The organism is Arthrobacter sp. P1_B3 (assembly GCF_056406615.1).
Map to the genome: position 1 here is coordinate 1 of NZ_JBFTZV010000018.1, position 105,529 is coordinate 105,529.

112 protein-coding genes and 2 pseudogenes are annotated in these 105,529 nt (G+C 66.9%); 63 read left to right on the forward strand and 51 right to left on the reverse strand.

All coding sequences use genetic code 11. The features are described from left to right. The 6 genes and pseudogenes from AC1D2F_RS17035 to purU all read left to right on the forward strand — a co-directional run. Window positions 1–244, forward strand: a pseudogene (locus tag AC1D2F_RS17035) (serine hydroxymethyltransferase); the annotation flags it as partial. 90 nt (window positions 245–334) lie between these two features. Then, window positions 335–1,732, forward strand: a complete 1,398-nt coding sequence (locus tag AC1D2F_RS17040; RefSeq protein WP_476967230.1) for an L-serine ammonia-lyase — start codon at window positions 335–337, stop codon at window positions 1,730–1,732. A 13-nt stretch (window positions 1,733–1,745) separates the two neighbouring features. Next, a complete protein-coding gene (gene lipA, locus AC1D2F_RS17045) occupies window positions 1,746–2,753 on the forward strand; it encodes a lipoyl synthase (RefSeq protein ID WP_476967231.1) in 1,008 nt (335 codons plus the stop codon). A gap of 61 nt (window positions 2,754–2,814) precedes the next feature. Further along, window positions 2,815–3,651: a methylenetetrahydrofolate reductase gene (locus tag AC1D2F_RS17050; protein ID WP_364744257.1), complete on the forward strand. Its 837-nt coding sequence runs from the start codon at window positions 2,815–2,817 to the stop codon at window positions 3,649–3,651. Beyond that, window positions 3,641–5,107, forward strand: a complete 1,467-nt coding sequence (cycA, locus tag AC1D2F_RS17055) for a D-serine/D-alanine/glycine transporter (RefSeq protein WP_476967232.1) — start codon at window positions 3,641–3,643, stop codon at window positions 5,105–5,107. Before AC1D2F_RS17050 ends, cycA begins: the two co-directional genes overlap by 11 nt. Further along, window positions 5,104–6,045 carry a formyltetrahydrofolate deformylase gene (gene purU / locus AC1D2F_RS17060; RefSeq protein ID WP_476967233.1) on the forward strand — a complete coding sequence of 314 codons (942 nt, stop codon included), beginning with the start codon at window positions 5,104–5,106 and terminating at the stop codon, window positions 6,043–6,045. The genes cycA and purU overlap by 4 nt, the downstream gene beginning before the upstream one ends. A 200-nt stretch (window positions 6,046–6,245) precedes the next feature. Here the strand turns inward: purU and AC1D2F_RS17065 are convergent, their stop codons facing one another. The 10 genes from AC1D2F_RS17065 to AC1D2F_RS17110 form a co-directional block, all read right to left on the reverse strand. Next, window positions 6,246–6,536: a VOC family protein gene (locus AC1D2F_RS17065; protein WP_476967234.1), complete on the reverse strand. Its 291-nt coding sequence runs from the start codon at window positions 6,534–6,536 to the stop codon at window positions 6,246–6,248. Further along, window positions 6,533–6,637, reverse strand: coding sequence for a VOC family protein (locus tag AC1D2F_RS17070; protein ID WP_476967235.1), 105 nt, complete (start codon window positions 6,635–6,637; stop codon window positions 6,533–6,535). Before AC1D2F_RS17070 ends, AC1D2F_RS17065 begins: the two co-directional genes overlap by 4 nt. 2 nt (window positions 6,638–6,639) lie before the next feature. After that, complete coding sequence (locus AC1D2F_RS17075) at window positions 6,640–7,455, reverse strand: arsenate reductase/protein-tyrosine-phosphatase family protein (RefSeq protein ID WP_476967236.1); 816 nt, start codon at window positions 7,453–7,455, stop codon at window positions 6,640–6,642. A 72-nt stretch (window positions 7,456–7,527) separates the two neighbouring features. Continuing rightward, window positions 7,528–8,790 (reverse strand): NYN domain-containing protein, encoded by a 1,263-nt coding sequence (locus AC1D2F_RS17080; protein WP_476967237.1) that lies wholly within the window; start codon window positions 8,788–8,790, stop codon window positions 7,528–7,530. A 173-nt stretch (window positions 8,791–8,963) separates the two neighbouring features. Beyond that, window positions 8,964–9,425 carry a carboxymuconolactone decarboxylase family protein gene (locus AC1D2F_RS17085; RefSeq protein ID WP_364744251.1) on the reverse strand — a complete coding sequence of 154 codons (462 nt, stop codon included), beginning with the start codon at window positions 9,423–9,425 and terminating at the stop codon, window positions 8,964–8,966. 157 nt (window positions 9,426–9,582) lie between these two features. Next, a complete protein-coding gene (locus tag AC1D2F_RS17090) occupies window positions 9,583–10,230 on the reverse strand; it encodes a TetR/AcrR family transcriptional regulator (RefSeq protein WP_229995146.1) in 648 nt (215 codons plus the stop codon). 50 nt (window positions 10,231–10,280) lie between these two features. Beyond that, on the reverse strand, window positions 10,281–10,700 hold the full coding sequence (locus AC1D2F_RS17095) for a DUF3040 domain-containing protein (protein WP_476967238.1): 420 nt from the start codon (window positions 10,698–10,700) through the stop codon (window positions 10,281–10,283). A gap of 215 nt (window positions 10,701–10,915) precedes the next feature. Then, window positions 10,916–12,352, reverse strand: coding sequence for a dihydrolipoyl dehydrogenase family protein (locus AC1D2F_RS17100; RefSeq protein WP_476967239.1), 1,437 nt, complete (start codon window positions 12,350–12,352; stop codon window positions 10,916–10,918). Next, complete coding sequence (locus AC1D2F_RS17105) at window positions 12,349–12,792, reverse strand: VOC family protein (protein WP_229995143.1); 444 nt, start codon at window positions 12,790–12,792, stop codon at window positions 12,349–12,351. The genes AC1D2F_RS17100 and AC1D2F_RS17105 overlap by 4 nt, the downstream gene beginning before the upstream one ends. Window positions 12,793–12,882: 90 nt before the next feature. After that, window positions 12,883–13,059: a hypothetical protein gene (locus AC1D2F_RS17110; RefSeq protein ID WP_476967240.1), complete on the reverse strand. Its 177-nt coding sequence runs from the start codon at window positions 13,057–13,059 to the stop codon at window positions 12,883–12,885. Window positions 13,060–13,316: 257 nt separating this feature from the next. On the opposite strand from AC1D2F_RS17110, the gene AC1D2F_RS17115 reads away from it, so the two are divergent. Both AC1D2F_RS17115 and AC1D2F_RS17120 read left to right on the forward strand, forming a co-directional pair. Beyond that, entirely contained in the window at window positions 13,317–13,814 is a 498-nt protein-coding gene (locus AC1D2F_RS17115; RefSeq protein ID WP_229995141.1) for a winged helix-turn-helix transcriptional regulator, read from the forward strand. A gap of 163 nt (window positions 13,815–13,977) precedes the next feature. Next, a complete protein-coding gene (locus AC1D2F_RS17120) occupies window positions 13,978–15,144 on the forward strand; it encodes an MFS transporter (protein WP_476967241.1) in 1,167 nt (388 codons plus the stop codon). A 50-nt stretch (window positions 15,145–15,194) separates the two neighbouring features. Here the strand turns inward: AC1D2F_RS17120 and AC1D2F_RS17125 are convergent, their stop codons facing one another. From AC1D2F_RS17125 to AC1D2F_RS17135, 3 genes are read right to left on the reverse strand one after another with little or no spacing between them, the layout of a single operon-like run. After that, window positions 15,195–15,779: a hypothetical protein gene (locus AC1D2F_RS17125; protein ID WP_476967242.1), complete on the reverse strand. Its 585-nt coding sequence runs from the start codon at window positions 15,777–15,779 to the stop codon at window positions 15,195–15,197. A gap of 20 nt (window positions 15,780–15,799) precedes the next feature. Next, window positions 15,800–16,156 carry a PEP-utilizing enzyme gene (locus tag AC1D2F_RS17130; RefSeq protein WP_476967243.1) on the reverse strand — a complete coding sequence of 119 codons (357 nt, stop codon included), beginning with the start codon at window positions 16,154–16,156 and terminating at the stop codon, window positions 15,800–15,802. A 40-nt stretch (window positions 16,157–16,196) separates the two neighbouring features. Continuing rightward, window positions 16,197–16,613, reverse strand: a complete 417-nt coding sequence (locus AC1D2F_RS17135; RefSeq protein WP_476967244.1) for a hypothetical protein — start codon at window positions 16,611–16,613, stop codon at window positions 16,197–16,199. A gap of 213 nt (window positions 16,614–16,826) precedes the next feature. Between AC1D2F_RS17135 and AC1D2F_RS17140 the strand changes: the two genes are divergently transcribed. Beyond that, window positions 16,827–17,213 carry a nuclear transport factor 2 family protein gene (locus AC1D2F_RS17140; protein ID WP_229995136.1) on the forward strand — a complete coding sequence of 129 codons (387 nt, stop codon included), beginning with the start codon at window positions 16,827–16,829 and terminating at the stop codon, window positions 17,211–17,213. A 191-nt stretch (window positions 17,214–17,404) separates the two neighbouring features. Here AC1D2F_RS17140 and AC1D2F_RS17145 read toward each other — a convergent pair whose 3' ends face one another. Beyond that, the gene (locus AC1D2F_RS17145) at window positions 17,405–17,968 is read right to left on the reverse strand and encodes a CGNR zinc finger domain-containing protein (protein ID WP_476967245.1); all 564 of its coding nucleotides are present in this window, start codon (window positions 17,966–17,968) and stop codon (window positions 17,405–17,407) included. A gap of 345 nt (window positions 17,969–18,313) precedes the next feature. On the opposite strand from AC1D2F_RS17145, the gene AC1D2F_RS17150 reads away from it, so the two are divergent. Continuing rightward, complete coding sequence (locus AC1D2F_RS17150) at window positions 18,314–19,120, forward strand: diguanylate cyclase (RefSeq protein WP_476967246.1); 807 nt, start codon at window positions 18,314–18,316, stop codon at window positions 19,118–19,120. A gap of 98 nt (window positions 19,121–19,218) precedes the next feature. Here AC1D2F_RS17150 and AC1D2F_RS17155 read toward each other — a convergent pair whose 3' ends face one another. The 4 genes from AC1D2F_RS17155 to AC1D2F_RS17170 all read right to left on the reverse strand — a co-directional run bounded on the left by AC1D2F_RS17155 (window position 19,219) and on the right by AC1D2F_RS17170 (window position 22,934). Continuing rightward, entirely contained in the window at window positions 19,219–19,398 is a 180-nt protein-coding gene (locus tag AC1D2F_RS17155) for a hypothetical protein (RefSeq protein ID WP_229995128.1), read from the reverse strand. Window positions 19,399–19,757: 359 nt separating this feature from the next. Next, window positions 19,758–21,065, reverse strand: a complete 1,308-nt coding sequence (locus tag AC1D2F_RS17160) for a cation:proton antiporter domain-containing protein (RefSeq protein ID WP_229995127.1) — start codon at window positions 21,063–21,065, stop codon at window positions 19,758–19,760. A 191-nt stretch (window positions 21,066–21,256) separates the two neighbouring features. After that, window positions 21,257–21,640 (reverse strand): helix-turn-helix domain-containing protein, encoded by a 384-nt coding sequence (locus AC1D2F_RS17165; protein WP_476967247.1) that lies wholly within the window; start codon window positions 21,638–21,640, stop codon window positions 21,257–21,259. 43 nt (window positions 21,641–21,683) lie between these two features. Beyond that, window positions 21,684–22,934 (reverse strand): CdaR family protein, encoded by a 1,251-nt coding sequence (locus tag AC1D2F_RS17170; protein WP_476967248.1) that lies wholly within the window; start codon window positions 22,932–22,934, stop codon window positions 21,684–21,686. A 141-nt stretch (window positions 22,935–23,075) separates the two neighbouring features. Here AC1D2F_RS17170 and AC1D2F_RS17175 point away from each other — a divergent pair, with 141 nt between their 5' ends. From AC1D2F_RS17175 to AC1D2F_RS17195, 5 genes are all read left to right on the forward strand, one after another. Beyond that, entirely contained in the window at window positions 23,076–24,374 is a 1,299-nt protein-coding gene (locus AC1D2F_RS17175) for an alpha-hydroxy acid oxidase (protein WP_476967249.1), read from the forward strand. Beyond that, complete coding sequence (locus AC1D2F_RS17180; protein ID WP_476967250.1) at window positions 24,374–25,333, forward strand: ABC transporter substrate-binding protein; 960 nt, start codon at window positions 24,374–24,376, stop codon at window positions 25,331–25,333. Before AC1D2F_RS17175 ends, AC1D2F_RS17180 begins: the two co-directional genes overlap by 1 nt. 12 nt (window positions 25,334–25,345) lie before the next feature. After that, the gene (locus tag AC1D2F_RS17185) at window positions 25,346–26,272 is read left to right on the forward strand and encodes an amino acid ABC transporter permease (RefSeq protein WP_476967251.1); all 927 of its coding nucleotides are present in this window, start codon (window positions 25,346–25,348) and stop codon (window positions 26,270–26,272) included. Continuing rightward, entirely contained in the window at window positions 26,269–27,033 is a 765-nt protein-coding gene (locus AC1D2F_RS17190; RefSeq protein ID WP_290369418.1) for an amino acid ABC transporter ATP-binding protein, read from the forward strand. Before AC1D2F_RS17185 ends, AC1D2F_RS17190 begins: the two co-directional genes overlap by 4 nt. A 108-nt stretch (window positions 27,034–27,141) precedes the next feature. Beyond that, on the forward strand, window positions 27,142–27,522 hold the full coding sequence (locus tag AC1D2F_RS17195; protein WP_229996190.1) for a RidA family protein: 381 nt from the start codon (window positions 27,142–27,144) through the stop codon (window positions 27,520–27,522). A gap of 19 nt (window positions 27,523–27,541) precedes the next feature. On the opposite strand, the gene AC1D2F_RS17200 is transcribed toward AC1D2F_RS17195, so the two are convergent. Further along, the gene (locus AC1D2F_RS17200; RefSeq protein WP_476967252.1) at window positions 27,542–28,102 is read right to left on the reverse strand and encodes a hypothetical protein; all 561 of its coding nucleotides are present in this window, start codon (window positions 28,100–28,102) and stop codon (window positions 27,542–27,544) included. 185 nt (window positions 28,103–28,287) lie between these two features. Between AC1D2F_RS17200 and AC1D2F_RS17205 the strand changes: the two genes are divergently transcribed. The 7 genes from AC1D2F_RS17205 (at window position 28,288) to AC1D2F_RS17235 (ending at window position 32,888) form a co-directional block, all read left to right on the forward strand. After that, window positions 28,288–28,659 (forward strand): ArsR/SmtB family transcription factor, encoded by a 372-nt coding sequence (locus tag AC1D2F_RS17205; protein ID WP_229996085.1) that lies wholly within the window; start codon window positions 28,288–28,290, stop codon window positions 28,657–28,659. Next, on the forward strand, window positions 28,634–29,101 hold the full coding sequence (locus AC1D2F_RS17210) for an SRPBCC family protein (RefSeq protein WP_476967253.1): 468 nt from the start codon (window positions 28,634–28,636) through the stop codon (window positions 29,099–29,101). The genes AC1D2F_RS17205 and AC1D2F_RS17210 overlap by 26 nt, the downstream gene beginning before the upstream one ends. A 126-nt stretch (window positions 29,102–29,227) precedes the next feature. Continuing rightward, window positions 29,228–29,638: a TOBE domain-containing protein gene (locus AC1D2F_RS17215; RefSeq protein ID WP_476967254.1), complete on the forward strand. Its 411-nt coding sequence runs from the start codon at window positions 29,228–29,230 to the stop codon at window positions 29,636–29,638. Next, window positions 29,635–30,450 (forward strand): molybdate ABC transporter substrate-binding protein, encoded by an 816-nt coding sequence (modA, locus tag AC1D2F_RS17220; protein ID WP_476967255.1) that lies wholly within the window; start codon window positions 29,635–29,637, stop codon window positions 30,448–30,450. The genes AC1D2F_RS17215 and modA overlap by 4 nt, the downstream gene beginning before the upstream one ends. Before the next feature lie 8 nt (window positions 30,451–30,458). Continuing rightward, on the forward strand, window positions 30,459–31,280 hold the full coding sequence (locus AC1D2F_RS17225; protein WP_364744183.1) for an ABC transporter permease: 822 nt from the start codon (window positions 30,459–30,461) through the stop codon (window positions 31,278–31,280). Then, complete coding sequence (locus AC1D2F_RS17230; RefSeq protein ID WP_229996080.1) at window positions 31,277–32,326, forward strand: sulfate/molybdate ABC transporter ATP-binding protein; 1,050 nt, start codon at window positions 31,277–31,279, stop codon at window positions 32,324–32,326. The genes AC1D2F_RS17225 and AC1D2F_RS17230 overlap by 4 nt, the downstream gene beginning before the upstream one ends. A 130-nt stretch (window positions 32,327–32,456) precedes the next feature. Further along, window positions 32,457–32,888 (forward strand): SRPBCC domain-containing protein, encoded by a 432-nt coding sequence (locus AC1D2F_RS17235; RefSeq protein WP_476967256.1) that lies wholly within the window; start codon window positions 32,457–32,459, stop codon window positions 32,886–32,888. A gap of 51 nt (window positions 32,889–32,939) precedes the next feature. On the opposite strand, the gene AC1D2F_RS17240 is transcribed toward AC1D2F_RS17235, so the two are convergent. Then, window positions 32,940–33,512, reverse strand: a complete 573-nt coding sequence (locus tag AC1D2F_RS17240; RefSeq protein WP_476967257.1) for an MOSC domain-containing protein — start codon at window positions 33,510–33,512, stop codon at window positions 32,940–32,942. A 217-nt stretch (window positions 33,513–33,729) separates the two neighbouring features. Further along, a complete protein-coding gene (locus AC1D2F_RS17245; RefSeq protein WP_364744177.1) occupies window positions 33,730–34,743 on the reverse strand; it encodes a medium chain dehydrogenase/reductase family protein in 1,014 nt (337 codons plus the stop codon). Window positions 34,744–34,866: 123 nt separating this feature from the next. Between AC1D2F_RS17245 and AC1D2F_RS17250 the strand changes: the two genes are divergently transcribed. The 3 genes from AC1D2F_RS17250 to AC1D2F_RS17260 all read left to right on the forward strand — a co-directional run bounded on the left by AC1D2F_RS17250 (window position 34,867) and on the right by AC1D2F_RS17260 (window position 36,687). After that, window positions 34,867–35,298, forward strand: coding sequence for an ArsR/SmtB family transcription factor (locus AC1D2F_RS17250; protein WP_364744174.1), 432 nt, complete (start codon window positions 34,867–34,869; stop codon window positions 35,296–35,298). A 12-nt stretch (window positions 35,299–35,310) separates the two neighbouring features. Continuing rightward, a complete protein-coding gene (locus tag AC1D2F_RS17255) occupies window positions 35,311–35,808 on the forward strand; it encodes an SRPBCC family protein (RefSeq protein WP_229996114.1) in 498 nt (165 codons plus the stop codon). Between the two features lie 90 nt (window positions 35,809–35,898). Next, a complete protein-coding gene (locus tag AC1D2F_RS17260) occupies window positions 35,899–36,687 on the forward strand; it encodes an alpha/beta fold hydrolase (RefSeq protein WP_476967258.1) in 789 nt (262 codons plus the stop codon). 31 nt (window positions 36,688–36,718) lie between these two features. Here the strand turns inward: AC1D2F_RS17260 and AC1D2F_RS17265 are convergent, their stop codons facing one another. Then, window positions 36,719–37,450, reverse strand: a complete 732-nt coding sequence (locus tag AC1D2F_RS17265) for a TetR/AcrR family transcriptional regulator C-terminal domain-containing protein (protein WP_476967259.1) — start codon at window positions 37,448–37,450, stop codon at window positions 36,719–36,721. A gap of 131 nt (window positions 37,451–37,581) precedes the next feature. On the opposite strand from AC1D2F_RS17265, the gene AC1D2F_RS17270 reads away from it, so the two are divergent. Continuing rightward, window positions 37,582–38,298 carry a DUF2306 domain-containing protein gene (locus AC1D2F_RS17270; RefSeq protein ID WP_476967260.1) on the forward strand — a complete coding sequence of 239 codons (717 nt, stop codon included), beginning with the start codon at window positions 37,582–37,584 and terminating at the stop codon, window positions 38,296–38,298. Window positions 38,299–38,462: 164 nt separating this feature from the next. Beyond that, window positions 38,463–39,002, forward strand: a complete 540-nt coding sequence (locus AC1D2F_RS17275) for a DinB family protein (RefSeq protein WP_229995770.1) — start codon at window positions 38,463–38,465, stop codon at window positions 39,000–39,002. Window positions 39,003–39,109: 107 nt separating this feature from the next. Here the strand turns inward: AC1D2F_RS17275 and AC1D2F_RS17280 are convergent, their stop codons facing one another. From AC1D2F_RS17280 to AC1D2F_RS17295, 4 genes are all read right to left on the reverse strand, one after another. Beyond that, complete coding sequence (locus tag AC1D2F_RS17280; RefSeq protein WP_476967261.1) at window positions 39,110–40,837, reverse strand: thiamine pyrophosphate-dependent enzyme; 1,728 nt, start codon at window positions 40,835–40,837, stop codon at window positions 39,110–39,112. A 298-nt stretch (window positions 40,838–41,135) separates the two neighbouring features. After that, the gene (locus tag AC1D2F_RS17285) at window positions 41,136–42,650 is read right to left on the reverse strand and encodes an amino acid permease (RefSeq protein ID WP_364744165.1); all 1,515 of its coding nucleotides are present in this window, start codon (window positions 42,648–42,650) and stop codon (window positions 41,136–41,138) included. Window positions 42,651–42,724: 74 nt separating this feature from the next. Beyond that, window positions 42,725–43,657 (reverse strand): glutaminase, encoded by a 933-nt coding sequence (locus AC1D2F_RS17290; RefSeq protein WP_364744162.1) that lies wholly within the window; start codon window positions 43,655–43,657, stop codon window positions 42,725–42,727. Beyond that, a complete protein-coding gene (locus AC1D2F_RS17295; protein ID WP_229995773.1) occupies window positions 43,654–45,252 on the reverse strand; it encodes a PucR family transcriptional regulator in 1,599 nt (532 codons plus the stop codon). Before AC1D2F_RS17295 ends, AC1D2F_RS17290 begins: the two co-directional genes overlap by 4 nt. A 390-nt stretch (window positions 45,253–45,642) precedes the next feature. On the opposite strand from AC1D2F_RS17295, the gene AC1D2F_RS17300 reads away from it, so the two are divergent. After that, entirely contained in the window at window positions 45,643–46,581 is a 939-nt protein-coding gene (locus AC1D2F_RS17300; protein WP_229995774.1) for an MBL fold metallo-hydrolase, read from the forward strand. Window positions 46,582–46,602: 21 nt separating this feature from the next. On the opposite strand, the gene AC1D2F_RS17305 is transcribed toward AC1D2F_RS17300, so the two are convergent. The 3 genes from AC1D2F_RS17305 to AC1D2F_RS17315 all read right to left on the reverse strand — a co-directional run bounded on the left by AC1D2F_RS17305 (window position 46,603) and on the right by AC1D2F_RS17315 (window position 49,057). Further along, entirely contained in the window at window positions 46,603–47,004 is a 402-nt protein-coding gene (locus AC1D2F_RS17305; RefSeq protein ID WP_476967262.1) for a PilZ domain-containing protein, read from the reverse strand. 15 nt (window positions 47,005–47,019) lie between these two features. Continuing rightward, the gene (locus AC1D2F_RS17310) at window positions 47,020–48,639 is read right to left on the reverse strand and encodes a glycosyltransferase family 2 protein (RefSeq protein WP_476967263.1); all 1,620 of its coding nucleotides are present in this window, start codon (window positions 48,637–48,639) and stop codon (window positions 47,020–47,022) included. A 184-nt stretch (window positions 48,640–48,823) separates the two neighbouring features. After that, the gene (locus AC1D2F_RS17315) at window positions 48,824–49,057 is read right to left on the reverse strand and encodes a hypothetical protein (protein ID WP_229995776.1); all 234 of its coding nucleotides are present in this window, start codon (window positions 49,055–49,057) and stop codon (window positions 48,824–48,826) included. 211 nt (window positions 49,058–49,268) lie between these two features. On the opposite strand from AC1D2F_RS17315, the gene AC1D2F_RS17320 reads away from it, so the two are divergent. After that, window positions 49,269–49,874 (forward strand): DnaJ family domain-containing protein, encoded by a 606-nt coding sequence (locus AC1D2F_RS17320; protein WP_476967264.1) that lies wholly within the window; start codon window positions 49,269–49,271, stop codon window positions 49,872–49,874. Window positions 49,875–49,884: 10 nt separating this feature from the next. Here AC1D2F_RS17320 and AC1D2F_RS17325 read toward each other — a convergent pair whose 3' ends face one another. Next, window positions 49,885–50,916: a LacI family DNA-binding transcriptional regulator gene (locus AC1D2F_RS17325; RefSeq protein WP_364744152.1), complete on the reverse strand. Its 1,032-nt coding sequence runs from the start codon at window positions 50,914–50,916 to the stop codon at window positions 49,885–49,887. 172 nt (window positions 50,917–51,088) lie between these two features. On the opposite strand from AC1D2F_RS17325, the gene AC1D2F_RS17330 reads away from it, so the two are divergent. Continuing rightward, on the forward strand, window positions 51,089–52,141 hold the full coding sequence (locus AC1D2F_RS17330) for a Gfo/Idh/MocA family oxidoreductase (protein ID WP_229996179.1): 1,053 nt from the start codon (window positions 51,089–51,091) through the stop codon (window positions 52,139–52,141). A gap of 29 nt (window positions 52,142–52,170) precedes the next feature. On the opposite strand, the gene arfB is transcribed toward AC1D2F_RS17330, so the two are convergent. Then, the gene (arfB, locus tag AC1D2F_RS17335) at window positions 52,171–52,593 is read right to left on the reverse strand and encodes an alternative ribosome rescue aminoacyl-tRNA hydrolase ArfB (RefSeq protein WP_476967265.1); all 423 of its coding nucleotides are present in this window, start codon (window positions 52,591–52,593) and stop codon (window positions 52,171–52,173) included. A 163-nt stretch (window positions 52,594–52,756) separates the two neighbouring features. After that, window positions 52,757–52,987, reverse strand: a complete 231-nt coding sequence (locus tag AC1D2F_RS17340) for a hypothetical protein (protein WP_229996181.1) — start codon at window positions 52,985–52,987, stop codon at window positions 52,757–52,759. 418 nt (window positions 52,988–53,405) lie between these two features. Here AC1D2F_RS17340 and AC1D2F_RS17345 point away from each other — a divergent pair, with 418 nt between their 5' ends. Further along, a complete protein-coding gene (locus AC1D2F_RS17345) occupies window positions 53,406–54,182 on the forward strand; it encodes a hypothetical protein (RefSeq protein ID WP_229996182.1) in 777 nt (258 codons plus the stop codon). Window positions 54,183–54,274: 92 nt separating this feature from the next. Here the strand turns inward: AC1D2F_RS17345 and AC1D2F_RS17350 are convergent, their stop codons facing one another. From AC1D2F_RS17350 to AC1D2F_RS17360, 3 genes are read right to left on the reverse strand one after another with little or no spacing between them, the layout of a single operon-like run. Continuing rightward, a complete protein-coding gene (locus AC1D2F_RS17350; RefSeq protein ID WP_476967266.1) occupies window positions 54,275–55,234 on the reverse strand; it encodes an aldose 1-epimerase family protein in 960 nt (319 codons plus the stop codon). Between the two features lie 2 nt (window positions 55,235–55,236). Further along, window positions 55,237–56,436 carry an ROK family protein gene (locus tag AC1D2F_RS17355; RefSeq protein ID WP_229995847.1) on the reverse strand — a complete coding sequence of 400 codons (1,200 nt, stop codon included), beginning with the start codon at window positions 56,434–56,436 and terminating at the stop codon, window positions 55,237–55,239. Window positions 56,437–56,479: 43 nt separating this feature from the next. After that, on the reverse strand, window positions 56,480–57,739 hold the full coding sequence (locus tag AC1D2F_RS17360; RefSeq protein WP_229995854.1) for an FAD-binding protein: 1,260 nt from the start codon (window positions 57,737–57,739) through the stop codon (window positions 56,480–56,482). 253 nt (window positions 57,740–57,992) lie between these two features. On the opposite strand from AC1D2F_RS17360, the gene xylA reads away from it, so the two are divergent. From xylA to AC1D2F_RS17375, 3 genes are read left to right on the forward strand one after another with little or no spacing between them, the layout of a single operon-like run. Continuing rightward, window positions 57,993–59,183 (forward strand): xylose isomerase, encoded by a 1,191-nt coding sequence (xylA, locus tag AC1D2F_RS17365; protein WP_229995848.1) that lies wholly within the window; start codon window positions 57,993–57,995, stop codon window positions 59,181–59,183. 19 nt (window positions 59,184–59,202) lie between these two features. After that, a complete protein-coding gene (locus AC1D2F_RS17370) occupies window positions 59,203–60,729 on the forward strand; it encodes a xylulokinase (protein ID WP_476967267.1) in 1,527 nt (508 codons plus the stop codon). Continuing rightward, window positions 60,713–61,849: a Gfo/Idh/MocA family protein gene (locus AC1D2F_RS17375; RefSeq protein ID WP_229995850.1), complete on the forward strand. Its 1,137-nt coding sequence runs from the start codon at window positions 60,713–60,715 to the stop codon at window positions 61,847–61,849. The genes AC1D2F_RS17370 and AC1D2F_RS17375 overlap by 17 nt, the downstream gene beginning before the upstream one ends. On the opposite strand, the gene AC1D2F_RS17380 is transcribed toward AC1D2F_RS17375, so the two are convergent. After that, on the reverse strand, window positions 61,846–62,913 hold the full coding sequence (locus tag AC1D2F_RS17380) for a LacI family DNA-binding transcriptional regulator (protein WP_229995851.1): 1,068 nt from the start codon (window positions 62,911–62,913) through the stop codon (window positions 61,846–61,848). The genes AC1D2F_RS17375 and AC1D2F_RS17380 overlap by 4 nt on opposite strands. Window positions 62,914–63,200: 287 nt before the next feature. Here AC1D2F_RS17380 and AC1D2F_RS17385 point away from each other — a divergent pair, with 287 nt between their 5' ends. The 7 genes from AC1D2F_RS17385 to AC1D2F_RS17415 all read left to right on the forward strand — a co-directional run bounded on the left by AC1D2F_RS17385 (window position 63,201) and on the right by AC1D2F_RS17415 (window position 70,481). Beyond that, entirely contained in the window at window positions 63,201–64,520 is a 1,320-nt protein-coding gene (locus AC1D2F_RS17385) for an extracellular solute-binding protein (protein WP_229995852.1), read from the forward strand. A gap of 4 nt (window positions 64,521–64,524) precedes the next feature. Then, window positions 64,525–65,427: a carbohydrate ABC transporter permease gene (locus AC1D2F_RS17390; protein WP_476967268.1), complete on the forward strand. Its 903-nt coding sequence runs from the start codon at window positions 64,525–64,527 to the stop codon at window positions 65,425–65,427. After that, the gene (locus AC1D2F_RS17395) at window positions 65,427–66,329 is read left to right on the forward strand and encodes a carbohydrate ABC transporter permease (RefSeq protein WP_364744118.1); all 903 of its coding nucleotides are present in this window, start codon (window positions 65,427–65,429) and stop codon (window positions 66,327–66,329) included. Before AC1D2F_RS17390 ends, AC1D2F_RS17395 begins: the two co-directional genes overlap by 1 nt. A 64-nt stretch (window positions 66,330–66,393) precedes the next feature. Next, on the forward strand, window positions 66,394–67,626 hold the full coding sequence (locus AC1D2F_RS17400; RefSeq protein WP_476967269.1) for a Gfo/Idh/MocA family protein: 1,233 nt from the start codon (window positions 66,394–66,396) through the stop codon (window positions 67,624–67,626). Window positions 67,627–67,637: 11 nt separating this feature from the next. Beyond that, window positions 67,638–68,642, forward strand: coding sequence for a sugar phosphate isomerase/epimerase family protein (locus AC1D2F_RS17405; protein ID WP_364744114.1), 1,005 nt, complete (start codon window positions 67,638–67,640; stop codon window positions 68,640–68,642). A 40-nt stretch (window positions 68,643–68,682) separates the two neighbouring features. Continuing rightward, window positions 68,683–69,384, forward strand: a complete 702-nt coding sequence (locus AC1D2F_RS17410; RefSeq protein WP_229996120.1) for a ThuA domain-containing protein — start codon at window positions 68,683–68,685, stop codon at window positions 69,382–69,384. After that, on the forward strand, window positions 69,369–70,481 hold the full coding sequence (locus AC1D2F_RS17415; protein WP_229996121.1) for a Gfo/Idh/MocA family protein: 1,113 nt from the start codon (window positions 69,369–69,371) through the stop codon (window positions 70,479–70,481). The genes AC1D2F_RS17410 and AC1D2F_RS17415 overlap by 16 nt, the downstream gene beginning before the upstream one ends. A 160-nt stretch (window positions 70,482–70,641) precedes the next feature. On the opposite strand, the gene AC1D2F_RS17420 is transcribed toward AC1D2F_RS17415, so the two are convergent. After that, window positions 70,642–71,397, reverse strand: coding sequence for a FadR/GntR family transcriptional regulator (locus tag AC1D2F_RS17420; protein WP_364744106.1), 756 nt, complete (start codon window positions 71,395–71,397; stop codon window positions 70,642–70,644). Window positions 71,398–71,610: 213 nt separating this feature from the next. Between AC1D2F_RS17420 and AC1D2F_RS17425 the strand changes: the two genes are divergently transcribed. From AC1D2F_RS17425 to AC1D2F_RS17450, 6 genes are all read left to right on the forward strand, one after another. Continuing rightward, the gene (locus tag AC1D2F_RS17425; RefSeq protein ID WP_229994702.1) at window positions 71,611–72,999 is read left to right on the forward strand and encodes an MFS transporter; all 1,389 of its coding nucleotides are present in this window, start codon (window positions 71,611–71,613) and stop codon (window positions 72,997–72,999) included. Window positions 73,000–73,096: 97 nt separating this feature from the next. Next, entirely contained in the window at window positions 73,097–74,860 is a 1,764-nt protein-coding gene (locus AC1D2F_RS17430) for a dihydroxyacetone kinase family protein (protein WP_476967270.1), read from the forward strand. Continuing rightward, entirely contained in the window at window positions 74,857–75,327 is a 471-nt protein-coding gene (locus AC1D2F_RS17435; RefSeq protein ID WP_229994700.1) for a ribose-5-phosphate isomerase, read from the forward strand. The genes AC1D2F_RS17430 and AC1D2F_RS17435 overlap by 4 nt, the downstream gene beginning before the upstream one ends. After that, window positions 75,311–76,171 (forward strand): triose-phosphate isomerase family protein, encoded by an 861-nt coding sequence (locus AC1D2F_RS17440; RefSeq protein WP_229994699.1) that lies wholly within the window; start codon window positions 75,311–75,313, stop codon window positions 76,169–76,171. Before AC1D2F_RS17435 ends, AC1D2F_RS17440 begins: the two co-directional genes overlap by 17 nt. 62 nt (window positions 76,172–76,233) lie before the next feature. Continuing rightward, the gene (locus AC1D2F_RS17445) at window positions 76,234–77,034 is read left to right on the forward strand and encodes a sugar phosphate isomerase/epimerase family protein (RefSeq protein WP_476967286.1); all 801 of its coding nucleotides are present in this window, start codon (window positions 76,234–76,236) and stop codon (window positions 77,032–77,034) included. A 1-nt stretch (window position 77,035) separates the two neighbouring features. Continuing rightward, complete coding sequence (locus AC1D2F_RS17450) at window positions 77,036–77,899, forward strand: phosphogluconate dehydrogenase C-terminal domain-containing protein (protein ID WP_476967271.1); 864 nt, start codon at window positions 77,036–77,038, stop codon at window positions 77,897–77,899. 166 nt (window positions 77,900–78,065) lie between these two features. Here the strand turns inward: AC1D2F_RS17450 and AC1D2F_RS17455 are convergent, their stop codons facing one another. From AC1D2F_RS17455 to AC1D2F_RS17470, 4 genes are all read right to left on the reverse strand, one after another. Further along, window positions 78,066–78,707 (reverse strand): NADPH-dependent F420 reductase, encoded by a 642-nt coding sequence (locus tag AC1D2F_RS17455; RefSeq protein WP_476967272.1) that lies wholly within the window; start codon window positions 78,705–78,707, stop codon window positions 78,066–78,068. A 221-nt stretch (window positions 78,708–78,928) separates the two neighbouring features. Then, window positions 78,929–79,078 (reverse strand): hypothetical protein, encoded by a 150-nt coding sequence (locus AC1D2F_RS17460; RefSeq protein ID WP_364744093.1) that lies wholly within the window; start codon window positions 79,076–79,078, stop codon window positions 78,929–78,931. 99 nt (window positions 79,079–79,177) lie between these two features. Continuing rightward, complete coding sequence (locus AC1D2F_RS17465) at window positions 79,178–79,390, reverse strand: hypothetical protein (RefSeq protein WP_476967273.1); 213 nt, start codon at window positions 79,388–79,390, stop codon at window positions 79,178–79,180. A 26-nt stretch (window positions 79,391–79,416) separates the two neighbouring features. Beyond that, entirely contained in the window at window positions 79,417–80,550 is a 1,134-nt protein-coding gene (locus AC1D2F_RS17470) for an LssY C-terminal domain-containing protein (protein ID WP_476967274.1), read from the reverse strand. Window positions 80,551–80,669: 119 nt separating this feature from the next. On the opposite strand from AC1D2F_RS17470, the gene AC1D2F_RS17475 reads away from it, so the two are divergent. After that, window positions 80,670–82,016, forward strand: a complete 1,347-nt coding sequence (locus AC1D2F_RS17475; protein WP_476967275.1) for a sensor histidine kinase — start codon at window positions 80,670–80,672, stop codon at window positions 82,014–82,016. Continuing rightward, window positions 82,009–82,689 (forward strand): response regulator transcription factor, encoded by a 681-nt coding sequence (locus AC1D2F_RS17480; RefSeq protein WP_364744084.1) that lies wholly within the window; start codon window positions 82,009–82,011, stop codon window positions 82,687–82,689. The genes AC1D2F_RS17475 and AC1D2F_RS17480 overlap by 8 nt, the downstream gene beginning before the upstream one ends. A gap of 109 nt (window positions 82,690–82,798) precedes the next feature. Here AC1D2F_RS17480 and AC1D2F_RS17485 read toward each other — a convergent pair whose 3' ends face one another. Together AC1D2F_RS17485 and AC1D2F_RS17490 are read right to left on the reverse strand one after the other, a co-directional pair. Beyond that, complete coding sequence (locus tag AC1D2F_RS17485; protein WP_476967276.1) at window positions 82,799–84,247, reverse strand: S8 family peptidase; 1,449 nt, start codon at window positions 84,245–84,247, stop codon at window positions 82,799–82,801. Window positions 84,248–84,367: 120 nt separating this feature from the next. Further along, window positions 84,368–85,726 carry an ammonium transporter gene (locus tag AC1D2F_RS17490; RefSeq protein ID WP_476967277.1) on the reverse strand — a complete coding sequence of 453 codons (1,359 nt, stop codon included), beginning with the start codon at window positions 85,724–85,726 and terminating at the stop codon, window positions 84,368–84,370. Window positions 85,727–86,102: 376 nt separating this feature from the next. On the opposite strand from AC1D2F_RS17490, the gene AC1D2F_RS17495 reads away from it, so the two are divergent. Beyond that, window positions 86,103–87,191, forward strand: coding sequence for an LLM class flavin-dependent oxidoreductase (locus AC1D2F_RS17495; protein WP_476967278.1), 1,089 nt, complete (start codon window positions 86,103–86,105; stop codon window positions 87,189–87,191). Between the two features lie 33 nt (window positions 87,192–87,224). Here the strand turns inward: AC1D2F_RS17495 and AC1D2F_RS17500 are convergent, their stop codons facing one another. The 3 genes from AC1D2F_RS17500 to AC1D2F_RS17510 form a co-directional block, all read right to left on the reverse strand. After that, the gene (locus tag AC1D2F_RS17500; RefSeq protein ID WP_476967279.1) at window positions 87,225–88,229 is read right to left on the reverse strand and encodes a CapA family protein; all 1,005 of its coding nucleotides are present in this window, start codon (window positions 88,227–88,229) and stop codon (window positions 87,225–87,227) included. A 32-nt stretch (window positions 88,230–88,261) separates the two neighbouring features. Then, window positions 88,262–88,504 (reverse strand): DUF2630 family protein, encoded by a 243-nt coding sequence (locus tag AC1D2F_RS17505; RefSeq protein WP_229994688.1) that lies wholly within the window; start codon window positions 88,502–88,504, stop codon window positions 88,262–88,264. Between the two features lie 157 nt (window positions 88,505–88,661). Further along, on the reverse strand, window positions 88,662–90,536 hold the full coding sequence (locus AC1D2F_RS17510; RefSeq protein ID WP_476967280.1) for a Na+/H+ antiporter: 1,875 nt from the start codon (window positions 90,534–90,536) through the stop codon (window positions 88,662–88,664). A 173-nt stretch (window positions 90,537–90,709) separates the two neighbouring features. Here AC1D2F_RS17510 and AC1D2F_RS17515 point away from each other — a divergent pair, with 173 nt between their 5' ends. From AC1D2F_RS17515 to AC1D2F_RS17525, 3 genes are all read left to right on the forward strand, one after another. Beyond that, window positions 90,710–91,276: a type 1 glutamine amidotransferase domain-containing protein gene (locus tag AC1D2F_RS17515; RefSeq protein WP_476967281.1), complete on the forward strand. Its 567-nt coding sequence runs from the start codon at window positions 90,710–90,712 to the stop codon at window positions 91,274–91,276. 180 nt (window positions 91,277–91,456) lie between these two features. After that, on the forward strand, window positions 91,457–91,870 hold the full coding sequence (locus AC1D2F_RS17520) for a VOC family protein (RefSeq protein WP_364744067.1): 414 nt from the start codon (window positions 91,457–91,459) through the stop codon (window positions 91,868–91,870). A gap of 102 nt (window positions 91,871–91,972) precedes the next feature. After that, complete coding sequence (locus AC1D2F_RS17525) at window positions 91,973–92,191, forward strand: hypothetical protein (RefSeq protein WP_229994684.1); 219 nt, start codon at window positions 91,973–91,975, stop codon at window positions 92,189–92,191. A 177-nt stretch (window positions 92,192–92,368) separates the two neighbouring features. Here the strand turns inward: AC1D2F_RS17525 and AC1D2F_RS17530 are convergent, their stop codons facing one another. Both AC1D2F_RS17530 and AC1D2F_RS17535 read right to left on the reverse strand, forming a co-directional pair. Beyond that, complete coding sequence (locus AC1D2F_RS17530) at window positions 92,369–93,103, reverse strand: GAF and ANTAR domain-containing protein (protein WP_364744064.1); 735 nt, start codon at window positions 93,101–93,103, stop codon at window positions 92,369–92,371. A 203-nt stretch (window positions 93,104–93,306) separates the two neighbouring features. Continuing rightward, a complete protein-coding gene (locus AC1D2F_RS17535; RefSeq protein ID WP_476967282.1) occupies window positions 93,307–93,447 on the reverse strand; it encodes a hypothetical protein in 141 nt (46 codons plus the stop codon). Window positions 93,448–93,452: 5 nt separating this feature from the next. Here AC1D2F_RS17535 and AC1D2F_RS17540 point away from each other — a divergent pair, with 5 nt between their 5' ends. Further along, window positions 93,453–94,817, forward strand: a complete 1,365-nt coding sequence (locus AC1D2F_RS17540; protein ID WP_476967283.1) for a phosphoribosyltransferase family protein — start codon at window positions 93,453–93,455, stop codon at window positions 94,815–94,817. 4 nt (window positions 94,818–94,821) lie between these two features. Here AC1D2F_RS17540 and AC1D2F_RS17545 read toward each other — a convergent pair whose 3' ends face one another. Continuing rightward, window positions 94,822–95,517, reverse strand: coding sequence for an SRPBCC family protein (locus AC1D2F_RS17545; RefSeq protein ID WP_476967284.1), 696 nt, complete (start codon window positions 95,515–95,517; stop codon window positions 94,822–94,824). Window positions 95,518–95,527: 10 nt separating this feature from the next. Then, window positions 95,528–96,001, reverse strand: a complete 474-nt coding sequence (locus tag AC1D2F_RS17550) for a universal stress protein (RefSeq protein WP_229994680.1) — start codon at window positions 95,999–96,001, stop codon at window positions 95,528–95,530. Window positions 96,002–96,186: 185 nt separating this feature from the next. Between AC1D2F_RS17550 and AC1D2F_RS17555 the strand changes: the two genes are divergently transcribed. Continuing rightward, complete coding sequence (locus AC1D2F_RS17555; RefSeq protein ID WP_364744058.1) at window positions 96,187–97,059, forward strand: NAD-dependent epimerase/dehydratase family protein; 873 nt, start codon at window positions 96,187–96,189, stop codon at window positions 97,057–97,059. 20 nt (window positions 97,060–97,079) lie between these two features. Then, complete coding sequence (locus AC1D2F_RS17560) at window positions 97,080–98,111, forward strand: aldo/keto reductase (protein WP_364744055.1); 1,032 nt, start codon at window positions 97,080–97,082, stop codon at window positions 98,109–98,111. Window positions 98,112–98,145: 34 nt separating this feature from the next. Here the strand turns inward: AC1D2F_RS17560 and AC1D2F_RS17565 are convergent, their stop codons facing one another. Continuing rightward, entirely contained in the window at window positions 98,146–98,895 is a 750-nt protein-coding gene (locus AC1D2F_RS17565; RefSeq protein WP_229994677.1) for a FadR/GntR family transcriptional regulator, read from the reverse strand. A gap of 140 nt (window positions 98,896–99,035) precedes the next feature. Between AC1D2F_RS17565 and AC1D2F_RS17570 the strand changes: the two genes are divergently transcribed. From AC1D2F_RS17570 to AC1D2F_RS17600, 7 genes and pseudogenes are all read left to right on the forward strand, one after another. Beyond that, window positions 99,036–100,331: an ABC transporter substrate-binding protein gene (locus tag AC1D2F_RS17570; RefSeq protein WP_229994676.1), complete on the forward strand. Its 1,296-nt coding sequence runs from the start codon at window positions 99,036–99,038 to the stop codon at window positions 100,329–100,331. A 128-nt stretch (window positions 100,332–100,459) separates the two neighbouring features. Continuing rightward, window positions 100,460–101,413 carry a carbohydrate ABC transporter permease gene (locus AC1D2F_RS17575; protein ID WP_229994675.1) on the forward strand — a complete coding sequence of 318 codons (954 nt, stop codon included), beginning with the start codon at window positions 100,460–100,462 and terminating at the stop codon, window positions 101,411–101,413. Continuing rightward, a complete protein-coding gene (locus tag AC1D2F_RS17580) occupies window positions 101,410–102,303 on the forward strand; it encodes a carbohydrate ABC transporter permease (protein ID WP_229994674.1) in 894 nt (297 codons plus the stop codon). Before AC1D2F_RS17575 ends, AC1D2F_RS17580 begins: the two co-directional genes overlap by 4 nt. 7 nt (window positions 102,304–102,310) lie before the next feature. Further along, window positions 102,311–103,459, forward strand: a complete 1,149-nt coding sequence (gene dgoD / locus AC1D2F_RS17585) for a galactonate dehydratase (RefSeq protein ID WP_364744048.1) — start codon at window positions 102,311–102,313, stop codon at window positions 103,457–103,459. A 67-nt stretch (window positions 103,460–103,526) separates the two neighbouring features. Then, a complete protein-coding gene (locus tag AC1D2F_RS17590) occupies window positions 103,527–104,198 on the forward strand; it encodes a bifunctional 4-hydroxy-2-oxoglutarate aldolase/2-dehydro-3-deoxy-phosphogluconate aldolase (protein ID WP_229994673.1) in 672 nt (223 codons plus the stop codon). Then, window positions 104,198–105,238: a sugar kinase gene (locus AC1D2F_RS17595; protein WP_476967285.1), complete on the forward strand. Its 1,041-nt coding sequence runs from the start codon at window positions 104,198–104,200 to the stop codon at window positions 105,236–105,238. The genes AC1D2F_RS17590 and AC1D2F_RS17595 overlap by 1 nt, the downstream gene beginning before the upstream one ends. Before the next feature lie 78 nt (window positions 105,239–105,316). Next, window positions 105,317–105,529, forward strand: a pseudogene (locus AC1D2F_RS17600) (bifunctional D-altronate/D-mannonate dehydratase); the annotation flags it as partial.

Consider the following 105,529-nt stretch of genomic DNA (forward strand, 5'->3'; position numbering starts at 1 on the left):
GGCCATCGACATCACGGTCAACCGCAACGCCGTCCCGTTCGACCCGCGCCCGCCGATGGTGACCTCCGGGCTGCGGATCGGCACCCCGGCGCTGGCGACCCGCGGCTTCGGCGAGGCGGCCTTCGCCGAGGTCGCGGACATCATCGCCGAGGCCCTGACCGCCGACGCCGGCGCGGACCTCTCCGGCCTGCGCACCCGGGTGGAGGCCCTCGCCGCCGCCCACCCGCTCTACCCTGCCCTATAGCCCGTCCCGGTAGTTGAGCCCGTCGATGCATTGGGGGTTTGACGGGCTCAACCACCGACATTTGAAGCATGACCAAGTGAGGAACCGACAATGGCTGTTGGAGTCTTTGACCTTTTTTCCATCGGAATAGGACCATCCAGTTCCCACACCGTGGGTCCCATGCGGGCCGCCGCCGTGTTTGCCGAAGAACTCAAGTCCCTCGGCAAGGTGGCAGAGGTGGCGTCGCTGCGGGTSGACCTCTACGGCTCGCTCGCCGCCACGGGCCACGGCCACGGCACCATGACCGCCATCCTGCTCGGGCTCGAGGGCTTCCATCCCGAGCAGATCCTCCCCGAGGAAGTGGAGGACCGGCTGGCCGCSATCGCCGGGACCGGCACSCTGCAGCTGGCCGGATCCGTGCCCCTGCCGTACGGGGTGAAGGACATGGTCCTGCGGCCGCTGACCATCCTGCCCCGGCACACCAACGGGATGACGTTCACCGTCTCCGACGCCGGGGGYGAAACCCTGCACAGCGCCACGTTCTTCTCCGTCGGCGGCGGCTTCATTGTCCGCGAGGGCGAGGAGGACGCGGCCCTGAAGGAACTCGACGMRTCSAAGAAGGAACTGCCGCTGCCGTTCCGCACGGCGGCCGAACTGCTGGAACACTGCCGGTCCCAGGGCCTCTCGATCGGCGAGATCATGCTGGTCAACGAGCGCGCCTCCCGCACCGAGGCGGAGATCCGGGAGGGYCTGCTGCACATYTACTCGGTGATGGAAGGCTGCGTCGAGGTCAGCCTCAARCGCACCGGGCTGCTGCCYGGCGGGCTCAAGGTCCGCCGCCGCGCGCCCGACTGGCACGAGCGGCTYCTGAAGGAGGACAAGGACCGGGACCCGAAGTACTGGCAGGAATGGGTCAACCTGATCGCGCTGGCCGTGAATGAGGAAAACGCCTCGGGCGGGCGGGTGGTCACCGCCCCCACCAACGGCGCCGCCGGCATCATCCCGGCCGTGCTYTACTACGCGCTGCACTTCGCCCCCGGCATGGACCAGGCCACCCAGGCCGACCGGGACGATGTGGTGGTSAAGTTCCTGCTGACCGCGGCCGCGATCGGGGTGCTCTACAAGGAGCAGGCCTCGATCTCCGGCGCGGAGGTCGGCTGCCAGGGCGAGGTGGGTTCGGCGTCCTCGATGGCGGCCGCCGGCCTGGCCGAGGTCATGGGCGGCACGCCSSMRCAGGTGGAGAACGCCGCGGAAATCGCGATGGAGCACAACCTGGGCCTGACCTGCGACCCGATCGGCGGGCTGGTCCAGGTCCCGTGCATCGAACGGAACGCGATCGCCGCCGCCAAGGCCATCAACGCCGCCAAGATGGCGCTCTGGGGCGACGGCACGCACCGGGTCTCCCTCGACGAGGTCATCGTGACCATGCGGGAAACCGGCAAGGACATGAGCTCCAAATACAAGGAAACGGCCATGGGCGGCCTCGCCGTCAACGTCGTCGAATGCTGAAGGAAAGAGAACTATGACACTGGCACCAGAAGGCCGGAAGATGCTGCGCATTGAGCAGCGAAACGCGGCCACACCGGTGGAACGGAAGCCGGAATGGATCAAGGCCAAGGTCCAGATGGGCCCGGAGTTCGTCCAGCTCAAGAACCTCGTCAAGAAGGAAGGCCTGCACACCGTCTGTGAAGAGGCCGGCTGCCCGAACATCTTCGAATGCTGGGAAGACAAGGAAGCGACCTTCCTGATCGGCGGCTCCGAATGCACCCGGCGCTGCGACTTCTGCCAGATCGACACCGGCAAGCCCTCGCCCGTGGACATGTTCGARCCCACCAAGGTGGCCCGCTCGGTCCAGGCMATGCAGCTGCGCTACGCCACCGTGACCGGCGTGGCCCGCGACGACCTCGCCGACGAGGGCGTCTGGCTCTACGCCGAGACGGTCCGCAAGATCCACGAACTGAACCCGGGCACCGGCGTCGARCTGCTGATCCCCGATTTCTCCGGCAAGCCCGAACAYATCGCGGCGATCTGCGACTCCAAGCCCGAGGTCTTCGCCCACAACGTCGAAACCGTGCCCCGGATCTTCAARCGGATCCGCCCGGCGTTCCGCTACGARCGCTCCCTGGACGTCATCACCCAGGGCCGCAGGCTCGGCATGGTGACCAAGTCCAACCTGATCCTGGGCATGGGCGAGACCCGCGAGGAAATCTCCGAGGCSCTSCGGGACCTGCACGAGGCCGGCTGCGACCTGATCACCATCACCCAGTACCTCCGCCCCTCCGAACGCCACCTCCCGGTGGACCGCTGGGTCAAGCCGCAGGAATTCGTGGACCTGCARAACGAAGCGGACGAGATCGGCTTCCTCGGCGTCATGTCCGGGCCCCTGGTGCGCTCCTCCTACCGCGCCGGCCGGCTCTGGGCCACCGCGATGCGCAAGAAGGGCTGGGAAATCCCGGCCGAACTCGCCCACATCGAAAGCTCCGGCAGCACCCGCCAGGAAGCCAGCTCACTGCTGGCGGCTACGGCCTGAACAACCCAACCCTGATGCCCAAAAACCTGATGCCCAAAAACCTGATGCATTGAGAGGACCAATGATGTTCCCCATCAGAATAGAAATCATCCCTTCCGAGGGAATCGTTGAGCGGGTCACGGACCTGGTGCCGTTGACCACCACGCTCACGGTGACCTGCCTGCCCCATCACGGCATCGAGCGGACCATGCGCACTGCCGTGCAGCTTGGTGTGCTGGGCTACACCGTCATCCCGCACCTCGCCGCGCGCAGCCTGCGTGACCGGGCCGAGCTGACCGGAATCCTCCGCGACTGTGATGCTGCCGGCATCCGCGAGGTGTTTGTCATCGGCGGGGACCGGAAGCAGCCGGCCGGCCCGTATGAGTCCGCCCTTCCTCTGCTGGAGGATATTGCGCAGTACTCCGGCGGGTTCGTGCGGGCAGGCATTGCGGGCTACCCGGAGGGCCACCCCTCCGCCGGCCCCGTGGACATGCTGGACGCGCTCCTGGCAAAGCAGCACCTGGCCTCGCACGTTGTGACCCAGATGTGCTTCGCCCCGGAGAAAATCCTTGACTATGCGGCGCTGCTGCGCCGCGAAGGCGTCGAGCTGCCCGTCTGGGCCGGGGTGGCGGGGTCCGTGCCCCGGACCAAACTGGTCTCCCTGGCGACGCAGATCGGCGTCGGAAGTTCCCTGAAGTTCCTCAGCCGGAAGGGCCCACTGGCGCGCAAGCTCCTGAGCGGCGACCGCTACTCCCCGCAAAGCCTGGTGTCCGGGCTGGAAAGCCAGCCTGGCAATCTCGCGGGCATCCACCTCTACAGCTTCAACAGCCTTGACTCTGTTCCCGGCGGACCGGGTCAGGCGCCCATCTCAGCAGCACTCCAGACAGCATTGATTCGAGGAGCAGCACGTGACAACTGAAACCGTACCTTCCCAGCAGGAACCGCATCTTGAGCGGCAGCTCAGCAATCGGCACATCCAGCTGATCGCCATTGGCGGCGCCATCGGCACCGGCCTGTTCATGGGCTCGGGCAAAACCATCTCCGCGGCCGGACCCTCTGTCATCTTCGTCTACATGATCATCGGCTTCATGCTGTTCTTCGTGATGCGGGCCATGGGCGAGCTCCTGCTAAGCAACCTGAACTACAAATCCTTCAGCGACTTCGCGGCGGATCTCCTCGGGCCCTGGGCCGGCTTCTTCACCGGATGGACCTACTGGTTCTGCTGGGTGATCACGGGAATCGCGGACGTCATCGCCATCGCAGGCTACTCCGAGGAACTCTGGCCGGGGCTGCCGCTGTGGATCCCGGGCCTGGCCACCGTGGCCATCCTCCTGCTACTGAACCTCACCACGGTGAAGGCGTTCGGCGAAACGGAGTTCTGGTTCGCGCTGATCAAGATCATCGCGATCGCGGCGCTCATCGTGGTGGGTCTGTTCATGATCTTCAGCGGTTTCCAGTCCGACGCCGGCCCTGCCAGCTTCACGAATCTGTGGAGCCACGGCGGTTTCTTCCCGAACGAGTTCATGGGTTTTGTGGCCGGCTTCCAGATCGCAGTGTTCGCCTTCGTGGGCATTGAGCTGGTGGGCACCACCGCCGCGGAGGCCAAGGACCCGGAGAAGAGCCTGCCGAAGGCCATCAACTCCATCCCCATCCGCGTGCTGCTCTTCTACGTGGGCGCCCTGATCATCCTGATGTCTGTCACTCCCTGGACCCAGTTCCAAGCAGGCCACAGCCCGTTCATCGCCATGTTCTCCCTGGCAGGGCTCGGAGCTGCGGCAACGATCGTAAACCTGGTGGTGCTCAGCTCGGCCATGTCCTCGGCCAACTCCGGCATCTACTCCACCTCGCGCATGGTCTACGGGCTGGCGCAGGAGGGCGACGCGCCGTCGGTCTTCAGCAGCCTGTCCCGGCGGAAGGTCCCGCAGAACGCCCTGTTCCTCTCCTGCGTCCTCCTGCTCTCCGGTGTGGTCCTGATGTACGCCGGACAGGACATCGGCAAGGCCTTCGACATGGTGACCACCGTGTCCGCCGTCTGCTTCGTGTTCGTCTGGTCCATCATCCTGGCCAGTTACCTGGCCTTCCGCCGCCGCCGCCCGCACCTGCATGAGGCGTCCAAGTTCCAGATGCCGGGCGGAATCCCCATGGTCTGCGTGGTCTTCGCGTTCTTCGCCTTCGTTCTCTGGGCGCTGACCACGCAGCCGGACACGCTTCTGGCGCTCCTGGTCACGCCGGTCTGGTTCGTTCTGCTCGGCACCGCGTGGTTCGTGCTGCGCCGGCGTCCCGCCCACCTGGCCCGTTATTCACGGTTCCAGGCCGAGCTCGCGCAGGAAGAGGCATCAGCTGTTGCACGAGAGCTTGAGAAGGTCCAGAAATGACCGCACAGACCCCAAACAGCCCCGACCCTGCACCTGCGGAACCCGCTGCCACGGCAGAGCATGTCCTGACCGTCGACTGTGCGGAGTCGCCGGGCATCGTCCACGCGGTCTCGGGATTCCTGCTCGACCACGGCTGCGACATCCTGGACATCAAGCAGTACGGGGACAAGGGGCAACGGCACTTCTTTATGCGCGTCCACTTTTCCTCGGGTTCCTCCTCCGACTCCTCCTCAGACTCCTCCTCGCGCCAGGAGTCCTTCAGCACCGAGGACCTGCGCCGCGACTTCACGCCTGTGGCCGAGAAGTGGGAGATGAATTGGCAGCTGGAACCGCACGGCCGCAAACGCCGCGTCCTGGTCATGGTGTCCAAAATGGGCCACTGCCTCAACGATCTACTGTTCCGGGCGCGCACCGGCGACATCCCGGTGGAGATCGTGGCCGTGGTGTCCAACCACCGCGACCAGGAGGGCCTGGTCCAGTGGCACGGCATCCCGTTCTTCCACCTGCCAGTCACCAAGGACACCAAGCCCGAGGCAGAGGCCCGGCTAATGGAGCTGGTGGACGCCTTCGACGTGGAACTCGTGGTGCTGGCCCGGTACATGCAGGTCCTGAGCGATGAGCTCTCGGCCCAGCTGGCAGGACGGACCATCAACATCCACCACTCGTTCCTGCCCAGCTTCAAAGGCGCGAAGCCGTATCACCAGGCCTACGACCGTGGCGTCAAGACCGTGGGCGCCACGGCCCACTACGTCAACGCCGAACTCGACGAGGGCCCGATCATTTCCCAGCAGGTCATCGACGTGGACCACACGTACACCGCCGATGCCCTGGTGGCGGTGGGCCAGGACGCCGAATGCGCGGCACTCCGCAACGCCGTCCGCTGGCACTGTGAAGGCAGGATTCTGCTGCTCGGCAACCGCACCGTCATTTTGCGGTAGGCCATGAAACCGACAAATGTGCCGCGCTGCGAGTCATCGCACCGGAAGCGCGCCGATCGGCGGTTGCGCAGGGAAACCTGGGCTGTCATTCTCACAGCCGGTGCCCTGTTGGCAGTCATCCTGTCGCAGGCACTGTCCTATGGAAACTGACTAAACGAAAGCGGACGACGGCGGGAGGGCCCGGCGTCGTCCGCTGGCCGCTATTGGCCGGCGGGTTGGAACAACTCGACTACGTTGCCGGACGGATCTTCCAGCAGGATCTGCTGTCCGCCTGGGCCGGTGACGATGTCGTTCCGGAACGTGAGGCCCGCTGCGCGCAGCCGGTGCACTTCGGCCGCGATATCGCCCACGATGAGGTGGATCCGGTTCCATCCTCCCGGCGCTGGCACCGCGCCGTCCGGCATGGGCCGGCCTGCCGAGCTGCTTGGCCCGCTCAGGAGGAGCCGCAGCCGGCCGCGGGTGACGTCGGCGAACGCCGGTGCAGCGCTCATCCTGAGGGTGAACCGAGGTGCTTTGTATAGAAGTCGACCGCCGCATCTACGTCGGCCACCATGTATCGGACGCTGACCAGTTCCGTAAGGTCGTTGGGCATTTCTAGCTCCTTTCCGAACTCGTTTGGGAGTTTTCGATTGCGTAAAGCAGGAACTGGATCCGCGTGTTCAGTTCCTCTGCGGTGCGAACAAACGCCGGATAACTGTCCTGACTGGCTGCCTCGGCCGCCGGATCGGGGATGCTCCAATGCACCATCGCCGGCGCCCCCGGGAAGTCCGGGCACACTTCCCGCACGCGGTCACAAAGGCTGATCACATAGTCGAAGCGCTGCTCGGCGAACTCACTCAGATGCTTGGAGCGGGCGCCGCTGATGTCCATGCCACGCTCACCCATCACGCGCACGGCGTTGGGGTGCAGGTCTTTGGGGTGGCTGCCGGCGCTGGCGGTTTCGACCCGTGAGCCGCCCAGGCGCCCCAGGATCGCCTCGGCCATCTGGGAGCGGGCGCTGTTGCCCGTGCACAGGAACAGCACCCGAACGGGTGACTGCGCGCGTGACTGACCCGGCGGTCCCCCAAGACCGTCCGCGGGCAGTGCCAGCTCAGCCGGGACCAGCCGCAGGCCGGCGTGAAGCGCCGCGGCGGATGCGGCAAGCCGTTCGCGATAGGCAGCCAGGTTGAGGCTGCAGTACGTGTCACGTCCGTCAGCCGAGCTGCGCCGCATGGTCACCAGACCGGCTGCGCGCAGTTGGCCAAGATGGTAGGAGGTCAGGCTCTGCCTCTGACCCACCAGCGCCGTTAGTTCGCGCACCTGCCGGTCGCTGCGGGCCAGCTCGCCCAGCAGCTGCCACCGCACGGGGTGTCCAGCCAGGCGGAGGAATTCCGGCGCCGCCTGATCCTCTGGGGATATGGTGTGGCTCACGCCACAATTCTATCAATTCAGATAGATCGATCAAAGAGGTTTGATTGATCTATCTGAGGGCGGGACGCAGCGCTATGCCCGGGAGTCGCCTGGGCCGGACTCCAGCAGCCCGCCGCCGGCCCAGCGCCTGAGCGCGAGCTTCTCGGCGTCGTCGAACTCCATGAGGGCAAGCCGGCACAGCTCTTCCACGTTTCTGGCCCATGCGGCGGCGAGTTCCTGGGCCGTCATTTCCTCGGAGAGGGAACCTCCCGCGTACACCACGCCCTGGATCACAAAGTTGACGGCCGAGCGGGATACCGGCTGCCCGGCCGCAACGCAGTCGTCCCGGACCACGCGGGACAGCTCGTTTCGAGTGACCGGCTGCTCATGGAGCCTGGCCGCCATGGCCTCGAGCAGTTGACGGAACTGGGCGGCGGAGAGTGCAGGCACATCAGTGACCCGGGCAACCCGTTCCTCGATGCCGGKCCCGTCCTCAGCCTCGGCGGGCAGATCGTCGCCGGAAAACCTCTGCGCGTCCCAGACCCAGCCACCCCGCGCAGCGGAATATTCAACGCCGTGGCCGATCTGTGCCACCCAGCTACCAAACTTTCCCCAGCCGCCCCAGTCGGTCTTCAGCGAGGGATCGGCCGTGAGTGCCCGGTGAGCCACCATGGCCCCGACAACCGGGCCCGGGGCAGTCCGGACAAAGTCGCAGACCTCTTTGGCCGCGCCGGAGAGAGTCRTGGCCTTGGACTTGGTCGTCTTCACAGCCCCTTCTGCCCGCTGCGTCTGGACAGATGCCACGGCATGGATCTCGGCCGAGGTCCCGTTGAGGATTGCCACGAAGTCGTGCGACTCCACCACGCTGTCGGCCATCTCCCGGTAGGCGAACGCCACGGCGCCGGCCGCGATCACCGTCGTCATGCGGTCAGCTGCCCGGAACCGCTGGACCAGCGACGTGAAGTCCGCGTCCGCCGACGCGACGAAGAATTCCTCAACATGTGCCGCGCCGGACAGGGCATCCATCGCGTCCAGCACCAGGTTGATGTCGGTGCTGGACTTGCCCCGCTGCGTGAGGGACGGGCAGTCGATCACACGGAAGCCGGCACGCGTCCAGTACGGCCTGTACTTGGAGTAGATCACCGGATTGAGGTAGCAGTTGCGGATCAGGAAGCGCCGGGATTCCTCGCCCGCGCCGCCGGCGGCCAACGCTTCCGTCCAATGCTTGGGATCCTCAGCGAATCTCTTGGCGGCCGCCGGGTCCAAGGCCATCAGGCCGGTGTAGACGTTGTCGAAATCCACGAACATCGCGGCGCGGATGCCAGGCCGCCTGGACTGGGGGAGAGGATCGCTCATCGGCTCAGTGTGCCAGCAAGAGTGGGGGACGTACCAGATGTGACCTTCACTGTGGCGGCCAGTCGCGGTTCTGGGCCTTCTGGCGCGCCGTCGTAAGCGGTGCGGCGGACCGGGCCCGGGACGCCGGCGCGATTCTCAGCGCCGCTGGGGACCACCCGGATCAATGACGTCGGTCATCCCTTGGGTACTACCGGGTAGGAACTGGTGAGGGCGATTCGGTTGAAGGAATTGATGCCGACCGTCATCCAAGTGACCGCTGAGACCTGCTGTGGGGTGAGGAAGTCAACAGCTTCCTCGTAGAGGCGCCGGTTCGCATGCGAGTCGGCTATCCCGGTGACGTACTCGCTGAGGCTCAGCGCGGCCTGTTCCTGCTCCGTGAAGTAGGACGTTTCCCGCCATGCCGGCAGGACCGCGAGGCGTTCACTGGTCTCGCCCTTCTTGATGGCGTCGCCCGTGTGGAGGCGCATGCAGAAGGCGCAGCCATTGATCTGCGAGGTCCTGATTTTTATCAGTTCGATTAGCAATGCCGGCAGGCCTGCGTCTTTGGCGGCAGCATCGGCCTGTGCGGATAACGCAATCGCCACCTTGTACAACTCCGAGTGTTCCTTGGCTACGTTGATGTTGATAGGGGTCATGACAGACATATTCTTTTCAATCCTGTTCTTGGGTAAGTCCGGTGAAGGGGGCTTCCTCGGCTCTTCGTCCAGTCTGCGAAGTCGAGTGACCAGACGCCAAAGAAGTGGGACGAAGTTGCCGGTAGCGTTCCACCCGAAAGAGAGGAAAACTCGCAGGCTATTTCGTTCGGCTTTGAGCGTGCGCCGTGGAGATTCCGCGCAGTGCAAGGTCGGTCAGGGCCGCAACGAAGGGCTCATCAATGCGCTGCCCGCTGACGAGCAGGCGGTGATGGACTGCGCCGTAGATCGCATCAATCGCGGTTCCTAGGTCCACTTCCTTGCGGATCTGTCCCCGGCGCTGGCCCTTGAGGAGGATGACCAACAACGATTTCCGGCGCTCCTGCAACAGGGTTGCCCGATACAGCTGGGCAAATTCGTCATCGTTAATCGCGTCGACGATCAACCCCGAGACGGTGGAGGCAGCGCCGGCGAAGTTCAGGCAGTGGGCCAGCTTCATCAGGTACGTCCGAAGGTCCTCGATCGCGTTCCCCGTGTCCGGCACAATGGTGAGTTTGTTGGTCTTGTACGTGTAGGCCTCGAGGATGAGGGCCTGTCGGGAGGGCCAATACCGATAGATCGTGGACTTGCTGACGCCGGATGCGCGCGCGACCGCATCGATGGTCACCGACGGGTAGCTGAGCCGGTCTATGAGATCCACGGTGGCCAGAAGCACCGAACGCCGAGTTTCCGTCGTGGGTCCACCGACCTTCGCGGTCGCACCGCTCGAACGGGAAGTCAACGTGGGCCCGTCACCTTGGACGCGCATCCGGTCCTCCTCTCCCCGCAATGGCTTCGCAGATTGTCGCCGATTCAGCTTTACACCCACCAAAACAGGCCCCACAAGGCCCAGTCTCCGAAGGCGTCCCTGAAGGGACGTCGATCCTTGCCCGCTTTTGTCCTTTCGACCGATTCCGGTTTTTGAAAGGTCGGCGCAAGTGCTCTGTTTTTGGCTACCGAACTGTGCCTCATGGCGAGAAACGCCCCGACGATCATCACGGCAAAACCGAGGACACCGACCAGGATGTTCGGAACGGGGCCCTGAAGCGCTGCGCCCAGCAGCAGGAGCACAAAGCCAGCCACCACGGTAACTGCCCCGGCGACGATGTGGAGGGCAGAGCGGTTAGGGGTCGGCAATTCTTCCATCGCCTTGGCGAATGTGGGGTGGTCCTCTTTGAACTGCTTCTCGAGCTGCTCAAGCAAACTTTTTTCGTGTTCCGAGAGGGGGCTGTGGGACATGGAGTGCCGATCGTTTGGTAGGGACTTAGTGGGAGGAGCCCAGGCGCAGAGGTCCGTGAAGTCGTCTTGTCAGGCGATGCGGACAGGGCCGACGACGGCGGTGTCGTCTCCGCCAGATGGGGAGACGACGCCGTCGCCAGACTTGGGACAAACGCACTGTCATGGCGTCCGGGCGAGCAGGCGCCGCTCGCAAGAGGCAGCGCCGAGGGGGCACGTTACCGGGGCGGGCGCCCGTATCCTTCGAGAAGCCGGAGCCAGACCTCGTTGACCGTGGGGTAGGCAGGTACCGCATGCCACAATCGGTCCAGCGGTACTTCTGAGACGACCGCGATTGTCGCGGCCTGCAGCAGTTCGCTCACGTCCGGGCCGACGAACGTCACGCCAAGAACGACTTTCCGCTCTTCGTCAACGACCATCCGGGCGGTGCCGGTGTAGCCGTCGGCCCGCACACTGGCGCCGGCGACGTGCCCAATCTCGTAGTCGACTACCTTGATGTCGTAGCCGCTCTTCCGTGCGGCCGCGGCGGTGAGCCCCACGGACGCGATCTCGGGATCGGTGAAGGTGACCTGCGGCACCGCCTGGTGGTCGGCGGTGGCCACATGGGTTCCCCATGGCGCGTCCGATACTGCTGCTCCGGAAGCGCGGGCGGCGATAACGTCACCGGCCGCCCGGGCCTGGTACTTCCCCTGGTGGGTGAGCAGGGCCCGGTTCGTCACGTCGCCGGCAGCATAGAGCCAGTCGAATCCCGGAACCAGCATAGTGTCGTCAGTCTCGATCCACGCCCCGGGCTTGAGGCCGATCGAATCGAGGCCTATATCTCCAGTGCGGGGTGTACGACCCGTCGCGACGAGCACCTCCTGGGCGGAGATGGTCCTGCCGTCCCCGGTTTCGAGGGTGACGCCGCTTTCGTCCCGGGTGACGCGGGTGGTTTTCGACTCGAGAATGACGTGGACACCCTGCGCACGGAGGGCTTCCGCAACTAGCTCACCAGCGAACGGCTCCATGCCTGAGAGCAGCCCGCTGCGGGAGATCAGGGTTACCGCCGTGCCAAAGGCTGCAAAAGCCGTCGCCATCTCGGTGGCAACAACGCCGCCGCCGATGATCGCCAGGCTTTCAGGAACAGTCCTGATGCTGGTTGCCTCCCGGCTCGTCCACGGCCGGGCATCAGCGAGTCCGTCGATGTCGGGCAGGAGCGCGTCTGATCCCGTGGCAACGGAGACGGCATGACGTGCGGTGAGCACCGTCGTCGAACCGTCCGTGGCCGTGACAGTGACCTCCTTGGGGCCACTGAGCCGGCCCTGACCGCGCACCAGGGCAATGCCGGCGCTTTCGAGCCACCTCACCTGGCCGTTGTCGGACCAGTTGCTGGCGAACGAGTCCCGCCGTGCCAGCACGGCCTGCACGTCGAGTTCACCGGTCACGGCCTGCGCGGCCCCGGGAACCTGACGGGCTGCCCGCAGCACCTGGGCGGAGCGCAGCAGCGCCTTTGATGGCATGCATGCCCAGTAGGAGCACTCGCCCCCCACGAGCTCGCTTTCGACAATCACGGCGCTCAGGCCGCCCTGGACGGCGCGGTCGGCGATGTTCTCTCCCACGGCGCCGCCGCCGAGCACGATCAGGTCGTATTCTGCTGAACCGCTGTGGGTGCTCAACGTCCGGGCGCCCGGGTGTTGATTTCCTGGAGAAGCCAGCTGTTGCCGTCCGGGTCGCTGAAGGAGGCAAAGGACTGGTAGTCGGCGCGTTCCGGGTGCGGGCCCGCAACGCGGTGCTGGTTGTCGAGGTTGAAGATGAATCCCTTCGCGTAGTGGAATACCTCGGAGACGTCGACGCCCTTTTCAGCGAGGTCGGCCCGGGTCGCGAGGATGTCCTTCACGGCGAAAATCTGGTTCTGGAGTGATCCGGGTGCGGCAGCGGTGATGCTCTTGCCGATCATGATCGATGCTTCCGACCCGGGAGGGGTCAGCTGCGCCACCCGGAAATCCTCGCTGGCGATGTAGTCGATATCGACGCGGAATCCGAGCGACTCGTAGAAGGCCTTGGCCCGGTCGACGTCGGAAACGGGAACGAACAGTACTTCAAGCTTCAAATCCATGATGTTAATCCTTTGTGTTGAGTTTGCTGAGTGGGTTGGTGGTTTTTGTACGGCCACAGGCTGCGCCGGTTGCCCGGGGAGGCGGAGACCCTAACCGGTGGTGAGCCGGTGCCCAGCCGCGGCGAGAGCGCGGGTCATGTGTTCCGCGTACCACTGCGGCCATTCGGTGTCGTACACCCCGCCCAGGACTTCGGCTTCGTAGATGCCGTGAGCAGCCGCGGCCTGCTTGAGTGCGTCTGTCAGTATCTCGGTGGTGGTCTGCGCCATTTGTGGTTCCTTCTCAGTGGGTTTGACGGTCTACGTGCTTCCGCTGCCCGGGAGGGGGCGGGATCTTGGGGGGAAGTGCTGAAGAATGCGGCAACCACTTCTGCGTCACCGGTTCAACTGGTAACGATATTGGCATGCATTTCCGTCACCTGTCAAGAGGGTGACGTTGGATGGAACCTTCATTCAGCTAGCTTGACATTTTGGTAGTCAGCCGCCACAATCTAACTACTACAACTGGAAGTTAGGCAGGTGGGTCGATGTCAATCAAACTCAAAGGCGCGCTCGAGGATCGGGGCGCCTGGCGGATGGAGAACTGCTCCATCGCCATGACGATGGAAATAATCGGAACCCGGTCATCGATGCTCATCCTGCGGGAGGCCATCTACGGCACCACCCGATTCGACGACTTCGTGCGACGGACAAAAGGCACCGATGCCATAGTGTCCGCCCGGCTCAAGCAACTTACGGATATTGGCCTCTTCGAGAAGCGTCCGTACCAGGAAGAGGGCAAGCGGAAGCGCTATGAGTACGTCCTGACGCCGAAGGGTGCAGATCTCATGCCGGCGGTGTTCGCGCTGATGCAGTGGGGCAACCGGTATTTGCAGTCCGACGACGGCGGCCCGTTGCGCCTCGTGAAACGCGGCACGGACATTCCAGTCGTTATCGGACCCCATATCGAATCGGATGCGCAGCTCGGGTTCGACGATCTCGAAATTGCCGCAAACGGCAACTGGATCGAGCAGGGGCACGCCTGATCAGTCAGCGCCGCGCTGCCCCGGGCGCCGGACCACAACATACAAATCAACTACGTTGCCGGAGAGCGTTGGCCGGCAGAACAGAAGCCTTTCAATGTCGCCTAGTACAACCCTCGAAACTCGTCCTCCGGCCGCTCCCCGTCGCTCCAAGCTTCCTTCCGGGGTGGCTTTCGCAGGGAGCGCGGTCACCTTCATCAGCCTGTACCTGGCGGCGGGTGCGCCGACGCCACTGCTCGCTTTCTACCAAGAGCGGTGGGGCTTTCCCGCGGCGGTTCTGACCCTCGCGTTCGCCGTCTACGCGATCGGCTTCCTTGCGGCCATGCTGACTGTCGGTTCACTCTCAGACCATGTAGGCCGGCGGCCCGTGCTGATCGGTGCACTCTTCGTTCAACTCGTGGCGACCCTGATGTTCCTGGCAGCGCCCGACATCGGGTGGGTGATCGCCGCCCGCGTCGTGCAGGGCCTCGCCACCGGCGCTGCCACCAGCGCATTCACAGCCGCCCTCGCCGAACTCGCACCGCCGAACCGAAAGAAACTGGGCAGCATCCTTGGCAGCGTCGGCATGACCGCAGGGCTCGCTGTCGGCGCATTGCTTGCGGGGTTCGCCATCCAGTTCACGCCCGAGGCGAACACGATCATCTTTGCCGTCCTCGCCATCGTGACCGTCCTGGGAATCGTCGTCGTCGCGCTCTCTCCCGAGAGCGTGACCCGCACACCCGGAGCGTTGCGTTCCCTGATCCCGCGCATCTCCGTTCCGCCGGCTGCCAGAAGAGAATTCGCCGCCGCCGCCCCCGTGATAGCCGCAATCTGGATGCTCGCAGGTCTGTCCCTCGGACTCGCGCCGACAATCGTACGCAACGTCTTCCACTTGAACAGCGGCCTGGTCAACGGCCTCAGCGGTTTCATTGCGCCGGCAACTGCTGCTGTCGTGGCTGTCGCCCTCGGGCGGCTTAGCCCTCGGAACGGTATGACTCTTGGGATCTACGCGTCCATCGCCGGGACCATCGGCGTCGTGACCGGCGTGCTCGCCGGAAGCCTTGCGCTCATGATCGCCGGGCTGGTCATCACGGGCCTCGGCTTCGGGGCAGCCTTTTCCGGATCACTGCGCCTGATCATGCCGCTGGCCGGCCCCCAGCAGAGGGCGGGCATCGTGGCAGCCATTTACGTTGTCGCCTACATCGCGTTCGGCCTGCCCGTCATCATCGCTGGCCAGCTCGCCGCCCCGCTGGGCCTCATGCCGACGGTTGTCGGATATGGAGGCGCGACTGTCGTCCTCGCGCTGATCAGCCTCATCTCGCAGTTCGGCATCAGCCGCGGCCGTCATGAGTGAAGGGCGATCAGAGTGACAGGGAGAGCAGGTCTTGGGTCTGCATGGAGTGTTCACCTCGCGATGCCGAGGGTGGCGATGAGGTCTTCGTGCAACTCGAACCATACGCGGTGGAAGGAGTCACGGTCTGTGGCTGTGAGCCAAGCCGGTTCCGTGGCTGCGTTTGCCACTGCTTGCTCGAGGCGTTTCGCGTATCCGCTGAACCGCGATATCACCGCGGTCAGGCGGACTTCCAGATCGCTTAGGGATGCCGCCGCCTGGGCGAAGGTTTGATGTGTTTGCTCGTCGATCCCACCATTTGGCTGATATCCATCGGCGAGCCAGTGGAGTTGGAGTTTGCTGCAGGCGGCCACGACGTCGGCGTTCACCGGTGCAAACTTCGCGTGCACGGCCGTGACCACTGCATAACCGCCTGTGCTGTCCAGTTCCGCCGCCAGGAGCCGTTCGTTTTCAGTCCTGCCCGCGACTGTCAGGGACCAGCCCCGGGTTCCCCCGAATGAGGAGCGCAACGCCCACCCTTTCGCGCCGGCATCAATAAGGAGTCGTTCGGCGTGGTGCGGATCCTGGCCGAACCGCTCTGCAACTGACCCAGTGTCAGCGAAGCCAAGCAGCCTCAAGGCGTGGAGGGTGAGCATCATTGATGATTGCTGCGGGCTCGTCATGGACCCGCTCCGGGACTTGCCGGTTTCCCGTGGACGGTTCCATGAGTTCCGTCCACCATGAGCGTCGTTCCGGCAGTGATACGGGTCAGGGCGTCCGTTATCCCCAGCACGGCGGGGATGCCGTATTCGCGGGCGACGATAGCGGCATGCGAAAGCATCCCGCCCGTTTCCGTGATGACTGCAGCGACCACCCCGAACAACGGTGTCCAGGCGGGGTCAGTCGTGCGGCAGACCAGGACGTCGCCAGGGGCCACCGCGGAGAATTGGTCGAGGCTCTCAACGGTGCGCGCAGTCCCGCACGCGGTACCCGGGCTGGCGCCGATTCCGGTGAGAACGGCGCTGGCGTGATCCAAACTTTCTGTCCCGGCTTTGGCCGGAGAGGTAGATTCCATGTCAGCCCACCGCACCCGTCTCGGGTCTGCCGGACAGCCGGTCGAGTCTCTGCTGCGCCGCCTGCGCCGAGCGGAGACCAAGGCTCTGCGCAATCTGTGCCCAGGTCAGCCCCTCGGCCCGTGCCAGAAACAGGAGCGCGGTTTCCAGGCCATCCATCTCGGCCCGGGCGGCTGAAATAAGGGTGAGGCCCGCCCGCAAGTCCAGACCATCCACCGCCCCTCCGCTACCGGTCCCGTTGGCCCGCCACAGGACGTGCTGGAGCAGGTCGCTCGCGGAAGGGGGTTGCCGCTCACCCAGCCAGGGCCTGGGCGGCAGTTCGGAAGCGCCTCTGTCCAGCAACACCCGCGTCGCCTGGCTTTGGCGGAGAGCCTCTGCAGCATCGCGGGACTCGCCACCGGCTCCGTTGATCTCGTTCATTCCGGCCTCCGTTCCCGTCGGCTCTACGCCCGCCGACACCACCACTTTCTGGCATCAACATCGTGTTGTCAACAATTTGTTGATGCGACGCGTGGACCTTCCCGTCCCACGCCCCGGCCGCTAGGCTTCTGGGCAACGATGTGACCACCCGCGGATTCTTCGCTTGCCCTTGGCCCCTTAGGGAGCCTCTCCGCCGCTCAAGAAAGGTCCCTCATGCCGGACTCCAGCGTCGAAGGGATCGCACGCTCCTACATCCAGGCCGTTGGCTCCCACGATATGGAAGCCCTTGAAAACCTGCTCGGTGAGGATCTTGTAGCCACTTTCGCCGGCACGACCCTCGACAAGGCCGAATGGACCACGGCACTCAAGCGCCTGCTCCCGGCCCTCGTCCGCAATGGGATCCGGGAGGTCTTCACCGCGCAGGACCGTGCCTGCGTCGTGTATGACTTCATCACCGATACGGCTGCTGGTGCCGTGAGGTGCATCGAGTTGCTCACCATCAACGCAGGCAAAATCCGCGAGATCGAACTTGTCCTGGACCGGGTCGCCTTCGCCCCCGTCAATGAGGCCCTGAACGCGCGGGTGCCGCCGGCCCAATAAGGACTACCATCAGCTTTCCGAGCCCTCAGAGATCCGAGGTGCCGCGCGGCTGGACCGTCTTCGGGTGAGGGCGGGTCAGTCGATCCGCTCGGCCAGGGACACGATATTCCCCTCCGGACCGCGCACGTAGGCCATGCGCCAGATGTTCTCATACTGGCCGATGTCGCCGACCGGCCCGTAGCCGTCCACGGTTATTTTCCGGCTGCAGGGACGAGCCTCTCTTCTCTTTTGCGGGCACGGTAGGCGGCAGCTTTCATCTTGTTGCCGCAGGGGTCCATGGCGCACCACTCCCGGCGCGCTCCCCGGGACCGATCGATGTAGACCCGGGTGCACTCGTGGTTCGCGCACTCCTTGAGCAGCGGCACGTCGGGTCCGCTGAGGACCTCGATGGCATGCCGTGCCACAGTTGACAGCGCCTCTATTGGGGTCGCTTCCGTCACTCGCCCGTCAGGCGTGAGCTGCGGGACGGCCGGCGGTGTGCGGGCGGCGTCGTTCACGATGGAGAGGGCGTCGCCGTCGTAGTCATCCCCGGCTATTTTGGTGTGAACGAGGGAGTAGATGGCCTCCCGGATCACGATGGCCTGCTCAAGGTCGGCCGGTTGAAATTGGGTGTCCCCGTCGATAATGCCCGATTCGCGGAACCAGGCGTCCAGGCTCTCAGGTGACGAGAACATCTCCAGCGGTGTCCCGAGCCGTGAGCGCACCGTTGCGGCGAAGTCGAGGGCCGGATTGCCGCAGACGAATGAATGTTTCATGTCACCAGTTTGACAGGTGACGCTTCCAAATGCAAAAATCGTCACCTGCTTAACAAGTGACCGGCCGCAGGGCTTCATGGTCATTGCAGCCCATCCCCTCAACTGGAAGAAGATCCCATGCCTGACCGCAGTGTGGAACGAACCACCGGCCGCTTCTGCGCAATGCGCGCATTGTTCCGTCGAAAGAGGGCGGCATTAGGGGAGAAGAAACCCAGCATGACCAAATCGAGCGTGGGGAGGACCGCCGAAGGGGAGCGACATCCGCTCCGGTACGGCGAGAAAATCCCAGACGCCCACTTCTGGTGGTTTTAGTCGTACAACGCGGACCAACGAAAAGAGACGCAATTGCGTAAAAACATGCTTGCCGTCGGCTTGCTCGGCGTTGTACTCACCAGCGGCTGCGCCTTAGGCAGCAATGCACCCGGCAGGGCCGCCGGCGCGGTCAAGGACGGGGCGAGGAGGGAAACCATCGGCAACGTCGCGTCAGAGAACTTCACCCGGCAGCTCTACGGGTCGAGCGCGGTCGGCGCGGCAACCCTCACGGGTGCAGCCGGGGTTGACCCCGCGGGCCTGGTGCTGGCTGACGTGGAGGACGCCGAAGCGGACCGCGCAAAGCTCCTGCAGGAAGCGCGCCATCGGGCGCTCCACGACCCGCTGACGGGACTGCCGAACCGGCGGCATCTGGAGGAAAGCCTGCTGGCGGCCCTGGCCCGCGCCGGCGAACAGCGGAACCGCGTAGGGGTGCTCTTTTGCGACGTCAACAACTTCAAGCGGGTGAATGACACCCTGGGCCACGCGGCCGGAGACCAGGTCCTGGAACACGTGGCCCTGATGCTTTCCGGGGCCGTGCGCGGCGCGGACACCGTGACGCGGTACAGCGGGGACGAGTTCGTTGTCCTGATCCCCTGGCTGGAGCATCCGGGGGAGCTGGAGGCGGTTGCCGGGCGGGTCCAGAGCTGCCTGGCCGGCGCCGTCACCATCGCCGGAAGCGAGCTACGGCTGGGCATGTCCGTTGGCCAGGCGGAAACGGCCGTTCGGGCGGACGCTGCTGCGGCAGAACACAAGGAACTGGCCACGGCCCTGCTTTTGGCCGCCGATCAGGACATGTACCGGATCAAGACCGAGATGCGTGGGGCGGTGACTGCCAGTTGACCTGCGGGGACTGATACACGGACTGATACACAACAACGACGGCGGGAGGTGGCTCCCGCCGTCGTCGTTTGGTATTGCCAGCTGCCTGGAACCCGGCTTTAGGCTCCCTGGTTGAGGCTGAGCGTGAAGGTGTTCGGGCCGCTGGCGTGCACCGCGATGTTGCTCTTGGCGGTGTTGTGGCGCTCCGAGTGTTCGTGGATCAGTGCGTCCAGCTCGTGGTGCATCGTGGAGCGGTCCCAGAGCTTGTGGGTTACAGAGGTGGCAGTTTCAAACGTCATTGTTCAGTGCTTCCATTCATGAATCCGGAGGTCCGGCTGCCGCACCGATGCGGAGCCGCCGTGGGGCCAAACCAGGAACGCCTGAGACCTTGGGCAGCTCTTTGAGCTCACCGGTTTGGCCTCATTGCGTCCACCAGGATGGGTGCCCCAAGCTCACTGCGGACGCGTAGCGTCGGAGGGAACGTCAGGGCTGCGTGGGCGGGAACCGTTGTTTCCCACTTTGCCTTTCCATAGTGCACAGCGTCGCAGGGGAGGCTCAAGCCAGATGGCGAAAATTGGCGCGTGAGACTGATCACAGCTGCCCGGTCGGCGCGAAAGACGACGGCGGCCCGGGTTCATTGCGGATGGCCGAGCGGCGCCTAGGACCGGGGCCGTTTCGGCCAAAGCCGCACAGTGGGCACATGCATGTGCACGTGCACGCGGCTCAGGCCCCGGGCAGGTGCGGGTGTGACCGGCACTGGCCCGCCAGGTTCTGGTCCCGCTGCGGCGGCGGCCCGTCCATAGCGGGCGGCCAACGGCGCGGCGCTGAATCCATGCGCCAGGACGCTGAGCAGCACGGTGGCCGTGATGACGCCCACAGCCTCGTCGGACACCGGTCCGACGGCTTCCAGCGCCAGCAGTGCGAACACGAGGGAAGCGAGGCCGCGCGGACCGAACCAGCCCACAAACAGGATGGTGTTCCGGTCGAGGCCGGCACCAATCGAGGCCAGTGCCACCGGAAGCATGCGCACCACCGTGAGGCTGAGCACGGCATACAAGATGGTCAGGGGGACGAAGTGCGAAAGCATGGTCGGAACGGCGATGGCTCCGAAGGCCAGCCACACGAGCAGTGACGCCAGGCCGCCCACCTGTTCGACGAAGACCAGGGCGGCCGGGGCCCGGTGACCGGCGCACGTGCCGAAGGCCAGCCCAGCACAGAACGCGGCGACGAATCCGTTGCCGCCCACGGCGACGGCGGAGGTGTAGGCGAGCAGGCTCAGGGCAAGGACTCCGATGCCGGCGAAGTCCTCGGCGGCGATACCGCGCCGGCGGGCCAGCTGCAGCAGCCACCCGCCCAGTGCACCCGTTGCTGCGCCGACACAGGCGCCGATGAGCAGCTCGACGGCCGCGCTGCCGGGAGCGGCAGCGCTCTCCAGGCCTGCTGCGGCGGCTGCACCGGCGATCGCGACCATGACGATCGGGGTGGCGATGCCGTCGTTGAGGCCGCTCTCGACGGTGATCAGCTGGCGGATCCGCGACGGCACCACCGGATTCGTCACCACGGGGACCCCGAGGGCGGCGTCGGTGGGGGCCAGCGCCGCGCCTACGAGGAGGGCCAGCCACAGCCCGAAGTGGGGGAAGAACCAGGCGGCCAGGGCCCACCCGAACACGATCGTCAGAGGCAGGCCGACACCCAGCAGCCGCACATACCGGCTGACGTCCCGGCGCAACTGCTGGAGCGGCAGGCGGGCGGCGTCGGAGAAGAGCACCCACACCAGGGTGATCTCGACCAACGGAGTGACAGCCTCCGGGGGCGCGGAGCCATCGACCAGACCGGACCAGTTGAGGGCCGCGCCGACCGCAATGAACACCATCGGAGCGGTCAGGTCCGCCTGCTGCAGCCGCGCCGACACCAGCGCCCACCCGAACAGGGCGGCGGTGATGAGGGCTAGGACGGTCATTTCCATGACGGCTCTGTGCTCGCTTCCGTGCGCCCCGCTTGCGGGTTGCCCCATTCCAGCACCCGAATCGGTCCGCCCACGGGGACCACGCTCCCTCCGCCGCATAGCGCACTAAACGTTCCCTGCGCTCACTTTCCCTACAGTTCAGTGAACCCCTCTCCCCGACACTGCGCCAGAGAATTTAGCCCCATGCTGCCCTACTCCTGCACCGCCGGCGTCGCTTTAGGAGCCAGGTCCATGGTTGTCAGGCGCAGCCAGAGCCAGAGCCGCTGCTGAGGGTCGTCCAGATCGAGGCCAAAATCCTTGGCCAGGCGCCCCACCCGGTACCGGACGGTGTTGTTGTGCACATGGAGTCGTGCGGCCATCGCGGAGATATTTCCGTTCGACGTCAGGTAGGCCCGCAGGGTCTGAAGATAGTCGGTCTGCTGGTCGGCGTCGTGGGCTTGGATCCGTGCGATGTCGTCCAGATCCCCCAGCCCGTTGTCGTCGATGAAGGCCCCGATTTTCAAGAGGTTCAGCGGGATTCGATGGTCCTCGAAAAGCCCGGCTGCGGAGGCCTGTCCGCCAGTATCGCCCGGCACTGGGGTGTGCCGGTGGAGCAGATATTGCTGTGTTTGCAGCGCTTCAGCCCTGGATCGAGGCAGGTCTTGCAGCTTGGGTGCGATGCCTCCGACGGCGGCAATGATCGGGTAGGAGCTGATCGTGTTGGCGTAGGCCCCGATCTCCTGGGCTACGCGCCGGTGCACGGTCCGCGGGCTGGTTCCCCCGCACGGCAGAAGGGCGTAGACCACCGAGCCAATGAGGGCGGTGTGGCTCGTCTTGAACTGGATGTTGCAAACCGTCGTGACAAGGCAGCAGCCGGTGAATTTCGCGCACCGACTCCAGTGTCCCGGATTCGGGGCGGTTGATTGAAAAAGCCGCGACCGCGAGCCCTTGGGCGGCATCGAGCCCGAGCTGGGCGGCGGCAAAGGACGCGTGGACGGTGTCCTCCATCAACGTTCGAATCAAGTCCCCGTTCCGGCGTTCGCCAAAATCGGATGCCGAACGGGCGTGGAGCATGTGCAGCCCTGCCAGCGGCGCCATCCTGTTGAGCGACTCCAAGGCTGTCTGCCGCTTGTCCTCGCCGGGATCGATGATCCAGATCGAGCCGAGCAGTTCACCGCCGGCTCTCACGGCAAGGGCAAGGCGGGCCATCTCATCATCCGCTGCCGGGATCAGCACCGCATTTCCGGACGCATAGACGATCTTGAAATCCGCGTCGAAGGCGGGCGGCTTGATCTCTTGCAGGGAGAGCGTGGTGACGCGGCGCAATTCGTCGATGGGCTGGCCCGGCAGGGTCGAATAACCAAGCACCCGTCCGAGCGGGTCCACGATGCTGGCTGCGCCGCTGGTGATGGACGCGGCAGCGTTGGCAAAGGCGTAGAGATCCCCGAGCCGGACCCCGGAGACGGAATCGACGGCGGCGCCCATGACCGACGCCCGGGCCAGCGCCACCAGCCGCGTCCAATCGGCATTGTCGGGTGCGACCAGGACCGCGAGGCTGTGGCGGACCGCGGCGGATTGCAGCTCGTCCAGGGACGCCCCGTGGGCCTTGACGATCACTGCGGCCGCGTTGCTGTTGGACGCCCGGTGCAGCAGCTGGTCAAAATCCGGCGAGCCGCAGCTCAGCCCGACAGCCAGGATGATCCGGTCCTCGATGCTGGTCCATGCGTCCATGGGGTCATACATGAGGACGTCCGAGACGGGATGGGCGAGGTTGTCCGGCGCGGGATTGGCGTGCACCAGATCGGCCTGCATGAGTTGGATGCAGTCGGACAACCGCACCACCGCAGCGTTCTGGTCGAGCTCAGCAACTGGCTGTTCCCCTTGATCCATGCATGGACGATATCACAGGTCAAAATCAATTCTTTTGGAGGAATCAACATGTAGGCAAGGTGAGATCTTCGTCACCATTGAGGGACGCAGTTGATCGAGCGTTCCACGCAGGACCTACACGCAAGACATAAAGGACGCGATATGAGAATGAAAGACATCAAGTCACTGGCGGCGGTTCAAGGCCCCGCCCGGTCAGTGGCGGAACGGCTGTCGCGGCGGTGCTACAGCGTTGAAGACATGCGGAAACTGGCCGCCAAACGCCTTCCCGGGAGCGTGTTCGACTACATCGAGGGCGGCGGCGAGGACGAGGTCTCCCTGCGGCGCAACCGGACGTCCTTTGATGACTGGGCCTTCCTGCCGAAATGGGGATCGGTGGAGCACCTGGACCTCAGCTCCACCCTCCTGGGCGGCCGGGTTGCGATGCCGCTGACCCTGTCCCCAACCGGCGGCACCAGGTTGTTCCACCCCGACGGCGAGTCCGCGGTGGCCCGCGCGGCCCTTGAGGCCGGCGTTCCCTACGGGCTGGCGCACTTGAGCACCACCACTATGGAGCACGTCAGCGCCGCCGCACCAGGGCTGCGGCGATGGTTCAACCTCGAGCCCACGGCGGACAAAGGCCTCCTGCAGGCTGTCCTGGACCGGGTCTCGAACGCCGGTTACGAAGCGCTTGTGGTCAACGTCGACTGCCGCGCCATTGGTCACCGGGAACGCGACTACCGCAACGGATTCACCGCCCCGCCGTCCATCAAGCCCAAGACCGTCATCGAAGGGGCACTGCACCCCCGGTGGGCCCTTGGATTCCTGGCCAACGATGCGATCGCCTTCCCGAACCTGGACGCGGAAATCCCTGAAGGCCCGCTCTCCAGCACCCCTGACATGTGGCGGACCCTGCTGGCGGGGTCCTACGAACCGACCGACTGGGACGACATCCGGGACCTAAGGGAGCGGTGGAACGGTCCCATCATTCTCAAAGGTGTGGTCAACCCCAGGGACGCCGTCATGGCAGCCGGGATCGGCATCGACGCCATCCAGGTCAGCAACCACGGCGGCAGACAGCTGGACCACATGGCTTCGGCCCTGGACGTACTGCCCGAAATTGTCGAGGCGACGGCCGGCCGGATTGAAATCATCGTCGACGGCGGCATCCGCCGCGGCTCCGACGTCGTCAAGGCCCTCGCTCTCGGCGCCGACGCCTGCTCGATCGGCCGCCCCTACCTGTACGGGCTTGCCGCAGCCAGCCAGGCAGGCGTTGCCCATGTCCTGAAGCTGCTGGCAGCGGAAATGACGCGCACCATGATGCTCCTCGGAGTATCCACGATCCAAGAGTTGCGCGACGAGGGCCGGGACCTGATCCGGCACCGCAGCGAGGCCAACGCCTGCACCCTTCCCCCCGAAATCCCCCCGGCCCAGCTGGCCTACTCCGATCTGAGGACCCCCTGATGAAAACCCCCACAGCACCTGCTCCCGTGAAGCGCATTCACCGCGGCATTCCTGCCGTCATGGCCACGGCGGCACTCCTGCTCGCGGCCACCGCCTGCGCGCCGGGCACCGCCACCCTGGCGTCGACACCGGCGACGCCGTCGGGAGACTCCGCCGGGAACGGCACCGGAGTCCCCGCCCTCGCGGTCAACGACGCCGCCGCACAGTTGCTCCCGGAATCGATCAAATCAACAAGGGTCCTGCGCGTGGCCATCCCCACCAACGAGCCGCCGACACAGTTCTACCGGGAAGGAACCCAGGAGATGACGGGGACCAACCCGGACATCGCACGCCTCCTCGGTGAGGCCCTGGGCGTGAAGGTGGAAATCCAGGTGGCCAATTTCGACTCCATCATCCCGGGGATTGCCGCTGGGCGGTACGACATGACCGTCTCCTCGATGACCCCCACGGACAAGCGCATGGAGGTCCTGGACTTCGTTGACTACATGCAAATGGGCAACTCGATTGCCGTGGCCCAGGGGAACCCGCAGGGGATCACCGATCAACACGCCCTGTGCGGTAAGAAGCTGGGCCTCCTGACCGGCTCCTACCAGCTCACGATCAACGTCCCCGAGTACGACAAGGCCTGCACCGCGGGCGGCAAGGACACCATCCAGAGAAGCGAGTTCCAGGACACGCGGCAGGCAATCTCCGCTCTTGGCAGCGGGCGGCTGGACGCCGTCCTGGCGGATTCACCCATCCTGAACTTCGCCGCCACGCAGAACCCGCAGATCGAGATCGCCTCAAAATATGACTTCACGCCGGTCGGTGTGGGCTTGCCCAAGGACTCCGGCCTGGTCAATGCCGTCTCCGCTGCCCTCTCCGGTGTCATCCAGAGCGACTCGTACCTCAAGGTGCTCGGAAAGTACGGCCTGGAGTCCAGCGCCATTACCGACGCCCGCGTCAATTTCGCCCAATAGGAGGTGAGCACAATGCAGCAACAACACTCAATCCCCGGCACCCTTCAGGACACGCCGGCGGCGCCGGGCGACTCCATCCCGGTGGTGCCGCTCAGGCACCCGCTCCGGCTGGCGAGCGCCGTCGTCCTCATTCTGGTCGCGCTCAGCGCCGCGTGGGACGTGGCGGTGAACCAGCGGTACCACTGGGACGTGGTCGTCTCCTATCTCTTTGCGCCGCAGATCATCGCCGGGGCCGGGCTGACCATCCTCCTGACCGTGGTGTCCATGAGCGTCGGCATCGCGCTGGGCACGGTCCTGGCGGTCATGCGGCTCTCGGCCAACCCGATCGTGAGCACCATCAGCCGGGGCTACATCTGGTTCTTCCGCGGCACACCGCTGCTGGTGCAGCTGATCTTCTGGTACAACATCGCCGCCCTGTATCCGGTGATCGCCTTCGGTCTTCCCCTCGGCGGACCCTCCCTGGTCCTGGGTTCGGCCAATGTGCTCATCACGCCCCTTGGCGCCGCGCTGCTGGGACTGTCCCTGAACGAGGCCGCCTACATGGCCGAGATCATCCGCGGCGGCATCGGCTCGGTGGACAAGGGCCAGTACGACGCCGCCCGGGGCCTGGGGATGAACGGCAGCCAGCTCATGCGCCGGGTAATCCTTCCCCAGGCGATGCGCGTGGTCCTGCCGCCGACCGGCAACCAGGTCATTTCCATGCTCAAGGGCACGGCCCTGGTCAGCGTCCTGGCGATCTCGGACCTGCTGTACTCGGCCCAGATCATCTACTCCAACAACTACCAAACCATCCCGCTGCTTATTGTCGCCAGCCTCTGGTACCTGCTGATGACAACCATCCTCAGCTTCTTCCAAACCAAACTCGAACGGCGCTATGGCCGCGGCTTCGACGCAGCGCCGCGACGGACCCGCCAGTCAAAGACAAGGACACTACGATGAACACCGCCATGGTGGAAGCCCAGGGCGTCCGCAAGAGCTTCGGCTCAACGGAAATCCTCAAGGGCATTGATCTGAGGGTCGAACGCGGCTCGGTGACCTGCCTGATCGGCCCGTCCGGTTCCGGAAAGACGACCTTCCTGCGCTGCATCAACCACCTGGAAAAGGTCGACGCCGGTCGCCTGTACGTGGACGAACAGCTGGTCGGCTACGCCGAGCGCAACGGGCGGCTCTACGAAATGAAAGAGCGGCAGACAGCACGCTCGCGGCGGACCGCAGGAATGGTGTTCCAACGCTTCAACCTCTTCCCGCACATGACCGTGCTGGAGAACATCGTGGAAGCGCCCGTTCATGTCCTGGGCCGGCCCCGGAGCGAGGTCACCGCCGAAGCGCAGACCCTGCTGGACCGCGTCGGACTCGGTAACCGGGGGCACTCATACCCCCAGGAGCTCTCCGGTGGGCAGCAACAGCGGATCGCGATTGCGCGCGCATTGGCCATGAAACCCAGGCTCATGCTCTTCGACGAACCAACATCGGCGCTCGATCCGGAACTGGTGGGCGAGGTGCTCGACGTCATGAAGTCCCTGGCCGAGGCGGGGATGACCATGGTGGTGGTGACGCACGAACTCGGCTTCGCCCGCCAGGTCAGCGACCAGGTGGTGTTCATGGACCAGGGAGTCGTGGTCGAAAGCGGGGCCCCGGCCGATGTACTCGGCAACCCGCAACACGAACGCACCCAGGCCTTCCTCTCAAAGGTCCTCTAAAACATCAGCAACCAGAACATCAGCCACCCCGGCCGGCCAGCAGGCCGGCCGCACATCAGCCACACCCCGGCCGGCCAGCAGGCCGGCCGCATGAAAGGACACAGCGCCATGTCGCGACAGAAGATCAGCACCGGCCTCGCACCCAGCCCGGCAGGCCCCTATTCCCAGGCCATCGCCGCCAACGGCTTCCTCTACACCGCCGGCCAGACTCCGCACCACCCGGCCACCGGCGAACCTGTCGGCTCCACCATTGAAGAACAGACCGCGCAGACCATGAAGAATCTGGCCGCCGTCCTGGGCGGGCACGGCCTGGACTTTTCCCACGTGGTCAAGGCAACCGTGCATCTGCACCACCCGGGACGGGACTTTGACGGGTTCAACGCAATCTACGCAGAGTTCATCGAAGCCCCCTATCCGGCGCGAACCACGGTGGGGTCGTTCCTGGGGGACTTCCTGGTCGAGATCGACGTCGTCGCGGCCATTCCCTAACGGGTGCGTAGGGCGCGGGCTACGGGCTGGGACTAGGGGAGGGGCTGGGACTGGGGCTGGGGGACCCGGTCCCAGATGGTGTGGCAGTGCTCCCCGGCGTTGCGGGCATGTAGGACTGATATTCGGGCAGCGTGGAGTCGAGGACCGGGAGTTGAACATCGGCCGACGTACCCGTGGAGTCTTCGCTCACCCGGACCGTGACCAAGGAACCGGGAGATCCCGCCGTGGGGTCCAGCATCATGGCCGGGGGTTGGGCCAGGGAGGTTTCGCCGTTGGCCTTGACCGGAATCGATACCTTCGAACCTGTTGCCCCAGTTATGGTGACGGTCGCGTCCGTTGAGGACGTGTTGAATATGGTTCCCATGATCCGTCCGGGCTGGTCCGCTCCGTGGGAGAGGATGAGCATGTCCGCCAGCTTCATCGGACCGACCACGGTGTTGATCCCGTTGGTCGCCGGCGTGATCTTCGCGGTTTCCGCTGGATTGTCGGAGGAGCAGCCGGTCCCGGTCAGAAGAACCATCCCCAGCGTGAGCGCGGCTGCCGCATACCTTATCCCTGCCCGCAAGGCTGTAGTTGCCACGGCCGGCTCCTCTCGGCAGAACGTTGTCTGGTTACCCCCGATTATGGTCCGGGTCGGCGCCGAAATCGAGGGAGCTCCCGCATTGGGGGCTGGAGCAGAAAACCCTTGACGCAGGGCTCGCCGCAGGAGCATATTTAACACATCAGTTAATTAGCAGGAGTGTTAAATACGAAGGGCGCATCCCGATGCCAGTCGATCGGCTCAGCCTCATCTTCTCGGCGCTCGCCGACCCCACCCGCAGGGCCATCCTGGCCCGGCTGGCCGAGGGCGAGGCCACCGTGAATGAGCTGGCCGAGCCCTTCGACATCAGCCTCCCCGCGATCTCCCGCCACCTCAAGGTGCTCGAAGCCGCCGGGCTGATCACCCGGAGCCGGAATGCGCAGTGGCGGTCCTCGAAGCTCGAGGCCGCGCCGCTGCGCGAGGTTGCCGAATACATGGAAGAGTACAGGCGCTTCTGGGATGCCAGCTTCAGCCGCCTCGATGCGCATTTGCGAAAGATCCAGCAAGTTCCCAAGAATCAGGAGCCTGGCAATGAACGTGCAGCAGAACACTCATGAGTCCCACACCCTCACCATGACCAGGGAGTTCGATGCTCCCCGCGAACTGGTCTTCGATGCCTTCACCGATCCGGACCAGCTCGCCGCCTGGTTCGGCCCCGTGGGGGTGGATGCGCCCCGGGACCGGATCGTCGTGGAGCCCCGCGTCGGCGGCGCATGGCACGTGGTCATGGTCTACGAAGAGGACGGCGTCACCAAGGAGGGGCCAATTGACGCCGTGATCTCCGTCTACGACCCGCCGGCGCTCCTGGTGGCTACCCAACGGGCGGAGCCCGACGCCGGCATCACCCTCCGGCCCGAAATGCGGCTTGAGTTCGAGGACCTGGGCGGCCGGACCCGGCTGCACCTTACCCAAGGCCCGTTCGCCAGCGCCGAATGGCTGGACATGACGCGCGAGGGGTGGGGCACCTCGTTCACCAAGCTGGACAAGGTCTTGGCCTAGGCGTAGCGCCCCAGTAGAGGTCTGGCGGACCCCCGCCAGACCTCGGATAAGCCTCAGGGGGACGGTTTTAGACTGATTTGCGGATTGGAGTGCCCAGATACTCCGCAAATAGGAGATCATGGAGCTATGCCGAAAATTCGCGTATCAGAAGCCGCACGATTTCTCGGGGTCAGTGACGACACTGTCCGGCGCTGGACCGAGAACGGAATCCTCACCCCGGTCAAGGATGACTCCGGCCGGCTGGCCGTGGACGGCCTGGAACTTGCCCGCCTCGCCCGCGACCAGGCCCAGCTGCCCGAAGACCCCGCCCGCGTGGGCAGTTCGGCCCGCAACCGGTTCGTCGGCCTGGTCACGGGCATCACCGCGGACAAAGTCATGGCGCAGGTTGAGCTGCAGTGCGGCCCCTTCCGCGTTGTGTCCCTGATGAGCAGCGAAGCCGTCCGGGAACTGGGCCTGGAGCTCGGATCCGTCGCCACTGCCGTGGTCAAAGCCACCACGGTCATCATCGAAACGCCCCACGGAAAGAGCGTTATATGAGCCTGCCCCGCCGGCACGTCACCGCGCTGCTGGTCGCCGGCGCCCTGACCGCGGGCCTGRCCGGCTGCGCCTCCGGCGCGCCCGGGGCCACCGGAGGCAGCACCGCCACGGGCGGCGGGTCCACCACGCCGGCTCTCACCGGAACGATCACCGTCTTCGCCGCGGCCTCGCTGAAGGCGACCTTCACCAAGCTGGCCAGCGACTTCGAGGCGGAGCACCCCGGCACCAAAATCGCGCTGAACTTTGCAGGCTCCTCGGATCTGGTCACGCAGATCACCCAGGGCGCCCCGGCCGACGTCTTCGCCTCCGCCGACGCCAAGAACATGACCAAGCTGACCGACGCGAAACTGACCGACGGCGCCCCGGCCAACTTCGCCACGAACGCCCTGGAGATCGCGGTCCCGCCGTCCAACCCGGCGTCGATCAGCTCGTTCGCGGACCTGGCCAGGCCGGGCGTGAAGGTCGTCGTCTGCGCACCCCAGGTTCCCTGCGGCGCCGCGACCGACACCGTCGAAAAAGCCACCGGCACCACCCTGGCGCCGGTCAGCGAGGAATCCTCCGTCACCGATGTCCTGGGCAAGGTCACCTCCGGCGAAGCCGACGCCGGACTGGTCTACGTCACGGACGTCAAGACCGCCGGCGACAAGGTCAAAGGCATCCCCTTCCCCGAGTCGGACCAGGCCGTAAACACCTACCCGATCGCCACCGTCGGCACGAGCCAGAACAAGAAGCTGGCCGCTGCCTTCATCGCGACGGTGACCGGCAGCGAGGGCAAGAAAGTCCTGAGCGACGCCGGATTCGGCACCCCGTAAAGGACAGCATGAACCGACGCAGCGGCACCGGGTACACCGGCATCCCGCCATGGATTTACGCCATCGCGGCGGCAGGGGCAGTCTTCGTCCTGCTGCCGCTGGTGGCCATGGTGGCCAAGGTCAACTGGCCGCAGTTCATCCCGCTGATCACCTCCGAATCTTCGCTGACGGCACTCGGTCTGAGCCTGCGGACCTCGGCAGCGAGCACTGCCGCCTGCGTCGTCCTCGGTGTGCCGCTGGCGCTCGTTCTTGCCCGGAGCCCGTTCCCTGGCCAGCGGCTGCTGAGGGCCTTCGTCCTGCTGCCGCTGGTCCTGCCTCCCGTGGTGGGAGGCATCGCCCTTCTCTACACCTTCGGACGCCAGGGGCTCCTGGGCAGAAGCCTCGAAATGGCCGGCATCCAGATCGCCTTCTCCACCACCGCCGTCGTCCTCGCCCAGACCTTCGTCGCCCTGCCGTTCCTGGTGGTCAGCCTCGAAGGCGCCCTGCGCACCGCCGGCAACAAGTACGAGGCGGTCGCCGCCACACTCGGGGCACGCCCGAGCACTGTGCTGCGCCGGGTGACCATCCCGCTCGTGCTGCCCGGCCTGGCCTCCGGCGCCGTGCTGTCCTTCGCCCGCAGCCTGGGCGAATTCGGGGCCACCCTGACGTTCGCCGGCAGCCTGCAAGGCGTCACCCGCACCCTCCCGCTGGAGATCTATTTGCAACGCGAAACCGACGCCGACGCCGCCGTCGCGCTCTCCCTCCTGCTGGTCGCCGTGGCTGTGGCCGTCGTCGGGCTCTCTTACCGGCGCCCCCGCGTCGACGCAGCACCGGAAGGGGCATTCCGGTGACCTTTCAGCTGGACGCAACACTCGCTGCACGGGGCTTCGAGGTCTCCCTCAGCCTCGGACCGGCCGAGACCATCGCCATCCTGGGCCCGAACGGGGCCGGGAAATCGACCCTCCTCTCGATCATCTCCGGCCTGCTGCGCCCCGACGCGGGCAAGGCCGTACTCGGCGGCAGGGTCCTGTTCGACCTGGCGGCAGACAAGAACATTTGGAGGGCGCCGCACACCAGGGGTACGGCGCTCCTGGCCCAGGAGGCCCTCCTCTTTCCCCACCTCAGCGCCCTGGACAACGTCGCGTTCGGGCCCCGCAGCGCCGGCGCGTCCAGCGCCGCGGCCCGGGAAACGGCCATGCACTGGCTGGCCGAAGTCGACGCCGGGGACCTCGCCGCGCGGCGCCCCGGACAGCTCTCCGGCGGCCAGGCCCAGCGCGTGGCCGTGGCCCGCGCCCTCGCCGCCGACCCCGAACTGCTGCTGCTCGACGAACCCATGGCCGCCCTCGACATCCATGCCGCCCCGCTGCTCCGCCGGCTCCTCAAACGCGTCCTCGCCGGCCGCAGGGCCATCATCATCACCCACGACATCCTGGACGCACTGATGCTGGCAGACCGGGTGATCGTCCTCGAGGACGGCCGGATCAGCGAGGCAGGACCGACCCGCGACGTCCTCGAAAAGCCACGCAGCCGGTTCGCCGCCGGCCTGGCCGGGCTGAACCTGGTGGCCGGCACCGTCAGTGACGCCGGCGTCACCACCGCCCAGGGGATGGTCGTCGCGGGCCACCACGACGGCACCCTCGGCCCCGGGCAGGACGGCGTGGCGGTCTTCCCGCCCTCGGCAGTGTCCGTGTTCCTCACCGAAGAGCACGGCAGCCCGCGAAACTCATTCCCCGTGAGAATCACGGACCTTGAGCCGCACGGCGATCAGATCCGCGTCCATGCCGGAGGCCTCTTCGCCGACATCACCCCGGCCGCGTCAGCCGACCTCGGCCTCACCCCCGGAATGACCGTCCACTTCGTCATCAAGGCCGCCGCCATCGCCATCTATCCAGCGTAGGCGGCGGGCGGGGCAGCGGCTCGAAAGATGCCGCGGTGGCGGGACGGGCTTACAGACGTTCTGATCGGCGGAGTAGTCTCGGTGCCGGGCGCTGCCGGCGCTGACCGAATCTGTGAGGAAAGGGAACGCTATGACTGGGAAGTATGTGGCGACGTCGACCATCACCATCGAGGCGCCCGCAAGCCGCGTATGGTCCGTGCTCACCGACCCTGCCGCCATCAAGGAGTTCATGTTCGGCACTGATGTCGCGACCGACTGGACGGTCGGCGGACCCATCGTGTGGCGCGGCGTTTGGGACGGCAAGGCGTATGAGGACAGGGGCAGCGTCCTGGAGTTTGAACCCGGCCGGCGGCTCGTTGTCACGCACTTCAGCCCGCTGAGCGGCCAAGAGGATGCGCCCGAGAACTACCACACGCTCACCTGGACGCTCGGGGACCGGGCCGGCGCCACGCAACTGACGCTTTCGCAGGACAACAACGCAAGTGCCGAGGAAGCCGAGCACTCGAAGGGCATGTGGGACAGTCTCGTCAAGGGCGTGAAAGCGATCGCCGAGCGGGATTAGCCCGAGCGGGCTCCCACTGCGGGTTCGGGTACCGGCCGCGGCGCGTGTGGGCTAGGGCAGCCGCGACGGGCGCAGCAGCGTGGCGATGCCGGCCTGCCCGGGCTCGAGCGGCACCGGGCTGACCAACACGGCCGGCCCGCGACTCAGGATGCCGTTGGAGAGCGGTTGGCAGCGCACGCCTCCCCGCCCGCGCATGGCGGCGTGGGCACCCGGGGCGAGCATCCGGTCCATCCAGGCGCAGGGGTGGGCTGGCCGTCCGGCCCGGAGCCGGACCACGTCCCCTCTCGATTCCAGCGCGAACTCTTCGCCGAGCAGGGGAGCGAGGTGTGCGCCCCTGAGGACAACATTGCGCCGGGTCAGGAGCGGGTCGAAGGGCTCGGCTCCCAGCTCCGCGGCCATCGCTTCGAGGGCCTCGATCGAGAGGAGGGTGACGGAGGCGTCCATGTGTGCGGCCTTGCCGAAGAACCGGTCGCCGACGATGCCCTTGCCGGCCACCAGTTCGACGCGGTCCGCGTCTGCGGTGGGGACCTGGGCCGCGCCATCCCGTGCGCGGCCGAAGTAGGCGTGCGCCGGCGAGACGAGGAGGTGCAGGACCTCGACGTCGTACCTGTAACTTGCCGTCATGCCTCCAAACTATCCTTCATCGCCGGCCCGGGCACGCCGATGGTCACAGGGGCGGCGGGGCTGCGGGCCGGCGGCGCGGCGGCTGCGCGGCGGCGGGGCGATTTCGCCGGACACGTGCGGGCTCGCCGCAACCTTCCGGCGAGCTCGCGGGTTTCCGGCGAACTCGACGGTCGGCCGTAGGCCGTGCGCGTAGTGCCGCGGCGGCGGCCATGCCGGCTTAGGGCACGAGCACGATCTTCCCTTTCGCCGCGGTGCTCCCCAGCAGTTCATGGGCGCGACGAACCTCGGAAAGCGGCAGACGCTCGGCCACCACCGGGTGAATCTCGCCGCGGCGGAGCATCTCGAGCAGCGCGAGGAAGTCCGCCTGGAACCAGTCCTGGTGGTGGATGCGCAACTTCTGAATGCGGTAGGACAGCACCTTTCGGCGGGGTGAGAGCACGCCCCAGACCGCGACGCTCCCGGTTGCCGCATACCAGGCGATCACCCCGGGCCAGTTCTTGCGCCCCCGCGTGATGGTGGCGTAGCGGCCGAACACGACCAGCCGTCCGCCGGGCCGCAGTGCGCGGAAGGAGCGCAGCGACAACGGTCCGCCGAGCCCGTCGAGGGCAACGTCCACGCCGTCGCCGGTGAGCCCGCGCACCCGGGCCAGGAAGTCCTCGTTGTGATAGTCGATCGCCACCGCGCCCAGCCGCTCCACCGCCTCACAGTCCGGGCCGGAAGCGGTCCCGTAGAGACGAAGGCCTGCCAGCGCTCCGAGCTCGAGGACGGCGGTGCCTACCCTGCCGGCCGCGCCGTGAACCAGAACGCTCTCCCCGGACTTCGCCTTGGCCGTGCGGTGAAGCAGCTGGTATGCGGTCATGTAGGGGAAGACGAGGCTCACAACCTCGGCCGGGTCGAGGTCCTCGGGCACCGCGACGGCGTACACCTCCGGCACGCAGACGCGCTCGGCGTTGGCTCCCCACACCGTCAGCGCGCCGATTCGGTCTCCCATTCGTACCCGCGAGCAGCCGGGCCCGAGCTCATCAACGATGCCGACGAGCTCGTAGCCGGGCGTGAACGGCGGCTTCGGCCCGCCGAGATACGTGCCGACCCGCAGCTGGGTGTCGGTGAACGAGACACCCGATGCCAGGACTTTGACGCGGACTTCGCCCGGACCTGGCCGGGGATCGTCGACCTCCATTACCTTTAGGACCTCGGGGCCGCCGAAGCGGTCGATCACCACACGCTTCATGGGCTCACTCTACGCTCGCCGCACAGCCGGCACATCGGCTCAATGCCGCGCAGCGTCAGGGCCATTCGGGACAGTTCCGCCGCCCATTGACACGCCCGAGCGTCCCGACTATTCTACAACCAAATGGTTGTAGATCAGCTCCAGGCCCAGCTCAGCGACGAAGAACTTGACCGCCTGTTCCAAGCGTTCGCCGATACGACCCGCCGGGACATCGTGCGGCGCGTGACAATGGGCGCGTACTCGGTCTCCGGGCTCGCTGCCCTCTACGCCATGAGTTTCGCAGCCGTCCAGAAACACGTGGCGGTGCTGGAACGCGCTTCCCTTGTTTCCAAGGAGAAGCGGGGAAGGGAGCAGATTGTGCGGGCCAACCACGACGGACTGCAGCGGGCCCGCCGCCTGCTGGACGAGTATGAGGTCATCTGGCGGCAGCGCGCCGACCGGATCGCAGACCTTCTCGCCGAAACAGCCACAGCAGAACCTGGCAGGACACAGACAGGCACCAGGCAAACCAGGAACACGCAAAGCAACAAAACTGAAGGAAAAACTGAAGGATAGGAAAGGTTCGTCATGACGGTTATCAGTTCAGTCAAGAATCTTGAGGCGCTGAGCCTCACCATAGTCGCCGAGTTCGACGCCGGAGTTGGGCGCGTCTGGCAAATCTGGGAAGACCCGCGCCTGCTCGAGCGCTGGTGGGGGCCTCCCACATGGCCGGCAACCTTCGAGAAGCACGAGTTTGTCCCGGGCGGTGCAGCCAGCTACTTCATGACGGGACCCGAGGGGGAGAAGGCCCGCGGCTGGTGGCGGTTCGTGACGATCGAGGCCCCGCACCGCTTGGAGTTCGACGACGGTTTCGCGGACGACAACGGCGACCCCGTGGCGGACATGGGGACCATCCACGGTGTTGTGACGCTGGAGCCAATCGGCGACCGCACCCGAATGACCATCCTGTCCACGTTCGAGGCGGAGGAGCAGATGGAGAAGATTGTTGCCATGGGCATGGAAGAGGGCATGGGGGAGGCCCTGGGCCAGGTCGACGCGATCCTTGCCGAGTCCGTCAACGCCTGACCTGCAACGCAAGCGGACGACGGCGGGAATCTCCCGCCGTCGTTCGCCAAGCCCCTGTTCAGCCCGGTACGTGCGGCGGTAATATGCCCTGTGGCATTCACGCACGGTTACGCGGCGAACGGCGACCTCCGCATGTACTACGAGGTCCATGGCCATCCGCGTGCCGGAGAGCCCCCGCTGCTGCTGATTCCCGGCGGAGGCTCGAGCATCGAGACCAACTTCGCCGGCCTCATCCCGGCGCTGCTGGCCGAAAGCCTGCAGGTGATCGCCGTCGATGAGGAAGGCCACGGGCGGACCGCGGCGACCGGCCGGCCGCTCACCGCCGAAGACTCGGCCGACGACGTCAAAGCCGTGATGGACGAACTCAACGTCGACACCGTGGACGTGCTCGGCTTCAGCGCCGGAGGCCACACCGCGCTGGCGCTGGCCATGCGGCATCCGGCCTCTGTGCGGTGCCTGATTGCCGCCTCCACCTTCGTTAGCCGGGACGCCGTCAGCGACGAGTTCTGGGACGGCATGGCGAAGGCCACCCTCGATGAGATGCCGGAGGTATACAAGGACGCGGACCGCCGGCTCAATCCGGAGCCCGGACACCTTGAACGGATGTTCGAGCTGGACCGCCAGCGGATCCTGACTTTCGTCGGCTGGCCGGACGCTGACCTGCAGCGCATCACGGCCCGCACCCTGGTGCTGAGCGCCGACCGCGACGTCATCAGCGCAGAGCATTCCGTGCGCATGGCCCGCGTCATTCCGGGGGCACGCCTCATGATCGTGCCCGGCAGCCACGGCGATTATCTTGGCGAGCTGGCCGCGAGCGGCGGGGACCTGCGGGCGATGCGGACCGCTGTCCCCTACCTGCTGCGGTTCCTGGAGGAGTAGGCGGCAGCTAGGGCGGTGCCGGCGTCGACGCCTATTCCGGCGTCGACGTCCTTGCTGAAGCGGACGTCCAGCGCTGCCGGTGAAGCCGCTCAAAGCCGTCCAGGAGCAGGTCGAGGGCGAACTCGAACTCGAACTCGTCATCGCATCCCTGTCCCACCGCGGAGTCCGTGTGCGCGGAGGCCGTGGCGACCTTCAGGATGTTCGGATAACGCTCGGCCATCTCCCGGAACATGGCGGCCTGTGCCTCCGGCGGTACGGCGGGCGGCGCCTCCGCGCTTCCGCCGGCGGAGTCGTCGAACAGCTCCTGGGTGAACCCCCACATGCGGCTGCCGAGGGCATGCATGACGTGATGGGTCAGGTCCACGGAGAAGCCTCCCGCCAGGAACATGCCGATGAACGAGTCCATGTAGCCAAGGACCGCCGGCGTCTTGTTGGTGCGCGACTCCAGGACCTGCCGGCCCCACGGGTGCATCAGGAGTGCCCGCCGCGCCGAGAGCACCCTCAGGCGCACAGCGTCCTTCCAGCCGGCATCGCGGACGGGAGGATCGATCTCGCTGACGAGGGCGTCCACCATGCCGTCGAGGAGTTCCTCCTTGTTGGCCACGTGCTTGTAGAGCGCCATCGGCACGACGCCGAGTTCCTGCGCCAGCCGGCGCATGCTCAGCGCCTCGATCCCCACCTCATCGGCCAGCGCGACGGCGGCAGCCAGGACGCGGTCACGGCTCAACGGTATCCGGCGCGTGCGCTCCGCTTGCTGGGTCATCCGGCCACCTTTCCCTAACGGACCCCTATTGACAAGTGTACGGCGTACACCTAACGTGGCCGCATCAGGTGTACGCCGTACACCCCGCTCATGTACTACCGCCGCCAGCCATCCCAGCCAAGGACTACGCCGTGACAACACATGCCAGCAGCGCCCCCGTTCCCCGCGTCCGCCGCCGCCCCCAGTGGCCTGTGCCTGCCGGATTGATCCTTCTCAGCCTCATTCCGGTGATCGCGGGTGCGGCGCGGCTGACGGAACTGACGGGCGGAGCCGTCGTCACAACCCAGAACGCCAGGTTCTTCGCCTCGCCCGTGCCCGTGGTGACGCACATTCTCAGCGTCACCACCTACAGCCTGCTCGGGGCGTTCCAGTTCCTCCCCGCACTGCGGGGCCGCCGCGGCTGGCACCGGGTGGCCGGCCGCGTCCTGGCACCCGCGGGCCTGCTGGCCGCCCTGTCCGGTTTGTGGATGACCCTCTTTTATCCGCTGCCGCCCGGCGACGGGCCCGCACTTTTCGTCCTGCGAATCGTCTTCGGCTCGGCCATGGCGGCGAGCATCGCCCTCGGAATCGCCGCGGTTGTGCGCCGGGACTTCGTGCGGCACGGCGCGTGGATGACCCGGGGCTACGCGATCGGCGTCGCCGCCGGAACGCAGGCGCTGACGGGCCTGCCGTGGATCCTGCTGGTCGGCCCGCCCGACGAGCCGACACGGGCAGTGCTCCTGGGGTCGGCTTGGGTGATCAACGTTGTGGTGGCCGAGTACGTCATCCGCCGGCGCGCCAGGCGGTTCGTGCGGGTGCCGCGGCCTTCCGGGCGGCCGGCCGTGGCGGGTGCTGTTACGCCGGGCTAGACTGCCGCCGTCGAAGTCGCCGGAAGCGTCCCGGCTCGCCGTACTTTCCCGGCGAAGGGGAGAGATTCCGGCGAGTTCGAGGCCGAGCGCGAGGCCGGCGGGGCGGGTGGGCTGCACCGGCGCGCCACGAGGCCGCCGGAGGCCGCGCCGCTAGACTCACGCGCATGACAATTGTTGACGAGCAGGGCCGCCCGGAACCTCCCCTAGCAGGCGACGAAGCCGCGACCCTCCTGGGATTCCTGGACTTTCAGCGGGCCACGCTGGCGTGGAAGTGCGCCGGACTGGACGCCGCCGGCTTCGGGGCCACTACCGCTGCCTCATCGATGACGCTGGGCGGGCTGCTGAAGCACATGGCCTACGTGGAGGGCGCATGGTTTTCCCATTCCCTGCACGCCCGGGACCGGGAGGCCCCGTTCGACACCGTGGATTGGAAGGCCAACCCGGACTGGGAGTGGGAAACCGCCGCCGGGGACACCCCGGACCAGTTGCGGACCCTGTGGCAGGATGCCGTGGACCGGTCCCGGATCAGTGTCGCGGAGGCCCTGGCCGGCGGTGGCCTGGACCAATTGGCCCGGCGCCCGTGGCCGGACGGGTCGGCGCCGAGCCTGCGCTGGATCCTGTGCCACATGATCGAGGAGTATGCCCGGCACAACGGCCACGCCGACCTCCTTCGCGAGGCCTTGGACGGCGAGACGGGGGAGTAGCCTCGAGGCGGGTCGACGCTACCACCCGTTGCTCTATCAGTCCTGGCGGTCACGGACGCGGAATGACGACCAGGACTGATAGAGCAACCAGGTATTACTGGCGCGATCTAGTATGCCTTGACCCGCTGTTCGACGACGAGGTGGACGAGGGCGAACACGCCGTCCTGGTCGATGGCGGTCAGCGCAGCCTCCAGGGCGGCCGGGACGTCCTGATCCTCGGTCACCGTGATGCCGAAACCGCCGAACGCCCGGGCCATCATGCCGAAGTCGGGGTTCTTCAGCTGCGTCCCCGATACGCGGGACGGGTAGTGGCGTTCCTGGTGCGTGCGGATGGTGCCGTACTCCTGGTTGTCCATCACGATGATGAGCGGTGTGGCTCCGTACTGGGCGGCCGTGGCGAGCTCCTGGCCGTTCATCAGGAATTCCCCGTCGCCGGCGATGGTGACCACGCGGCGCTCCGGGCTGGCCAGCGAGGCGGCGATGGCCGAGGGCACCGAGTAGCCCATGGAGCCATTGCGGGCGCTGATCATCGAGGCGTAGCACCGGGTGGGGAAATACCGGTGCGCCCAGTTGGTGTGCTCGCCCGCCCCGAACGTCACCATGGCGTCCTCCGGCAGCAGCGGCACGAGGTTCGCCATCAGGGTGTCCATTTTTGCGGGCCCGTTGCCGGGTTTCGACGGCGGAAGGCTGGCGAAGGACTGCTGCTCGGCGCGCATCCGGGCCGTCCACGCCTTCCACTCTTCCTTGACGGGCAAGTCGATGTTCACCAGATCCCGGACGAAAGCCTCCGGCTTGGCCAGGATCTGGCGGGAGACCGGGCCGGAGCGGCCGCGCAGCGAGGGATCGATGGTGACCAGGAAGTTCTTCTTGTTCCAGTCCTGCCGGCAGACGAAGCCGTCCGTGATCACGTCCCCCGGGACCGTCCCGACGAAAACAAGCAGATCGGTTTCCTCCAGGAGGTCGTACGTGGGGCGGGGCCGGCCGTAGCCGATCGGTCCCACATAGCTGGGGGAATCGGAGGAGACGGTCCCCTGCGTGCGCCATTCCGCCGCGGCAGGGATGTGGCGCTTTTCCAGCCACCGGGTGAGCTCCCCGGCTGCTTCCTGGGTCCAGTCGTTCCCGCCGGTGACGAAGAGCGGCTTCTTGGACTGTGCCAGGGCTTCGGCGAGGGCGCCGGCATCCGAAGTGCTCATCCCGCCTGCGGCCACCGGGATGGGCGGGTGCAGGGCCGGATCAATCTGTGCGCGGATGATGTCCTCCGGCAGACCCACCACCACTGGCCCGGGACGGCCGCTCATGGCCGCGAACATTGCCTCCGCGACAATCTCGGAGGCCCGCTCGGGGTGGTCGAGGACCATCACGCGTTTGGCCCCCGTGTCGAACCACGCCTTGATGTCGAACTCCTGGAACGCCTCGCGGTCCCGGTGCGCGAACGGAATCAGGCCGACAAAGAGCAGCATCGGGGTGGAGTCCTGCCAAGCGGTATGCAGGCCCACGTGGGCGTTCGCTGCCCCGGGTCCGCGGGTGACCATGGCGACGCCGGGACGCTGGTTCATCTTGCCGTCGGCCTCGGCCATGTAGGCGGCGCCGCCCTCGTGCCGGCAGACCACGGTCTCGATGTCCGAGCCGTGCAGCCCGTCGAGGACGTCCAGGAAGCTTTCCCCCGGGACAACGAAGGTGCGTTCCACCCCGTGCGCCACGAGCGAATCTACAATCACGTGGCCGGCGGACTTGAGGGTGCTGGCGCCGTTGAGGTTATCCAGGATAGCCCCTGGGACCGTCTGTAGGGTTTTGATGGTGTCGCCTTCAACTGGGTGGGTGTCGGTTGCGGTCATGGTGGGTGCAGACTCCGTTTTCATCACTACTTGTCTTCTTGGGTTGTTGGCGGGCATGGCATGTCCGCTGAACTCAGCGGAGCGGTTGCTGATGCCTAGTCTGTTTCCGGTCCGGTGCAGAAGAAGCAGCCGTCTTCGCAACTGTCGTTCGACGCCGGCGGCTTGCCTGTGTTTGCGGCTGGCGGGTCGAGTTCCTGCAGCGTGCTAGTTCGGCCGGGACTGAGCGGGTTTCGTGGCTTCATGGAGGCTTTCAGGTTGTATGTCGGGTTGTGTGACCGGTCGGCAACAGGATGTTCGATTAGCGGATTGGGGTCCGGCTGGCCAGCACTGGCGCGGCGCCCGTGAAGCCGTCGCGGGTTTCGGCGATGTCGTGGATCTGTTTCCGGCAGGCGTACCAGCCGCCTACCATCAGGGCGCAGGCGACCAAGGTCACCAGCAGCGTGAGCGGGGAGTCGATGAAGACCATGACGAGCACGCCGAGCAGGAACACCAGGGAGAGGTACCCGGTGTAGGGGGCGCCGACCATCCGGAAAGAGGGGCGCTCAAGCCAGCCTTTGTCTGCCCATCGTTTGAGCTGGATCTGGCAGAGCACGATCGTGGCCCAGGTGACGACGATGCCTACGGAGGCGACGTTCAGGACGATCTCGAACGCCTGGCCGGGGACCAGGTAGTTCAGCGGGACCCCGAGGAGGGAGACTCCGGCGGTGATGGCGATGCCGCCATAGGGGACACCGGCCTTGTTCATCCGCTGGGCGAACTTCGGGGCGGATCCGGCCACTGACATGGAGCGCAGGATGCGGCCGGTGGAGTACAGGCCGGCGTTCAGCGAGGACAGGGCGGCCGTGAGGACCACGAGGTTCATGATGACGTCCACGCCCTGGATACCAATGGATCCGAAGAACGTCACAAACGGGCTGACGCCTTTTTCGTACGAGGTGTAGGGCAGCAGCAGGGCGAGCAGAATGACCGAGCCGACGTAGAAGACGGCGATGCGGAAGACCACGGAGTTGATGGCCTTGGGCATGATCCTTTCGGGGTTCTTGGTTTCGCCGGCGGCGGTGCCGATCAGTTCGATCGAGGCGTAGGCGAATAGCACGCCCTGCATGAGGATGATCATGGGCAGCAGGCCGTTGGGGAAGATGCCGCCGTTGTCGGTGATGAGACTGAAGCCGACTTCCTGGCCTTCCACGGGGGTTCCGAACATGACGAAGTAGGTGCCGATCAGCAGGAACGCGACGAGGGCCGCGACTTTGATCAGGGCGAACCAGAACTCGAGCTCGCCGAACACCTTGACGGAGACGAGGTTGAGGCAGAGGACCACGACGAGGGCGATCAGCGCCCACGCCCACTGCGGTACGGCCCCCATCCAGGGGATATATTTGCCGAAGAAGTTCATGTAGAGGGCCACGGCGGTGATGTCCACGATGGTGGTGGTGGCCCAGTTGATCCAGTAGAACCAGCCGGAGATGAACGCGGCTTTCTCTCCGTAGAATTCGCGGGCGTAGGACACGAACGATCCTGACGAGGGCCGGTGCAGCACCAGTTCCCCCAGGGCGCGCAGGATCAGGAACGCGAAGAAGCCGCAGACGGCGTAGGCGATGACCAGTGACGGGCCGGCCGCGTTGAGCCGGCCGCCGGCGCCCAGGAACAGGCCGGTTCCGATGGCGCCGCCGATCGCGATCATCTGGATCTGCCGGGGCTTCAGGCTCTTGTGGTATCCCGAGTCCTCCGCATGGATCAAGGCATCCGAAGCGTGGGCGTGGCCACCATCAGCCTGGTACAAGCCAACCTCGTCATTGGGGTTGTTGGGCATGGGTGTTCCTTTCGATCTGTCAGAGATCTAAATGGGTTCTGGAGGGAGGTTGTGGGGTACAGCCAGGCGTCAGATCAGAAGATCGACCACCCGGTGCGGTCGGACAGGTCAGCGAGAGCCGCCGTGCCTGCCAGGGAATTTCCCTTGGAATCCAGCCGCGGGCTCCAGACGCAGATGGCGCACTCGCCGGGGACGATCGCCAAGATGCCGCCGCCCACACCGCTTTTCCCCGGAAGTCCCACGCGGTAGGCAAACTCGCCGGCTGCGTCATACATGCCGCAGGTCAGCATGATGGAGCCGATGCGCTTGGCCTCGCTCCTGGAGATCACCGCGCCCTGCGCTCCGCGACCATCCTGCGCGAGGAAAAGACCTGCCTTGGCCACCTCCACGCAGGTCATCATGATTGAGCACTGCCTGACGTAGTTCTCGACCACTGCCTGTGCGGGCCGCCGCAGGTTGCCGAATTCCTTCAGGAAGTGGGCGAGGGCCAGGTTGCGGCTGCTGCTGGAGAGTTCACTCCTTGCGGCGATCTCGTCGATGAAAGGACCCGGTTGACCGACCTGGCCGGTGAGGAAACGCAGGACCTGAGCGGCGGCGTCCGGAGATCTTTCCATCAGATGGTCGGTGACCACCAGGGCGCCGGAGTTGATGAAGGGGTTCCGCGGGACCCCGTGCTCGACTTCAAGCTGGACCAGGGAGTTGAAGGACGTCCCTGACGGCTCGCGCAGGACCCTGGACCACAACGAGCCGGAGTCATCGGCGCTGAGGGCCATCGCCAAGGTGAAGACCTTGGAGATGCTCTGGATGGAGAACGGAAGACCGGCGTCGCCGGAACTGAACACTTCCCCGGACGTCGTGGCAACTGCGATGCCGAAACGGTCGAACGGCGGGGACTGCAGGTGGGGAATGTTTGCGGGAACTGACCCCGCTTCCGTCCGGGGCCGGTGGCTGCGGACAATGTCATCCAGTACTAGGCCAAGCGGCGGCGAATCGAGTGCTGTCATCATTTCTTGCCCAGGTGCTCCTTCTGCGTGCCGGCCCACTCCTGAACATGAAGCAGGGCGACCAGTGAATGGCGGGGATTGCCGAGGTCCAGCCCGGTGATCCGGCTGACCTTGCCGATCCGGTAGTAGACGGTGTTCTTATGTAGCTGCATCCGCTTGGCGCACTCGGCCACGTCCAGGGAAGCGTCGAAGAAGGCCCGCAGGGTTTCGGCAAGTTCCGCGTCTTCGCGGAGCAGGGCCCAAAGGCTGCGGTGCCGGAAGGCCGCCGTCGTAAAGTTCTCCACGGCGTCGTGGAAGAGGATCTCGGCTTCGAAGTCGTCCACCTCGGCCACCGGGGCTTCGCCGGACCGGCGCATGCAGCCCAGCAGGGCCTCGGATATTCCGGTCACGGAATGGAGGGAGAGCAGGTCGGCGACCGTGGGTCCGACGGCGGCAAAGGTGCTGATGCCGAGGTGCTTGGTGGCGTCCTTGACGATTGCCTCGGCCAGGCTCCGCAGCCCAGCGCCGGCGTTGGCGGACTGGAGTCCGGGAAGGATCACGGCGGTGTCGCCACGAAACTGTCCCACGATGGCTGAGGGCTTGTAGGCGGCCGCATGGATTGAAGCGAGGTTGGCCAGCTCGCCGTGTTTGAGTGCGGCGTCGTTCTCCTGGGCTTCGGATGCCGAGAGGCCAATCAGGATCAGGGCCGCGGGACGGTCCGCAGGGATTTTCTCGCTGTGTGCGCTCGCCGCAGCCTCGGCGGGACCCGAAAGGAGGCGCACGATCCGGTCCTCGCGCATGTGCACGGACTGCTGGTTGCGGTACCGGATCAGCTCGGCGGAGGCCCGCGCGGCTGAGCCCGTGAGCACGTAGTCGACGTCGTCGCCGAAGCCGCCGCCGGTTTCCTGGAGCCATATGTAGCCCATGATGCGGTCGCCGGCGAACAGGCTGATGGCAACGCGCTCCCGCAGGCCATCCTGAGGCCGGGCAGGCACCCGGACCGGCAGGCGGGTCCGGTGCAGCTCACGGTAGGCCCCGAGGTCCTTGAGTAGAAGTTCGTACTTGCGCGGGCCGCGCCGGGCCAGAATCGAGGCCTTGCGCAGCTCGTCAATGGCGTTGGTGACCGTGGAGTACGCCAGGACCTTGTTGGCGGCGTCCTCGATCACCACGTGGCTGGAGGTCAGGCGGGCCGTGGTCTGGGCGATGGCGAAGAGGTCTTCCTCGAGCAGGGTCAGTACTTCGCTCTGGTAGCTGGGCGGCTGGATCCTGTCCTTGGCGATGGACAGCAGGCGGTCCCAGTCTGCCGCCGGGTCCACCAGCAGCAGCCCGGTTCCGGCGGCGCGCAGCAGCTCTTCCGCTTCCGCCAGTTCCTCGTGGCTGCCCTTGACCGCCAGGACCAGTGGAGGGCTTTTCAAGAGGCGCCGCACCGCCGGCAAGGCGGAGCGTCCGCGCACGCCGATCAGCAGGACAAACGCAGACCCGCCGTCGGAGGTCTCGTCGTCGGCGTCAACGATTAGAAAGCGTTCGATCGCCGCGTCCGTGCGGGACGGCCGAAGCATCAGGCTGGCGAAACCGAGGGGGAGATCCGCGAGGATGTCGTCCACTGTAGCTGCGGCCATGGGCTTCCTTCTGACATCGGCACCCGCCCGGACTGCTTTGTCCGGACACCTCATGCTATCCAGCCGCCTTCGCCAAAAGTATAGAAAATATCCTAAATTACGCAGCCAGTTTTAGGTCTGCGGACCAAGGCGGGGGCCGCGGACCTACTCCGCGTTACCGGTAATTTGTGGTTATTTGTCGGCGAGAGGCGCGCCCCATGCAGCCCAAAGCCAACACCACCCCATCGATTGCCCCGTAAGTGCCGTAATCACTCCTCAAAAGGGCATCTACGGAGCAATCGACGGGGTTTGAGGACCGGAAAGGGACCGGTCATCATGGAGTGTTGGTGCGTCATTGCGGACCTGACGTCCGCCGCACCGCCGCTAGCACTGACGCACACAGGAGAACGCATGGAGACGCCCCCGGAGCTCATTGACTTCACCGCAGGCCACGCCCGTTCCGGTGATCTGGACGTTTCCTGGATCCACGGATCAGAATCGGCGAAGCACAACGCGGACCCGGACATCCAGGTCCATGCCTACGACGAGCACACCTTCATCCTGCGCCAGAACATGGCGGTCAACTATGAGGCGCCGTTCATGTTCCTGCTGTTCGGCAGCGCCCGGGCCGTGCTCATCGATACCGGCGCCACCGCATCCCCGGACTTTTTCCCCCTGCGCCGCGTTGTCGACGGCCTCATGGAAACCTGGCTTGCCGCTCATCCCCGTGACGGCTACCGGCTCCTTGTCCTCCATACGCATCCGCATGGCGACCATGTTGCGGGGGACGCCCAGTTCGCCGGCCGCCCCGGCACCGTCCTTGTGGACGCGGACCGGGACAGTGCGTGGGAATTCTTCGGATTCACCGGCGCTTCCGGCAATACCGGCGACGACGGCGGCGGCGGGTTTGGCGGCGGCGCTTCGCCGGCAGACGTGGAGCCGGCGCAGGTGGATCTGGGCGGCCGCGTCCTGCAGTGCTGGCCCAGCCCGGGGCACCACAACGCGGCGGTCACGTTCTACGATCCCCACACCGGGTTCCTCCTCACCGGGGACACGGTCTATCCCGGCCGGCTGTACATCCAGGACTGGCCCGCGTTTGTCCGCACCATCGACCGGCTGATCGGGTTCTGCAGCACCCACCCCGTCACCCACGTCCTGGGCTGCCACATCGAAATGTCGCGGCAGCCCGGCGTCGACTATCCGGTCTTCACCACGTACCAGCCCGACGAACCACCGCTGCAGATGACCGTCGAGCAACTCCGGGAGATCCGCCGGGCCATCGCCGAGGTAGGCGGACGCCCCGGCCGGTACGTGTTCCCCGGCTTCATCCTCTGCCTCGAAGGGGCCTGAGGCGGCAGCTGTCGGTGACCCTCAGCGGCCCCGCAGCGACGCCGCGGCCGGGACGCCGGGCGGGAAATCAGGCAGCGCCCCTGCGGGCGTGTGGAAGATCCACAACGACAGCGCACGGTAGGTGGCCCAGTCGTCGTCGGCCGCCTGCAGGGACGCGATCTCGGTTCCGTCCGGCTGCCCGGTGGTGCGGATCACCTGCAACCGGACCGGTGCAGCCTCCGGCAGCCGGAGCGTGACCGGCCCCGAAGCCGGCAGCGTTCCGCGCGGGAAACGAACCGCAGCGCCACCGACCGAAATGTCCAGCAGCTCTCCGCCGGCGCCTTCGGCTTCCACCGGCGCGGACACCTCCATCCGGTAGGCGTTGCGGCGGGAAGTGGCGAATTCGGCGGCCCGGATCCGCCGCGTCCCGAGAACCAGGACCACGCCGGCGAGCACCAGTCAGGCGCCGGAGGCCACGGTGGAACCGGGCGTCGTGCGCCAGGGCACCAGCCCGGCCAGTCCGGCCGCCGCGTACAGAATCACCGCGGCGATGAGGACAACCATCACGATGAGGATTCGCGGCGTCCGGCCCCGGAGCCGGAGGTCGGCGGCGCCCTTGGGCGTCACCTGGAACTCCAGGATGTTCCGGGACATGAGCCACCAGAGGCACGCGAGGCCTACCGGGACGCGGAAGATCCGCAGGGCGAAGGCCGTGGGCCAGTGGATTTCGTTGCGCATGAGCTGCTTTGACCCCCACAGGCGCACGGTGAACATGACCAGGAAGACCCCGGTGAAGAGCAGCGGGCCGGCGGTGGAGGTCTGTGCCCCGGACAGCATGATCACTACCGGAATCAGGAAAGCCACCAGCGTGGCGATGCCCTCCAGCCACCACAGCGTGCCGTTGAGGTACTCGTGGTAATTCCGCCACGACATCCAGCCCTTCGCCGCCCACAGTTTCTCGTGGACGAGGATCTGCATCGCGCCCATGCCCCAGCGCCGGCGCTGCAGCAGGTACTGGTCCGGCGTCGCCGGTGCGAGCCCGACGGCGAGCGTCTGGTGGTGGTAGACGGTCCGCCAGCCGCGCCGGACGAGTTTGAGCGTGGTGTGCATGTCCTCGGTAATCGTCTCGGTCGCCACGCCGCCCACCTCTTCCAGGGCGCTCAGTCGCAACAACGACGTCGACCCGCACCAGAACGGCCCGGCGTCGGGAACGTTGCGGGACGCCATGAGGACGTTGAAGAAGGTGCCCTGCTCCCCGGTGATGCCGTCGTCGTCGAACGCGCCGCCGTTGTAGAAGGACTGCGGGCCCTGGATCAGGGCGATCTCGGGGTCTTCGAACCAGCCCAAGGTGGCGGTGAGGAATGTGGGCAGCGGGACGTGGTCGCAGTCCAGGACGGCGATGATGTCGATGCCGGGGCCGCCCGCGGCCTTTTCGGCGGCCATCAGGCCCAGGGCGTGGTTCATGTTGCCGGCCTTGGCGTGGTCGTGGACGGCCCGGCGGACGTACCGGGCACCATAGGCGATGCACATTTCCTCGACCCAGGGCCGGTCGCCGTCGTCGAGAACCCACGTCTCATGCGCCGGGGCCAGCTCGCAGGCGGCGGCGACCGTGGGCGTCAGAACCTCGATGGGCTCGTTGTACGTGGGGATCAGCACCGCAACCCGCATGCCGTTCGGGGCCTCCGTCACGGGCGCCGGGGGATGGCTGTCGATGTTCCACACGGACCATGCCTTCAGGATGAGGCCGGCCAGCGGCAGGGCCTCGAAAGTGACCAGGATCCAGGCGATGGTCAGGTTCCATTCCCCCGACGGCATCGTGAACAGGACACGCCAGGTCAGGTACAGGACCAGGGCAACGATGGCCGCGATGCCGCCCACATGCGCCAGGCGCCGTGACCGGGGTGCCTCCGGTCCCGGAGGTCCCAGGCGGGCGGCCCAGCCGGCAATGCCGGCACGGGTCAGCGCCGTGGCATCAAGTGGAACGGGCCGCGGCGCAACGGATCTTCCGGCGGAGAGTGGTTCAGCCGATGCGCTGTCGGCGCGCTGCCGTAGGTCTTCACGGACATTTTCACGAGGCACGTGATCTCCCTCAGCTAGATCCGGTGCTCAATGTCCGATCAGCGTAGCCGCGCGGCGGTGTTTTTGGCCGGGTTGTCCGCAATCCTTGGACAATACTGCGTCTGGGGTGCCGTGCGGGAGGCGCCGCGGTCCATCGGGCTCTGTTAGGGCCCGCCACTTCGTTCAAAGCGGCTTCGTCTGTGAATCAGTGCGCTGCCAGGTTGTTCGCGTCCTCGGGCCCGACGAAGTTGCATGAGCCCGGATGACGCACGGGCAGCGAGCAGGTGCGCCCGGTGGGTAGGTGGACGTTGGCGCACCGTCCGGCCATGGCCACGTCTTCCCGGACATGTGTGACGTGGGTGCTGCTGAGCGCCTCGGTTGCTTCCTCGCGACTGGTGGGCTGGGGGTTTCCGGATGCACTGTGCTCTTGGCTGTTCACGGCTGGAACTCCTCGGGATTTGCTGTGCAGGCAGGATGGGAAGGATGCTTAGTTTGTCCGAAGTCCCCAGCCTCGCACGGGCGGGTTAACACGGGGTTACGGGGGCGTAAGGTTCCCGTCTCGGCGGGGACACCCCTTTGCCCCCGCCCGCCTGTTCCTCATACTGGAAGGGCAGATCCGCGATGCCGGCAGGCGAGGACGGTGGTGGCTGATGAGCAGTGGGGTGAGCGGTTCAAACAGCGCGTTCCGGCGTCGGGTGGAGCGGGCCGCGGAACTCCGGGCGGTGCGGGTCTCGGGCAGCACCGCCCAGGAGAACGACGCGCTCAACGCGGCCGAGGAAGAACTCCGGCAAAAGCGCGCCAAGGTCGACGACGCCGCCAAGGCCGAGTACCTGATCCGGGACGCCATGGCGCAGGGCAAGTTCGACAACCTCAAATACGCCGGCAAACCCATTCCAGGGCCGGGCGAGGCGTATGACCCCGACTGGTGGGTCAAGGGCCTGATCCAGCGGGAGAACATCTCCGGCCTGGGCCCGAAAGCGATCCTGCTCCGCACCGAGGACGTCGAACTTGATGCCCGTCTGGACGCCCAGTTCAGCGAAAAACAGGTGCGCGAGATCGTGGAGGACTTCAACGCGAGGGTCATCGATGCCCGGCGGCAGCTCCAGGGCGGGCCACCCGTGATCACCAAGACGCGCGACGTCGACGTCGAACTGGACCGCTGGCGGGGGCGCCGGGCTGCCGCGGCCACCGCTGACCCGCCCGAGCCGGAACCAAAGCAGTCCTGGTGGCGGCGACTCTGGAACGGGGCCGGCTAACCGGCTCTGGCTAAGCGCTGTCCGGGGCGTGCCCGGTGGAGCCCCGGACCACAAGCTGCGTTGGAACGAGGTACAGGCGCTGCGGAAGATCCCGGGTTTCCCGCCGTTCCAGGATGAACTTCCCCGCCTGCAGGCCCACGGCGAAGTTGCCGTTGTCCACCGAGGTCAGGGACAAGTGGCGTATGCGGGCGAGGTACGTGTTGTCGTATCCGACCAGCGAGAGGTCGCCCGGTACCGTGAGGCCCTGGTCGGCGGCCGCTGAGAGCGCGCCGATGCAGGCGAGGTCGTTGAAGGCGAAAATCGCGGTGGGCCGCTCCGGTCCGGCGAGCAGGCGGTGGGCGGCGTCGGATCCGCTTTCCTCACTCATGCCGCCGGCCACGACCCAGGGATCCAGCCCGGCATCCCGCATCGCATCCTCGTAGCCGGCCCGTCGCAGCCGGCCGATCTCGCCGGGGCCCTGAAGGTGGGCGATGCGCCGGTGCCCGAGGGCGATGAGGTGCTCGGCCGCCTGGCGGGCACCGGAGGCGTCGTCGTCAACCACGATGTCCGCTCCGGGCAGGGCGGGCTCCCGGGTGCCGGCGAGGACCACCGGCACACTGGCGATGGCGGCCTCCAGGGCGGCTTCCTCTGAGGTGGTGCCGACCACCACAATGCCGTCGATGCGCTGCTCCAGCAGGGTTTCCACGGAACGGCGGCCCACCCGGTGGTCGGTGTAGGAATCGACGAGGACGGGGGAGACGCCGGCTGCGTGCAGCGTCGCGCTCAGGCCCTCGAGGAGTTCGACAAACCAGGGATTCCGGAGGTCGTTGAGCAGCACGCCGACAGTGCCGCTGTGCGGGCTGGAAAGCCCGCGGGCAAGCTGGTTAGGCCTGTAGTCGAGCTCGGCCATCGCGTCCAGGACGGCCTGCCGGCGGCCGGCGCCGACGTTGGAGGATCCGCCCAGCACCAGGGACACGAGGGATTTGGACACCCCGGCGCGCTCGGCGACGTCGCGGATGGTGGGCCGGCGGGGCGGTTGGCCGGGGGCCGGCGGGTGGTTCATGGCGCTCCTCCTCTGGATGCCGTCCCAGCATAAGGGGTTGACGAGCGTTACCGACAAAGTCCATTATGGACCGGTCCAAGTGGTTGTCCAATAGTGTTTGTCCAGCAGTGAGGAATTGTTATGAGTGCACCACAGTCGCCGAAGCCGGCCCGCCCCGAGACAGGAGGCTGACGTGCTGCGCTTCGCCCTCCTGGGGGCCGGTTTCATCGGTTCCGTTCACGCCGCCAACCTCGCCGCCCATCCCGGCGTCGAATTTTCCCGCGTCTATGACATCGACCAGAACCGAGCCAAGGCCCTGGCTGACACGCACGGAACCCGCACCGCCCGGGACCTGGACGAGGTGTTCGACCCCGAACAAATTGACGCGGTCTTCATCGCCTCCTCCACCGACACCCACGCCCAGCACTTGGTCCGCGCCGCCGACGCCGGGCTGGCCGTATTGTGCGAGAAGCCGATTGACCTGGACCTTGACCGGGCCCGGGAGGCCGCCGCCCACGCAGCCGGCCGCGCCGTCCCGGTCATGGTCGACTTCAACCGCCGCTTCGACCGCGACTATGCCGAACTTAAGCGGGTCATCGACGCCGGTGAGATCGGCGACGTCGAACTCCTCCAGCTCACCACCCGCGGGCCGGCCCTGCCGCCGCTGTCGTACATCGCCACATCAGGCGGCCAGATGCGAGACCAGACCGTGCACTTCTTCGACCTCGCCCGCTGGCTCACCGGGCTGGACCCGGTGGACGTTTTCGCCGTCGGCTCCGCCCTGTCCGATCCCCGCCTGGCCGAGTACGACGACGTCGACACCTCCGCGGTCACGCTCCGGCTGCCCACCGGTGCGCTGGTACAGATCGACAGCGTCCGGCGCACGGGCTACGGCTACGACGAGCGGATCGAGGTCATGGGCTCCGCGGGCCTGGTCGAGGCAGGACGCCGCCGCACCGGAGCCGTGTCCAGGTACCGCGCAGGTCAGGTGGTGGACGACGGGCTGCACCCCGGCTGGTTCGAACGCGTCCAGCCCACCTACGCCGCCGCCCTGGCCCACTTCGTCGCCGCGGTGGAAGGCGGAACTGCCCTGACGCCCTCGCTCGACGACGGGCTCAAGGCCCAGGCCATCGCGGAGGCCGCCACCCGCTCCCTGCACACGGGCCGCTCGGAGCGGATCGAGTACACGGCCATGACTGCCTCCGGGCACGTTAACGGCGCCCACCCCACGGCGGCCCGCTCATGACCGGGAACCGCTCGCTCGACTGGCGGGCGCTAATCGAGGGACGGCCGCTTTCGTTGCTGTTTCGTCGCCGCCCGCCGTTCCTTTGCGGCGAGGCGCCGGCGGTTCGAGCCCCTGGTCGGTTTGGTCGCCCGGCGTCGGGCAGCATCGGGAGCAAGACCCTCTGCCACGAGGTCGGCGAGCTTGGCCAGGGCGATCTCGCGATTGCGCAGCTGGGAGCGCCGCTCGGAGGCGGTCACGGTGATCACCCCGGTGATGAGGCGCGGTCCGAGACGCATGACCTGCATCAGCCGTTGGCCGTCCGAAAGCGCCGCCGAGGCGGCGACGTTCCACGAGAGTTCGACGCGGCTGTCCGAGGTATTGACGTGTTGACCGCCTGGCCCGGACGAACGCGAGAACCGCCAACGCAATTCCGGCGCGGGAATCGTGAGCGCAGGCGATATCTCCAGATCCATGCAACTAGCGTCGCACGATATGGGCGCGATCGAAGCCCTCATCCCCGCGCAGGCTCAGCATGACCATCTCATGACAGTGCCCGTCCGCACGCTGAACTCCCAGAGAGCGATCCTGCGCTGTGAGCCGGTTTGGTGAACCTCAGCGGCACGGACCAGTCTCCGTCTATGAGCTCGCCGGCTCTTCACGCCGTTCGAGCGTCTGTCCGTACGGGACATCGCGGCTTACAGCGACGGTGTAGCTGGTGTATCCGTGCTGGGTAACGAGGATGCCGTGGCGGCATTCCTTCATGGCGTGTTCGCGGGCGATCTCTACGGCGGCGTTCAGGTCGTTTTCGACGGTGTCCGGGTCGTGGGCGGTGATTTCCAGGACGACGTCCGAGTGGCGCTTGATCATCGTGGTCTCTTTCTAGGCGGGATGTGCCGGGGTCCTCAGCGGGCACGGGTTTCCGGGGTCCGGGCATACCCGGGGAGGCGGAAAGCGGTGGTTCCAGAGGGGTTGCCCGACATTCTCTGATGGGGCGGTGGCCGGCCGAAGTATCTGGCGGGCTGGATCGGCGGAAGCAATCTCCTGCGGATCTGTAGCCAGTGTGGATGATCGGCGGACCGGGCGCAATACCAAAGTCCGAAAAAGTCGGCTGTGGCGGTTCCGTGCCCGCCCCTCCTTGAGTGCTGGCATTACGCAACGGCCGCTATCAGGAGGCCCAGGCAATTGCCGCTGCAACGTGCCGTGGCCCCGCGCGGGCAATCGGGGTAGCCTGCGCTTAGGCGCACACACTGCGAACCTGCAGGTCGGCACGAAGCGGGCGATGCCCATGAAGAAGTTCGGAACACAAGACGGCCACAGCCCGCGGCCTGCGGCTTCGGCCGAGTCGGGGCGCCCGTCACCGCCCCGCGCGCCGTTGCGCCTTGCCGCCACGCTGGCGTTTGCCGGCTTCGCGGTGTCGGTGATTGCCGGGCTGCTCCATGCCGATACGGCCACCGCGAACGACCATGCGGCGACGTTCACGGAGTACGCCCGCAGCGGCATCTGGACTGCCGTCCACCTGGGGCAGTTCGCTGGCATGGCGCTTCTCATCTCCGGGCTGGTGGTCCTGCTGGTGGTCCTGAAAGCGCCGGACGGAGCCTTGGCCTGGGCGGCCCTCTTCGGTGCGGTGGCAGCGGTCGCCGCACTGGCACTGTATGCCTCCCTCCAGGCCGTCGACGGGGTTGCCCTCAAGCACGCCGTGGACGCCTGGGCTGCCGCCGCGGAGCCGGAGAAAACCGCCCGGTTTGCGACCGCCGAGGGCATCCGGTGGCTGGAGTGGGGCATGCGCAGCTACCAGAACTTCGTGCTGGGTGCGGCCCTGCTCCTGACCGGTGCCGTGGTTGTTGGGGCACGCCGCGTCTCCGGACTGATCGGCTATCTCATGGCGCTCTCCGGGCTGGCGTACGTTGCCCAGGGCTGGATTGTCGGGGCCGAAGGCTTCTCCTCGGCGAACACCACTCCCACGCTGGCCGGGATTGTCCTGATCCTGATGTGGTCCGTGTGGCTGCTGGTCAGCGCCTGGTTCGGGAAGGACGCGCAGGCCCGGAACCGGAGACGCGGGTAGCGGGCCCGCACCCGGCGAGTTCGCCGGAAACCTGCCCAGTCGCCGGAACATTCCGGCGAGCTCGCAGGCTTCCGGCGAACTCGCCGGGCCTCTCAGGGCAGCTGGTAGCGGATACCCCAGCTGAGACGCCACGTCTCGCCGGGGGCCAGCCAGCGCACTCCTTTGCCGCTGTTCAAGGCATCGGCCGGGGCCGTCATGGGCTCCACCGCCACCGCTGTGACCAGGCCGCCGTCGGTTGGGAAAATGCGGGTCGTGAAGGCCTGGACATAGCCGAAGGACGCATCCATGAATAGTTGCACCTGGCTGCCGTCCGGGGCTTCCAGATAGTGAAGCGAGCTGCCGTCCGGTTCCCGGCAGACGTCGCTCCACGCATCATCGAGGGCGACGTCGCCCACACGTTGCCCTGCCCGGAAGTCGTGCCGGGTCCCGCGGACGGCCGCGGTGGCACCGGTCGGGTTCAGCCGCTCATCGACCTCGATGTGCGTGTCGGCATTGATGAACAGCGTCAGGTCTTCCGTGGGCACAGCGCCCAGCCTGAGGAACGGGTGCGCCCCGACGGCGACCGGGGCTGTCCGTCTGCCCGTATTCGTCAGGCTGTGGGTGACAAGAAGCCCGTCCTCCGCGAGTTGGTAGCGGACCGCCGTCGCGAGTTCAAAGGGGTAGCCCGGTGCGGGCGCGACATCGGCCGCCAGCGCGATGCTGTCCGCCGTCCGGTTCGCGACCCTGTATGCGGCGCCGGACAGCAGCCCGTGCAGGGCGTTGCCGTTGACGGGTTCCGTGATCTCCAGTTGCTGCGGGACGCCGTCGTAGGTCCACTTTCCATCCGCCACCCGGTTGGGCCATGGCACCAGGACCCAGCCCGCGCACGACGGCGGTCCGGCCGCGGCGGGGTAGTCCTGCAGGAGGGCGATGCCGTCGATTTCGAGGGCCCGCAGGCTGGCGGCGATTTCCGTCACGACTGCTCGTTGGCGGCGGCCTCCCAACGCGGCCTGCAGTTCGTAGTTCTCGCCCATCGGTGCCAGGCTTTGGTTCTGCACTGTCTGGTTCTGCATGGTCAGCCTGTCTGGGACGTGGGTGCGGGCAGGATGGCGGTGGTTGTGCCGATGCCTGCGGGATCGGCCAGGAACTGTGCAAAGGCCAGCTCTGCAGCTCCGATCATCATCAGGTCGGAACCGAGCGCCGCACGGTAGATCTTGACCTGGCCCGCGGGGCCGTCCATTGCCTGGGACAGCAGCGTTCCGTTCAACGACGTCGGCGCGAGCGCATGCAGCGTCCCCAGGAAACCGTCCAGGACGATTGCCTCCGGGTTGAAGATGTTCACCGCATTGCGCAGGGCTATGCCCAGATACAGCAGCTGTCGGGCGACTTCGTCGTTCACCTCGGCACTGCTGCTGTTCGCGAGGGCGTTTTCGAGGTCCGCGGTGTCGCCGCGGGTCAAGCCGGCCAGTTCCAGGAGGCGGGATTGGGAGACTTCGGTTTCCAGGCAGCCCGTGGCACCGCAATGGCAGGTCTTGCCTCCCGTGCGGACAAAGGTGTGGCCGAGTTCCCCGGCGTAGCCGGAGGCCCCCCGGAGCAGCTGTCCGTCGGAGATGATCCCGCCGCCAATGCCGCTGGCGCCGCCGTTGAGGTAGATCAGGTTCCCCTGCCCGGCACCAGCCCCGAAAATCAGCTCGGCTTCGGCGCCCAGGGAGGCGTCGTTGGCGGCCAGGCACGGGTAGCCGGTGGCCTCGCTCAGCATCCGGGCGACCGGCTCATTGCGCCAGCCCAGGTGCGGTGCATGCCGCACCACGCCGTCGTCGCGATTGACCAGGCCGGGCACGGCCATGCCGATTCCGGTGATCCGGTAAGAGGCATCCAGTTCGGAACGCATCCCGGCGATCACAGCCGAGGCGATATTCACCGCTTCCCGGGCGCTCGGTATCCGTTCGGTTTCGAAGCGGATTTTCTTTTGCACCTTCCCGCCGAGGCTGACCAGGCCAATGGTGACGGCGTCGATTTCCGGGTTGACGGCCAGTGCCGCAACCGACGGGCTGGGATGGACCTCCGGGCTGGGCCGGCCAACCTGCCCCTCGCCGGCGGGAGCCGTTTCATAGACCACGCCCAGGGAGACGAGCTGCCCGATCAGCGTCCCGACGGTGGAGCGGTTCAGCCCTGTGTGCCGGGTCAGCTGGGCGCGGCTGAGTACGCCGTGGTGATGGACGAGGGAGGTCAGCAGCGACAGATTGTTCCGGCGCGACGGATCCGGTTCGCTCACAGGCGCGGAAGCATGGGTACGTGGAGGCATCATCGTGACACTATCAGCGGCCGAACACCGTGCGGTCCAGGAATGAGTTAAGGAATTTTCCGGCCGGATCCAGCCGGCCAGCCAGCGCGGTGAAGTCGGCAAAGCGGGGATACAGCGGGGCGATGCTGGCCGCACCGCCGTGGAACAGTTTGCCCCAATGCGGCCTGGCGGCGAACGGGGCCAGCTCCGCTTCGAGGAGGGGCAGGATGGCGCTCACTGCCGGCTCATCCTGGCGCCAGGTGAAGTGCAGGCCGATCCCGTCCCTGCCGTAGTTGGGGCTGAGCCACAGCTGGTCTGCCGCTATGGTGCGGATTTCCCCGACCAGGAGCAGGGGAGTGACCACGCTGGAGAGCCTGCGCATCGTGCGGATGGCCGCCACGGCATGCTCCCGCGGGATCAGGTATTCGCTCTGCAGCTCGTCGCCTTTGCTGGGCGTGAAATCCATCCGGAAGTGGGCGACCCTGTCGGACCACGGTCCCGGAATGCCGAGTTGCTGCGTGCAGTTGCTTCCGGACACTCCTGGTAGCGGGTGCCGGGCCTGGGTGGCCGGCGTGCCGGAGAAGAATTCCGGCAATCCGGCGGGTGGCGCCGCCTGGTCTGTGCGGTTCTTGAGCCACGCCTGACCCACTGTGGCCCCGCTCCAGTCGGTGAACAGGCTCACGCTGTAGGCCGAGGACGTGACGTCGTCGAAACTCGCCAGGACCTGTTCCCAGTCCAGGCCTTCAAAGACACTCTGGGCAATCTCGAAGCTGGGCTCAATATCCAGGGTCAGGCGGCTCACAATGCCCAGTGCCCCCAGCCCCACCACCATGCCGGCAAAGTCGGCGTCGCCACGCCTGGCCGTGACCACTGTGCCATCCGAGGTGACCAGCTCAAGCGCCGCCACGGCCGTGGCGAGATTGCCGTTGCCATCCCCGGAGCCATGCGTGGCGGTGGCGACAGCTCCCGCAACCGAAATGTGCGGCAGGGAGGCGAGGTTGTGGAGCGCGAAGCCGTGGCGCTGCAGCTCCGCCGCGAGCGTCCCGTAGCGCGTACCACCACTGACCGTGACGGTCATGTTCTGGACGTCGATGCTGATGCCGGCATCGAGCCTGTCCAGCACCACCAGGGTCCCGGCGGTATCTGCAATGTCATTGAAGGAATGGCGGGACCCCAGCGCGCGGACCTTCCCGGCGCCGGCCACCAAGTCCTGCAGTTCCGCCACGCTGGCCGGATGGGCTATCCGCGCTGCCTGGTAGCCGTAGTTCCCCGCCCAGTTATGCTCGGTCACCATCTGATCAATCACGGTTGAATCCTTTACTCCAGGGCCTCATTGCCAGATGAGCTGCCGCATCGACTGCGATATTTGCTGTTGTTCACAACATAACAGCCGTTCATGAAATCCGCTAGAGAACAACAAAGTCATCCCGATATCTTCGCAAGCATGTGGTTGACACCACAGAAATCCATAATATGTTTGTGTATAGAACAATTCATTCTGAACCCAACGCACAGCAACCAGCCACACCTACCCCTCGGAGCATTCAATGGCGATTCAGCCCACCCGTGACGACAAGTTTTCCTTCGGCCTCTGGACGGTGGGCTGGGAGGCCCAGGACCAGTTCGGCTCAGCCACGCGCCCGCCGCTGGACACGGTCGAGGCCGTCAACCGGCTCAGCGACCTCGGCGCCTACGGCATCACCTTCCACGACAACGACCTCTTTCCCTTCGGTTGCTCCGCGGCTGACCGCCAGCGGGAAATCGACCGGCTGACGGGCGCACTGAAGGCCACCGGGATGATCGTCCCGATGGTCACCACCAACCTGTTCAGCCACCCGGTCTTCAAGGACGGCGGCTTCACCAGCAACGACCGCGGCGTTCGGCGCTTCGCCCTGCGCAAGGTGCTGGACAACATCGACCTCGCCGCCGAGCTCGGTGCCGAAACCTTTGTCATGTGGGGCGGGCGCGAAGGCAGCGAATACGACGCCGCCAAGGACATCCGCGGCGCCCTGGAACGCTACCGCGAAGCCGTGAACCTGCTGGGCGACTACGTCACGGACAAGGGCTACAACATCCGGTTCGCCATTGAGCCCAAGCCCAACGAACCCCGCGGCGACATTCTGCTGCCCACCCTGGGCCACGCCCTGGCATTCATCGAAACGCTCGAACGCCCCGAACTGGTGGGCATCAACCCCGAAACCGGGCACGAGCAGATGGCCGGCCTGAACTTCACCCACGGGATCGCCCAGGCGCTCTACCAGGGCAAGCTCTTCCACATCGACCTCAACGGCCAGCGCAGCATCAAGTTCGACCAGGACCTGGTGTTCGGCCACGGCGACCTGCAGAACGCGTTCTCCCTGGTGGACCTGCTCGAAAACGGCGGCCCCGACGGCGGCCCCGCCTACAACGGTCCGCGCCACTTCGACTACAAGCCCAGCCGCACGGAGGACATCGACGGCGTGTGGGACTCCGCCGCCGCCAACATGCAGACCTACCTGCTGCTCAAGGAACGCGCCAAGGCCTTCCGTGCAGATCCCGAGGTCCAGGCCGCGCTGCAGGCCTCCCGCGTGGCGGAAATCAACGAACCCACACTCAACCCGGGCGAAGGCTACGAACAGCTCCGCGCCGACCGTGCTTCCTACGAGGACTTCGACGCCGACGCCTACTTCGGCGGCAAGGGCTTCGGCTTCGTGAAGCTGCAGCAGCTCTTCATCGAGCACCTGCTCGGCGCCCGCTGATCCCGTGACGGCTGCTCCCATGACACTCGTTGCCGGCGTCGACTCCTCCACCCAAAGCTGCAAGGTGGTGGTCCTGGACGCCGGCAGCGGCACCCTGGTCCGCGAGGGCCGGGCCGCCCACCCGGACGGCACGGAAGTGCACCCCGACCACTGGTGGCGGGCCTTGTCCGCAGCATTCGACGACGCCGGCGGGCTGGCGGACGCCAGCGCGCTCTCGGTGGGGGGCCAGCAGCACGGCATGGTGCTGCTGGACCACGCCGGTGACGTCGTGCGGCCGGCGCTGCTGTGGAACGACACCCGATCGGCGTCGGCCGCGGCCGCACTCACCGACGAAGTGGGGGCCGACGACTTCGCACGCCGGACCGGACTGGTCCCGGTGGCCTCCTTCACCATCACGAAGGTCCGCTGGGTCCGGGACCACGAGCCGGATCTGGCCGACCGGGTGGCGGCCGTCGCACTGCCCCATGACTGGCTGACCTGGCGGCTCCGCGGTTACGGCCCGGCAGCCTCCAGCCCCCTGGGCCCAGACCTCGAACAGCTCACCACCGACCGCTCGGACGCCAGCGGAACCGGCTATTGGAGCCCATCGGCCGGAGAGTACGATCTTGGACTGTTCAAGATCGCCTTCGGCCGGGACGCCAGGGAGGCCACCGGGAACGCCGGGCCGGGGGAACCCGGAACCGTTATTCTGCCGCGGGTTCTCGGCCCCGGCGACACCGCTGGAGCCATCCACCCCGGCTGCTTCGGATCCTCTGCTGAACGGCCAGCCCCGGCGGGTTTCGGCCCGTCGGAATCCGGGCCCCGGATCCTGCTGGGCGCGGGTGCCGGCGACAACGCGGCCGCCGCCCTGGGACTGGGGGCCGAGCCCGGAGACGTGGTGGTGTCCGTGGGCACCAGCGGCACGGTGTTTTCGGTGGCGTCCCGCGCCGTCTCCGATCCCAGCGGAACCGTGGCGGGATTCGCGGACGCCAGCGGCGAGTACCTCCCGATTGCTGTCACGCTGAATGCAGCACGGGTGCTCAGCTCGGTGGCCGGCATCCTGGGCGTGGACTTCGACGAACTTGCGCGTCTTGCCCTGGACGCCGAACCCGGCGCCGGTGGCGTGGTGCTGGTGCCGTACTTCGAAGGTGAGCGCACGCCCAACCTGCCCCACGCCAAAGCCAGCTTCCACGGGCTCAGCATTGCCTCCAGCACACGGAGCAACCTTGCCCGGGCAGCCATCGAAGGCATGCTGAGCGGACTGTCCGGCGGGCTCGATTCCCTCCGGGCGCAAGGCGGCGCCGCAACACGCCTCCTCCTGATCGGCGGCGCCGTGCAGAACCCTGCGGTGCAGTCCATCGCGGCCCAGGTCTTCGATCTGCCGGTCGTGATCCCCAGCCCGGGGGAGTACGTGGCCCGGGGTGCCGCTGTCCAGGCGGCGTGGGCCCACAACGGCAACCGTCCGGATTGGCCTGTCGCGGTGGACGCCGCACCCGCCCCGGACTTCCACCCGGTAATACGGCAAAACTACCTGAGGGCGAGCAGCCACATTGACCCCAGCAACTGAGCCCCTGCTTGCCCGGACTCCACTGCTTGCCTCCGGCCACCAGGACCCGCTCCGTGCCTCCGGCGAACCTGTCCGCTGGGGAGTTGTCTCCACCGGCAGGATCGCGTCCACTGTCACGAGCGACCTCGCCCTGTTGCCGGACGCCGTCCTGCACGCCGTCAGTTCCAGGTCCCGCGCCGGCGCGGAGGAATTCGCCGCCAGGCACGGCTTCCGCCACGCCTACGGCGACGACGGAGGCCTACCGGGGTACGTACGGCTGATCCAGGACCCCGACGTCGACATCGTGTACGTCGCCACACCGCACGCCAGCCATTTCACCGTGGCCAAGGCGGCGCTCGAGGCCGGCAAGCATGTGCTGTGCGAGAAGCCGATGACGCTCAACGCGCGGGACGCCGCTGTCCTGGCCGGGCTGGCCAGGCGCAAAGGGCTGTTCCTGATGGAGGCCGTATGGTCCCGGTTTCTTCCCAGTGTGCAGCGGGCGGCGGAGATCATCGCGTCGGGGGAACTGGGCGAGATCCGGTCGATCCAAGCGGATCTTGGCTTCCCGGCGCCCCGCCATCCGGAGACCCGCCTGTGGCAGCGGGCGGCAGGGGGCGGCGCGTTGATGGACGTCGGCGTATATCCGCTGACCTGGGCGCTCATTGCGTTGGGGGCGCCCCAGTCCCTGACGGCCGCAGCCCACATCACCGGCGACGGAGTGGATGCCGAAACTGCTGTCACCCTCTCCTATCCCTCGGGGGCCCGCGCCCAGTTCATGGTGTCGCTGACCACCGTGTCGGCGCAGGCAGCCACGGTGTCCGGCACGAAGGGCCTAATGCGGTGCAACGCACCGCTGTTCAACCCGACGGAGCTGGCCCTCACCTTCGGCTCGGGAGAGACCCGGCTGGAGACCTTTGTGCCTGCGGGGCATGGGTACACCTATCAGCTGCGCGAGGTGCTCCGCTGCCTTCAACTCGGGCTGACCGAGAGCCCAACTATGCCGCTGGCCGACACACTGATGGTCATGTCGCTGCTCGATGAAGCCCGGCGGCAGGCTGGAATCACCTGCCCGTCGGACTCGTCGGAGGCCACGAACCGGCTCACGGCGGAGGCGGGCGGCAGCCTGTGCCGCGAGGACTAGTGACGCGGCGTGCCCGGCTCCGGGTTCCCGAGAGCAGGAGGCGCCGTCGATTCCCGGACCACAAGGTGGGTGGCCAGTTCCACCCGACGCGAGTCGAGTTCCTCGCCGTTGGCCTGCCGGAGGACGGCGCGCAGGGCGGCGCGGCCCATCTCCTGCAGCGGCTGCGTCACGGTGGTCAAGGCCGGGATGGACTGCTCCGCCTGGTACGTGCCATCGAAGCCCACCAGGCTCAGGTCTTCCGGGATCCGCAGTCCGTGCCTCCGGGCTTCGGCCAGGACGCCGAGGCCGATGCTGTCACTCCCCGCGAAAATGGCTGTCGGTGGCTCGGGGAGGGCCATAAGGGCCTGGAGGCTGCGAATTCCGTGTTCCGGGCGGAACTTGTCCAGCAGGACGTAGTCGGGCCGCACCTGGACTCCGCCGGCCATGAGTGCCGCCATGTAGCCATGGAGGCGCGCCTGGTTGCATTCGGCCGATTCCGGTCCTCCGACGTAAGCGATCCGCCGGTGGCCGAGGCCGAGCAAGTGCTCCGTAGCTTCCTTGCCGCCCGCCCAGTTGGTGGCACCCACGCTGACAACCTCCGGCGGCGGCGGGTTGAGCGGATCGATCACCACTACCGGGATGTGCCGCCGGCGGAAGGCGCTCAGCTGTGCCGTGCTGAAGCCGGAAGTCACCACAATCAAACCGAGCCGGCCTTCATCCAGGATGCGTTGGGCCCGCCGCTCCGGACTGAGCGTCATGGCCGCAGGGTGCCCGGTCACATCGATCAGGACTTGGACGTCAATGGAGGCGGCTTGCTCCAGCACTCCGTTCAGGACCTCGACGGCGTACGCGGAGTACAGCGAGTCGAACACCACTTCCACAATCCCGGTCCGGCCCTCGGCGTGTTTGCGCTGGTGCGTGGACTGGTAGCCCAGCTGCTCGAGTGCCGCCAGGACCTTGGTGCGCGTGCTCTCGGCAACGTCCTCCCGTCCGTTGATGACCTTGGAGACCGTGGGTGAGGAGACGCCGGCCTCCCGGGCGACGGCGGCAAGCGTGGGCCTGCCGGAACCCTGGACTGTTGACACGATGACTCCTGTACTTTCGAAATATTTCGATATGGAGAAGTCTCACCTTGTTTGCCTGGGGCGTCAAGTCTATTTGATCCAAGTGAACCAACGTTTCCGATTTTGCTCTTGACTGTGACTGTTGTCACCACTACTTTAGTTTCAGAAGTCACAAACTTTTACGAAACTTTTCGAAGCTTAGCTCCACCCCATCAGCAGCGGCAGCGCAGCCTTCCTTGTGAGGGTTGGGCTGCCACTCTCACAACCGGGCCATCAGCGCAGACCCCGGAGGACGAATGGAATCCCAGATGAAAAATCGTACGTTTCGCAGTGCCGCGATGGCCCTCTCGGCCGCCGCAGTTTCGATCAGCCTGGCCGCCTGCGGCTCCAGCGGCCCGGCGGGAACTGCCGCCAGCGCAGACTCGGCCACAATGTGGGGGCTGACGGGCGGCAACCAGCCCGTCCTGCAGAAGTCCGTCACTGACTGGAACTCCGCCCATCCGGATTCGTCCATCAAGCTCGATTTTTTTGCGAACGACGCCTACAAGACCAAGGTGCGCACCGCTGTCGGTGCCGGTCAGGGCCCCACCTTCATCTACGGCTGGGGTGGCGGCGTGCTGAAGTCCTACGTGGACGCGGGACAGGTGGATGACCTCTCCGGGTTCCTGGCGGACAACCCCGAGGTCAAGGACCGTTACCTTCCGGCGGTGCTCAAGAACGGTGTCCTCGACGGCAAGACCTATGCCTTGCCGAACAACAATGTGCAGCCTGTGGTGCTCTACTTCAACAAGGACGTTTTCGACAAGGTGGGCGCCGAGGCGCCCAAGACCTGGGAAGAGCTGATGGCACTCGTGCCGAAGTTCAAGGACGCAGGCATTGCCCCGTTCTCACTCGGCGGCCAGTCCAGGTGGCCGGACCTGATGTGGCTGGAGTACCTCGTTGAACGCATCGGCGGCCCGGAGGTCTTCGCCAACATCGCGGCCAACAAGCCCAACGCGTGGTCCGACCCCGCGGTCACCGAGGCGCTGACCAAGATCCAGCAGCTCGTGGACGCGGGCGGCTTCGCCAATGGCTTCTCGTCCATCGCGGCGGACAGCAACGCCGACCAGGCGCTGCTGTACACCGGCAAGGCGGCCATGATCCTGCAGGGCGGCTGGATCTACCAGAGCATGAAGAAGGACGCCGCCGACTTCGTCAAGAGCGGCAAGCTCGGCTACACCACCTTCCCCACGGTTTCCGGCGGCAAGGGGGACCCGACCAACGTGGTGGGCAACCCGTCCAACTTCTGGTCCGTCTCCTCGAAGGCCACCGACGGCCAGAAGAAGGCGGCCCTCGAATACGTCAAGAGCGGCATGTTCTCGGACAGCAACATCCAGGGCCTCATCGACTCCGGGGCCGTGCCGGTGGTCAAGGGCATCGAAAGCAAGCTCGCAGCGTCCCCGGACAAGGACTTCCTGACCTACGTGTATGGCATGGCCAAGAACGCCCCGAGCTTCACGCTCTCCTGGGACCAGGCTCTGAGCCCGGCGCAGGGTGACGCCATGCTGGCCAACCTCGACCAGATCTTCCTGAAGAAGATCACCCCGGAGCAGTTCGTCGCCACGATGAACGCGACGATCGGAAAGTAATCCAGTGTCCACCACATCCGGTTCTTCCCGACAGGCCCTCCAGCCGGGCCCGTCGGGGTGGCTGGCCGCGCCAGCCCTTGCCTTCTTCCTGCTCTTCGCCATCATTCCGCTGGTCGGCGTCTTGTTCCTGAGCTTCACCTCGTGGGACGGCCTGGGCGAGATCAAGCTGGACGGGTTGTCCAGCTGGACAACTGTCCTGACGGACCCCGTCACCGGCAACGCACTGCTGGTGACGGCGAAGATCATGCTCTTCTCGTTCATCGTCCAGGCACCCATCAGCCTGCTCTTGGGGGTCTTCACCGCCGCGGGCCAGAAGTATCGGGCGGCCTTGGCCGTCCTGTACTTCGTGCCGCTGCTGTTGTCCTCGGCCGCCGTCGCCATCGCGTTCAAGGCCCTCCTGGACCCCAACTTCGGCCTGGGCGCCGGGCTTGGGCTGCCGATCCTGGCCCAGGACTGGCTGGGCAATTCAGACCTGGTGCTGTTCGTCGTCGTCTTCGTCATCGCCTGGCAGTTTGTCCCGTTCCACACGCTGATCTACCAAGGCGGCGTGCGTCAGATCCCCGCGTCGCTGTACGAGGCCGCGCAAATCGACGGTGCCGGACGGGTCCAGCAGTTCTTCAACATCACGCTGCCCCAGCTGAAGTACACCATCATCACTTCCTCCACGCTCATGGTGGTCGGATCCCTGGCGTACTTTGACCTCGTCTTCGTCCTCACCGGCGGCGGTCCCGGCTACGCCACGCGGCTGCTCCCGCTGCACATGTACCTCACCGGGTTCAAAGCCAATGACATGGGCGCAGCGAGTGCCCTCGGCGTCATCCTCGTCGTGATCGGTCTGGCTCTCGCCCTGCTGCTGCAGAGGCTGGGCGGCAAGAACCGCAACGCAAGCCAATTGGAAGGTGCCTGATGGCTTCCATCACCCAGCTCCCCGTCCCACCCGCGGCCCCCGCCCGCCCCGCAGTCAGGCCGCGTACGCGGACCAAGGGGCCGGGACGGACACGACCCAACTTCCTCGGCGGCCTCGGCGGCTGGCTCTGGCTGGCCATCATCATCGTCCCCGTCTACTACGTGGTGGTGACGAGCCTGAAAAACCAGGCGGGGTTCTTCACTTCCAACCCGATGATGCCGCCCGCAGAGCCCACCCTGGACAACTACAAACTGGTGGTCGAGAACGACTTCGCCAGATACTTTGCCAACAGCCTCATCGTCACAGTGGGCAGCGTTGTGCCGGCACTGCTGGTTTCCTTCATGGCTGCCTACGCGATCGTCCGCGGCAAGAGCAGGTTCCTCAACTGGACCAACAACCTGTTCCTGCTGGGCCTGGCCATCCCTCTGCACGCCACCATCATCCCCATCTACTGGATGATCACGCGCGCCCATATGTACGACACCCTGCTGGCGCTGATCCTGCCTTCCATCGCCTTCGCCATCCCGATCTCCGTGCTGATCCTGTCCAATTTCATGCGGGACGTGCCCAACGAACTCTTCGAATCCATGCGGCTGGACGGCTGCTCCGACTGGGCCATGATGTGGCGCCTGGCGCTGCCCATGACCAAACCGGCCGTCATCACGGTGGGAATCTACAACGCCCTGCACGTCTGGAACGGCTTCCTGTTCCCGCTGATCCTGACCCAAAGCCCGGCCACCCGGGTGCTGCCGCTGTCCCTGTGGACGTTCCAAGGGGAATTCAGCGTCAACATCCCGGCCGTGCTCGCCGCCGTCGTGCTCGCCACGCTGCCACTGCTGGTGGTCTACATCATCGCCCGGCGCCAGCTGCTCAGCGGCCTCACCGCAGGCTTCAGCAAATAGCGGGCGGGGCCCTTTTCCTGGGGCGCCGCCACCGATCTCCACCCGTCTTTCGAAAGGATTACCGATGACTGACCCGACGAGCCTGCGTGTGGGGATGGTGGGCTATGCGTTTATGGGGGCCGCCCATTCGCACGCGTGGCGGAGCGCGCCGCGGTTCTTTGACCTGCCGCTGCACCCGGAACTGACCGCGGTCGCGGGCCGGAACCCCGACGGGGTGCGGGCCGCGGCGGCGAAGCTGGGCTGGGAATCCTATGAGACGGACTGGCGGGCGTTGATCGAGCGGGAGGACATCGACCTGATCGATATCTGCACCCCGGGCAACACGCACGCCGAGATCGCGATCGCGGCGCTCGAAGCCGGCAAGCATGTCCTGTGCGAGAAGCCGCTGGCGAACTCCGTGGCCGAGGCCGAACGGATGGCCGCGGCCGCGGAGGCCGCGGCGGCCCGGGGCGTGTACTCGATGTGCGGGTTCAGCTACCGGCGCACCCCGGCCCTGGCCCTGGCCCGGCGGATGCTCGCCGAGGGCCGGCTCGGGCAGATCCGGCACGTGCGGGCCCAGTACCTGCAGGACTGGCTCACCGACCCGGACGCGCCGCTGACCTGGCGGCTGGACAAATCCAAGTCCGGCTCCGGCGCGCTCGGGGATATCGGGGCGCATAGCATCGATGCCGCCCAATGGATCACCGGACTCAACATCACCGGGGTCTCGGCGCTGCTGGAAACCTTCGTCAAGGACCGGCCCCTGGCCGGGGACCTCGTGGGCCTGGGCGGGCACGGCGCCACCGGCGCCGAGCGCGGGCCGGTCACCGTGGACGACGCCGCCATCTTCACCGCCCGCTTCGCCGCCGCCAACGGCGGGGAAACAGCCGCCAACGGCGGCGGAAGCGGCACCCACGGGTCCGGCGCCGGGCCGGTCGGGGTGTTCGAGGCCACCCGGTTCGCGCTGGGCCGGAAGAACGCCATGCGCCTGGAACTGAACGGCACCGCCGGGTCGCTGGCCTTCGACTTCGAGGACATGAACGCCCTGTCCGTCTACGACGCCGCCGACGGCCCCGACGCCGGGTTCCGCAAGATCCTGGTCACCGAACCCGAACACCCCTACACCGGGAACTGGTGGCCCACCGGCCACGGACTGGGCTACGAACACCTCTTCACCCACCAGGTGGTCGACCTCATCCACGCCATCAACGCCGGCCGGCCCCCGGCACCGTCCTTCGCCGACGCCCTCCAGGTCCAAAAAGTCCTCGCCGCCATCGAAACCAGCGCCCACAACGACAGCCACTGGCACCACGTCTGAGAGGAAACACCATGACACGACCCATCACCCTCTTCACCGGCCAGTGGGCCGACCTGCCCTTCGAAGAGGTGGCGCGGCTCGCCGGCGAGTGGGGCTTTGACGGCCTGGAGATCGCCTGCTGGGGTGACCACCTGGACCCGCAGCGGGCCGTCGAGGACGACGCCTATCTCCAAGGCCGGCTGGACATCCTGGACAAGCACCAGCTCAAGGTCCATGCGATTGCCAATCACCTCACCGGACAGGCCGTCTGCGACGACCCGATCGACGAGCGTCACGAGGGTATTCTTCCTGCCCACGTGTGGGGCGACGGCGACGCCGAAGGGGTCCGCACCCGCGCCGCCGAGGCCATGAAGACCACGGCCCGCGCGGCCGCCAGGCTTGGCGTGCAGACCGTCACCGGGTTCACCGGATCCTCGATCTGGAAATGCGTTGCCATGTTCCCGCCCGCCTCGGACGCCATGATCGAACGCGGCTACCAGGACTTCGCAGACCGCTGGAATCCGATCCTCGACGTCTTCGACGAGGAAGGGGTCCGTTTCGCCCTCGAGGTACACCCGTCCGAAATCGCCTACGACTACTGGACCGCCAAGCGCACCTTGGAAGCCGTCGGCCACCGGGAGAGCTTCGGCTTGAACTTCGACCCGTCCCACTTCCTCTGGCAGGACCTGGACCCTGTCATGTTCCTGCAGGACTTCGCCGACAAGATCTTCCACGTCCATGTCAAGGAATCCGTCCGGCAGCTCAACGGCCGCAACGGACGGCTCGGCTCCCACCTGCCCTGGGCCGACCCGCGCCGCGGGTGGGACTTCGTCACGGCCGGCCACGGCGACGTCAATTGGGAGCCGATATTCCGGACCCTGAACGCCATCGGATATCGGGGACCCACCAGCGTCGAGTGGGAGGACGCCGGCATGGACCGTCTGGTCGGCGCACCGCAGGCCCTAGCTCTGGTCAAGGAACTTGCCACGATCACACCGCCCGCGGCCGCGTTCGATGCGGCCTTCGCCGCCCGCTGAGCCAGCCGCGGCCACAACAAACCAACAACAGAGGAACCCCATGACAATCGACCAAAAAACCGCCCTCGTGGTGCGCGGCGGCTGGGACGGGCACCAGCCCGTTGCGGCCACCGAGGAATTCATCCCGTACCTGCAAGCCAACGGCTACGAGGTCCGGGTGGAGGAATCGCCCAAGATCTACGCCGACGCCGACTTCATGGCGGGCGTGGACCTGATCCTGCAGTGCGTGACCATGTCCACCATCGAAAAGGACGAGTTCGAGGGGCTCCGGGCCGCCGTCGAAAACGGCACAGGCCTGGCCGGCTGGCACGGCGGCATCGCGGATTCTTACCGAGACACGTCCGACTACCTGCACCTGATCGGCGGCCAGTTTGCCTGCCACCCGGGAAAGCACCCGGACGAGCGCACTGGCGGGCAGCCCGACAACTACGTCCCGTACACAGTCAACATGCTCCCGGCAGCCGCCGAGCATCCAATCACTGCCGGTCTCGACGATTTCGATCTCGTCACCGAACAGTACTGGGTCCTCGCCGACGACTACATCGACGTCCTGGCCACCACCACCCAGAAAGTCCGCGAATGGGACCCTTGGCACCGCGAGGTCACCTCGCCCGCCATCTGGACCCGGCAATGGGGAAAGGGCAGGATTTTCGTCTGCACCCCGGGACACCGCGTCGAAATCCTCCAGGACAGCAATGTCCGCACCATCATCGAAAGGGGCCTGCTGTGGGCAAGCCGGTAAACGTTGGAATCATCGGCTGCGGAGCCATCATCGTCCAGTACCTGGTGAACTTCCGCCGGCTCGAGGACATCAACCTCGTCGCCGTCGCGGACCTGAATCCTGCCCGGGCGCAGGCTGTGGCCGACTCCTACGACGGCGTCCGGGCGCTCACAGTGGACGCGCTCCTGGCGGCCGACGACGTCGAACTCGTCCTGAACCTGACCATCCCGGCAGCCCACGCCGAGGTCGCACTGCGGGCGATTGCCGCCGGCAAATCCGTCTACGGCGAGAAGCCCCTCGCGGCCACAACCGCGGAGGCCCGGCAGGTCCTGGATGCTGCCCGGACGGCCGGCGTCGCGGTCGGCTGCGCCCCTGACACCGTGCTCGGCACCGGGATCCAGACCGCCCGGAAAGCCATCGACGACGGGCTGATCGGCAGGCCCATCTCCGCGACCGCCACGATGGTCACGCCCGGGCATGAGCGCTGGCACCCGAACCCGGACTTCTATTACCAGCCCGGTGGCGGCCCGCTACTGGACATGGGACCGTACTACGTCTCGGCCCTGGTCACGTTGCTCGGACCCGTGGTCTCGGTGATCGGCGCCGCCAGCCACACCCGCGGTGAACGGACCATTGGATCGGGCCCGCGCGCAGGCCAGAGCGTGCCGGTGGCGATCGATACCCACGTCACCGGCGTCCTGGTCCACGCCTCGGGGGCCTTGTCCACGCTGGTGATGAGCTTCGACGCCGTGAAGACCAGGAGCCCCAACATCGAAATCCATGGGGAACGCGGGTCCCTCGTGGTCCCGGATCCCAACCACTTCGACGGCGACGTCCAGCTCTTCGCCCTAGGCGCGGAGGACTGGCAGGCCCTTCCGGTTTCTGCCGGCTATGAGGACTCGGGGCGCGGCTTCGGCGTCGCGGACTTCATCCGCACCCCGGCCGGCCAGGAGCCACGGGCAGGCGGAGTCCTGGCATTCCACGCCCTGGAAGTGATGGAGTCCGTGCTCGAGTCGGCGCACACGGGAACGCCTGTCCGGATCGCCAGCACAGCAGTCCGGCCCGCTCCGGTCGAACTGGCTGCCATCGCGGAGTCTCCCGTGGCGGTCACCTCGTAGCGTCCGCTCGGCTGCTCCCTCCCAGCCCGCCCCACCCGTGCCCGGCCGAAATCGCCGGAAACCCACGAGTTCGCCGGAACGTTCCGGCGAGCGCGCAGGTTTCCGGCGATTTCGCGCGCCCGGGGGAGACGCGCCCGGGAGATGACGCGGGGAAGAAGCCTCAGTCCGTGGCGGCCTGGTCGGCGTCGAACCCGGCCAGGAGGCGCCGGGACGCCGTGTCCATGTGGGAGCGCATGGCTGCCGTCACGGCGGCCTCGTCCCTCGATTCCAGGGCCCGGAAGATTTCCCGATGCTCGGCCAGGGCCGCGGCCGCGTGCCCTTCATCCGTCAAGGCGCGGTCTACCCAGATGCGCAGGAGCGAGCGGATGCTCTGCAGCAGTTCCTGCAGGACCTGGTTGCCGGAGGCGGCGGCAATCTCGCGGTGGAAGGCGGCGTCGGCCTCCACGAACGTGGCGAGGTCATCGAGGCTGTGTTCCATGGTGGCCAGATTTTGGCGCATCCGGTCCAGGGCGTCGTCGGTGGTCCGCTGGGCCGCCAACTGGCCGGCCTGAACCTCAAGTCCGCCGCGCAGTTCCACGAGTTCGCGTGTGCGCGGGGCGCCCAGCATGAGGCCCCAGCTCAGCGTGCGGGGGAGGAGCTCGGAAATGCCGTCGCGAAGGTAGGTTCCGGAACCGGGGCGGACGATGACAATCCCGAGGATCTCCAGTGCTGCGAGGGCTTCGCGGACCGCGGAGCGTCCCACCCCCAGCGAGGCGGCGAGCTGGCGTTCGGCCGGCAGGCGGGTCCCGACGGCGATCTCGCCGCTCGTGAAGTACCCAAGAAGGCGTTCCGCGACCTCGGATACAACCGAGCCTTGCTCCATGGAACCGAGTGCGGCACTTATTTTGGCCGTTGAAGCGGCGGAATTTACGGACACCTTCACAGCGTAACAACCCGGACCAGCCGAGCCATGCAGAGGTCCGTCTGTGAAATAAACATGTCAACCGGTTGACCAATTTGGGATGAACGCCTTATGGTTTTTATCACACGCTTAGTTAGGGCCTGGCCAGTCCTCCGGACTACGCGATGAGACCAATCCCCAAGCTTCCAGCGCAGGAAGCGGTCGGGACATCAACATCTAGGAGTCAATGTGGACACCACTCAGTCAGTGGTCGAAAGATCTGCAATCAAGAAGGTGGCAGTGCGGCTGGTGCCGTTTGTCGCTCTCATGTTCTTCATCAACTATCTCGACCGCACGGCCATCTCCTTCGCCGGCCCCAACGGCATGAACGCCGATCTCGCCCTCTCGGCGGCCCAGTTCGGCTTCGCCTCCGGCGTCTTCTTCATTGGCTACATCCTGCTGGAAGTCCCCAGCAACCTTGCCCTGCACAAGTTCGGCGCCCGCCGCTGGCTGGCCCGCATCATGGTCAGCTGGGGTATCGTCTCCCTCCTCTTCACTTGGGTGGGCAGCGTGGAGCAGCTCTACGTCCTGCGCTTCATCCTGGGTGTGGCCGAGGCCGGATTCTTCCCCGGCGCCATCCTCTTCCTCAGCCTGTGGGTCCCGTCCCGTCACCGCAGCAAGATCCTGGCCCTGTTCTACCTGGCCCAGCCGCTGACTACCGTCATCGGAGCCCCGCTTGCCGCCCTCCTCATCCAGCAGCATGGCCTCTTCGGCCTCGAAGGCTGGCGCGTCATGTACTTCGGCGTGGCCATTCCCGCCATCCTGATCGGCATCGCGGCCTGGTTCTACCTCGCGGATTCCCCGGCCAAGGCCAAGTGGCTGAGCGCTGACGAGAAGACCTGGCTGACCGGAGCGCTGGAGAAGGAAAAGAACGCAACCGCCGCCAGCAATAACCACGGCAGCGTCCGCACCGTCTTTGGCAACGGCCGCGTCTGGATGCTCGCCCTGATCTACTTCGGCTTCATCTACGGCCTGTACGCGCTCGGTTTCTTCCTGCCGACCATCATCTCCGGCTTCGAAGGCCTGTACGGCGCAAAGTTCGACGTCTTCCAGAAGGGCCTGATCACGGCCATCCCGTACCTGCCGGCAGCCTTTGCCCTGTACTTCTGGTCCAAAGACGCCACTAAACGCGGTGTGAAGACTTGGCACATCGCCGTCCCCGCCCTCGTCGGCGGCCTGAGCATCCCGCTGGCACTCTTCGCGGGATCGCCGGCGGCGACGATCGCGATCATCACCCTCACTGCGATGTCCATCTTCGCGGCCCTGCCGAACTTCTGGACGGTCCCCACCCAGTTCCTCACCGGCGCCGCGGCCGCCGCCGGCATCGCCCTGATCAACACCGTGGGCAACCTGGCAGGCTTCAGCGCCGGCTACATCACCGGCTGGCTCAAGGACTGGACCGGCAGCTACAACGTGCCCATGCTCGTGGTGGGTGGCTTCATGATCCTTTCGGCCATCCTCATGGTGGTGCTTGCCCGCAGCGGTGCTGCCAATGGAACGGCCGTCGACGTCGCCCCTGAGGCCGGGGAGTCCGAGGCCGGGGAGTCCGAGGCCGCGGAGTCGGCTGCCGCCCGCTAACGGACGCAGCGCGCTCCCAACAATCCGGTGCCCGCCGCGTGCCACACAGCCGCGGCGGGCACCCACCAAGCAGCTTTCCCTCTTCCAGGAGTACCCCATGACCCGCCTGTTCAATGACCCCGCAGCCTTCGCTGACGAAATGATCGAGGGCTTCGTCGCCTCCCACAGCCGCTGGGTCAGGCGCGTTTCCGGCGGCGTCGTCCGCAACACCCAAAGCACCCCCAGCACCGTGGCGCTCGTGATTGGCGGCGGCTCCGGCCACTACCCCGCATTCGCCGGACTCGTCGGCCAGGGCCTGGCCCACGGCGCCGCCATGGGCAATCTCTTCGCCTCCCCGTCCGCGCAGCAGATCTACAACGTAGCGAAGGCCGCCAACAACGGCGGCGGCGTCCTTCTGGGCTACGGCAACTACGCAGGCGATGTCCTGCACTTCAACCAGGCCCAGGCCCGGCTCCGCGCCGAAGGCATCGACTGCCGCAGCATCGCCGTCACAGACGACGTCTCCTCCGCCCCGCCGGCCGAGCATGCCAAGCGCCGCGGGATCGCCGGCGACCTTACGGTCTTCAAGGTGGCCGCCGCCGCTGCCGAGGCCGGCTACAGCATGGACCGGACCATCGAGATCGCCGAGCGCGCCAACCACCGGACCCGCTCCTTCGGCGTGGCTTTCACCGGTTGCACCCTGCCCGGGGCGGACCACCCGCTCTTCTCCGTCCCCGAGGGCCGGATGGCCGTCGGGATGGGCATCCACGGCGAACCCGGTATCGGGGAGACAGACATCCCGACGGCGGACGAGCTCGCCGAGCTCCTGGTCGCCAAGCTCCTCACCGAAATCCCCGAGCGCCTGCCCGGCGAAGCCGCAGGCGCTGCTGCCCGGTCCCGCGTGGTCCCCATCCTCAACGGCCTCGGCAGCGTCAAATACGAGGAACTCTTCGTCGTCTACCGCCGCGTCGCCCAGCTCCTGGCCGAAGCCGGACTGGAAGCCGTGGACCCGCAGGTGGGCGAACTCGTCACGAGCTTCGACATGGCCGGCACCTCCCTCACCCTCTTCTGGCTCGACGAGGAACTCGAAACCCTCTGGCACGCCCCCGCCGACGCCCCGGCCTTCCGCCGCGGCGCCGTCACCGCGGACGCCCTCGAGCCCGCCGACTTCACCGACCCGGCCGAGATCGAAGCGTCCATCCCGGATGCCTCCGACGAATCCCGCGCCGGCGCCATCCGGGTTCTGGCCGCGCTGGGCGCCGCGAAGAACGTCGTGGACGCCAACGCCGAGGAACTCGGCCGGATCGACGCCGTCGCCGGCGACGGCGACCACGGCATCGGCATGGAACGCGGCGTCCGTGCCGCCGTCGACGCCGCTGCGGCCGCCGTCGCCCGCGGCGCGGGAGCCGCGACCACCCTTCACCTCGCCGGAGATGCCTGGGCAGATAAGGCCGGCGGCACCTCCGGTGCGCTGTGGGGCATGGCCTTGCGGGCGGTCGGGGATGCGCTCGGAAACACCAACGCCCCCGACGCCGGCGCTGTCGCCGCCGGAGTCGCAGGCGCCGCGGCCGCAATCATGGACTTCGGCAAAGCCACACCGGGCGACAAGACCCTGGTGGATGTCCTGGTCCCGTTCCGCGACGCCCTCGCCGGCGGCGTGGACGCCGGGCAGTCCCTTGCTGACTCCTGGGGCGCCGCCGCCACCGTTGCGCAGCAGGCCGCGGAAGACACCGCCCAGCTTCTGCCCCTCATGGGACGCGCCCGCCCGCACGCCGAGAAGAGCCTCGGCACGCCGGACGCGGGAGCGGTGTCCATGGCACTGATCGTCCGAGCAATTCACAACACCCTCGTCGAGGAAAAATCTGTCAAGGAGAACGCATGAGCGCCAAGCTGCGCCTGGTCATCGGGTCTGACGACGCCGGATTCGAATACAAGGAAGCCCTCAAGGCGGACCTGGAGGCCAACGGGCTGGTCGACTCCGTTACCGACGTCGGAGTGGATGCCACCAGCCACACCCCCTACCCCTCCGTGGCCATCGCCGCCGCCGAACTCATCGCCTCCGGCGAGGCGGACCGCGCCCTCCTGGTCTGCGGCACCGGCCTGGGCGTGGCCATCGCGGCGAACAAGGTCCCGGGCATCCGCGCCGTCACAGCCCACGACAGCTTCTCGGTGGAACGCTCCGTCCTGAGCAACAATGCCCAGGTCCTCACCTTCGGCCAGCGCGTCGTCGGCCTGGAACTCGCCCGCAGGCTCGCCCGCGAGTGGCTCACTTACACCTTCGACGAAACCTCGGCCTCGGCCGAGAAAGTCACACTGATTAAGGACTACGAGGGTGTCACTTCCTGCTAACCCCGCCGCACGCGGGACAGACACAGCCGCCGGCCGTGCCGCCGACACACGGCCCAGGGCCGTCATCGGCGTCAGCCTGAAAATGTACTTCGGCTACCAGCGCACGCTGGACTACTGCCGCGAGGTCGCCGCCGTCGCCCTGTCACACCCTGCCGTGCAGAGCGGCGAGATCGAACTGTTTGTCCTGCCCGCACTGCCGGCACTGCCGGATGCAGCCCGGATCCTCGGCGTGGCCGGGGCCGGCGCCGGCGCGCAGGACATTTTCTGGGAAGACGAAGGCGCCTACACCGGCGAGGTTTCCGGCCGGACGGTCGCCGAACTCGGCGGACGCTACGCCGAAGTTGGCCATGCCGAGCGGCGCCGGATCTTCGGCGAGGATGACAGGACGATCGGCCTCAAGACCGCCGCCGCTTACCGCAACAGACTCACCCCGGTACTCTGCGTCGGGGAGCTGCAGCCCGGCTCGGTGGAGGAAGCCATCCGGCACTGCATGGCGGACATAGACGCCGCGCTCAACCGGGCACGGTCCCTGGGACCGGCAACCCGGACCATCGTGGCCTACGAACCGCAATGGGCCATCGGGGCCCCGGAGCCCGCCACGCCGGAGTACATCAGCGCCGTCATCGCCGGACTGGACGCGCACCTGCGCGCCCTGCCGGGCCAGACCGAGAGCAGGGTCATTTACGGCGGCAGCGCCGGACCCGGCCTGATCAGCCGGCTGGACATGTCCGTCGCCGGGCTGTTCCTGGGCCGCTTCGCCCACGACCCGCAGGCGCTCAGGACCATCCTGGACGAAACCGCCGCACGCCTGGGACTTCTGCTGACGGCGGGTGGCCGGCCATGAGCTCCACCACAAGGCTCAGTTCCAGCATTGGCGAGGGCTCGAGCATCGGCCAGGATTCAGGAATCCGTTCAAGAATCGGGCTCAGCAGCTACGCCTTCTTCTGGCAGCTCTCGGACCGGGTCGCCGCACCCCTGACCCTCCACGAAGCACTGGCCGAGACTGCAGCCCTGGGCGTGGACCTCTTCCAGATCTGCGACTACGCCCCGCTGGAAACCATGACGGACGCCGAACTGGAAGCCGTGCGGGCCACGGCCGATGCCCTGGGGATCTCCCTGGAGCTCGGCACCAAGGGCATCCGGCCGGAGCATCTGCGGAAGTTCCTGCGGATCGCCGGGATCCTGGGCGCGCCGCTTTTGCGGACCATGTTCAACGTCCCGGGCCACACCCCGGACGCGGACGAGGCCGTGGCCGTCTTCACCGGGGTCCTGCCCGAGTTCGAGGCGGCCGGGGTGAAGATCGCCGTGGAGACCTACGAACAGGTCCCCACCTCCCGCGTCCTGGACGTCATCGCCCGGGTGAACAGCCCCTCCCTGGGCATTTGCAGCGATCCCGCCAACACCGTGGCGGCGCTGGAATCCCCGCGCGAGGTGATTGACGCCGTCGCGCCGTATGTCCTGAACATGCACATCAAAGACTTTGCGTTCAGCCGCAAGGAGGGGTGGGTCGGGTTTACCTATTCCGGCGCTCCCCTCGGCGAAGGCCTCCTGGACTATGCCTACATGGCCCGGAAGCTGCAGCCCAAAGAAAGAAATATCAACCAGATCATCGAGCACTGGCTGCCGTGGCAGGCCTCCGAAGAAGAGACCATCCGCCTCGAAAAGCAGTGGACCCAGCAAAGCCTCGATTTCCTAAGGAGTAACTGAAATGTCAGCAGAACAATTGACCGTCGCCGTCATCGGAGCCGGAGGCAAAATGGGGCTGCGTGTTTCAGCCAACCTCCAGAAGAGCGCCCACACCGTCTTCTACAGCGAAAACTCGCCGGCCGGCCAGGACCGCGTCCGCGCCGAAGGCCGGGACATCAGCACCATCGAGGACGCCATCAAGGACGCCGACGTCGTGATCCTCGCCGTCCCGGACACCGTCCTGGGTGTCGTGTCCCACGGCGTAGTTCCCCAGATGAAGTCCGGCGCCATCCTGCTCACCCTCGACCCGGCCGCCGCCTACGCCGGCCTGCTCGCCAAGCGCGACGACGTCGTCCAGGCCGTGGCCCACCCGTGCCACCCCTCGGTGTTCCTCGAGCGCACCACCAAGGAAGAATGGGCCGACACCTTCGGCGGCCAGGGCGCCCCGCAGAACGTGGTCGCCGCGATCGACGAGGACGCCACCGAGGCCGCCCGCGCCGCCGCCGAGGCCACCATCAAGGTCATCTACGCCCCGGTGATCGACGTCCACTGGGTCACCGTCAAGCAGCTCGCCATCCTTGAGCCCACCCTGGTGGAGACGGTCGCCTGCATGATCGGCACCCTGCTCAAGGAAGCCCTGCACGAGACCGTGCACACGGCCGGCGTCCCGGAAGAGGCTGCCAAGGCCATGCTGTTCGGGCACGTCCAGATCGCCCTGACCAACGCCCTGCGCGGCTCCAACCCGTTCTCCGAGGCCTGCGAGATCGCCATCCAGTACGGCAAGGACACCATCATCAAGGACGACTGGAAGAAGATCTTCGACGACTCCGAGCTCGACTACGTCATCGCCAAGATGCTCAAGCTCGAGCCCGCCGTCCAGAGCTGACCTAGCGGACTATGCCGCCGGCCCAAGCCCGGCCGAATTCGCCGGAAACCCGACCGTTCGCCGGAAACTTGCGGCGAGTTCGCAGGTTCCGGCGAGTTCGGGCGGTGGGCGGGGCTGGGCTGGGATCGGCAGGGCGTGGCGGCTGGGCCGGCGTCGGGAGGAAGAATCAGATGGTGCGCCGGGCCCTGGCCAGGTTCTCGGCCAGCTGGGCCGCGTTCTGCCGGATCACGTAGGCAGGGCGGTCCCGTTCCGTGCGCCAGCTTTCGGACAGCGGGCCCATATTGACGGTGTCGAAGCCGAATTCGTCATAGAGCCTGGTCACAAGCTCAGCCGCTTCCGGGAAATCGCTCGCCGTGGCAAGGGCCCGGCGGTTGGGTGTGCCGGCCGGTGCGCCGTCTGTGGTGATCTGGGAGGACCTGATGTGGTTGAAGGCCTTGGCCACTTTGGACTGAGGCAGGTGCTCCTGCAGCAAGCCGGAGGTGGTGGCCTCGCCGGCATCCAGGGCGGGAAAATGCCCGTCCCTTTCCCAGTAGTAGTTGTTGGTGTCGAGGACGACCTTGCCCGCCAGCGGCTCCACGGGCACGTCCTGGATGCTCCTAAGCGGCACGCTGACGACGGCGAAGTCGCCGGCAGTTGCCGCTTCGGCCGGCGTTGCGGCCCGGGCTTTGGGCCCCAGTTCGGCGACGAGGTCCGCCAGGGTTTCCGGCCCCCGCGAGTTGCTGATCACGACGTCGTAGCCTAGCTCCACGGCCTTGCGGGCGAGCTGGCCGCCAATGTGTCCTGCGCCGATGATTCCGATTGTTGTCATGTCGGGGCCAACACGCAGGCAGGCGGAGATATTTCGCCCGTCACCGGCTGTGTGCGCCCGGGACCGTCAGGGCACTGGCCGCACCTGGCCGACCGAAATCGCCGGAAACCTGCCCAATCGCCGGAAAGTTCCGGCGAGCTCGCACGTTTCCGGCGAACTCGTGCGTCGGCGAAGCTACGGCCCTGTCCCGCCCGTGCGTCGGCGAGGCTATGGGCGATGTACTAGGGCGTGGTGCCCGGTTCGTCGTCGATGTCCGGGCCTTCTGCCGCGTCCTGGGAATGGGCCCGGTCGTCAAAGGGTTCAGCCGTTGCATCACCCTCGGCGGGGGTCTCGCTATGGGCGCGCTCCGGCGCCTGTGAGTCTTCGCTCATGTCCGCTCCTCTGCTGGGAATCCTGCGGTGGTTGTCGGCTTTTGAACATCTAGCTCCCGCAGCAAGAGGGCTGTCAAGACCTCCCCGATGTGTGGGGATTCAGAACGGTGCCTGGCCGCCGGGACGGCTGGAATCCCGCTTGGGTTCCTTGCGGGGGCGCAGGGCATAGTCGCGGGACCGTTTACTCGAGAGCGCCAGAAGCAGCAGGATGTCCAGGGCCAGGCCAGGCAGATTGGACTGCAGCGTGATGTCGGGACCGCCATGGAAGACATCGAACGCCTGAAGGCCGATGGCCACCGTGCTGAACGCCATGACCACGGTTCGGGCACAGTTCTGGCCTAGGAACACAAACCAGGCCAACAGGACATAGCGAAGGCAAGGACCAGGACAACCGCCGTTGCGCCGGTGACGGCCATTTCCGCCTGCGCCTCCGTGATGCCCGGGCCGGCTGCGGGCTGCACCAGGGAGCTCACGTGCGCGTCCCGGAAGAGCACCATGGACATGGCCAGCAGGGCAGCCGCCGCGGCACGGGCACCGACGAAGACCGCCCCGACAATAGTGGTCGCCGGGCGCCTGTTGCGGCTGTCGCTCGGGGGCCTGTCGCTCGGGGGCCTGTCGCCCGGAGGCCGGACCGCCGCGGCCCGCTCGGCGGTCCGCCGGAGATCAACGATCGGCAGATCGCCGTCGGTAATGATGGTGTCGCCGCCGCCGTTGCGCGCGTGATAGCCGGTCGAAAAGTCGCGAATCACCCGGAGCCCGGCCGCGGGGTCCGCCCCGGTGATGGCTCCGACGACGTGGTCGCGTTCGGCGTCGGTGTGCTCGTCGATCTTGTGGGTGATCTGGAGCGTAAACAGGGAAAGCCCGACGCTGCGGTCGTACGTACCGGCGGCCAGCCAGTCGACTGTCAGCCCGCCGGGCAGCAGCCAGCCGGGCGGGCAGCGCCAGAAACGGACGTGGTGGCGTTTGCCCGGGGTGCCGTCGACTTCCTGCTGGTAGGCAAAATCCTGCTGGCGGCCGAACAGGAACAGCGGACTCACAGGGGCCTGAAGGTAGCTGCGGCGCAGGAGGGTGGAGGAGACGATTCGCCTGCTGCTGGCCAGCGTCACGTCGTCGGCAAGCGTCCAGCCCGCGGAGTGCATCACGGCGTGAATCTGCGGTTCTGTTCCCAGCAGGGCGACGTTCACGGGATCGCCGAGCAGCCCGTCGCTGGTGCGCGCCCGGCCGATGAAGTAGTCCGGAACGTAGAGCCGGGTCAGGATCCGGTGGAGACGGGGGAGCACCAGATAGGCGAGCAGACCCCAGAAGATGAAGAGGAACCAGACCTGGGCCCAGCCCCATTGGAAGCTCAGCTGAACCAGCAGGGAGGTCAGCCACACGGCCGAGATGCCGCCCACCACGAAGAAGACGGTGTCCAGTGCTGAATACGGCACCGCCTCGGCGGGGGCCGAGACCTCAACCGCTGCCTTGGTCATGGCGGTCATACTACGCGCACCAGCGGCGGCTGGCTCGAAAGATGAATCTTCTGGCTCAAAGGCTGAGCGCGGCCGGATTTGACCGTCTGGTGCCCACACCCGTGGATAGGGTGACAGGCATGGAAGCACTACTGAAAGTCACGCGGCATTGGGGCGCCCCCGCGGCGGCCGTTCTCTTTTTCACGCTGTGGTGCGTGGCCGAGGCCGGCAGAATGGGGCCAGGCCTCCACACATGGGAGGGGACGTGGCCGCTGATCCTCATGACGGCGGCCATCGCCCTCGCCGCCTGGAAGCCCTATGTGTCGCTCGGATTCACGGCAGGGCTGCTCGCGGGCCAGCTCGGGAACGCTATTCCCGCGATGCACGCCAACCACTGGGCCATCTACCTCGGGTCGTTTGTGGCACTGGCTTTCATCCAGTGGACGGCCGGGCGCAGGACACGCTTCATCGCGGCCGGCGCCACTGTGGTGTTTGCCGGCGCCATGACATTCCTGATGCTGTCGTGGCGGTACAGCGCCGGCGTGGGTTGGTTTCCGCCGCTGTACATGGGCGACCGGTGGACGTTTCGGGCCTTCGGCTGGCAGCTCTTTTCGCTGCTGCTGCTGATCGCGGCAGCATGCGCCGCCGTCGGGCTGGCGCTGGCTCTCTTCGAGGAGCGCGGCAGCCTCTTCCGGGCCCGGACCATGGCCCAGACCAGCCTCCGCGAAGCCGAGGTGGAACTGATCGTGGAGCAGGAGCGGACGCGGATCGGCCGGGACCTGCACGATGTCCTGGCCCATTCCCTCGCCGTGATCGCGGCACAGGCGGATGGCACCCGCTACCTGAGCAAGGACCAGCCGAGGGCCGTGTTGAACGCCCTGGAAAACATCGCGACGTCGGCCCGGAGCGCCCTGGTGGACGCGCAGCGCGTCATCGAGGGAGTGCACGACGACGGCGTGGTCACGCCCCAGCCCCAGCTCAGCGACGTCGGGCCGCTGGTCGCGCGCATGCAGGACAGCCTCGCAATCGAACAGAGCGAGTCCGGTGCACCCGCGGGGCTCTCCGCCGGGCAGCAGCTCGCGGTCTTCCGGATCATCCAGGAATGCCTGACCAACGCCCTGAAGCACGGTGGCCGGGGGACCGCAGTGCGGCTGCACCTGGACTGGAGCGGCCCCGGGCTGACGCTGCATGTGGCATCGGGGATCCCGGCTGCGGCGGACAACCCGGACCGCGCCACTGAAACGCGGGTGGGCCGCGGCCTCGCGGGGATGCGGGAACGCGCCCACCTCGCAGGGGGCTGGATGACGGCCGGCCCCGACGGCGAGCAGTACCGGGTGACCGTCTTTATCCCCTACGGCACCATGATTGACGGCAGGATGATTGCCGACGCCGGCGCCGTCACCGGCGCGGAGCCAGTCCTGGTTCCCGCGGGAAGTCCTGCAGCACGCCCGGACGTGTCGCTTGGGGAGGCCGGCGACCGTGGCTGATGCCGGGGCGGCCATCACTGTGGCGATCGTCGATGACCAGGCGCTGTTCCGTGCGGGAATCCGGATGCTGGTGGAAAGCCAGCCCGACATGGCGATGTCCTGGGAAGCCGGCGACGGCGCGCAGGCGGCGGCATTCGCCGTCGAACGGTGCCCCGATGTGATGCTCATGGACCTGCGCATGCCGGTCCTGGACGGCATCGGCGCCACGCGGCGGATCGTGCAGCAGGCGGAAGCCGCGGGCACCGGAGCGCCGAAGATCATCGCCTTGACCACCTTCAACCGGGACCAGGCGGTGGTCGACGCCGTGCACGCCGGGGCCAGCGGCTACCTGCTCAAGAGCGCGGAACCCGAGTTCCTGCTCGCCGCGATCCGGACCGTGTACTCGGGCTACTCCGTGATTGCGCCGGGATCAGTCCAGGATCTGTTCCAGCATGCGGCCCGGACCGTGCCGGCCGGGGGACCGGACCTGTCCGTGCTGGAAGTGCTCTCGGCCCGGGAACGGGACGTCTTCCTGCTCGCGGCCAAGGGGCTGGCCAACGGTGAGATAGCCGGAAGCCTGTTCGTTTCCGAGGCGACCGTCAAGACACACCTCAGGAGCGTGCTGGGCAAGCTGGGGCTCGGGACGCGGCTTCAGCTGGTGGCCTTCGCCTATGAGCGCCGGCTCCTAGGCTGAAACCCGCGGCTGAGATCCGCCGCTGAAACCGTGGCCTAGCCGGCTCCTAGGCTGAAGCCCGCGGCTGAAACCCGCCAGACCCGCGGCCAGCGGCCTCCAGCCCGTTCCGTCAGAAGCTCGTCGTCTGCGTCAGATAGCCGTAGTACCGCGACCCGACCGGGTGGATGGGATCGCCATCGAAGCCGTAGTCGTGGTGCCGCTTCGAGTACGACTTCGTCAGGTCCAGGTACTGCTCCATGACGTGCTCGGCTGAACCCGTGCAGGCCTTCTGGCTGATGCACAGGGCCACGGACCCTGCCACGGCCGGGCTGGCGAAGCTGGTGCCGTTGCTTATGCTGTAGCCGCCGGGCCAGGTGGAGAGCATGCACACTCCGGGGCCGGAGACTGTGTGGGCCTTGTCCTTGCTTGTGGTGGCGAAGTTGGAGAAGAATGCCGACTGGTCATCCTTTTGCCCGTACTTCCCAAAGTCGTCGGGACCGCAGTTCGGGGCGGCGTCGCCACCGGCCTTTCCGTCGAAGTCGCCCATGGCGGTGGCGGTCAGGACCTGGTCGTAGGTGGCCGGAACGGTGTTGGCGAAGTCCTCACCGGCGTTGCCGGCCGCGACGGCGTACGTGACGCCGGCCCGGACAGAACGGCAGATGGCGTAGTGCATCGCGTCCGTGCCCTTGCCGCAGTTGGGTGTGTCCGGGGCGCCGCCGGCGATGCTGATGTTGGCCACGGCGATGTCGTTGTCCGGGTCACCGTCCTTCTGCGTCGAGGTCACCCAGTCGATCGCGCAGATCAGGCTCTGCTCGGAGATCAGGCCGGCGTCGTCAACCACCCGGACGGACCACAGCGGGGTGCCCGGAGCGGTCCCGATGACGCCCAGGCGGTTGTTCCGGGCGCCGATGACGCCCGCAACAAATGTCCCGTGCCCCAAAACATCAACAACAGGATTCACGTCCACGGGCGAGCCGGACTGGCAGTCAACGCCGCCCTTGACGTTCAGGTCCGGGTGGGTCGCATCGATGCCGCTGTCGATCACCGCGACGTTGACATTAATCCGCGAAGGGCCCTTGTCGAGGGCCTTCCGGACGTCGGAGCTGGTTCCCGCGATCCGCTTCCGCCACAACGGTGTCTCTTGGGTGGCCGCGGTCCCAAGATCCCGCGGTTGCTGGAACGTTCGGCCGGCAGTGACGAAGTCGACATTGGGGTCGGCCTTGAGGCGTTGCACCTGGGACGCGGTCAGGCCGGCGGAATAGCCGTTCACAGCGTTGCGGTAGACCTTCGACGCCGTGAATCCGTAGGCTCTTTGCTGGGCCGTAGCCGTGGCTCCGGCGTCCACGACGCCGTCCTTGAGCACCACAATGTAGTTTTGCGCCGTTTCAGCCGCGGAGGATGGGGCAGCCGCCGCCAGACCGAAGCAGGAGACCAGCGCAATGACTGTCAGCGAGGCCAGTGCGCGCCGGTACCGGAGTCGGTCCGGTCTGGGAAGGGCGCTGCCCCGGTGTCTGCGCGGGGCCCGCGCCACCGATGTTAGCTGCGGGTCTGACGCCTTGCGGCTGGCTTGGCTGAACATCGTGGCCTCCCATTAAGCGAGTTCGCTAATTCGAGTGCCCCCCGCCCATATCTTAAGCCTCCGGCCGGGTCTTACACACGGGACCTTTGGGAAATCTTGTGCCGCCGTTGGTCCGCTGCCTCAGACGAGGCTGCCTTCCTTTGCCGGCGCGGGAACGTTCTCCGGCGCCCTGTCGGCGGCGTGGGCGGCCGTCGCGGCGTGCACGGCGTGCGCCGCGCGGACGTGGTGGCCGAACGGGTTGAACCGGCTGAAACCGAGTTCGGCAAAGGCGTAGGCGGTCTCGGCGTGCTCGGACCGGTCGACGCCGGCGAGCTCGTCCTCGCGGCTGACCCGGAAACCGATCGTCTTGTGGATGGCGAGGCCGATCACCGCGGTCCCGAGGCCGGACACCGCCACCGTGATGAGGACCGCGACGGTCTGCGCGATCACCTGGTGGAGCCCGCCGCCGTAGAACAGCCCGCCGCCCGCGCCGTCCACCGGGAGGGCGATAAAGCCCAGCGCGAGGGTGCCGATGAGGCCGCCGCCGAGGTGGACGCCGACGACGTCGAGCGAGTCATCGAAGCCGAACTTGAACTTCAGGTCCACGAACACGGCACAGGCCGCACCGGCCACGAAGCCCAGGCCCAGGGCGGCGAGCGGGCTGATGTTGGCACACGACGGCGTGATGGCCACCAGGCCGGCGACGGCGCCGGACGCGGCGCCCAGGGAGGTGGGGTGGCCGTGGCGGACCTTCTCGACGGCCAGCCAGCTGATCATGGCTGCGGCGGGGGCGGCCAGGGTGTTCACCCAGATCAGGCCGGCCTGCTCCACGGTGGTGGCGGCGCCGGCGTTGAAGCCGAACCAGCCGAACCACAGGATGCCTGCGCCGAGCATGATGAAGGGAATGTTGTGGGGGCGGTGGCCTGGGTCCTTGCCGAAGCCATGCCGGTTGCCCAGGATCAGGACCAAAACCAGGGCCGCGGTTCCGGACGCGATTTCCACCACGGTGCCGCCGGCGAAGTCGATGACCTGGCCGAAGACGGCGCTCACGGCACCGCCGGCACTCATGAGGCCGCCGCCCCAGACCATGAAGGCCAAGGGGCAGTACACGAGGGTGATCCAGATGGGAACGAACAGGGCCCAGGAGGTGAATTTCGCGCGGTCGGCGATGGCGCCGCTGATGAGGGCCACGGTGAGGATGGCAAACGTGGCGCTGTAGCCGGCCTTGATCAAGTCGGGAGAACCGATGAGGCCGCTCAGGCCGAAACTGGCGAACGGGTTGCCGAACACCCCGAGGACACCCTGCCCGGTGCTCATCGAGTAGCCCCAGAGGACCCACACCACGCCGACAATCCCGATTGAGACGAAGCTCATCATCATCATGTTGAGCGAGGCCTTGGCCCTGGTCATGCCGCCGTAAAAGAGGCCCAGTGCGGGGGTCATCAGCAGAACGAGCGCCGCCGAAACAATCATCCAGACACTTCCAGCAGTGAGTTCCACCGGGGTCCCTTCTCGTCAGTCTTCCGTACCGGGACACGTCGCCGCCGGCCCCCCGATCCGGATTCAATCGTCGCGGAGCCATGTTTCCGGCAGTGGGGCGAAAAGTTGCGGGCACGTTACGGGAATCGCGAGGGCGTGAAGTTCGCGTGACCGGCATGTTTCAGGAATGTAAACGGGGCCTCATGCCCCCGCCGGTTTGGTGCGGGACGTCGGCGCCGACGGAGCGGAACGGCGCGGGCCATCGATTATTCCTGCGCCCCCGGCCGTGAGGCACCGGCGCGGCGGGTCTCCGGTGCCGTTTTGCCTCGCCGGGAGGTCCGCCACGGCCGCCGGCTGGGGCCAGGAATGAATTCAAATGATTGAATGTTCAATAAATATGGACTTTGGTATCTTCACTTTTGGCGAGCTCTCCCGCAACAGCAGCACCGGCATGGCGCTGTCCCCGCGGCAGCGGCTGAAAGAGATCATCGATCTCGCCAAGCTGGCCGATCAGGCGGGCCTCGGGTTCCTGGGGTTGGGGGAGCATCATCGGCGCGACTTCGCCCTCTCGGCCCCGGAAATCGTCCTGGCCGCGATTGCCCGGGAAACATCCAATATCCGGCTGGGCACGGCCGTGACGGTGCTCTCCACCCAGGACCCCGTGCGGCTCTTTGAGCAGTTCGCCACGCTGGACCTGATCTCCGACGGCCGGGCCGAGATCATTGCAGGCCGCGGCGCGTTCGTGGAGTCCTATCCGCTGTTCGGCCACAAGCTCGAGGACTACGACGCCCTGTTCGATGAGAAGCTGCGCCTGCTGCTGGAACTGCGGGACAACGCCCGGGACAACGCCACAGTGCAGTGGTCGGGAAGACTGACTCAGAGCATCCCGGGCATGGACATCGCCCCGCGCCCGGTGCAGGCGAACCTGCCGGTCTGGGTGGGCGTCGGTGGCACGCCGGCGAGCTTTTCCCGGGCGGGCAGGTTGGGGCTTCCTCTGTTTATTGCCCTGCTGTCAGGGCCGGCCCGTTTCCGCCGCCTAGTTGAGCTCTACCGCGAAAGCGCTGCCGAGGCCGGCCACGATGCCGGCGCTCTGCCGGTGGGGGCCGGCGGCCACTTCTACGCGGCGCCGACGTCCCAGCAGGCGCGCGACACGTTTTACCCCCACTACCGGGCCTACTTCGAACAAAACATGCCACGCCCCGTAGACCACTTCCCCCGTTCCACGTTCGATTCCTGGACCGAACCGGGCGGCGGGTTGCTGGTCGGGAGCCCGCAGCAGATCACCGAGAAGCTCCTGGAGATACACCAGACGCTGGGGAACACGCGATATCTGGCCCAGATCGGCCTGGGCGGCCTACCGTTTGCCGAGACGGCCCGGTCGATTGAACTGCTGGCCACGGAGATCATGCCCGCCGTCAACCGGGAGGTCTCCCCCGGCCCGGCAACCAGCCTGACAAACAATCAGCCTGACAAGCAACCAGCCTGACAAACAGTCCGTCGGCTGGCCCACTACACCGATTCAGTTCTGGTCCAGCGGAATCTCCAGGCAGCGGCCGGACGGGTTCCAGCTGCCCAGCGTGCCCAGGTGGCCGCTCAGCCGCTGCATCCGGGCGGCGATATCGGGCGCCGCCCCCCGGGCCAGCCGGGCCTGGAATCCGGCGATGACCGTGGGATAGAGCCGAAGCGTGCGCGGTGCGCCGCCGTCGGTGTCGAGCATGAACACGAATGACTGGTCATTGCGCTCGACGGGGTCCACAGCATAGTCGTCAACGAAGTCGCCGGCGCTGTAAATAATGGGACGGTTCCGGTGGATCCCGACGCCGCGGAAAATATGGGGCGAGTGGCCGAAGACGAGGTCGGCTCCGGCCTCGATGAGGTCCCGGGCGAGGTCCTGGTGCCGGGGCGGGACGTCGTAGCCCCAGTTGCCGCCCCAATGGGCCGACACGATGAGGAACTGGACGCGGGCCTTGGTCCGCCTGACCAGGTCCAAAAGTCCGTCCAATCGTGCCCCGCCGCGCCGGGCGCCGCCGCCGACGGCGGCATCCTCCACCGGAACGTAGTAGACCCCGGGGGTAGCGGTGCCGGCCTCCCAGTCGGGCTGGTTGTCCGTGAAGGCAATGAATCCGACGGCGACAGCGCCTACGCGCCGCACCGCCGGGCGGCGGGCGGCGTCCAGGTCCGGGCCGGCGCCGGCATGCAGGATGCCGCGGCTGTCGAGGACCGGCAGCATTTCCCGGAACGCGTCCGGGCCGAAATCCAGGACGTGGTTGTTGGCGAGCGAGACGACGTCGATCCCGGCGGCGAGGAGACTGGCCACGTTCTTCGGGTCCGAGCGGAAGTGGAAGATCTTGCCAGGCTCGGGGCCGCCGCCGGACGCCAGGACGCACTCCAGGTTGGCAATGCGAACGTCCGCCTGCCTCAGGAGCTCCAGCGTGTCGCCCCACGGATAGGCAGGCCTGGCCGTTGCCAGGTGCCGGTTCACCAGACGGCCCAGCATGACGTCTCCCAGCAACGCAATTTGCATGGCCAGCCGGCCCGTCAGGTCATGGTCGAGGGCTAGCTCTGGTAGCCCTCGACCTCGCTGACCGGCCGCACCTCCGCCTCGTCGGGGTTCTCGCCGTAGTCCTTTTTGGCGCGCCGCTGGCGGAGCAGGTCCCAGCACTGATCGAGCTGTTCTTCCACTTGCTGCAGCCTGAGGATGTCCGGCGCTCCGGTCCCGGCGGCCTGCGAGCCTTCGCGGAGGCCGTGTTCTTCCTCCACCAGGGCCTTGATGCGCTCCAGGATGTCTTGGTTGTCCACGGTGTCCTCTCTTCGTCCGACCGCGGCGGGTCCCCTTCTCTTCGCAGGGTCCCTTTCCAGCAGGTCCCTTCCAGCCTACGGAGGCGATGGAGCCGTGAACAGGGCTCGGCGCGGACTTACAGCACGCGGCACGGCGCCGGCGTCCGGAGCCCTGGCCCTAGCCAAGGAGTTCGTCCGGGTAGCACCAGCGCCAGTCCTCGCCCGGCTCGACGCTGCGCATGACGGGGTGGCCGCTGAGCTGGAAGTGTTTGTAGGCATGGGTTCCCGGCGAGGAATCGCAGCAGGCCACGTTGCCGCACTCCAGGCACATCCGCAGGTGTACGGTCGTCGTTCCTTCGCGTACGCACGCGGCGCACAAGGGGCCCGGCGGGACCGCCGGATCCGGGGCGGACTCCAGGTGGGGGCACACTCCTAGGGGCCGGGCGATCCCCTCGCCTCCGCGGCCGCCGTCCGTGTCCGGTTCTTCCAGTGCGGCGTCCAGCATGGACTCTTCGACATCGAGGCGGTCCAGGACGTTGACCAGGACCTCGTGCGCGTATCCGCCGCCGCGCCGCAGCTCAAGCACCTTGGCGCGCTCGGCGTCCAGCATGGCCAGCCGGAGTTGGGCGTAGCGCTGGCTGGGGGTGGCGGCTTCCGCGGACGGCCGTCCCAGCCGCTCCCACGCGGCCAGCCCGCGCTCCTGGGTACGCCGCTTCAGCATCGCCACGACTTCCGGCGGGTCGGCGTCCGAGCGCAGTTCCCGGAGCCGCTGCACGCCCGCCGCCGTCGCCATCTGCATAAGCGACGCCTCGTTGAGCGCGTCCTCGCGCGGGTCCGGACCCTTGACATGCAGCCACCGGACGAGGGCCGGGAGCGTGAAGCCCTGCAGGGTCAGCGTGCCGGCCACCACCACGAGGGCCATCAGGATCAGGACGGACCGGTGTTCCAGACCTGCCGGCAGGACCAGGACGGCGGCCAGCGTCACCACGCCGCGCATGCCGGCCCAGGAGACGATCGCCGCATATTGCCAGGGCGGCGCGGGATCCTTGCGCCGGACCGCGGGGATGAGCCGTGGCAGGTAGGTTGCCGGGAAGACCCAGACCGGGCGCAGGATCAGCACGGCCAGCAGCACCACGGCACAGCCGAGCCAGATCCGTTCGGGCCCCAGCGAGTCGTCCCGGACGCCCTCGATGATGGTCCGGACCTGCAGCCCGATCAGGAGGAAGACAGAATTTTCCAGCAGGAACTGGACAGTGTGCCAATTGCTGCGCTGGCTCAGCCGGGCGGCCCCGTTCGGCATGGACGGCGCCTTGGTCCCCATGATCAGCCCGGTGACGACGACGGCCAGCACGCCGGAGGCGTGGATCGCTTCCGCCGGGAGGTAGGCCACGAGCGGGGCGATCAGCGACGTGGAAGTGTTGATGGCCACGTTGCGGATCCGCTTGCGGAGTGCCGTGAGCACGAAGGCGGCGGCTACACCCACCACCAGGCCCCCGCCGGCCGCTAGGAGGAAACCGCCGGCGACCTCCGCCGCGGAAACGGTTCCGGCGATGGCAGCGATGGCGGCGCGCAGGCAGATAAGCGCCGTGGCGTCGTTGACCAGCGATTCGCCCTCCAAGATGGTGACAATCCTGCGGGGCATGCCCACCTTTCGCGCAATGGCGGTCGCGGCCACGGCGTCCGGCGGTGCGACGACGGCACCCAGGGCAATGGCAGCCGCCAGCGGGATCTCGGGAAACAGCCAGGCGACCACCAGCCCGATGCCGATGGTGCCGAAGATGACGTAGCCCACCGACAGCAGGCCGATGGAGCGGCGGTTGGAACCGAAATCGAACAGCGAGGTCTGCAGCGCGGCTGCGTAGAGCAGCGGCGGCAACAGCCCGACCATAACGAGTTCGGGGTTCAGTTCGATGGTCGGGACAAACGGGAGGAAGGAACACAAAACCCCGGCCAGCACCAGTAAGAGCGGGGCGGAGACGTTGATCTTGTGCCCCAGCGCGCTGCAGGCGCAGACAATGGCGACGAGGGCCAGCAGCCCGAGAGCAACTTCCATTGGCCCATTCTCTCAGCTTCACGCCCGGTGCCGGCGGGTCCCCGCAGCGCATCATCAGCTTGCTTATGACTTGGCGGGTTCCTAGAGTTGAACTGCAAGCCAAGTGAGAGTCTGCGCTGGCGCCGGGCACGGACGAATGCTGCCCGGACCGCGCCCCGGAACGAGGAGGACACATGTCAGAGCACAATATTTCGGGCAAGAAGGTCGCGTTCCTGCTCACAGATGGTGTGGAGCAGGTGGAACTGACCAGCCCGTGGGATGCCGTGAAGGAAGCCGGCGGCGTGCCAACCCTGGTCTCGCCGAAGAGCGGAAAGCTGCAAGGCTACAACGGCACCGAAAAGGGCCAGACCTTCGCCGTCGACCTCGCCGTGGCGCGGGCCGACGCCGCCGATTTCCACGCCCTCGTCATCCCCGGCGGCGTAGTCAACGCCGATCACCTCCGCGTCGACAAGGACGCCCAGGCGTTCACCCGGTCCTTCTTCGAACAGCACAAGCCCGTCGCCTCCATCTGCCACGGCCCGTGGCTGCTCATCGACGCAGGCGTGGTCAGCGGCCGGAACGTGACCTCGTATCACACGCTCCAGACGGACCTCAAGAACGCCGGCGCGAACTGGACCGACGAGCAAGTCGTGGTGGACCAGGGCCTGGTGACCAGCCGCAGCCCGCGTGACCTCACGGCCTTCAACGCCAAGCTCCTTGAGGAAATCGCCGAAGGCGAACACGCCGGCCAGACACCATAGCCACTATCCGCTCGTCACAGCGGCCGACGGCGGTGCGCAAACGCCGCCGCATCCTCTCGCCTTGTTCGCCCGCCGGGCACCTACCCATACTGCCGGTTTTGCGGCAGGATATGCCCTGTAACGTGCACCGTCGTCGTTGCCGCACCGGCCGGCGCCCCCAAGCAGCAAGGAGTTTCGGACATGACTACGCTCAATCCCTACCTCGGCTTCCGCGACAGCGCGAAGGACGCCATGACCTTCTACCAGTCGGTATTCGGCGGGGAACTGACCATGAGTACGTTCGCCGAGTACCACGCCAGCGAGGACCCGGCGGAGCAGGAAAAGATCATGCATGCCCAGCTCCGGACGGACGGCGGCATGGTGCTCATGGGAGCCGACACGCCCAACAGCATGGACTACACCCCCGGCACCAACATTTCCGTGTCCCTTAGCGGGTCCGACGAAGCCGAGCTCCGTGGCTACTTCGACAAGCTGGCCGAGGGTGGCACCATCGCGATGCCGCTCGAAAAGGCACCGTGGGGCGATATCTTCGGGATGTGCAAGGACAGGTTCGGCGTGGACTGGCTGGTGAACGTCGGTTCCGAGCCCGCCTAGGGAAGGGCTGACGCCGGCGCGCCCCTGGCTCGTTGGGGCTATCCTGAATGCAGCCAGGACAGTGCGGGCACGAGTCAGTCCCCTGGCCCAGAGAGGCATGCAATGACCGAGAAGCTGCACCTCAGCCCGGAAGATGAATTCCCGGAAGACCTCAGCAAGGTCGCGGACAAGGATCTTCAGGTCCTCGACAGCCAAGTCGAGCGCCAGCTGGACTATGAGTACGTGGTGGAGGGGGAGCCGAATCCGGAGACGGAATTCCGGCACTATGACCTCGACGAGGAGTTCGAAGAGCGGGACAAGCGGGACAAGCCGGACACCTGAGCCGCAGGCGGCGGGCCACGCCGGCCACGTCTTCGCCTCGCGCGAAACGGCCGGCGGGTCAGCTCCCGCCCTCGTGCTCATCAATGGAATCGGCGCGCCACACCGCTCCCTGCGCCGGCTGCCCCAGCTCCAGGCCGGGAAACCGGGTCTGACCGCACAGGTTGGTCCTGGTCCGGGTTAGACCTCGAAGTGGGTCCGGGTGGGACCCTGGCCGAGTGCCTCGACCACCCCGGCCGCGACGACGTGGAGCTTGATGTTCCGGGCGCTGGACGCCGACTTCAGGAGCTCGAACGCTTCATCCTGGCTGCAACGGTTCTGCGCCATGATGATGCCGACGGCAACGTCGATAGCGGTCCGCGTTTCCAGGCTGGCCTTGAGGTCGGCGGCCGTCTCGCTGCTGTGCGCGAACCGGACCGCGAGCCGCAGGGCCATGGATGTCTGGTGGACGAAGTCACGGGCCAGTTCCGTGGCACGGTCATCGAACCGGCCCGGACGGTGCGAATACAGGTTCAAGGCGGCCTGGGTTTCGCCTTCGAGCAGGAACGGCAGCGCCAGAATGGACCGGAAGCCATGTCCGCGCACCATCGCGGCGTACTGCGGCCAGCGACCATCGAGATCAAGGTCCTCAACGTGGACGGTTTCCTGTTCCCGGGAAGCCGTCATGCAAGGGCCGTCCCCGAAGGTGTACTGGATTTCGTCCATGGCCTGCGCGGCGGGGCTGCTGCTGGCGACGGTGGCCGCCTTCCTTTGCCGCAGAAGGGTGATGCCGCACAGGATCTCGTCCCCGGGCTCGGACAGGCTGCGCGCGGACACCCTAGCGAGCTCGCAGAGGAAGTCCTCGACGTCGGAGCTGCGGAGCACCAGTTCCTGCAGCTGCTGGTTTATTGAATTTGCGGTTGACTCGCTGACCACTTGTCTGTTGTGCCGTTTCACTCAGGTCAAGACGACCCGGCGGCGCTCCCACCGCGGCAAATGGCGGATACGGCAGCGGCCGGATCGAAGAACAATCCAACGGCTCGCTGCAAAACCGTACCGAGAGAGTATATACATCCGAACCGCTGCCCGTCAGCCGCGGCAGCTCCGGCACGCAGGCCCAAAATCGGGCATAAAGGCCCTCACAGGGCTTCGGCCGCGGGCGGATAGTTGGAGGCAGCGGCCACCGGGTCCATTTCGGGTTTGGGGAACCCGCAGGAGCGCACCAGTTTCAGCAGCACACGACTGATGGCCGATGGCCCACGTTTCGACTTGAAAGCCATATCCCATGAGCATTTTTGAAGACAGGGTCGACGCCGGCAGGCAGCTCGGCCGTCGTCTGGCGGAACTGCGTGGCCAGGACATCGTGGTCCTGGGCCTGCCGCGCGGCGGCGTGCCTGTAGCCTTCGAAGTCGCCGCCGCCCTGGACGCTCCCCTGGACGTGATTGTGGTGCGGAAGCTCGGGCTTCCCTACCAGCCCGAGCTCGCCATGGGGGCGATCGGTGAAGGCGGTGCCAAGGTCCTGGACGAGCAGGTCCTGGCCCATTCACGGGTCAGCAGTGACGAACTGCAGGCCGTTGAGGAGCACGAGCGCGCCGCCTTGGAAAACCGGCTCGTCCTGTTCCGGAAGGGCCGGACCCGGCACGACCTGACCGGACGCATCGCGGTGATCGTCGACGACGGGATCGCCACCGGCTCCACTGCCCGGGTGGCCTGCCGGGTCGCCCGGAAACAGGGCGCGGCACGCGTGATCCTGGCGGTTCCGGTTGCCCCCGCGGAGACCCTCGCCAACCTGACAGAACCGGACGAAGTGGTCTGCCTGGCGACGCCGCGCCAGTTCACCGCCGTCGGTTACCACTACCGGGACTTMTCCCCGACGGACGACGACGAGGTGCTGCGACTGCTCGATCTTGCGGCCAAACGCGTCGAGACCTCGCCGCCGCCCTTCTGGGCCTCGGCGGCGGCCCGCGCCGACAGGGCCGCCGACGTCGACGAGGAAGTAGAGATCCCGTCCCGGGCGGTGCGGATCCAGGCACAGCTCCATCTTCCGGTCCCGGCCCGGGCCGTGGTGCTGTTCGCCCATGGCAGCGGCAGCAGCCGCCACAGCCCCCGGAACCGCTATGTGGCCGGTCTGCTGCAGCAGGCTGGACTCGGTACGCTGCTGCTGGACCTGCTGACCACCGCGGAGGAGCGCAGCCGCGCCAACGTCTTTGACATCGAACTTCTGGCCCGCAGGCTGTCCTCAGCAACGGACTGGCTTTCCACCCGGGCAGACACGGCCTCTTGCGCTGTGGGTTACTTCGGGGCGAGCACGGGCGCCGGGGCCGCGTTGTGGGCGGCGTCGGAGCCGTCGGCGCGAATCGCGGCTGTCGTCTCCCGCGGGGGCCGCCCCGATCTCGCCGGCCCGCGGCTGTCTGCCGTGACAGCGCCCACGCTCCTGATTGTGGGCAGCTTGGACCACGAGGTCCTGGAGCTCAACCGCCGGGCGAAGGCGATGATGCGCTGCCCCAGCCAGCTCGCTGTCGTGCAGGGGGCGACGCACTTGTTTGAAGAACCTGGCACGCTCGCGGCCGCGGCCATCCTTGCACGGGACTGGTTTGTCGACTACATGCTGCCGCCGGACGGTGCCAGCGCGCGGGCCACGGGCGTCTGAACAGTCAGGCGCCGTGCGCCTTGCGGCCCTCAGCTCTGTCACGGATGCCCAGGAGCATCCGCCGCTCCATCAGGAACTGCACCGGTTCCAGCAATGCGCGCAGGGCCAGCCCCTCGGCCAGGGGCGAGTAGTCGTACCGGGTGCGGGACAGGAGCCTGGTGGCCTGGGGGCCCGCAGGCCGCAACACGAACGTCCAGCCGATGTCGAGCCGGCGCCCGGTAGGACGGACGCCGGCGGGCGACATCTTGCCCGTGCGCAAGTCGATGGATCCGCCCAGCGCCAGCACAGCCCCGGACTCGAGACGCCTGACCGGCAGGCCGCCGTCGGGGGACAACGGGACGATGTCGCCGACTTCCAGGCGCTGCAGTTCCGGGACAATCCTGTCTGCACTCCGGATGCCCAGACCCGTGGTTTTTTCGAGCCAGTCGTAGGAGTAAAAACCGCCACGCCCGGCGCCCAACTGGACGAGCCAAGGCCAGACGTCTGTGACCGGGGCCGCAATAGTGACCGCACGGGTGCTTTGCATGCGCGGGGCGGGCACGATCTCGTCCCCGGCGAGCGGCCCGGCGGCCTCCTGGGTGGTGGATCCCCAGAGCAGGAGCCGCGGCCGGACAGCCAAGACGTAAGTGGCGCCGGCCCCGGCCGCCGCGAGCGCCGCGAGCGGTCCGCGCATCCGGCCGGGAACGTGCGGGCCGCTCACGCGAGGGACCTCATCCGCTGGTCCGGTGGTCCGGACGGTCGTCCGCTCCCTGGCCGACCACCATCACCGGACAATGGGCATGGGCCGCGCAGGCCCCGCTCACCGAGCCCATGACCTGATGGAGGAATCCGCCCTTCCCGCGCCTGCCCACCACGAGCAACTGGGCGTTCTGGCTTTCCTCGATAAGGACCTTGGCCGGAGCCCCGAACTTGACCGAGCGGGTGAGGCCTTCCGGACGCGAGTCGCCGAAGGCACGCTCCAAGGCTTGGTCCACGAGATCTTTGGCGGTCTCCTCCAGCTGCTCAAGGGTGGGTGTCCTGTCCTCCGGCAGGTGGGATGCAAGGAAGAAATCGGACGTCCCCAGGCACGTAATGACCTCAATCGGGACGTTGAGACTCGTGGACATGCGCCCGGCGAGGCGGAGCGCCGTCGTCGAAAATTCGGAACCGTCCACGCCCACGACAATGCGCTGATCACCGTTCATGGTCCCCAGCCTTCCCTGTGCTCCCGGGCCTGCCTAGGGTCGAAAGTCACGCGGGGACAGAGCGGGGCTGGGCACCGCGCCCGGCTGACCTTAGGGTGGAACGGTGACTGTCGGCACCGGACCGGATGCCGGACCATGAGCCTGACCATGACGGTCAGCCGAGCCTGCCACCCGAGGAGTTCCTGATGAGAGTTGCTGTTACCGGAGGAAGCGGAAAGCTGGGCCGAAGCGTCGTTCGGCGGCTGAGCGATGACGGGCACGAGGTGACCAACCTGGACCGGACGGGCGCGCGCAGCCGCGGGTTCACGGAGGTGGACCTGCGCAACTACGGCCAGGTGGTGGATGTGTTCCTTGGCCTGGAGGACCGCCACGCCGGCTTCGACGCGGTGGTGCATCTGGCCGCGATCCCTGCACCGGGCCATGCCCCTGATGCCGCCACATTCGAGAACAACATGCAGTCCACGTACAACGTGTTCCAGGCCGCCCGCCGGGCCGGGATCAAGAAAATCGTCTACGCGTCCAGTGAGACCGTGCTGGGGCTGCCGTTCGACGTCGACCCTCCCTACATCCCGGTGGACGAGGATTACCCGGCCCGGCCGGAAAGCACGTACTCGCTGGTCAAGCACCTTGAGGAGCAGATGGCCATCCAGCTGACCCGCTGGGACCCGGACCTGAGCATCACCGGCCTGCGGTTCTCCAACGTGATGGACCCGGAGGACTATGAGGAGTTCCCCTCCTTCGACCACGACGCGGGGCTGCGCAAGTGGAATCTCTGGGGCTACATTGACGGCCGGGACGGTGCGCAGGCCGTTGCCCGCGCCCTGGAGCGCGGCAAACCCGGTTTCGAGGCGTTCATCATCGCGAACGAGGACACCGTGATGAGCCGCTCCAGCGCCAGCCTCGCGGCCGAGGTGTTCCCCAGCGTCAAGGTGGTCAAGGACCTGGGCGAGCACGAGACCATGCTTTCGATCGACAAGGCCAAGCGGCTGCTGGGCTACGCGCCCGAGCACACCTGGCGGACGTACCACTCGCTGCGCACCACCCCCACGGAAGACTGACCCCAAACTCGAGGAGTTCCATGCAATACCGCACCCTGGGCAACAGCGGCGCCGTCGTCTCCAACTACGCGCTGGGCACCATGACCTTTGGCGCCGAGGCCACCGAGGAGCAGTCCCGCACCATCCTGGACGACTACTTCGCGGCGGGCGGCAACTTCATCGACACGGCGGACGTCTACAGCTCCGGGGCGTCGGAGGAAATCATCGGCCGGTGGCTGGCGGACCGGCCGGATGTCCGGGACCGGGCGGTCGTGGCCACAAAGGGCCGCTTCCCGATGGGCCAGGCCCCCAACGACGTCGGGACTTCCCGCCGGCATCTGGTCCGGGCGCTGGATGACTCGCTGCGCCGGCTGGGCGTGGAGCAGATCGATCTCTACCAGCTGCACGCATGGGATCCGGTGACGCCCCTCGAGGAGACCCTCCGGTTCCTGCACGACGCCGTCACCAGCGGCAAGATCGCCTACTACGGCTTTTCCAACTTCCTGGGCTGGCAGCTGACCAAGGCCGTGCATGTGGCGAAGGCCCACGGCTGGAGTGCCCCGGTGACGCTGCAGCCGCAGTACAGCTTGCTGGTCCGCGAGATCGAGTCGGAAGTTGTGCCGGCCTCGCTGGACGCAGGGATCGGGCTGCTGCCCTGGTCGCCGCTCGGTGGCGGGTGGCTCTCCGGCAAGTACAAGCGCGATCAGGCGCCCGCCGGGGCCACCCGTCTCGGCGAAAATCCGAAGCGTGGGATGGAGGCCTGGGAGGCCCGCAACGCCGATCAGCGCACCTGGGACGTGATTGCCGAGGTGGAGGAAACCGCCGGGCGCCATGGCGTGAGCGCGTCCCAAGTGGCGCTGGCCTGGCTGGCGGACCGGCCGGCGGTCACCTCGGTGATCCTGGGCGCCCGCACCACCGCACAGTTGGCGGACAATCTCGCGGCGGCGGATCTCCGGCTCACCCCGGGCGAGACGGAGCGGCTGACCGAGGTCAGCCGGCCGCGCGTCGGCGTCTATCCGTACGGGCCCATGGCCCAGGAGCAGCGCAGCCGGAAGCTCGAGGGCGGCCGCTAAAGAACGTAGTGGATGGGCTGGAAGTGACCCCGCGTTAGGTGGCTGGGGAGGCGGGGCCGCCGGCGTGATAGCTGGACCAGATGTCGCCCATTTCCTCGGTGGACTGCTCCACGATCCTGCTCATGGCGGCGTGCGCCGCGTCCGCCTCGCCGCGCTGAATGGCGCTGGCCACATCCACATGCAGCTGCAGGGCCTCGTGGTGTGGCAACTGCGGCATGAGGCCGTGCTCGGTGCGCCCAGTCAGCACCTCGGTGACCAGGTTGTGCAGCTGGGAAAACATGGCGTTGCCGGAGGCCCGGAGCACCGCCGCGTGGAAGTCGATGTCGAGCCGGAGGAACTCGTCCCGGTCCCCGCGCTGGCCGGACGCCCACAGCTTTGCGGCCAGGGACACGAGGTCGCTCCCGGCATCCCAGGAAGCCCTCTCGGCGGCAAGGCGGGCAGCCTGCGGTTCGATTGCCCCGCGGAGCTCGTTCAGGGCCTGCAACTGCTCCAGCCGCCTTGAGGATGCGAGCCGCCAGCGGATCACTTGGGGATCGTACGCGTTCCACGATTCCTCCGGCTGCACCACCGTCCCCAGCCGCCGCCGCGACTCCAGCATTCCCTTGGAGGACAGCACGCGGGTGGCTTCCCGCACCACGGACCGGGAAACCTTGTGCTCGGCCTCAAGCTCGTCCAGACGCAGGATCGAGTGCGGCGCCAGCGTCCCTTCGGCGATGGCAAGCCCCAGGTTCTGGACCAACACCGAATGCAGGTCTGCTGTTGGCTCCGCCTTTGGAGTTTTCATAAATAAATCATACGGGTGTGGCGCAAGGGGTTGTTTAAGTCTGCTTTATTTACCTAAGATCGCTTCCAGAGCAGATGTAAAGATGCATTTGCAGCCGGCTGGACAGAGACGCCCAGCCCTGAAAACCAAAGGAAGTCGTAATGAAGCGACGTTCGATTGCGAAGTACGCGGCTGTCGCCGCGGTCCTGTCCCTGGGGCTGACTGCCTGCGGCGGCGCCAGCGGCAGCACCGACGCCAAGACCGCCGGCACCGTGCGGGTCACCCTCGCGAACCACGTCTGGACCGAAGGCATCAAGGCGGCCATTCCGGAATTCGAGAAGTCCAGCGGACTCAAGGTCGAACTGACCCAACTGGGCGAAGACCAGCTCTCGGACCAGTACAACGTCAAGCTCAACGCCGGCAGCGACGAGATCGACGTGATGATGTACCGCCCGCTCCAGGAAGGCAAGGCGTTCGCGAAGAACGGCTACCTCGCGGACCTGACGTCCAAGGTCTCCTCGGACGCCACGTGGGACTGGAAGGACTACCAGGAGGGCCCGGTCAAGGCCACCACCGCTGACGGCAAGGTGGTCGGCGTCCCGATCATCACCGAGCGCGAAGTCCTCTACTACCGCAAGGACCTGCTGAAGGCCGCCGGCCTGGAGGTTCCCAAGACCATGGACGAGCTCGAAGCCGCGGCCAAGGCCATCAAGGCTTCCTCTCCGGACACGGCCGGCTTCGTGGCACGCACCGGCAAGTCCGCCGCCGTCACCCAGTTCTCCAGCTTCCTGTACAGCTTCGGCGGCGACTTCACCGACGCCGGCGGCAAATCCGCCGTCAACTCCGACGCCGCGAAGAAGGCCTATGCGTTCTACGGCGGCCTGATCAAGAACTACGGCCCCGCCAATGTCAGCACCGACATGAGCTGGCCCGAGGCGATGGCAATCTTCACCCAGGGCAAGGCTGCCTTCTACACGGAGGCCGACTCGCTCTACAAGAACGCCACCGACCCGGCCAAGTCCAAGGTCGCCGACACTGTCGGGTTCGCCGCACTGCCCGCCGGCCCCGCAGGTTCGAAGCCGTACAACATCCCGTCCTGGGGCCTTGCCATCAACCAGGCATCAAGCAACCAGGACAACGCCTGGAAGTTCATCCAGTGGGCCACCAGCAAGGAACGCACCCTCGAAGCACAGAAGGCCGGCGTCCCCGGACCGCGCGCCTCGGTCTGGGCTGACCAGGCCGGAACCTCCACCTACCCGAAGGACCTCGCCGAGGCCATCTCCGCCAGCGCCAAGAACGGCGTCGGGCACGACCGTCCCGAGGTTGTCACCGTAGGCAAGGCCCGCGAAATCGTGGGCGGCCCGATCGTCGCGACCATCACCGGCTCTGACGCTTCCGGCGCAGCCGACACGGCGCACGATGCCTTCCAGAAGTTCCTGGACAGCGAAAAGAAGTAGTGCGGCCGGCGCGCCACGCGCCTGACCCGCTACCCGCCTGACGCACCATCCAGCCCGGCGGGGCGGCAGTCCGCTGCCGTCCCGCCGCGGCCAGCTCTTCACTTCACCCCCAACTCCTTAGGTGAACCATGTCTGTATTGACCCCTCCCCGCAGCGCGCCATCCCGGAAGGCCGCCCGCACACCCAGTGCACGCGAGAACTTCTCGGGCTGGGCCAACCGGCACCGCAAGTGGCTCTTCGCCGCGCCCGCCATGATCTTCGTCGGCGTCCTGATCGTCTTCCCCCTGGCCTGGACCCTGTACCTGAGTCTGACCGATTCGCAGGGCTCGGTCCGGGCTGCCTCCGAGTTTGTCGGCCTCCAGAACTACCTCACGGTCCTGTCCGACGTCGAGCGCTTCTGGCCCGCCGTCGGCCGCACGCTGAGCTTCACCGGCGTTGCCCTCGTCTGCGAGGTGGTGCTCGGCATGTGCATCGCGCTGCTGCTGTGGCGCCCGTTCCGCGGCGAAAAGTGGGTCCGCGTGGCCATCCTGCTTCCGCTCGTCGCCACCCCCGTGGCGGTCGGCATGATGTGGCGGCTGATCTTCGATCCCAACATCGGCTTCGTCAACCAGCTGCTCGGCATGGTCGGCATCCCCGCACAGCCCTGGCTCTCCGGCCAGGACACGGCGCTCGGCACCACCATCTTCATGGACGTGTGGCAGTGGACCCCCATGGTGGTCCTGATCCTGCTGGCAGGGCTGACCTCCCTCTCCGAGGAGCCTGACGAGGCGGCCCGGATGGACGGCGCCAACGCCTTCCAGCGCTTCTTCTTCATTACCCTGCCCCTCATGATGCCGACCGTGATCGTCGCCATCCTGCTCCGGGGCATCGATGCCCTGAAGACCTTCGACATCCTCTACGCCACCAAGGGCAAGGGCGGCGGGTCCTTCCACGAAGTGGAAACGCTCAACGTCTACGCCTACGGGCTGAGCTTCGACTACAACCAGTACGGGCTCTCCTCCGCGGTGCTGATCCTGTTCTTCATGATCATCATCGGCTCCATGTGGCTGCTGACCATGCGCAAGAAAGCGGTAAGCAAATGACCGTACTGAAAGAAAACACCGAACCCCAAACCGCCCCCGCCGTGCCGGCCACGACGGAGCCGCGCCGGCGGAAGCCCGTGGGCACCCGCGCGTACAAGGTGTTCCGCGTAGCCGCGCTGGTGGCCGTGGTGCTGTTCCTGGTGGCCCCGCTGTTCTGGATGCTTCTGGCCTCGTTCAAGACCAACGTGGACATCTACGACACCGGCAAGTCGTTCTTCTTCACCCCTACGGGCGAGAACTACGCCAACGTGCTGCAGCGGAACAACTACTTCGTCTTCATCTTCAACAGCTTCTGGGTGGCCTTCGTTTCCACGGCGCTGTCGCTGGTCCTGGGCGTGCCGGCCGCCTACGCCATGAGCCGCTTCACCATGCACCGCTCGGCGCTCGTGGTCCTGATGGCCCGCGTCATCCCCGGCGTCTCGCTGCTGGTGCCCTGGTACTACGTCTTCTCCAACCTGAAAATGGTGGGCGGGTTCGAGGTGCTGATCCTCAGCCACATGTTCGTCTCGCTGCCGCTGATCGTGTACATCATGATGAGCTACTTTGATTCCCTGCCGCTGGAACTGGAGGAATCGGCCCAGGTGGACGGCCTGACCCCGATCGGCGCCTTCCGCCGCATCACCTTGCCGCTCTCCGTCTCCGGCATCGCCACCGCCGGCATCCTGTCCTTCATCTTCTCGTGGAACAACTTCATGTTCGCCCTGGTGCTCTCCGGCTCCAAGACCAAGACCCTCCCGGTCGCGATCTTCGACTTCGTCTCCTACGCCAGCATCGACTGGGGCGGACTGATGGCGGCCGCCACCGTGGTCACCATCCCGATCATGATCATTGCGCTCTTCACGCAGAAGTACATCGTTTCCGGCCTCACCGCCGGCGCGACCAAGGGCTAGGCAGCACATGACACTCATCAGCAGGATTGAAACGTTCCTCGTCGCGCCGCGCTGGCTCTTCGTCCGGATCGAGACGGACAGCGGGATCGTCGGGTGGGGCGAGGCGAGCTGCGAAGGCCGCAGCGAAACCGTGCGCACCGCCGTCGACCAGCTCTCGGAGCTGCTCATCGGCAACGATGCCCTGCGGATCGAGGACCACTGGCAGGTGATGACCAAGGGGTCCTTCTACCGCGGCGGGCCCATCCTGGCCAGCGCCGTGTCCGGCCTGGACCAGGCCCTTTGGGACATCGCGGGCAAGCACTTCAACACAACCGTGCACCAGCTCCTCGGCGGCCACGTCCGGGACCGGATCCGGATGTACGGCTGGGTGGGCGGGGACGAGCCCAACGAGGTGGCCGACCAGATCAGCGCGCAGCTGGCGGTCGGGCTCACGGCCGTCAAGATGAACGCCAGCGGCCGGATGAGCCCCATCGCCTCGGTGGCCGAGCTCGACGGCGTCGTCCGCCGGGTGGCCGCGGCCCGCGAGGTCCTCGGCGACCACCGCGACGTGGCCGTGGACTTCCACGGCCGCTTCAGCCTGGCCAACGCCCGCCGGGTGGCGCCGCTGCTGGAACCGTACCGGCCCTTCTTCCTCGAAGAACCGGTGGTCCCGGAAAACACGCACCTGCTGCGCGAGTTCACCTCTTCGACGACGACGCCGGTCTCCACCGGCGAGCGGCTCTACAGCCGGCAGGAATTCCTGCCCGCGCTGCAGGCCGGCATCGCCGTGGCCCAGCCGGATCTCTCCCATGCCGGCGGCATCACCGAGGTCCGAAAGATCGCCTCGCTCGCCGAAATCTACGAAGTCCAGCTTGCCCCGCACTGCCCGCTGGGCCCGCTGGCACTGGCCGCCTGCCTGCAGGTGGGTTTCGCGACACCCAACTTCCTGATCCAGGAGCAAAGCATCGGCATCCACTACAACCAGGGTGCCGAAGTCCTGGACTACGTGGTGGACAAGTCCCCGCTGAAGTTCGTGGACGGGCACATCGAGCGGCTCACCGGCCCCGGCCTGGGCATCGAAATCGACGAAGCCGTGGTCCGTGCCGCGGACAAGCGCGGGCATGCCTGGCGCGGTCCCGTCTGGCGGCACCCCGACGGTGCCTTCGCCGAGTGGTGAACACCGGAACGGTGAACACCGGAACGGTAACACTGCCCTGAACGCCCCGACTAAGGAGAAGCCTGACATGGAGAACAACCTGACGCCCGAACTGCTGCTGGCCGGCATCCGGGAAACCCGGCTGGTGGCAATTGTGCGCGGCACGGACGGGGCAGCCGCCGCCCAGGCAGCTCTCGCGGCGATGGAGGAGGGCTTCCGATACGTCGAAATTGCGCTCACCACACCGGGGGCGCTCGAGGCGATCCGCGAGGTCCGCGCGGCCGCCCCGGCGGACTGCTTCGTCGGCGCCGGAACAGTGCTGACGGCCCAGGACGTTGACCGGGTCGCCGAGGCGGGTGGCCAGTTCATGGTGACGCCGTCGCTGGCAGAGTCGATCGCCGAATCGGCCCGGCTGGGACTGCCGGTGCTGGCCGGTGCGCTGACTCCCAGTGAGGCCTACGAAGCCATGAACCGGGGCGCCACCGCGGTCAAGCTGTTCCCCGCCTCGATCGGCGGACCGGGCTACCTCAAGGCGCTCCGCGATCCCTTCCCCGGAATCCCGTTCATCGCCGTCGGCGGCGTCGGGCTGGGCGAGGCCGCGGGCTACTGGGAAGCCGGCGCCATCGCCGTGGGACTCGGCGGACCGCTGTTCGGCGACGCCGGCTCCGGCGGCGACCTCGCCCCGATGCGGGAACGGGCCCGCGGTTTCGTGGCCCTGGCCGCCGAATTCGGCCGCCCGCGCGCGGAGAGCCTGCGGTGATGGCCGCCGCCCACAACGCTCCCGCCCCGCAGGCCGTTGACCTTCTGACCTTTGGCGAGTCCATGGTCTCGCTGCGGTCCACCGGCCCGCTGTCCGCTGGCGGCAGCCTGGGCATGCACGTGGCCGGGGCCGAATCGAACGTGGCCGTCGGGGTCGCCCGGCTCGGGCACAGCGTCACCTGGGCCGGGGTGGTCGGCGCCGACCCGCATGGCGAGTACATCCTGCGGCAGCTGCGCGCCGAGGGGATCGGGCTGCGGCACCGGATTGACGCCGCGCGGAACACCGGCGTGATGTTCCTCGAACAACGCACGGCCGATGTCACCCGGGCCTTCTACTACCGCGCCGGTTCCGCCGGGTCCACCCTCGGACGGGACGACCTGGACCGTGCCTTGACGGACGGTGCCCGGATCCTGCATCTGACCGGCATCACTGCCGCCCTCAGTCCCGACGCCCGGAAGGCCGTGGAATACGCGGCCGAGCGCGCTGCCGCCGACGGCATGGAGGTCTCCCTCGATGTCAATTACCGCAGCAAGCTCTGGACCCGGGAGGAGGCCTGCGCTGTGCTCACGCCGCTCGCCGGGTATGCCAGCATCGTGATCGCCTCCGACGACGAACTCGGGCTGGTCGCTGCTGCTCCCGGGGCAGGCCAAGCTGGAACATGGGACGCCGACGCCGACGCCGACGCCGACGCCGACGCGGACGCCGTCGAAACGGCGATGGCCACCCAACTGCTGGACCGCGGGGTCCGGGAAGTAGTGGTCAAACGCGGCGCCGCCGGCGCCGGCGTCCACACCGCCGACGGGCGCTGGGAGGCACCCGCCGTCCCCGTGACCAGCATCGATACCGTGGGGGCCGGGGACGCCTTTACCGCCGGCTACCTTTCGGCGCTGCTCGACGGCACCGACGTCGCCGGCCGCCTGGAGCGCGGCGTCCTGGCGGGAGCCTTTGCCGTCAGCACCGCCGGGGACTGGGAAGGCCTGCCGGGCCGCGCGGAACTTGCACTGCTCGGGAGCACACCGGGCGGAACCACGCAGCGCTGAGCCCACCCCGGGCGCCCATCCGGGCCGCCTGCCATTCACCGGCTAAGACACCCCCGTTAGACCAGAAAAGGACCTGTTGTGAAAATCATTGCCGCTGAAGTCTTCGTGACCAGCCCCTCCCGGAATTTCGTGACCCTGCGGATCACCACCGAGGACGGGGTGACCGGGATCGGGGACGCGACCCTGAACGGGCGCGAGCTCGCGGTGGCCGCGTATTTGAAGGAGCACGTCGCGCAGCTGCTGATCGGCAAGGACCCGCACCGGATCGAGGACACCTGGCAGTTCCTGTAC

Excerpts from the sequence above, each read along its gene's own strand:
- AC1D2F_RS17050 (WP_364744257.1), top strand. The coding sequence starts at position 2,815 with ATGATGTTCCCCATCAGAATAGAAATCATCCCTTCCGAGGGAATCGTT.
- purU (WP_476967233.1), top strand. The coding sequence starts at position 5,104 with ATGACCGCACAGACCCCAAACAGCCCCGACCCTGCACCTGCGGAACCC.
- AC1D2F_RS17065 (WP_476967234.1), bottom strand. The coding sequence starts at position 6,536 with ATGAGCGCTGCACCGGCGTTCGCCGACGTCACCCGCGGCCGGCTGCGG.
- AC1D2F_RS17070 (WP_476967235.1), bottom strand. The coding sequence starts at position 6,637 with ATGCCCAACGACCTTACGGAACTGGTCAGCGTCCGATACATGGTGGCC.
- AC1D2F_RS17085 (WP_364744251.1), bottom strand. The coding sequence starts at position 9,425 with ATGACCCCTATCAACATCAACGTAGCCAAGGAACACTCGGAGTTGTAC.
- AC1D2F_RS17090 (WP_229995146.1), bottom strand. The coding sequence starts at position 10,230 with ATGCGCGTCCAAGGTGACGGGCCCACGTTGACTTCCCGTTCGAGCGGT.
- AC1D2F_RS17095 (WP_476967238.1), bottom strand. The coding sequence starts at position 10,700 with ATGTCCCACAGCCCCCTCTCGGAACACGAAAAAAGTTTGCTTGAGCAG.
- AC1D2F_RS17105 (WP_229995143.1), bottom strand. The coding sequence starts at position 12,792 with ATGGATTTGAAGCTTGAAGTACTGTTCGTTCCCGTTTCCGACGTCGAC.
- AC1D2F_RS17110 (WP_476967240.1), bottom strand. The coding sequence starts at position 13,059 with ATGGCGCAGACCACCACCGAGATACTGACAGACGCACTCAAGCAGGCC.
- AC1D2F_RS17115 (WP_229995141.1), top strand. The coding sequence starts at position 13,317 with ATGTCAATCAAACTCAAAGGCGCGCTCGAGGATCGGGGCGCCTGGCGG.
- AC1D2F_RS17125 (WP_476967242.1), bottom strand. The coding sequence starts at position 15,779 with ATGATGCTCACCCTCCACGCCTTGAGGCTGCTTGGCTTCGCTGACACT.
- AC1D2F_RS17135 (WP_476967244.1), bottom strand. The coding sequence starts at position 16,613 with ATGAACGAGATCAACGGAGCCGGTGGCGAGTCCCGCGATGCTGCAGAG.
- AC1D2F_RS17140 (WP_229995136.1), top strand. The coding sequence starts at position 16,827 with ATGCCGGACTCCAGCGTCGAAGGGATCGCACGCTCCTACATCCAGGCC.
- AC1D2F_RS17145 (WP_476967245.1), bottom strand. The coding sequence starts at position 17,968 with ATGAAACATTCATTCGTCTGCGGCAATCCGGCCCTCGACTTCGCCGCA.
- AC1D2F_RS17155 (WP_229995128.1), bottom strand. The coding sequence starts at position 19,398 with ATGACGTTTGAAACTGCCACCTCTGTAACCCACAAGCTCTGGGACCGC.
- AC1D2F_RS17160 (WP_229995127.1), bottom strand. The coding sequence starts at position 21,065 with ATGGAAATGACCGTCCTAGCCCTCATCACCGCCGCCCTGTTCGGGTGG.
- AC1D2F_RS17170 (WP_476967248.1), bottom strand. The coding sequence starts at position 22,934 with ATGGATCAAGGGGAACAGCCAGTTGCTGAGCTCGACCAGAACGCTGCG.
- AC1D2F_RS17175 (WP_476967249.1), top strand. The coding sequence starts at position 23,076 with ATGAGAATGAAAGACATCAAGTCACTGGCGGCGGTTCAAGGCCCCGCC.
- AC1D2F_RS17180 (WP_476967250.1), top strand. The coding sequence starts at position 24,374 with ATGAAAACCCCCACAGCACCTGCTCCCGTGAAGCGCATTCACCGCGGC.
- AC1D2F_RS17185 (WP_476967251.1), top strand. The coding sequence starts at position 25,346 with ATGCAGCAACAACACTCAATCCCCGGCACCCTTCAGGACACGCCGGCG.
- AC1D2F_RS17190 (WP_290369418.1), top strand. The coding sequence starts at position 26,269 with ATGAACACCGCCATGGTGGAAGCCCAGGGCGTCCGCAAGAGCTTCGGC.
- AC1D2F_RS17195 (WP_229996190.1), top strand. The coding sequence starts at position 27,142 with ATGTCGCGACAGAAGATCAGCACCGGCCTCGCACCCAGCCCGGCAGGC.
- AC1D2F_RS17205 (WP_229996085.1), top strand. The coding sequence starts at position 28,288 with ATGCCAGTCGATCGGCTCAGCCTCATCTTCTCGGCGCTCGCCGACCCC.
- AC1D2F_RS17210 (WP_476967253.1), top strand. The coding sequence starts at position 28,634 with ATGAACGTGCAGCAGAACACTCATGAGTCCCACACCCTCACCATGACC.
- AC1D2F_RS17215 (WP_476967254.1), top strand. The coding sequence starts at position 29,228 with ATGCCGAAAATTCGCGTATCAGAAGCCGCACGATTTCTCGGGGTCAGT.
- AC1D2F_RS17225 (WP_364744183.1), top strand. The coding sequence starts at position 30,459 with ATGAACCGACGCAGCGGCACCGGGTACACCGGCATCCCGCCATGGATT.
- AC1D2F_RS17235 (WP_476967256.1), top strand. The coding sequence starts at position 32,457 with ATGACTGGGAAGTATGTGGCGACGTCGACCATCACCATCGAGGCGCCC.
- AC1D2F_RS17240 (WP_476967257.1), bottom strand. The coding sequence starts at position 33,512 with ATGACGGCAAGTTACAGGTACGACGTCGAGGTCCTGCACCTCCTCGTC.
- AC1D2F_RS17245 (WP_364744177.1), bottom strand. The coding sequence starts at position 34,743 with ATGAAGCGTGTGGTGATCGACCGCTTCGGCGGCCCCGAGGTCCTAAAG.
- AC1D2F_RS17250 (WP_364744174.1), top strand. The coding sequence starts at position 34,867 with ATGGTTGTAGATCAGCTCCAGGCCCAGCTCAGCGACGAAGAACTTGAC.
- AC1D2F_RS17255 (WP_229996114.1), top strand. The coding sequence starts at position 35,311 with ATGACGGTTATCAGTTCAGTCAAGAATCTTGAGGCGCTGAGCCTCACC.
- AC1D2F_RS17265 (WP_476967259.1), bottom strand. The coding sequence starts at position 37,450 with ATGACCCAGCAAGCGGAGCGCACGCGCCGGATACCGTTGAGCCGTGAC.
- AC1D2F_RS17275 (WP_229995770.1), top strand. The coding sequence starts at position 38,463 with ATGACAATTGTTGACGAGCAGGGCCGCCCGGAACCTCCCCTAGCAGGC.
- AC1D2F_RS17280 (WP_476967261.1), bottom strand. The coding sequence starts at position 40,837 with ATGACCGCAACCGACACCCACCCAGTTGAAGGCGACACCATCAAAACC.
- AC1D2F_RS17285 (WP_364744165.1), bottom strand. The coding sequence starts at position 42,650 with ATGCCCAACAACCCCAATGACGAGGTTGGCTTGTACCAGGCTGATGGT.
- AC1D2F_RS17290 (WP_364744162.1), bottom strand. The coding sequence starts at position 43,657 with ATGATGACAGCACTCGATTCGCCGCCGCTTGGCCTAGTACTGGATGAC.
- AC1D2F_RS17295 (WP_229995773.1), bottom strand. The coding sequence starts at position 45,252 with ATGGCCGCAGCTACAGTGGACGACATCCTCGCGGATCTCCCCCTCGGT.
- AC1D2F_RS17300 (WP_229995774.1), top strand. The coding sequence starts at position 45,643 with ATGGAGACGCCCCCGGAGCTCATTGACTTCACCGCAGGCCACGCCCGT.
- AC1D2F_RS17320 (WP_476967264.1), top strand. The coding sequence starts at position 49,269 with ATGAGCAGTGGGGTGAGCGGTTCAAACAGCGCGTTCCGGCGTCGGGTG.
- AC1D2F_RS17325 (WP_364744152.1), bottom strand. The coding sequence starts at position 50,916 with ATGAACCACCCGCCGGCCCCCGGCCAACCGCCCCGCCGGCCCACCATC.
- arfB (WP_476967265.1), bottom strand. The coding sequence starts at position 52,593 with ATGGATCTGGAGATATCGCCTGCGCTCACGATTCCCGCGCCGGAATTG.
- AC1D2F_RS17340 (WP_229996181.1), bottom strand. The coding sequence starts at position 52,987 with ATGATCAAGCGCCACTCGGACGTCGTCCTGGAAATCACCGCCCACGAC.
- AC1D2F_RS17345 (WP_229996182.1), top strand. The coding sequence starts at position 53,406 with ATGAAGAAGTTCGGAACACAAGACGGCCACAGCCCGCGGCCTGCGGCT.
- AC1D2F_RS17350 (WP_476967266.1), bottom strand. The coding sequence starts at position 55,234 with ATGCAGAACCAGACAGTGCAGAACCAAAGCCTGGCACCGATGGGCGAG.
- AC1D2F_RS17360 (WP_229995854.1), bottom strand. The coding sequence starts at position 57,739 with ATGGTGACCGAGCATAACTGGGCGGGGAACTACGGCTACCAGGCAGCG.
- xylA (WP_229995848.1), top strand. The coding sequence starts at position 57,993 with ATGGCGATTCAGCCCACCCGTGACGACAAGTTTTCCTTCGGCCTCTGG.
- AC1D2F_RS17370 (WP_476967267.1), top strand. The coding sequence starts at position 59,203 with ATGACACTCGTTGCCGGCGTCGACTCCTCCACCCAAAGCTGCAAGGTG.
- AC1D2F_RS17385 (WP_229995852.1), top strand. The coding sequence starts at position 63,201 with ATGAAAAATCGTACGTTTCGCAGTGCCGCGATGGCCCTCTCGGCCGCC.
- AC1D2F_RS17395 (WP_364744118.1), top strand. The coding sequence starts at position 65,427 with ATGGCTTCCATCACCCAGCTCCCCGTCCCACCCGCGGCCCCCGCCCGC.
- AC1D2F_RS17400 (WP_476967269.1), top strand. The coding sequence starts at position 66,394 with ATGACTGACCCGACGAGCCTGCGTGTGGGGATGGTGGGCTATGCGTTT.
- AC1D2F_RS17405 (WP_364744114.1), top strand. The coding sequence starts at position 67,638 with ATGACACGACCCATCACCCTCTTCACCGGCCAGTGGGCCGACCTGCCC.
- AC1D2F_RS17410 (WP_229996120.1), top strand. The coding sequence starts at position 68,683 with ATGACAATCGACCAAAAAACCGCCCTCGTGGTGCGCGGCGGCTGGGAC.
- AC1D2F_RS17430 (WP_476967270.1), top strand. The coding sequence starts at position 73,097 with ATGACCCGCCTGTTCAATGACCCCGCAGCCTTCGCTGACGAAATGATC.
- AC1D2F_RS17435 (WP_229994700.1), top strand. The coding sequence starts at position 74,857 with ATGAGCGCCAAGCTGCGCCTGGTCATCGGGTCTGACGACGCCGGATTC.
- AC1D2F_RS17450 (WP_476967271.1), top strand. The coding sequence starts at position 77,036 with ATGTCAGCAGAACAATTGACCGTCGCCGTCATCGGAGCCGGAGGCAAA.
- AC1D2F_RS17455 (WP_476967272.1), bottom strand. The coding sequence starts at position 78,707 with ATGACAACAATCGGAATCATCGGCGCAGGACACATTGGCGGCCAGCTC.
- AC1D2F_RS17460 (WP_364744093.1), bottom strand. The coding sequence starts at position 79,078 with ATGAGCGAAGACTCACAGGCGCCGGAGCGCGCCCATAGCGAGACCCCC.
- AC1D2F_RS17465 (WP_476967273.1), bottom strand. The coding sequence starts at position 79,390 with ATGGCGTTCAGCACGGTGGCCATCGGCCTTCAGGCGTTCGATGTCTTC.
- AC1D2F_RS17470 (WP_476967274.1), bottom strand. The coding sequence starts at position 80,550 with ATGACCAAGGCAGCGGTTGAGGTCTCGGCCCCCGCCGAGGCGGTGCCG.
- AC1D2F_RS17475 (WP_476967275.1), top strand. The coding sequence starts at position 80,670 with ATGGAAGCACTACTGAAAGTCACGCGGCATTGGGGCGCCCCCGCGGCG.
- AC1D2F_RS17485 (WP_476967276.1), bottom strand. The coding sequence starts at position 84,247 with ATGTTCAGCCAAGCCAGCCGCAAGGCGTCAGACCCGCAGCTAACATCG.
- AC1D2F_RS17495 (WP_476967278.1), top strand. The coding sequence starts at position 86,103 with ATGGACTTTGGTATCTTCACTTTTGGCGAGCTCTCCCGCAACAGCAGC.
- AC1D2F_RS17500 (WP_476967279.1), bottom strand. The coding sequence starts at position 88,229 with ATGCAAATTGCGTTGCTGGGAGACGTCATGCTGGGCCGTCTGGTGAAC.
- AC1D2F_RS17510 (WP_476967280.1), bottom strand. The coding sequence starts at position 90,536 with ATGGAAGTTGCTCTCGGGCTGCTGGCCCTCGTCGCCATTGTCTGCGCC.
- AC1D2F_RS17515 (WP_476967281.1), top strand. The coding sequence starts at position 90,710 with ATGTCAGAGCACAATATTTCGGGCAAGAAGGTCGCGTTCCTGCTCACA.
- AC1D2F_RS17520 (WP_364744067.1), top strand. The coding sequence starts at position 91,457 with ATGACTACGCTCAATCCCTACCTCGGCTTCCGCGACAGCGCGAAGGAC.
- AC1D2F_RS17525 (WP_229994684.1), top strand. The coding sequence starts at position 91,973 with ATGACCGAGAAGCTGCACCTCAGCCCGGAAGATGAATTCCCGGAAGAC.
- AC1D2F_RS17535 (WP_476967282.1), bottom strand. The coding sequence starts at position 93,447 with ATGGCTTTCAAGTCGAAACGTGGGCCATCGGCCATCAGTCGTGTGCTG.
- AC1D2F_RS17550 (WP_229994680.1), bottom strand. The coding sequence starts at position 96,001 with ATGAACGGTGATCAGCGCATTGTCGTGGGCGTGGACGGTTCCGAATTT.
- AC1D2F_RS17555 (WP_364744058.1), top strand. The coding sequence starts at position 96,187 with ATGAGAGTTGCTGTTACCGGAGGAAGCGGAAAGCTGGGCCGAAGCGTC.
- AC1D2F_RS17560 (WP_364744055.1), top strand. The coding sequence starts at position 97,080 with ATGCAATACCGCACCCTGGGCAACAGCGGCGCCGTCGTCTCCAACTAC.
- AC1D2F_RS17565 (WP_229994677.1), bottom strand. The coding sequence starts at position 98,895 with ATGAAAACTCCAAAGGCGGAGCCAACAGCAGACCTGCATTCGGTGTTG.
- AC1D2F_RS17570 (WP_229994676.1), top strand. The coding sequence starts at position 99,036 with ATGAAGCGACGTTCGATTGCGAAGTACGCGGCTGTCGCCGCGGTCCTG.
- AC1D2F_RS17575 (WP_229994675.1), top strand. The coding sequence starts at position 100,460 with ATGTCTGTATTGACCCCTCCCCGCAGCGCGCCATCCCGGAAGGCCGCC.
- AC1D2F_RS17580 (WP_229994674.1), top strand. The coding sequence starts at position 101,410 with ATGACCGTACTGAAAGAAAACACCGAACCCCAAACCGCCCCCGCCGTG.
- dgoD (WP_364744048.1), top strand. The coding sequence starts at position 102,311 with ATGACACTCATCAGCAGGATTGAAACGTTCCTCGTCGCGCCGCGCTGG.
- AC1D2F_RS17590 (WP_229994673.1), top strand. The coding sequence starts at position 103,527 with ATGGAGAACAACCTGACGCCCGAACTGCTGCTGGCCGGCATCCGGGAA.
- AC1D2F_RS17595 (WP_476967285.1), top strand. The coding sequence starts at position 104,198 with ATGGCCGCCGCCCACAACGCTCCCGCCCCGCAGGCCGTTGACCTTCTG.